This window comes from Mycobacterium sp. (genome assembly GCF_049608025.1).
Taxonomy (GTDB): Bacteria; Actinomycetota; Actinomycetes; order Mycobacteriales; family Mycobacteriaceae; genus Mycobacterium.
In genome coordinates this window covers 16,815-107,211 of record NZ_JBMYXC010000007.1, presented here as the reverse complement: position 1 = coordinate 107,211, position 90,397 = coordinate 16,815, and the positions used below count along the sequence as shown (strand labels likewise).

General features: G+C 65.6%; 85 protein-coding genes and 2 tRNA genes. 51 read left to right on the top strand and 36 right to left on the bottom strand.

All coding sequences use genetic code 11. From position 1 onward, the window contains the following. Nucleotides 1–111: 111 nt before the first annotated feature. Nucleotides 112–915, bottom strand: coding sequence for an SDR family oxidoreductase (locus tag ACPGXI_RS04470; protein WP_526650212.1), 804 nt, complete (start codon nucleotides 913–915; stop codon nucleotides 112–114). A gap of 118 nt (nucleotides 916–1,033) precedes the next feature. Here ACPGXI_RS04470 and pat point away from each other — a divergent pair, with 118 nt between their 5' ends. Continuing rightward, nucleotides 1,034–2,032 (top strand): acetyltransferase Pat, encoded by a 999-nt coding sequence (gene pat, locus ACPGXI_RS04465; protein WP_526650210.1) that lies wholly within the window; start codon nucleotides 1,034–1,036, stop codon nucleotides 2,030–2,032. A 47-nt stretch (nucleotides 2,033–2,079) separates the two neighbouring features. Here the strand turns inward: pat and lpqN are convergent, their stop codons facing one another. Continuing rightward, the gene (gene lpqN, locus ACPGXI_RS04460; protein WP_526650208.1) at nucleotides 2,080–2,763 is read right to left on the bottom strand and encodes an envelope biogenesis lipoprotein LpqN; all 684 of its coding nucleotides are present in this window, start codon (nucleotides 2,761–2,763) and stop codon (nucleotides 2,080–2,082) included. 308 nt (nucleotides 2,764–3,071) lie between these two features. Here lpqN and ACPGXI_RS04455 point away from each other — a divergent pair, with 308 nt between their 5' ends. After that, on the top strand, nucleotides 3,072–3,731 hold the full coding sequence (locus ACPGXI_RS04455; RefSeq protein WP_526650206.1) for a DUF5642 family protein: 660 nt from the start codon (nucleotides 3,072–3,074) through the stop codon (nucleotides 3,729–3,731). Nucleotides 3,732–3,759: 28 nt separating this feature from the next. After that, nucleotides 3,760–4,440, top strand: coding sequence for a DUF5642 family protein (locus tag ACPGXI_RS04450; protein WP_526650204.1), 681 nt, complete (start codon nucleotides 3,760–3,762; stop codon nucleotides 4,438–4,440). A gap of 111 nt (nucleotides 4,441–4,551) precedes the next feature. On the opposite strand, the gene ACPGXI_RS04445 is transcribed toward ACPGXI_RS04450, so the two are convergent. Further along, on the bottom strand, nucleotides 4,552–5,166 hold the full coding sequence (locus ACPGXI_RS04445; protein WP_526650202.1) for an alpha-ketoglutarate-dependent dioxygenase AlkB: 615 nt from the start codon (nucleotides 5,164–5,166) through the stop codon (nucleotides 4,552–4,554). Nucleotides 5,167–5,297: 131 nt separating this feature from the next. Between ACPGXI_RS04445 and arcA the strand changes: the two genes are divergently transcribed. Next, nucleotides 5,298–6,557 carry an arginine deiminase gene (gene arcA, locus ACPGXI_RS04440; RefSeq protein ID WP_526650200.1) on the top strand — a complete coding sequence of 420 codons (1,260 nt, stop codon included), beginning with the start codon at nucleotides 5,298–5,300 and terminating at the stop codon, nucleotides 6,555–6,557. 176 nt (nucleotides 6,558–6,733) lie between these two features. On the opposite strand, the gene ACPGXI_RS04435 is transcribed toward arcA, so the two are convergent. Beyond that, nucleotides 6,734–8,284: a dolichyl-phosphate-mannose--protein mannosyltransferase gene (locus ACPGXI_RS04435; RefSeq protein WP_526650198.1), complete on the bottom strand. Its 1,551-nt coding sequence runs from the start codon at nucleotides 8,282–8,284 to the stop codon at nucleotides 6,734–6,736. 96 nt (nucleotides 8,285–8,380) lie between these two features. Between ACPGXI_RS04435 and rsmI the strand changes: the two genes are divergently transcribed. Next, nucleotides 8,381–9,217, top strand: coding sequence for a 16S rRNA (cytidine(1402)-2'-O)-methyltransferase (gene rsmI / locus ACPGXI_RS04430; protein WP_526650196.1), 837 nt, complete (start codon nucleotides 8,381–8,383; stop codon nucleotides 9,215–9,217). 12 nt (nucleotides 9,218–9,229) lie between these two features. Here the strand turns inward: rsmI and ACPGXI_RS04425 are convergent, their stop codons facing one another. After that, entirely contained in the window at nucleotides 9,230–10,492 is a 1,263-nt protein-coding gene (locus ACPGXI_RS04425) for an aminodeoxychorismate synthase component I (protein ID WP_526650194.1), read from the bottom strand. A gap of 107 nt (nucleotides 10,493–10,599) precedes the next feature. Continuing rightward, nucleotides 10,600–12,210 carry a methionine--tRNA ligase gene (gene metG / locus ACPGXI_RS04420; protein ID WP_526650192.1) on the bottom strand — a complete coding sequence of 537 codons (1,611 nt, stop codon included), beginning with the start codon at nucleotides 12,208–12,210 and terminating at the stop codon, nucleotides 10,600–10,602. Nucleotides 12,211–12,235: 25 nt separating this feature from the next. Between metG and ACPGXI_RS04415 the strand changes: the two genes are divergently transcribed. From ACPGXI_RS04415 to ACPGXI_RS04395, 5 genes are all read left to right on the top strand, one after another. After that, nucleotides 12,236–13,078, top strand: coding sequence for a TatD family hydrolase (locus tag ACPGXI_RS04415; protein ID WP_526650191.1), 843 nt, complete (start codon nucleotides 12,236–12,238; stop codon nucleotides 13,076–13,078). A gap of 80 nt (nucleotides 13,079–13,158) precedes the next feature. Then, nucleotides 13,159–14,286 carry a transglycosylase family protein gene (locus tag ACPGXI_RS04410; protein ID WP_526650189.1) on the top strand — a complete coding sequence of 376 codons (1,128 nt, stop codon included), beginning with the start codon at nucleotides 13,159–13,161 and terminating at the stop codon, nucleotides 14,284–14,286. Further along, nucleotides 14,283–15,278, top strand: a complete 996-nt coding sequence (gene rsmA, locus ACPGXI_RS04405) for a 16S rRNA (adenine(1518)-N(6)/adenine(1519)-N(6))-dimethyltransferase RsmA (RefSeq protein ID WP_526650187.1) — start codon at nucleotides 14,283–14,285, stop codon at nucleotides 15,276–15,278. The genes ACPGXI_RS04410 and rsmA overlap by 4 nt, the downstream gene beginning before the upstream one ends. A 164-nt stretch (nucleotides 15,279–15,442) precedes the next feature. Further along, nucleotides 15,443–16,411: a 4-(cytidine 5'-diphospho)-2-C-methyl-D-erythritol kinase gene (locus tag ACPGXI_RS04400; protein WP_526650185.1), complete on the top strand. Its 969-nt coding sequence runs from the start codon at nucleotides 15,443–15,445 to the stop codon at nucleotides 16,409–16,411. A gap of 343 nt (nucleotides 16,412–16,754) precedes the next feature. Further along, nucleotides 16,755–18,389 carry a fatty acyl-AMP ligase gene (locus ACPGXI_RS04395; protein ID WP_526650230.1) on the top strand — a complete coding sequence of 545 codons (1,635 nt, stop codon included), beginning with the start codon at nucleotides 16,755–16,757 and terminating at the stop codon, nucleotides 18,387–18,389. Nucleotides 18,390–18,525: 136 nt separating this feature from the next. On the opposite strand, the gene pth is transcribed toward ACPGXI_RS04395, so the two are convergent. The 7 genes from pth to ACPGXI_RS04360 all read right to left on the bottom strand — a co-directional run bounded on the left by pth (nucleotide 18,526) and on the right by ACPGXI_RS04360 (nucleotide 24,032). Then, nucleotides 18,526–19,089, bottom strand: a complete 564-nt coding sequence (gene pth, locus ACPGXI_RS04390; protein ID WP_526650228.1) for an aminoacyl-tRNA hydrolase — start codon at nucleotides 19,087–19,089, stop codon at nucleotides 18,526–18,528. Between the two features lie 122 nt (nucleotides 19,090–19,211). Continuing rightward, nucleotides 19,212–19,868 (bottom strand): 50S ribosomal protein L25/general stress protein Ctc, encoded by a 657-nt coding sequence (locus ACPGXI_RS04385; protein ID WP_526650183.1) that lies wholly within the window; start codon nucleotides 19,866–19,868, stop codon nucleotides 19,212–19,214. 155 nt (nucleotides 19,869–20,023) lie between these two features. Then, entirely contained in the window at nucleotides 20,024–20,902 is an 879-nt protein-coding gene (locus ACPGXI_RS04380; RefSeq protein ID WP_526650181.1) for an SDR family oxidoreductase, read from the bottom strand. A gap of 46 nt (nucleotides 20,903–20,948) precedes the next feature. Next, nucleotides 20,949–21,305 carry an arsenate reductase (glutaredoxin) gene (arsC, locus tag ACPGXI_RS04375; RefSeq protein ID WP_526650179.1) on the bottom strand — a complete coding sequence of 119 codons (357 nt, stop codon included), beginning with the start codon at nucleotides 21,303–21,305 and terminating at the stop codon, nucleotides 20,949–20,951. 1 nt (nucleotide 21,306) lies between these two features. Then, nucleotides 21,307–22,287, bottom strand: coding sequence for a ribose-phosphate diphosphokinase (locus tag ACPGXI_RS04370; RefSeq protein WP_526650177.1), 981 nt, complete (start codon nucleotides 22,285–22,287; stop codon nucleotides 21,307–21,309). A 103-nt stretch (nucleotides 22,288–22,390) separates the two neighbouring features. Continuing rightward, nucleotides 22,391–23,914 carry a bifunctional UDP-N-acetylglucosamine diphosphorylase/glucosamine-1-phosphate N-acetyltransferase GlmU gene (gene glmU / locus ACPGXI_RS04365; RefSeq protein ID WP_526650175.1) on the bottom strand — a complete coding sequence of 508 codons (1,524 nt, stop codon included), beginning with the start codon at nucleotides 23,912–23,914 and terminating at the stop codon, nucleotides 22,391–22,393. Nucleotides 23,915–23,960: 46 nt separating this feature from the next. Continuing rightward, nucleotides 23,961–24,032, bottom strand: a tRNA-Gln gene (locus tag ACPGXI_RS04360). Nucleotides 24,033–24,118: 86 nt separating this feature from the next. Here ACPGXI_RS04360 and ACPGXI_RS04355 point away from each other — a divergent pair. From ACPGXI_RS04355 to ACPGXI_RS04320, 8 genes are all read left to right on the top strand, one after another. Beyond that, the gene (locus ACPGXI_RS04355) at nucleotides 24,119–24,712 is read left to right on the top strand and encodes a TetR/AcrR family transcriptional regulator (RefSeq protein ID WP_526650226.1); all 594 of its coding nucleotides are present in this window, start codon (nucleotides 24,119–24,121) and stop codon (nucleotides 24,710–24,712) included. Between the two features lie 85 nt (nucleotides 24,713–24,797). Continuing rightward, nucleotides 24,798–28,475, top strand: a complete 3,678-nt coding sequence (gene mfd / locus ACPGXI_RS04350; RefSeq protein ID WP_526650173.1) for a transcription-repair coupling factor — start codon at nucleotides 24,798–24,800, stop codon at nucleotides 28,473–28,475. Between the two features lie 19 nt (nucleotides 28,476–28,494). Further along, the gene (locus ACPGXI_RS04345; protein ID WP_526650171.1) at nucleotides 28,495–29,460 is read left to right on the top strand and encodes a nucleoside triphosphate pyrophosphohydrolase; all 966 of its coding nucleotides are present in this window, start codon (nucleotides 28,495–28,497) and stop codon (nucleotides 29,458–29,460) included. Nucleotides 29,461–29,879: 419 nt separating this feature from the next. Then, nucleotides 29,880–30,611, top strand: a complete 732-nt coding sequence (locus ACPGXI_RS04340) for a lytic transglycosylase domain-containing protein (protein WP_526650169.1) — start codon at nucleotides 29,880–29,882, stop codon at nucleotides 30,609–30,611. Between the two features lie 112 nt (nucleotides 30,612–30,723). Then, complete coding sequence (gene eno / locus ACPGXI_RS04335) at nucleotides 30,724–32,013, top strand: phosphopyruvate hydratase (RefSeq protein ID WP_526650167.1); 1,290 nt, start codon at nucleotides 30,724–30,726, stop codon at nucleotides 32,011–32,013. A gap of 3 nt (nucleotides 32,014–32,016) precedes the next feature. After that, the gene (locus tag ACPGXI_RS04330) at nucleotides 32,017–32,817 is read left to right on the top strand and encodes an FtsB family cell division protein (RefSeq protein ID WP_526650165.1); all 801 of its coding nucleotides are present in this window, start codon (nucleotides 32,017–32,019) and stop codon (nucleotides 32,815–32,817) included. Next, the gene (locus tag ACPGXI_RS04325; RefSeq protein ID WP_526650163.1) at nucleotides 32,810–33,301 is read left to right on the top strand and encodes a DUF501 domain-containing protein; all 492 of its coding nucleotides are present in this window, start codon (nucleotides 32,810–32,812) and stop codon (nucleotides 33,299–33,301) included. Before ACPGXI_RS04330 ends, ACPGXI_RS04325 begins: the two co-directional genes overlap by 8 nt. Beyond that, complete coding sequence (locus tag ACPGXI_RS04320; RefSeq protein WP_526650161.1) at nucleotides 33,298–34,251, top strand: Ppx/GppA phosphatase family protein; 954 nt, start codon at nucleotides 33,298–33,300, stop codon at nucleotides 34,249–34,251. Before ACPGXI_RS04325 ends, ACPGXI_RS04320 begins: the two co-directional genes overlap by 4 nt. A gap of 20 nt (nucleotides 34,252–34,271) precedes the next feature. Here the strand turns inward: ACPGXI_RS04320 and ACPGXI_RS04315 are convergent, their stop codons facing one another. Then, nucleotides 34,272–36,203 carry a propionyl-CoA synthetase gene (locus ACPGXI_RS04315; RefSeq protein ID WP_526650159.1) on the bottom strand — a complete coding sequence of 644 codons (1,932 nt, stop codon included), beginning with the start codon at nucleotides 36,201–36,203 and terminating at the stop codon, nucleotides 34,272–34,274. A 36-nt stretch (nucleotides 36,204–36,239) separates the two neighbouring features. On the opposite strand from ACPGXI_RS04315, the gene ACPGXI_RS04310 reads away from it, so the two are divergent. Next, nucleotides 36,240–37,106 (top strand): alpha/beta fold hydrolase, encoded by an 867-nt coding sequence (locus tag ACPGXI_RS04310; RefSeq protein WP_526650157.1) that lies wholly within the window; start codon nucleotides 36,240–36,242, stop codon nucleotides 37,104–37,106. 52 nt (nucleotides 37,107–37,158) lie between these two features. Here ACPGXI_RS04310 and ACPGXI_RS04305 read toward each other — a convergent pair whose 3' ends face one another. Continuing rightward, entirely contained in the window at nucleotides 37,159–39,540 is a 2,382-nt protein-coding gene (locus ACPGXI_RS04305; RefSeq protein ID WP_526650155.1) for a bifunctional diguanylate cyclase/phosphodiesterase, read from the bottom strand. Between the two features lie 286 nt (nucleotides 39,541–39,826). Here ACPGXI_RS04305 and ACPGXI_RS04300 point away from each other — a divergent pair. The 6 genes from ACPGXI_RS04300 (at nucleotide 39,827) to ACPGXI_RS04275 (ending at nucleotide 44,677) form a co-directional block, all read left to right on the top strand. After that, nucleotides 39,827–39,900, top strand: a tRNA-Leu gene (locus tag ACPGXI_RS04300). Between the two features lie 18 nt (nucleotides 39,901–39,918). Continuing rightward, the gene (locus ACPGXI_RS04295) at nucleotides 39,919–40,218 is read left to right on the top strand and encodes a hypothetical protein (RefSeq protein WP_526650153.1); all 300 of its coding nucleotides are present in this window, start codon (nucleotides 39,919–39,921) and stop codon (nucleotides 40,216–40,218) included. Then, nucleotides 40,215–41,987, top strand: a complete 1,773-nt coding sequence (locus ACPGXI_RS04290; protein ID WP_526650151.1) for a diguanylate cyclase domain-containing protein — start codon at nucleotides 40,215–40,217, stop codon at nucleotides 41,985–41,987. The genes ACPGXI_RS04295 and ACPGXI_RS04290 overlap by 4 nt, the downstream gene beginning before the upstream one ends. A 286-nt stretch (nucleotides 41,988–42,273) precedes the next feature. Beyond that, nucleotides 42,274–42,639: an STAS/SEC14 domain-containing protein gene (locus tag ACPGXI_RS04285; RefSeq protein ID WP_526650149.1), complete on the top strand. Its 366-nt coding sequence runs from the start codon at nucleotides 42,274–42,276 to the stop codon at nucleotides 42,637–42,639. A gap of 206 nt (nucleotides 42,640–42,845) precedes the next feature. Further along, nucleotides 42,846–44,186, top strand: a complete 1,341-nt coding sequence (locus ACPGXI_RS04280; protein WP_526650147.1) for an SLC13 family permease — start codon at nucleotides 42,846–42,848, stop codon at nucleotides 44,184–44,186. Then, entirely contained in the window at nucleotides 44,183–44,677 is a 495-nt protein-coding gene (locus tag ACPGXI_RS04275) for a universal stress protein (RefSeq protein ID WP_526650145.1), read from the top strand. The genes ACPGXI_RS04280 and ACPGXI_RS04275 overlap by 4 nt, the downstream gene beginning before the upstream one ends. A gap of 173 nt (nucleotides 44,678–44,850) precedes the next feature. Here ACPGXI_RS04275 and ACPGXI_RS04270 read toward each other — a convergent pair whose 3' ends face one another. After that, nucleotides 44,851–45,303, bottom strand: coding sequence for an META domain-containing protein (locus tag ACPGXI_RS04270; protein WP_526650143.1), 453 nt, complete (start codon nucleotides 45,301–45,303; stop codon nucleotides 44,851–44,853). 219 nt (nucleotides 45,304–45,522) lie between these two features. Here ACPGXI_RS04270 and ACPGXI_RS04265 point away from each other — a divergent pair, with 219 nt between their 5' ends. Continuing rightward, complete coding sequence (locus tag ACPGXI_RS04265) at nucleotides 45,523–46,545, top strand: methyltransferase (RefSeq protein WP_526650224.1); 1,023 nt, start codon at nucleotides 45,523–45,525, stop codon at nucleotides 46,543–46,545. A gap of 11 nt (nucleotides 46,546–46,556) precedes the next feature. Here ACPGXI_RS04265 and ACPGXI_RS04260 read toward each other — a convergent pair whose 3' ends face one another. From ACPGXI_RS04260 to ACPGXI_RS04250, 3 genes are all read right to left on the bottom strand, one after another. Continuing rightward, entirely contained in the window at nucleotides 46,557–47,588 is a 1,032-nt protein-coding gene (locus ACPGXI_RS04260; protein WP_526650141.1) for a YhjD/YihY/BrkB family envelope integrity protein, read from the bottom strand. 77 nt (nucleotides 47,589–47,665) lie between these two features. Next, nucleotides 47,666–48,955, bottom strand: a complete 1,290-nt coding sequence (locus ACPGXI_RS04255) for a H(+)/Cl(-) exchange transporter ClcA (RefSeq protein ID WP_526650139.1) — start codon at nucleotides 48,953–48,955, stop codon at nucleotides 47,666–47,668. Between the two features lie 211 nt (nucleotides 48,956–49,166). Continuing rightward, nucleotides 49,167–49,586: a DUF6632 domain-containing protein gene (locus ACPGXI_RS04250; protein WP_526650137.1), complete on the bottom strand. Its 420-nt coding sequence runs from the start codon at nucleotides 49,584–49,586 to the stop codon at nucleotides 49,167–49,169. A gap of 307 nt (nucleotides 49,587–49,893) precedes the next feature. Between ACPGXI_RS04250 and ACPGXI_RS04245 the strand changes: the two genes are divergently transcribed. Both ACPGXI_RS04245 and ACPGXI_RS04240 read left to right on the top strand, forming a co-directional pair. After that, nucleotides 49,894–50,598, top strand: coding sequence for a ZIP family metal transporter (locus ACPGXI_RS04245; RefSeq protein WP_526650135.1), 705 nt, complete (start codon nucleotides 49,894–49,896; stop codon nucleotides 50,596–50,598). Next, nucleotides 50,595–51,473: an alpha/beta fold hydrolase gene (locus tag ACPGXI_RS04240; protein WP_526650133.1), complete on the top strand. Its 879-nt coding sequence runs from the start codon at nucleotides 50,595–50,597 to the stop codon at nucleotides 51,471–51,473. The genes ACPGXI_RS04245 and ACPGXI_RS04240 overlap by 4 nt, the downstream gene beginning before the upstream one ends. 108 nt (nucleotides 51,474–51,581) lie before the next feature. Here the strand turns inward: ACPGXI_RS04240 and ACPGXI_RS04235 are convergent, their stop codons facing one another. The 3 genes from ACPGXI_RS04235 to ACPGXI_RS04225 form a co-directional block, all read right to left on the bottom strand. Next, nucleotides 51,582–51,881 (bottom strand): DUF732 domain-containing protein, encoded by a 300-nt coding sequence (locus ACPGXI_RS04235; RefSeq protein ID WP_526650131.1) that lies wholly within the window; start codon nucleotides 51,879–51,881, stop codon nucleotides 51,582–51,584. A 156-nt stretch (nucleotides 51,882–52,037) separates the two neighbouring features. Beyond that, complete coding sequence (locus ACPGXI_RS04230) at nucleotides 52,038–52,286, bottom strand: hypothetical protein (protein ID WP_526650129.1); 249 nt, start codon at nucleotides 52,284–52,286, stop codon at nucleotides 52,038–52,040. 314 nt (nucleotides 52,287–52,600) lie between these two features. Continuing rightward, the gene (locus ACPGXI_RS04225; protein WP_526650127.1) at nucleotides 52,601–52,957 is read right to left on the bottom strand and encodes a DUF732 domain-containing protein; all 357 of its coding nucleotides are present in this window, start codon (nucleotides 52,955–52,957) and stop codon (nucleotides 52,601–52,603) included. Nucleotides 52,958–53,446: 489 nt separating this feature from the next. Between ACPGXI_RS04225 and ACPGXI_RS04220 the strand changes: the two genes are divergently transcribed. After that, complete coding sequence (locus ACPGXI_RS04220; protein WP_526650125.1) at nucleotides 53,447–54,538, top strand: MmpL3/TtfA transport complex stabilizer; 1,092 nt, start codon at nucleotides 53,447–53,449, stop codon at nucleotides 54,536–54,538. Nucleotides 54,539–54,604: 66 nt separating this feature from the next. Here ACPGXI_RS04220 and ACPGXI_RS04215 read toward each other — a convergent pair whose 3' ends face one another. Continuing rightward, entirely contained in the window at nucleotides 54,605–55,231 is a 627-nt protein-coding gene (locus tag ACPGXI_RS04215; protein WP_526650123.1) for a histidine kinase, read from the bottom strand. 23 nt (nucleotides 55,232–55,254) lie between these two features. On the opposite strand from ACPGXI_RS04215, the gene ACPGXI_RS04210 reads away from it, so the two are divergent. The 4 genes from ACPGXI_RS04210 (at nucleotide 55,255) to ACPGXI_RS04195 (ending at nucleotide 58,309) form a co-directional block, all read left to right on the top strand. After that, nucleotides 55,255–55,557 carry a hypothetical protein gene (locus ACPGXI_RS04210; protein WP_526650121.1) on the top strand — a complete coding sequence of 101 codons (303 nt, stop codon included), beginning with the start codon at nucleotides 55,255–55,257 and terminating at the stop codon, nucleotides 55,555–55,557. A 117-nt stretch (nucleotides 55,558–55,674) separates the two neighbouring features. Further along, nucleotides 55,675–56,724 carry an NAD(P)H-dependent amine dehydrogenase family protein gene (locus ACPGXI_RS04205; protein WP_526650119.1) on the top strand — a complete coding sequence of 350 codons (1,050 nt, stop codon included), beginning with the start codon at nucleotides 55,675–55,677 and terminating at the stop codon, nucleotides 56,722–56,724. Between the two features lie 36 nt (nucleotides 56,725–56,760). Beyond that, complete coding sequence (locus tag ACPGXI_RS04200; protein ID WP_526650117.1) at nucleotides 56,761–57,234, top strand: SRPBCC family protein; 474 nt, start codon at nucleotides 56,761–56,763, stop codon at nucleotides 57,232–57,234. Between the two features lie 199 nt (nucleotides 57,235–57,433). After that, complete coding sequence (locus ACPGXI_RS04195) at nucleotides 57,434–58,309, top strand: patatin-like phospholipase family protein (protein WP_526650116.1); 876 nt, start codon at nucleotides 57,434–57,436, stop codon at nucleotides 58,307–58,309. On the opposite strand, the gene ACPGXI_RS04190 is transcribed toward ACPGXI_RS04195, so the two are convergent. Together ACPGXI_RS04190 and lpqV are read right to left on the bottom strand one after the other, a co-directional pair. Beyond that, nucleotides 58,298–59,260: a patatin-like phospholipase family protein gene (locus tag ACPGXI_RS04190; RefSeq protein WP_526650114.1), complete on the bottom strand. Its 963-nt coding sequence runs from the start codon at nucleotides 59,258–59,260 to the stop codon at nucleotides 58,298–58,300. The genes ACPGXI_RS04195 and ACPGXI_RS04190 overlap by 12 nt on opposite strands. Before the next feature lie 263 nt (nucleotides 59,261–59,523). After that, the gene (gene lpqV, locus ACPGXI_RS04185) at nucleotides 59,524–59,976 is read right to left on the bottom strand and encodes a lipoprotein LpqV (RefSeq protein WP_526650112.1); all 453 of its coding nucleotides are present in this window, start codon (nucleotides 59,974–59,976) and stop codon (nucleotides 59,524–59,526) included. A 215-nt stretch (nucleotides 59,977–60,191) separates the two neighbouring features. Here lpqV and ACPGXI_RS04180 point away from each other — a divergent pair, with 215 nt between their 5' ends. After that, nucleotides 60,192–61,727 (top strand): amino acid permease, encoded by a 1,536-nt coding sequence (locus ACPGXI_RS04180; protein ID WP_526650110.1) that lies wholly within the window; start codon nucleotides 60,192–60,194, stop codon nucleotides 61,725–61,727. A 51-nt stretch (nucleotides 61,728–61,778) separates the two neighbouring features. Here ACPGXI_RS04180 and ACPGXI_RS04175 read toward each other — a convergent pair whose 3' ends face one another. From ACPGXI_RS04175 to ACPGXI_RS04165, 3 genes are read right to left on the bottom strand one after another with little or no spacing between them, the layout of a single operon-like run. Then, entirely contained in the window at nucleotides 61,779–63,509 is a 1,731-nt protein-coding gene (locus ACPGXI_RS04175; RefSeq protein ID WP_526650108.1) for an alpha/beta hydrolase, read from the bottom strand. A gap of 9 nt (nucleotides 63,510–63,518) precedes the next feature. Continuing rightward, on the bottom strand, nucleotides 63,519–64,301 hold the full coding sequence (locus tag ACPGXI_RS04170) for an enoyl-CoA hydratase (protein ID WP_526650106.1): 783 nt from the start codon (nucleotides 64,299–64,301) through the stop codon (nucleotides 63,519–63,521). A 34-nt stretch (nucleotides 64,302–64,335) separates the two neighbouring features. Then, nucleotides 64,336–65,472 (bottom strand): 3-hydroxyisobutyryl-CoA hydrolase, encoded by a 1,137-nt coding sequence (locus ACPGXI_RS04165; protein WP_526650104.1) that lies wholly within the window; start codon nucleotides 65,470–65,472, stop codon nucleotides 64,336–64,338. A 165-nt stretch (nucleotides 65,473–65,637) separates the two neighbouring features. On the opposite strand from ACPGXI_RS04165, the gene ACPGXI_RS04160 reads away from it, so the two are divergent. Next, nucleotides 65,638–66,486: a Bax inhibitor-1/YccA family protein gene (locus ACPGXI_RS04160; RefSeq protein WP_526650102.1), complete on the top strand. Its 849-nt coding sequence runs from the start codon at nucleotides 65,638–65,640 to the stop codon at nucleotides 66,484–66,486. Nucleotides 66,487–66,678: 192 nt separating this feature from the next. Next, nucleotides 66,679–67,545 (top strand): putative endonuclease domain-containing protein, encoded by an 867-nt coding sequence (locus ACPGXI_RS04155; protein WP_526650100.1) that lies wholly within the window; start codon nucleotides 66,679–66,681, stop codon nucleotides 67,543–67,545. A 39-nt stretch (nucleotides 67,546–67,584) separates the two neighbouring features. Here ACPGXI_RS04155 and ACPGXI_RS04150 read toward each other — a convergent pair whose 3' ends face one another. Together ACPGXI_RS04150 and ACPGXI_RS04145 are read right to left on the bottom strand one after the other, a co-directional pair. Further along, a complete protein-coding gene (locus ACPGXI_RS04150) occupies nucleotides 67,585–68,802 on the bottom strand; it encodes an acetyl-CoA C-acetyltransferase (protein ID WP_526650098.1) in 1,218 nt (405 codons plus the stop codon). Nucleotides 68,803–68,853: 51 nt separating this feature from the next. After that, entirely contained in the window at nucleotides 68,854–69,867 is a 1,014-nt protein-coding gene (locus ACPGXI_RS04145) for an SGNH/GDSL hydrolase family protein (protein WP_526650096.1), read from the bottom strand. Nucleotides 69,868–70,058: 191 nt separating this feature from the next. Between ACPGXI_RS04145 and ACPGXI_RS04140 the strand changes: the two genes are divergently transcribed. The 4 genes from ACPGXI_RS04140 to ACPGXI_RS04125 all read left to right on the top strand — a co-directional run bounded on the left by ACPGXI_RS04140 (nucleotide 70,059) and on the right by ACPGXI_RS04125 (nucleotide 74,256). Next, nucleotides 70,059–71,129 (top strand): alpha/beta hydrolase, encoded by a 1,071-nt coding sequence (locus ACPGXI_RS04140; protein WP_526650094.1) that lies wholly within the window; start codon nucleotides 70,059–70,061, stop codon nucleotides 71,127–71,129. A gap of 29 nt (nucleotides 71,130–71,158) precedes the next feature. After that, a complete protein-coding gene (locus ACPGXI_RS04135; protein ID WP_526650092.1) occupies nucleotides 71,159–72,565 on the top strand; it encodes a cystathionine beta-synthase in 1,407 nt (468 codons plus the stop codon). A 160-nt stretch (nucleotides 72,566–72,725) separates the two neighbouring features. After that, nucleotides 72,726–73,391: an Rv1078 family RDD domain-containing protein gene (locus ACPGXI_RS04130; protein WP_526650090.1), complete on the top strand. Its 666-nt coding sequence runs from the start codon at nucleotides 72,726–72,728 to the stop codon at nucleotides 73,389–73,391. 40 nt (nucleotides 73,392–73,431) lie between these two features. Further along, on the top strand, nucleotides 73,432–74,256 hold the full coding sequence (locus tag ACPGXI_RS04125; protein ID WP_526650088.1) for an Rv1078 family RDD domain-containing protein: 825 nt from the start codon (nucleotides 73,432–73,434) through the stop codon (nucleotides 74,254–74,256). A gap of 21 nt (nucleotides 74,257–74,277) precedes the next feature. On the opposite strand, the gene ACPGXI_RS04120 is transcribed toward ACPGXI_RS04125, so the two are convergent. After that, entirely contained in the window at nucleotides 74,278–75,468 is a 1,191-nt protein-coding gene (locus ACPGXI_RS04120; protein WP_526650086.1) for an acyl-CoA dehydrogenase family protein, read from the bottom strand. 32 nt (nucleotides 75,469–75,500) lie between these two features. Here ACPGXI_RS04120 and ACPGXI_RS04115 point away from each other — a divergent pair, with 32 nt between their 5' ends. Continuing rightward, nucleotides 75,501–76,739, top strand: coding sequence for a cystathionine gamma-synthase (locus ACPGXI_RS04115; protein WP_526650084.1), 1,239 nt, complete (start codon nucleotides 75,501–75,503; stop codon nucleotides 76,737–76,739). Here ACPGXI_RS04115 and ACPGXI_RS04110 read toward each other — a convergent pair. From ACPGXI_RS04110 to ACPGXI_RS04100, 3 genes are all read right to left on the bottom strand, one after another. Beyond that, nucleotides 76,736–77,407 carry a GPP34 family phosphoprotein gene (locus tag ACPGXI_RS04110; RefSeq protein WP_526650082.1) on the bottom strand — a complete coding sequence of 224 codons (672 nt, stop codon included), beginning with the start codon at nucleotides 77,405–77,407 and terminating at the stop codon, nucleotides 76,736–76,738. The genes ACPGXI_RS04115 and ACPGXI_RS04110 overlap by 4 nt on opposite strands. A gap of 66 nt (nucleotides 77,408–77,473) precedes the next feature. Beyond that, nucleotides 77,474–77,968, bottom strand: a complete 495-nt coding sequence (gene greA, locus ACPGXI_RS04105) for a transcription elongation factor GreA (protein ID WP_526650080.1) — start codon at nucleotides 77,966–77,968, stop codon at nucleotides 77,474–77,476. Nucleotides 77,969–78,191: 223 nt separating this feature from the next. Then, on the bottom strand, nucleotides 78,192–78,614 hold the full coding sequence (locus ACPGXI_RS04100) for a DUF4307 domain-containing protein (protein ID WP_526650078.1): 423 nt from the start codon (nucleotides 78,612–78,614) through the stop codon (nucleotides 78,192–78,194). Nucleotides 78,615–78,743: 129 nt separating this feature from the next. On the opposite strand from ACPGXI_RS04100, the gene mca reads away from it, so the two are divergent. The 3 genes from mca to ACPGXI_RS04085 all read left to right on the top strand — a co-directional run bounded on the left by mca (nucleotide 78,744) and on the right by ACPGXI_RS04085 (nucleotide 80,316). Then, nucleotides 78,744–79,616 (top strand): mycothiol conjugate amidase Mca, encoded by an 873-nt coding sequence (mca, locus tag ACPGXI_RS04095; RefSeq protein ID WP_526650222.1) that lies wholly within the window; start codon nucleotides 78,744–78,746, stop codon nucleotides 79,614–79,616. A 29-nt stretch (nucleotides 79,617–79,645) separates the two neighbouring features. After that, nucleotides 79,646–79,876: a hypothetical protein gene (locus tag ACPGXI_RS04090; protein WP_526650220.1), complete on the top strand. Its 231-nt coding sequence runs from the start codon at nucleotides 79,646–79,648 to the stop codon at nucleotides 79,874–79,876. A gap of 65 nt (nucleotides 79,877–79,941) precedes the next feature. After that, nucleotides 79,942–80,316, top strand: coding sequence for a nuclear transport factor 2 family protein (locus tag ACPGXI_RS04085; protein ID WP_526650076.1), 375 nt, complete (start codon nucleotides 79,942–79,944; stop codon nucleotides 80,314–80,316). Nucleotides 80,317–80,368: 52 nt separating this feature from the next. Here the strand turns inward: ACPGXI_RS04085 and trhA are convergent, their stop codons facing one another. Then, nucleotides 80,369–81,115, bottom strand: a complete 747-nt coding sequence (gene trhA, locus ACPGXI_RS04080; RefSeq protein WP_526650074.1) for a PAQR family membrane homeostasis protein TrhA — start codon at nucleotides 81,113–81,115, stop codon at nucleotides 80,369–80,371. Nucleotides 81,116–81,170: 55 nt separating this feature from the next. On the opposite strand from trhA, the gene ACPGXI_RS04075 reads away from it, so the two are divergent. From ACPGXI_RS04075 to ACPGXI_RS04065, 3 genes are all read left to right on the top strand, one after another. Next, entirely contained in the window at nucleotides 81,171–81,968 is a 798-nt protein-coding gene (locus ACPGXI_RS04075) for a (2Z,6E)-farnesyl diphosphate synthase (RefSeq protein ID WP_526650072.1), read from the top strand. Between the two features lie 12 nt (nucleotides 81,969–81,980). Next, nucleotides 81,981–83,330 carry a hypothetical protein gene (locus ACPGXI_RS04070; protein ID WP_526650070.1) on the top strand — a complete coding sequence of 450 codons (1,350 nt, stop codon included), beginning with the start codon at nucleotides 81,981–81,983 and terminating at the stop codon, nucleotides 83,328–83,330. Between the two features lie 316 nt (nucleotides 83,331–83,646). Beyond that, nucleotides 83,647–84,060 (top strand): hypothetical protein, encoded by a 414-nt coding sequence (locus tag ACPGXI_RS04065; RefSeq protein ID WP_526650218.1) that lies wholly within the window; start codon nucleotides 83,647–83,649, stop codon nucleotides 84,058–84,060. A gap of 21 nt (nucleotides 84,061–84,081) precedes the next feature. On the opposite strand, the gene coaA is transcribed toward ACPGXI_RS04065, so the two are convergent. Then, nucleotides 84,082–85,020 (bottom strand): type I pantothenate kinase, encoded by a 939-nt coding sequence (gene coaA, locus ACPGXI_RS04060; protein ID WP_526650068.1) that lies wholly within the window; start codon nucleotides 85,018–85,020, stop codon nucleotides 84,082–84,084. A 31-nt stretch (nucleotides 85,021–85,051) separates the two neighbouring features. On the opposite strand from coaA, the gene ACPGXI_RS04055 reads away from it, so the two are divergent. The 4 genes from ACPGXI_RS04055 (at nucleotide 85,052) to phoH2 (ending at nucleotide 90,370) form a co-directional block, all read left to right on the top strand. Further along, nucleotides 85,052–86,278 (top strand): DUF885 domain-containing protein, encoded by a 1,227-nt coding sequence (locus ACPGXI_RS04055; protein ID WP_526650066.1) that lies wholly within the window; start codon nucleotides 85,052–85,054, stop codon nucleotides 86,276–86,278. Nucleotides 86,279–86,428: 150 nt separating this feature from the next. Next, nucleotides 86,429–87,913, top strand: a complete 1,485-nt coding sequence (locus tag ACPGXI_RS04050; protein WP_526650064.1) for a glycine hydroxymethyltransferase — start codon at nucleotides 86,429–86,431, stop codon at nucleotides 87,911–87,913. Between the two features lie 75 nt (nucleotides 87,914–87,988). Continuing rightward, entirely contained in the window at nucleotides 87,989–88,816 is an 828-nt protein-coding gene (locus ACPGXI_RS04045) for an acyl-ACP desaturase (RefSeq protein WP_526650062.1), read from the top strand. 252 nt (nucleotides 88,817–89,068) lie between these two features. Further along, nucleotides 89,069–90,370 (top strand): RNA 5'-3' helicase PhoH2, encoded by a 1,302-nt coding sequence (phoH2, locus tag ACPGXI_RS04040; protein WP_526650216.1) that lies wholly within the window; start codon nucleotides 89,069–89,071, stop codon nucleotides 90,368–90,370. The last annotated feature ends 27 nt before the right edge of the window (nucleotides 90,371–90,397 follow it).

Sequence of the window (90,397 nt, the reverse complement as noted above, 5' to 3'; positions counted from 1 at the left end):
CTCGTTCGCATCGAGAAGGTCAGGGGTTCGAATCCCCTTAGCTCCACCACCTTTGGGCGGTTCGGGATGAGCCTGCTGCGTGTTGGTCGATCCCGAACTCCGAAGACGGTCTCAGCCGGCGGTCGTGGAGATGCCGCCGTCAACCGGGATGACCGCCCCGGTGAGGTAGGAGCCCGCCCGACTGGCGAGAAAGACGGCAATGCCTGCCATGTCGTCCCCGCGCCCGATTCGGCCCAACGGCGCCGAGGCTGCGATCGCGTCGCCGAATTCTTCCAGGGTGGCCGCCATCATCTTCGACTGAAACGGTCCTGGCGCAACGGCATTCACGGTGATGTGCTGTGGTCCGAGTTCCCGGGCGAGCACCCGCGTCAGCTGATGCAACGCCGCCTTGCTACTGGCATAGGAATAGACGGGCAGGGGGCTGACACGAATGCCGTCGATGCTGCCGACATTGACGATCCGGGCGGGATCATCGGCGGTGCCCGCCTCTCGGAGGGCCGGTAACAACGCCTGAACCATCCAAAACGGCGACTTGATGTTGAGATCGAGCACCTTGTCCCAGGCGGAGTCCGGGAAACTCTCGATGGGCTCACCCCACGTCGCGCCGGCGTTGTTGACCAGGATGTGCAGTTGGTCACCGTCGGAGGCGACGCACTCGGCCAGCCGCAGGCATTCGTCGTGTTGAGACAGGTCGGCCGCAATGGCTTGCACGTCGCCGAACTCGGACAGGTCGGCCTGCGCCTGTTCACACGCGTCCCGCTTGCGGGAGCAGATCACCACACTGGCGCCGGCCTGCAGTAGCCCGCGTGCCATCATGAGGCCGATACCGCGGGTGCCCCCGGTGACCAGCGCACGCTTCCCGGTGAGGTCGAATAGCTCTGCGTGGGTGCTGAATCGAGGCCCGGTCACTGCCATCTTGCCCTCTCTGGCTGAGTATGCCCGCCCGTATCGTTGAGCCTTGCCCGGGCTCGTCGATGATATCGGCCGCAAGGCTTCCTTGCCCGCCCGCACCAAGCCGCCGTAACCTCGTGACGTGTCCGGCCTGACCGTTGTGCAAGCCGATGAGCTCGCCGTCTTGGAGGTCTTCGCCGAGACCCCGGTGGCGGCGCTGATCCCGTTGGCCGCGCAGTTGCGGCCGCTGAAGGCCGTTGCGGGTCAGGTTCTGATGCAACAGGGCGAGTTGGCCGTGTCCTTTCTGTTGATCGAATCCGGCCGCGCTGAAGTCTCCCATGTCGGCTCCGACGGTCACGACACTGTCATCGAGGTGACGCCGGGCTTGATCATCGGCGAGATCGCACTTCTGCGTAATGCGCCGCGTACCGCGACCGTGATGGCCACCGAACCGCTGACCGGATGGGTCGGCGGCCGGGAGGCCTTCGCGACCATGCTCGACGTGCCAGGAATCATCGACAGGCTGGTCCGGACGGCGCGCCAGCGCCTCGCCGCGTTCGTCACGCCGATCCCGACAACGATGCGGGACGGTACCGTCCTGTATCTACGCCCGGTGTTGCCCGGCGACATCGAACGCGCCGCCAACGGCCCGGTCGAGTTCTCCGGCGAGACGCTCTATCGGCGTTTTCAGTCGGTCAGGTCACCGTCGAAGACACTGATGAGCTACCTGTTTGAAGTGGACTACCTGGAACACTTCGTGTTCGTGCTGACCAACGGGCCCGACGGTCCGGTGGTCGCCGACGCACGTTTCGTGCGCGACGAAGGCAACCCGGCCGAAGCCGAGGTCGCATTCATCGTCGGTGACGCATACCAAGGCCGGGGAATCGGCACTTTCCTGCTAGGCGCTATCGCGGTGGCTGCGGGGGCCGAAGGCGTGCAGCGCTTTACCGCGCGGGTGCTCAGCGACAATCAGGCAATGCGCGCAATCCTCGATCGCTTCGGCGCGACCTGGCAACGTGACGATCTGGGCGTCGTCACCACCGAGATCGACGTGCCCCAACCCAAGGACCTGCCCATCTCGCCCGAGCTGATCCGGCAGATCCGCGACGTTGCCCGCCAGGTCATCCGGGCGGTTGAATGACTTCGGCCCCGGTGGCCGCGCTCGTGTCGAGGCTCTGAGGCTCCGGCTCAGGGCGTGATCGTGGTCTCGTCGTCGATGAGCTTGGTGGCGTCCATCAGCGGCCTCGCCTGTTCTTCAGTGCCGTCCGCGTTGAGCTGCAGCACGTAGAGGTCGTCTCCGCTCGGGATGACCACCGTCTTCTGCGCGATCATTCGGTTGACGCCGTCCCTGACGTAGAGGCCACCGATCTGCGTCGCATCGAACCCGCCGAGCGCGCTGGGCTTGCCGGTTTTCGGCCCCTCGAAGTCGGGCAAGTTCTGGATTTCGCCGGCCGCAAGGTCGAGAATCGCGGCCGAGTCGACGTCGCCCGTCAGCTTCGAGACGATCGCGATGATCGTCGGCGGGTCCTGGGCCATAGCGGGGTCACCGGTGAAGAAGATGCCGGCGTATGCCCATTCGGGCGTCTGGCCGCCCATGTCTTCCCATCCTGGAGGGAAGGGCAGATCGATGGTCGGGGCACCGGGGTCGCCCCGGTTCACCACGGTCTCGGTGATGTTGTTATCTCTGATGTAGTCGACGATGGTCATCGCGGGCCCCGCGGCCTCGGCCGATGTGGTGGGAGCCTCGCTGCTGGTGGTCGCCGACGTCGTCGCCGACTCCTCCGTCTGGGTGTCCGAGCCGCACCCTGACAGGCCGATTCCGAGGGCGACCGCTGCGATGGCGATGACGCCGGTCCGCATGTTGGTGGTCATGTCGTCTCCTGTATTCCTCGGCCCGTGGCGTCGACGCGATCTGCGCGCGACCAAAGCCGGATCGCAGGGCAGTTTACCGCCCGTGCCCGACTTCTTACAGAAAGGCACCCCCATCTTCTTGCAGATGCCGCTCTCGTGCGTCGTTCCGGCCGTTCGAGGGCGTCACGCCCGTGGTGTGCGGCCGATGCCCGCTGCACACCGAGCGCTTCAGGCGAACCTGCCCCCGAACTGGAGGCGCCTCGGCACGACCCCGGCGCGGTCTGAGCGTCGCGCACTAACCTCTGCTGACCGCGTGGTATCAACAGGTCGTGAGGCTGCTCGCCGTACTTGCGCTGGCGCTATTGGGCACCGGATGCGGGCAGTCGCAGCAGTCAGTGGCCACGTCGTCCGCGGGGGAAGCGGTCTCCCGGCAGATCGACCCCACGAGAATTGATCGAGCCCGCGACCAACTCCCCAACGGGTATGAGGTCGCTGCCTACGCCGGACCGCCCGCGCCGATCGCGTTATGGAGCTTCGGGGACGAGGCTGTCGCCGAGCCCTCACAGTGCCTGGCGCTGGCAACGCCCGCAGTCGATTCCGCGACGACGAGGGGTTGGTCGGCATCGGGGCCCGGCGGGATCGTCTATGCCGTGGTCGCCCGATCGAGCGACCCGAAGGCGCCCGACCCGGCCTTGCTCGCCCGGTGTGAGCAGTGGACGTTGACGTCCGGGCGCGCCACCGGGACCGTGACCGCGCATCCCGGGCCCGTCGTCGACGCCGCTCAGACCGTCGCCATGAGCACCGTCGTGACCATCGTGGTCGAGGGAGGAACGGAAACGCGTTCGCGCACAGAAACGTTGGTCGCCTACCTGACGGACTATGTGTGCTTCGTAGCGCTGATCACCGACCCCGGATCGTCCAGTCCCACCCTCGGCGCCGTATTCGCGACCGACCTGCTGAAGACTGCCTTGTCGGCGATGCGTGGTTGAGCCGTCGTCCACGGGTACATTTGCGGCGATGTCCAACGCGAAGAGGACGCTGGCCAGTCTGTTGGCGGCAGCCAGCGCCGGACTTTCGGCGGGGTGCGGTTCGGGCCAGGACCTGGACCTCGCCGACGCCGACATCGCCAACGTCGCTGACATCACGTCCAGCTTCGGTCCGCCGTTCACGGTAAGCAACGTCGGACCGGCCGCGATCGACCCGCGTCTGCTCGGCCCGCAGACCTTGCCCCCGGGCTTGAGCTTCCAGCCCGAGGTCTGTGGCGCGTCGGCCGGCCGACAGGCGGTGCCAGCCGGGGTGAAGGGCAACATGGCGGCGACAACCGCCGAGGGCGAGGGCGTGCGCTACATCGTGATCGCTCTCGAGACCTCTGAACCAGTGCCGGTCGAGACTCCCACCGAACAGTGCCACACAGTGACATTCAACGGCCCCGGGGTTCGCGGCACGGTCGAGGTGGTCGAGGCGCCCCGCGTCGAGGGGGCGCACATCGTCGGCACCCACCGCGTGCTGCAGACGAACGCAGGCGGTGAGGCACGAACCGGCGAGCTCTACAACTACGTCGCAGGCTTCGGCAATTTCATCGTGATCGTCACCGCCAATTCATTGGTGCAACCCGACGCCCCCATCGTCCCCGTGGACACGCTGCGGGCCCGCGAGCTGGTTACCCGGGCGGTGGCCCTGGTCCAAGGTGGCGGCTGAAGCAGCGAGGCGCAGTGCCGAGCCCGTTAGTCGTAGCGCACCTGTTCGTAGCGCACCTGGTTTGAGCTCACCCAGTCGTAGGGCAATGGTCGTCGCGCACCTGGTCGCAGCTCACCGTACGTCGTGGGGCCGGAACTGGATGCTGATGCGCGCTCCGGTAGGCCGCGCGGTCTTCGGGATGGAGTGTTCCCAGGTGCGCTGGCAGGATCCGCCCATCACCAGCAGGTCCCCGTGACTGTGTCTGAGTCGTAGCGCGGCTCCGCCCCCGCGTGGCCGAAGCGCGAAAACCCTTGTCGCGCCCAGGCTCACGATCGCCACCATAGTGTCCTCTGCGCTGCTCCGGCCGATGTTGTCGCCATGCCAAGCGACGCTGTCGTTGCCGTCGCGGTAGAGGCACAGCCCAGCTGTCACGAACGGTTCGCCGAGTTCGCCGGCGTATGCGTCGTTGAGGCGTCTCCTGAGTTGCGTGAGTCGGGGATGGGGCGGCGCTGCGGATTGATCTCTGAAATCGTAGAAGCTGACTAGGCGCGGAACATCAAGGACTCGGTCGTACATCTGGCGACGCTCGGCGCGCCACTGGACCGAATCGCGTAGTTCGCCGAACAGTGAATCGGCTTGCGAGTCGTCCTGAGGCAGCCACCCGGAACGAATCTCGAGCCATGCGCCGTCGCCGAGGTTGCGCCGATCCGCGTGATCGAACAGAGAGCTTTGCAGTGCCGGCTCCATGGGGCACAGCCTATCGCACAAGCGTTCGAATCACCTGGATCTCGACATGAGGCGACTGGGCACTTCCCTGCTCGGTCGCGGCGTATCACGTCGATCGTCGCTGCGGTCGGGGTTCACTTTTTGTTGCGACTATGTGGTTTTTCGAGTTGACCGTTGGGTTTACGGTGCTAGATGTGACAGAGGCTGTGTTGGGCTGCAATTCGGAGGTTGGCACGCTGCGTGCGGTCATCCTGCATCGGCCTGGCCTCGAACTGCAGCGGCTGACGCCACGAAACAACGACACGCTGCTGTTCGACGGTCTGCCATGGGTGGCCAAGGCGCAGGAGGAACACGACGCGTTTTCAGCGCTGCTGCGCTCTCGAGGCGTCGAGGTGCTGCTGCTCGGCGACATGTTGACCGAAGCGCTCGCCAACAGTGGTGCAGCGCGCATGCACGGCATCGCCGCAGCCGTCGACTCTCGGCGACTGGGTTCGCCACTGGCCCAGGAGCTCTCTACCTACCTGCGCACACTCGACGCAGGTGCGATGGCCCAGGTGCTCATGGCCGGAATGACATTCGATGAGTTGCCGTTTGGGAAGAACCAGAAGAACGAACGGTCGCTGGTGCGCCGCATGCACCACGGCGGGGACTTCGTCATCGATCCGCTGCCGAACCTGCTCTTCGCCAGAGATTCCTCGGTGTGGATCGGTCCGCGGGTTGCCATCACGTCGCTGGCATTGCCCGCGCGAGCCCGCGAGACGTCGCTGACCGATGTGATCTACGCGCATCACCCGCGGTTTCTCGGCGTTCGCCGCGCCTACGAGTCGCGATCGGCGCCTGTCGAAGGCGGCGACGTGTTACTGCTGGCGCCCGGCGTGGTGGCGGTCGGAGTGGGGGAGCGAACCACACCCGCAGGCGCCGAGGCGCTGGCGCGAAGCCTCTTCGAAGACGACCTCGCCGACACGGTTCTGGCGGTGCCGATCGCCCAGGAACGGGCCCAGATGCACCTGGACACCGTGTGCACGATGGTGGACACCGACGCCGTCGTGATGTACCCGAACATCGTGGACTCGCTGACCGCGTTCACAATTCGGCCCGCGTCCGATGGTGTGAAGATCGATGAGGCGGCGCCGTTCGTCGACGCCGCGGCCGACGCGATGGGCATCAGCAAGCTGCGTGTCATCGACACCGGACTGGACTCCGTCACAGCTGAGCGCGAGCAATGGGACGACGGCAACAACACGCTGGCGCTGGCACCGGGCGTTGTGGTGGCCTACGCGCGAAACACCGAAACCAATTCTCGGCTAGTCGATTCGGGTATCGAAGTGCTGACGATCGCGGCCTCCGAGTTGGGTACCGGTCGAGGTGGGCCGCGCTGCATGTCGTGCCCGGCAGCCCGCGATCCGCTCTAGCCGCCCGGGTCGCTCTAGCCGCCCGGGTCGCTCTAGCCGCCCAGGCCAAAGTGCCCCAGTGTGCCCCCTGCCCCAGTTCGCCGTGTCAACTCCGAGCGTGAAGCTACCTTCACGCTCAGATGGCGAGCGTAAAGTTGCCTTCACGCTCGGCCACGGGTTGACGCGGGCATGCGCGCCTATCGCCAGGAGGGCAGCCAGATCTGCAGGTTCCACGTGCTCTGCGAGATCGGCAGACCCGTGAGAATCGGATACATCCATGCGAAGTTGGTCATCACCAACGCGACGTAGCAGCACGCCACGAGAAGGCCGAGTGTTCGGCGCTCGGAGTTCTGCCCCGGTTTATAGAGGATATCGCCGAGAATCATCGCGATCATCATCACCAGGAACGGCGCCATCGTCGCGGCGTAGAAGAAGTACATCTGCCGGTCGATGTCGGCGAACCAGGGCAGGAACCCCGCGCTGTAGCCCACCAGCAGCGCGGCATATCGCCAGTCCCGCTTGACGAATGCCCGCCACAGCGCCCACGCCAGCACCGGCACCGCGATGAACCACATCGCCGGCGTGCCGACCAGCATCACGGCTTTGACACACGACTGCGCGCCGCAGCCCGGGATGTTCTCGGTGTCGATCGCGTACAGCACCGGCCGCAGCGACATCGGCCACGTCCACGGCTTGGACTCCCACGGGTGATGGTTTCCATCGGCGTTGGTCAGCCCGGAGTGAAAGCGATAGGCCGCGTAGGTGTAGTGCCACAGCGACCGAACCGCATCGGGCATCGGCACGACGCTGTCCGGTCCGATCGACCGGCCGACTTCGTAGCGGTTGGTTGCCGTCTCGGAGGCGAACCACGCCGTGTACGACGCCAGGTACACCCCGAACGGGATGAGTACCAGCGCGTACAGCGACGGGCCCACGTCGCGACGAAAAACGCCCAGCCATGGTCGTGGAACGCGATACTGGCGGCGCGCGGCGACGTCGAATGCCACGGTCATCACGCCGAAGAACATCACGAAGTACAGCCCCGACCATTTGGTCGCGCAGGCCAGTCCCAGAAGAACGCCCGCGCCAAACCGCCACCACCGAACCCCGAGGCGTGGACCCCACGGTGTCTCGCCGATGCGGCCCTCCAGCAGGGCGACGTGCATGCGCTCGCGGACCTGGTCGCGGTCGACGATCAGGCAGCCGAACGCTGCGACGATGAATACCGTCAGGAACCCGTCGAGCAATGCGGCGCGCGCGGTGACGAAGCTGACACCGTCGGAGATCAGTAACAGACCCGCGATGCCACCGACGAGCGTTGATCTGCTGATGCGCCGCGCGATGCGGGCCGCGAGCAGGACCAGGACGACCCCGCACACCGCCCCGGAGAAGCGCCAGCCCAGCGAGTTGTAGCCGAACAGCGCCTCGCCGATCGCGATCAGCTGCTTGCCTACCGGCGGGTGCACGACGAGCCCGTAGCCCGGGTTGTCCTCGACGCCGCTGTTGTGCAGCATCTGCCAGGCCTGCGGCGCGTAGTGCTTCTCGTCGAAGATCGGTGTTCCGGCATCGGTGGGTGACCTGAGGTTGATGAGCCGCGTCACCGCGGCCAGCGCAGTGATGACCGCGGTCATCGCCCACCCCTGCAGCCGGTCGATCGGACCGAAATCGGCGACCGGCACCAGCGGGCCTGGGCTGATCACGGGAGCCGCGCGGTGGCGAACAACGAGTTCGTCGGCCGGGGCGCTCACGCCTGCGATCGTAGGCTGTGCTGATGTTCCCCCGGTCGCTACGCTCCTGCCCGCCGAAATGAAACCCCCCGGGTCGCTACGCTCCTGCCCGCCGAAATGACCACCGGCCGGCTCCTCGTCGCGGCCACACCGCTGGGCCAGCCGTCGGATGCTTCGGCCCGGCTGGTGTCGGCTCTGGGCAGCGCCGACGTGATCGCCGCCGAAGACACCCGGCGGATTCGTACGTTGGCCCAGGCTCTGGAGGTCCGCCTCGCCGGCAGGGTCGTCAGCCTGTACGACCAGAACGAGGCCTCCCGGGTCCCCGCGCTGGTCGAGGACATTCGTGCCGGGGCGACGGTGCTGCTGGTCAGTGATGCCGGCATGCCGCTGATCAGCGACCCCGGCTACCGGCTGGTGACGGCGTGCATCGAGCACAAGCTGGCGGTGGCCTGCCTCCCCGGCCCGTCCGCGGTGACAACGGCGCTGGCGGTGGCGGGGCTGCCTTCAGGACGGTTCTGTTTCGAGGGCTTCGCGCCTCGCAAGCAGGCGGCGCGAGGGTCGTGGCTGCAGTCGCTGGCGACAGAACCGCGGACGAGCGTGTTCTTCGAGTCGCCACGCCGGCTCGGCGAGTGCCTGCGGGACGCTGTCGAGGTCCTCGGGCCCGAGCGCCGGGCGGTGGTCTGCCGGGAGCTGACCAAGACCCACGAAGAGGTCGTGCGTGGCTCGCTGGGCGAACTCGCCGAGTGGGCTGCCGACGGCGTTCGCGGGGAGATCACCGTGGTGCTGGCCGGCGCGACGCCCAGGGTTGACCCAGATGTCCTGGTCGCCGACGTCAACCGGCTGGTCGAGGCTGGCGTACGGGTCAAGGACGCCTGCGCGAGGGTGATCGCAGCGAATCCCGGCGCACCCTCGCGCCGTGCGCTGTATGACGCGGTTCTGCGGGCGCGGGACTGAGTGCCCTCCGGGTCAGCGGGCCCAGGCTACCGGCGGAGATCTTCGTCGGACGCGGTCGTCGGCCCCGCCGATGATCGGGATCGCCTTGTCCAGGCACTCCTCCCATTCGCGCTCCGGACTGGAATCCGCGGTGATGCCGCCGCCGACGCCCAGTATTGCGCTGCCGTCGGCCGCGAACTCCACGGTACGGATAGCCACGTTCAGTTCGCAGCCCGCCACCGGAGAAGCCAAACCAACTGTTCCACAGTAGATTCCGCGTCGGTGCGGCTCCCAAGTCGTGAGCAGCTCACGGGCCCGCGTCTTCGGCGTGCCGGTCACCGACGCGGGCGGAAAAGTCGCGTCGAACACCGTGGCCATCGGCAGCTCGACCGCCACCTGCGCCGACACGGTCGACACCAGATGCCACACACCCGGCGCTGGGCGCACCGCGAGCAGCTCGACTACCGACACCGTCCCGGTGCGCGCTACCCGACCAAGGTCGTTGCGCACCAGGTCCACGATCATGATGTTCTCCGCGACATCTTTGACCGATGCCCGCAGTCCGGCCGGATCGGCGTGAGCCGGCAGCGTGCCCTTGATCGGGCTCGACGTCACCGCGTCACCGCACCGGCGCAGGAACAACTCCGGCGACAGCGACGCCACCGCGCCCCAGTCCCCGGCGACGAAGGCCGCGCGGGCTGGAGCGGTCCTCGACACGGCGTCGACGAAGAAGTCGACGGGGTCGCCATCGAGCGTTCCGGCGAACTGCGTGCACACACACGCCTGGTACACCTCCCCGGCGCCGATGGCGTCAAGGCAGGCGAGCACACCGCGGTGATGTGCCGCCTGGTCGGCCTCACCCCAGGCGATGACGGCGTTTCGGTCCTCTGGTGGCGTCTGCAGTGCCTCGGCGACCCAGTTCGAAAGTGCTGCTCCCGAAAGGCTTTCGTGCCACCAGGTGCCGCTGCCGTCGCATCGCAGCACGGTGTCTGACCAGCCGCCCGCCGCCGCTGGTATTCGCGGGCCACGTCCGTCGGCCCCTGAGTCGGGGTAGGACAGGTAGCCAAACCAGCCGCCCCCGACGGGCCCGTCATCGCGGCTGCCGGGGGCCACGTCAAAGACGTCGCCGGTTGCCACCGTGGATGTCACCAGCGAAGGAGCGATGACCGCGCGTGACCCGAACCATTCACCGATCAGGGCGGCGGGCGCGGGCAGGCCGAGGCGCGTCGTCGCCGCGGCCAGGAGACTGAGCACCGATGGTGCACTACCCAGGTCGCCCAGCCGCTCAATGCGCACCCGCTCAGCTTGGCAGACGCCAGTCGAACGCGCTGTGGCGTGGGCTACCGGCCGATCCGTCTGGGCACGTCTGTCTGGGCACCGTGACTGTTGTAGGGAGATCCGCGTCAGTCGGTTTGGTAGCGGGGGAAAACCCCCACCGGTGGGGGTAGCGCCAAGCCGGGCCTCAGACGTACCGGTACCGCCGAGAAGGTCCGCTGATCATCGGGCTGGCCGAGCAGGTCGAGCAGTTGGGCCGTCGACCCGGGCATCACGGGTTGAGTCAGCAGCGCAGCGATGCGTACGACCTCGAGCGTCGTGTAGAGCACCGTGCCGAAACGCAGCCGGGCCTCTTCGGTGTCGGTCTTGCGCAGCACCCACGGCTCCTGCGCCGAGAAGTATCGGTTGGCCGCACCCAGCACCGACCAGATCGCTTCCAGGGCGAGATGCATGGCCGGGACTTCGAAGTGCGCGCGAATCCTGGGTAACAGGTCATCGGCGAGGGCAAGAAGCTCGCGGTCGGCGTCGGTGAACGCGCCGGGTTCGGGCACCACGCCGTCGAGGTTCTTGCCGACCATCGACAGCGACCGCTGAGCGAGGTTGCCGAACTCATTGGCGAGATCGGCGTTGATCCGTCCGATGATCGCTTCTTCGCTGTAGCTGCCGTCCTGCCCGAAGGGCACCTCACGCAGCAGGAAGTAGCGCACCTGATCGAGTCCGAACATCTCGATCAGAGCGGTGGGGTCGACGACGTTGCCGACCGACTTGCTCATCTTCTCGCCGCTGTTGAGCAGGAAACCGTGAACGAAGACCCGGCGCGGCAGTTCGATCCCGGCCGACATGAGGAACGCCGGCCAGTACACCGTGTGGAACCGGATGATGTCCTTGCCGATCATGTGTAGATCCGCGGGCCAGTATTTGCCGAACGTCTCCGACGCAGTGTCAGGGAAGCCGGCTGCGGTGAGGTAGTTGGTGAGCGCGTCCACCCACACGTACATGACGTGGTCGGGGTGCTCGGGGACCGGCACTCCCCAGTCGAACGTGGTGCGCGAGATCGAAAGGTCCCGCAGCCCCCCCGACACGAAGCTGACGATCTCATTGCGCCGCACATCGGGGCCGATGAACTCGGGATGGGCCTGGTAGTGCGCCAACAGACGCTCGGCGTATGCCGACAGCCTGAAGAAGTAGGTCTGCTCCTCGGTCCAGGTCACCTCGGCACCGGTTTCGATGGCGATGCGCGACCCATCGGGTCGTTCCTCGAGCTCGTCATCGGTGAAGAAGCGCTCGTCGCGCACCGAGTACCAGCCCGAATAGGAGTCGAGATAGATGTCCCCCGCGGCGGACATCGCATTCCACATTGCGATGGACGACTCAATATGGTCGACGTCGGTGGTGCGGATGAAACGGTCGAAGGAGCTTCCGAGTTGCTCCTGGAGCGCCTGGAACGCGTCGGAGTTTCGCCGCGCCAATTCGGCGGTCGGGATACCTTCGGCGGCCGCGGTTTGTGCCATCTTGAGTCCGTGCTCATCGGTACCGGTGACAAAGCGGACGTCGAAGCCGTCGAGGCGCTTGAACCGGGCGACCGCGTCGGTGGCGATGTACTCGTAGGCGTGGCCAATGTGCGGCGTCCCGTTGGGGTAGGCGATCGCTGTGGTGATGTAGTAAGGGGTGCGCGTCCCCGCGCCGGGGGGAGAGGTTCCGGGGGTGCGCGTCCCCGCGCCGGGGGGAGAGTCAGTCATCAGGAAGTCACCTTAAGGTGTTGGCGTGCGATCTAAGCGTGAGCCGCCGCCCCTTCCCGAGCCGCTCGCACCACTGATCGACGCTCACACCCATCTCGACGCGTGCGGAGCCACCGACGCCGACGACGTACACGCGATCCTGGACCGCGCGGCCGCGGTCGGAGTGCGAGCGGTAGTCACCATCGCCGACGATCTGGCCTCCGCGCGGTGGGCGGTGGAAGCCGCCGATTGGGATCGGAGGGTATACGCGGCGGTGGCGCTGCACCCCACCCGCGCGAATGCGCTGACCCAGGAGGCACGGGCGGTGATCGAGCGGTTGGCCGGGCACCCGAGGGTCGTCGCGATCGGCGAGACGGGCATGGACATGTACTGGCCCGGTCGGCTGGAGGGGTGTGCGACGCCGGCCGAACAACGCGAAGCGTTCGCCTGGCACATCGACCTGGCCAAACGGACCGGTAAGCCGCTGATGATCCACAACCGCGACGCCGATGCTGAGGTACTCGACCTATTGCGCGCCGAGGGCGCTCCCGAAACTGTGATATTTCACTGTTTTTCCTCGGACGCGGTGATGGCGCGTGAGTGCGTGGCGGCGGGGTGGTTGCTCAGCCTGTCCGGAACTGTGAGCTTCAAAAATGCCCATGCGCTGCGGGAAGCCGCAGGACTGATTCCTGCCGACCAGCTGCTTGTTGAGACGGACGCGCCGTTTCTCACCCCGCATCCGTACCGCGGGGCCCCTAATGAGCCCTATTGCCTGCCCTACACTGTGCGAGCGCTGGCCGACATCGTCGGCCGGCCCGCGGAGATGATCGCTGAGCAGAGTTCCGCGACGGCGGAACGAATCTACGGGCTGCAGAGTTGCCGCTTCTAGACCTTTTCGTTACCGTCTTGTAATCAAATACGGACCGGCCGCTGTGCTGTCCGTACTGCCTAGTCGGGATAGACGACACTATGAATGCTCTGAATAAACTTCATGTCGCGCGTTCGCCGGTGATGCGGTTGGTGGTGGCGGCGATTTTGCTGGCATTGGTATTTGCCGGCGGAACTGCGGTGGCCGCGCACAAGACCGTGACGCTGACGGTCGACGGCGCTTCGACGACGGTGTCGACGATGAAGAGCCGCGTCATCGACGTTGTCAACGAGAACGGATTCACGGTCCAGGACCGCGATGATCTGTACCCGGCCGCCGACTCACCCGTCCAGCAGTCCGAGGCCATTGTGCTGCGTCGCAGCCGGCCCCTGACGATCTCGACGGACGGGGGCGGCGCCGAACAGGTCTGGACCACCGCATCGACGGTGCAGGAGGCATTGGCTCAGCTGGAGATGACCGACAAGGCGCCCGTAGCGGCCTCGCGCGCCAGTCGCGTCCCGCTTGCCGGTATGTCGCTGCCGGTGGTCAGCCCGAGGACGGTGCACCTGGACGACGGTGGTGCGATCCGCACGGTCCGTCTCGCCGCGCCTAACGTCGGGGCCTTCTTGGCTGCAGCGGGAGTCCCACTGCAGCAAAGCGATACCGTCATTCCCGCACCGGCGTCACCCGTAGTTGACGACATGGTGATTCAGGTCACCCGGGTCCGGATCACCAAGGTCACCGAGCAGAAGCCGCTGGCCCCGAACAACCAGCGCATCGAGGACGAGACGCTCAACATGAGCCGTCAGATCGTCGAGGATCCGGGTAGCCCCGGAACTCAGGACGTCACGTTCGCGATCTCTACCGTCAACGGGCTCGAGACGGGCAGGCTGCCGGTAGCCAACGTCGTCGTCACTCCGGCGCGCGATGGTGTGCTCAGGGTCGGCGCGAAGCCGGGCACCGAAGTGCCCCCGGTTTCCAACGGAGCCACCTGGGACGCGCTCTCGCGCTGCGAAGCGGGTGGTAACTGGGCCATCAACACCGGCAACGGCTATTTTGGTGGCGTCCAATTTGACCAAAACACCTGGGAGCGCAGTGGTGGTCTGCGTTATGCTGGAAGGGCGGATCTGGCAACGAGGGAAGAGCAGATCGCGATTGCTGAAATTACTCGGTCGCGGCAAGGATGGGGGGCGTGGCCGACCTGTAGTGGGAGGATCGGTGTGTCGTGACAATTCGGCTGCTGGGGCGAAGCGAAATTCGTCACCTCGCTAAGGCGATCAATTTCCGGCCGCGCAAGTCGTTCGGCCAGAACTTCGTTCACGACTCCAACACCGTGCGCCGCATCGTTTCGGCCTCTGGGGTCAACCGCTCCGATCATGTGCTCGAGGTCGGTCCGGGTCTGGGCTCGCTGACGCTGGCGCTGCTCGATCGTGGCGCCAGGGTGACCGCAGTCGAGATCGATCCGGTGCTGGCCCGCCAGCTGCCGACGACCATCGCGGACCACTCGCACAGCGAGATCAACCGGTTGACCGTGCTCAACAGCGACATTTTGACGTTGGAGCAGTCGGATCTGACCGAGATGCCTACTGCCCTGGTGGCTAACCTCCCCTACAACATCGCCGTCCCGGCGCTGATGCACCTACTCGCAAAGTTCCCGTCGATCCGCACCGTCATGGTGATGGTGCAGGCGGAGGTCGCCGAGCGGCTCGCCGCCGAACCTGGCGGCAAGGACTACGGGGTGCCCAGCGTGAAAGTGCGGTTCTTCGGCAAAGTCCGCCGCTACGGCATGGTGTCGCCGACGGTGTTCTGGCCCATACCACGTGTCTACTCCGGCCTCGTACGTATTGATCGGTATGAGACTTCGCCGTGGCCTACCGACCCGGAGTTCCGCAAGCAGGTGTTCGAGCTTGTCGATGTGGCCTTCGCCCAGCGACGAAAGACATCGCGAAATGCGCTCGCCAAGTGGGCGGGCTCCGGCAACGAGTCGGCCAGTCGGCTGCTGGCTGCCAGCATCGACCCGGCACGCCGAGGTGAGACGCTGGCTGTCGCGGACTTCGTTCGATTGCTTCAACGCTCTGAAGACTGGCATGTCGTGCCCGACGCCGCCGCCGATGTCGAAGCTAGTCCTGAGGCCGCGGCCGCGGCCGACGCTGATGCGGGTGTCGATGTCGAGGTGGATGTCGACGCTAGTTCCGAGGCCGGCAACCTCCTGAGGACTTGAACCTCCTGAGGACTTGAACCTCCTGAGGACTTGGTAGCCGGCTCCGATCTGACGTGCCGGCCCCGATCCGACGTTCGCAGATCAGCGCGTCGCGGTTCGGTCCGGCGGGCATCCTCTCCTCGGTATGGCACCCCCGTCGATGAATGCGGCGCTAGTGTCGTGCGGTGTCCACCCGAGACGGAAATATCGCATCAGAGTGGGTTCCCACCGGGGCGGTCAGCGTCCGGGTTCCCGGCAAGGTCAACCTTTACCTGGAGGTGGGGGATCGGCGCGATGACGGCTATCACGAGTTGAGCACCGTCTTCCATGCGGTGTCGCTGCTCGACGAGGTGACGGTCACCACTGCCGATGTATTGACGTTGGAGATATCGGGCGAGGGCGCAGATTCTCTGCCGATGGATCACCGCAACCTCGCGTGGCAGGCGGCCGAAATGCTGGCTGAGCACGTCGGTCGGGCCCCGGATGTCGCGATCTCGATCGAGAAGACGATCCCGGTCGCTGGAGGCATGGCCGGGGGCAGTGCGGATGCGGCCGCGGTATTGGTGGCGATGAACTCGTTGTGGGAGCTCGGCGTGCCGAAACGCGACTTGCACGCGATGGGGGCTCAGCTCGGTAGCGACGTGCCCTTCGCCCTGCACGGTGGAACGGCCCTGGGCACCGGTCGCGGCGAGGATCTGGCCACAGTTCTTGCCCGCAACACGTTCCACTGGGTCCTGGCGTTCTCCGCAGACGGACTATCCACCCAGAAGGTGTTCGCCGAGATCGACCGTTTGCGCGCGGCGGGTGACCGTGACCTACCGCCGCGGCTGGAATCCCCAGAGCCGGTCCTGGCGGCATTGGCTTCGGGGGATCCGACGCAGCTGGCGCCACTGCTGGGCAACGACCTGCAACCCGCGGCGCTGAGCCTCGACGCGTCGCTGCGCCGTACTTTGCGCGCGGGCGTCGAAGCAGGTGCCCTGGCCGGCGTCGTGTCCGGGTCGGGACCTACGTGCGCGTTCCTGTGCGGATCGGCCGGCGCCGCCGTTGATGTAGGCACCGAACTCGCCGGGGCGGGGGTGTGTCGCACGGTGCGGGCGGCTAGTGGTCCGGTCCAGGGCGCTCGTGTCGTGCCGAGCCCGTCCCGGTCCGGTTAAACCCGACGTTGGCGCAATCCCAACGCTCGCGGGATGAGGCGACGCCCATATTTCGAACGGGTGTGAATCACGCCTCAATTATCGCGTCCGTTTGGCAGTTACTTAAGAGTTGTCTAAGGTGAACGACGGTGAGAACGCGCGGTCAAGCAATGGACGCAATCAGTTCCGCCACCGTTAGGCGCGGTGGACGATGGACTGGATTCGATCGCGCCGAAGGGACATCACCGTTTCGAGACAGAACTGCTCCTCAATCGTGCGCGCGCCTCCGTGAAAACGCCCCCCATCAGGCGGAGCATGGCAAATGCGCGTGGACACCGGGGCACATGTCGGCGAGGAGGTCGTGGTGAGCAGATTCACCGAGAAGATGTACCGCAATGCCCGCACCACCGACAAAGGCATGGTCACTGGCGAGCCGTACGAGCCGGTCAGACACACCTGGGGTGAGGTGCACGAACGTTCGAGGCGGATCGCCGGTGGACTCGCGGCGGCAGGTATCGGACTCGGTGACGCCGTCGGCGTGCTGGCCGGGTACCCGGTGGAGATCGCCCCCACTGCGCAGGGCCTGTGGATGCGCGGTGCGAGTCTGACGATGCTGCACCAGCCGACCCCCCGGACCGACCTGCCCATGTGGGCCGAAGACACCATGACCGTCATCGGGATGATCGAGGCCAAGGCCGTCGTCATCGCGGAGCCGTTCCTGGTCGCGATCCCGGTCCTCGAGGAAAAAGGCATCACGGTGCTGACCGTCGAGGATCTCTTGGCGGCGGAGCCGATCGATCCCATCGACGTCGGTGAGGACGATCTCGCGCTCATGCAGTTGACGAGCGGATCGACCGGGTCACCCAAAGCTGTCCAGATCACCCACCGCAACATTCACTCCAACGCCGAGGCGATGTTCATCGGCGCCGAGTACGACGTCAAGAAGGACGTCATGGTGAGCTGGCTGCCCTGCTTCCACGACATGGGCATGGTCGGCTTCCTGACCATCCCGATGTACTTCGGAGCCGAGCTGGTCAAAGTCACGCCGCTGGATTTCCTGCGCGACACTCTGCTGTGGGCCCGGCTGATCGACAAGTACCAGGGCACCATGACCGCCGCTCCGAACTTCGCCTATGCGCTGTTCGCCAAGCGGTTGCGCAGGCAGGCTCAGCCGGGCGAGTTCGACCTGTCCACCCTGCGGTTCGCGCTCTCGGGCGCCGAACCTGTGGACCCCACCGATGTTGACGACCTGATCGATGCCGGCAAGCCCTTCGGCCTGCAACCGGAGGCGATTCTGCCGGCATACGGTATGGCCGAGACCACGCTGGCGGTGTCGTTCTCCCCGTGTGGTTCCGGCCTGGTCGTCGACGAGGTCGACGCCGACCTGTTGGCCGCGTTGCGCCGTGCGGTGCCCGCCGCCAAGGGCAATACCAAGCGGCTGGCCACTCTCGGCCCGCTGCTCACCGACCTCGAGGCTCGCATCATCGACGACCACGGAAATCTCATGCCCGCCCGCGGTGTCGGTGTCATCGAATTGCGCGGTGAATGCCTGACGCCCGGCTATCTGACCATGGGCGGCTTCATCCCGGCCCAGGATGAACAGGGCTGGTATGACACCGGAGATCTCGGTTACCTGACCGAGGAAGGCCACGTTGTTGTGTGTGGGCGCGTCAAGGATGTCATCATCATGGCCGGCCGCAACATCTATCCGACCGACATCGAACGTGCGGCAAGTCGGGTCGAAGGGGTGCGGGCCGGCTGCGCGGTCGCGGTTCGGCTGGACGCCGGGCACTCACGTGAGACGTTCGCCGTCGCGGTCGAGTCCAACGGCTGGGAGGACCCGGTCGAGGTGCGTCGAATCGAACACCAGGTCGCCCACGAAGTGGTGGCCGAGGTCGACGTGCGGCCTCGCAACGTGGTCGTGCTAGGACCGGGCAGCATTCCCAAGACGCCGTCGGGCAAGCTGCGTCGCTCAACTTCGGTCTCGCTGGTCCTCTAGCCCCCGCTAGCCCCCTCCAGCCCCGCTCGTCCCAGCCCCTCCCAGCCCGGCGAGAGCGCGTGTTTGTGCGTCGGCGCGCCGCTTACCCCTGGCATTTTGCGCACGCTCGCGGGGCGGTCAACTGCCGATCGCGGCGTCAGGCCCAGGCGTGCACGGTGTTCTGGGCGGGTTCGAGCCCGTCGACGATCAGTAGTTCCGTCGCATCGGCAGCCTGCTCGCAGACGGTGGGTACTTCGGGCCGCTCAACGGCATTGAAGTTCTCCAGCACGAAGGCTGCGGGATCCTTGCGGCCGGGTGGTCGGCCCACGCCGATTCGCACGCGCTGAAAACCTTTGGTACCCAACGCTGTTGCCACCGAACGCAGGCCGTTGTGGCCGCCTTCTCCGCCGCCCAGCTTGAGTCGAATACGTCCGAAGTCGATATCGAGTTCGTCGTGGATCACGACGATGTCGGCAGGGCGCACCGAATAGAACTTCGCCAGCGGACCGACCTGTCTACCGGACTCGTTCATGTACACCCGGGGCTTGGCGAGCATCACCACGTGGCCAGCGAGTCGCCCGGTAGCCACCTCGGCCCCCGATTTCTTGTGCACCTTGAACCTCTCGCCGATTCGGTTCGCGAGAATGTCGGCAACCATGAAGCCGACGTTGTGCCGGTTCCTGGCGTAGTTGGGCCCGGGGTTGCCCAAGCCGACCACCAGAAGGGGTCCCCGCCGCTGGACAGCGGACGAGTCGGGCCCTGGACATTCGGACCCTGGAGATTCGGGCCTGTGAGATTCGGGCCTGTGAGATTCGGGCATGGGAGCAGTCCGCCCTGCCCGAACTACTCGGAGTCGGACGGGGTGTCCTCAGGGCCCCCGTCTTCGGAGGCGCCACCGGCGGCTTCCTCGCCCTCCTCGCCGGCGCCCTCGGTCTCGAGTTCCTCGGCGGTCGGTGCGACGACGACGTTGATGACCAGCAAATCGGTGTCGGATACCAGCGTCACACCAGTGGGCAGTCCGATGTCGCCGGCCGTGAGTTGGGTGCCCGGCTCGAGACCCTCCACCGAAACAGTCAGACTTTCCGGGATTGCCTGGACGTCGGCCTCGATCTCGATGGTGTTGGCGTCCTGTGTCACCAACGTGCCGGATACCGCTTCACCCTCTATGACGACGTTGACCTCGACGGTCACCTTCTCCCCGCGGCGCACGACCAGCAGGTCGGCATGCTGAATTGTGCGGCGGATCGGGTGGATCTCCAGGGCCTTGGTCAGGGCGAGTTGCTGCTTGCCGGCGATATCGAGGGTGAGCACGGCGTTGGTGCCGGCATGGCGAAGCACGGCGGAAAAGTCACGTGCGTCCAGTTCGAGGTGCTGTGGGTCGCTGCCGTGGCCGTAGAGAACCACGGGTAGCCTGCCGTCGCGGCGGGCCTGGCGCGAGGCGCCTTTGCCGGTCGCAGTGCGGACCTGTGCAGCCAGATTGTTCGCGGCGTTCTTCGCCATTGTCGATTCTCCTGTGCCGGTGAGCAGTGTCGGGCACGGCCAGGGTCGCACCATTGCAGATGCGGGCTCCCGTCGATAACGGCGGCCGATCAGGTCGAGCCGCCCTCGCCGTGACGCGCCGCCAAGGGTAGCGCAACCCGCGCCGAAGGCGAAAATCAGAGCGGAAACCTGACCCCGGTGAGCTGCTCGGACAATGTCCACAGCGCGGTGGCCTTTTCGCGGTTCTGCGCCAGCGGGCTGCGCCATTGCCGACCGGTGGGGCCGCGCATCGAGAACCGTGGCCCGATGAAGCTGTCCCCGGGAACCGGCTGAGACGCTGCGTAGAGCGTTTGGCGTGCGCCGAAGTCGGCGTCGGTCGCCATGAAGCGATTCGCCATGTCCAAGACCCTGGAACCCAGCTTGCTTCCGGTGTGCCCCTGCAGGTTGGTCGCCGAGTACCCGGGGTGGGCCGCGAGTGCCGTCAACGGTGAGCCGGCCGCGTCCAGTCGGCGTTGCAGTTCAGTGGTGAACATCAGATTGGCCAGCTTTGACTGCCCGTAGGCCGGCCAGGCGAGGTACGGGCGCGACTTCCAGTTGAGGTCCTTGAGGCTGACGTAGCCGGTCAGGTGCATGAATGACGCCACCGTGACGACCCGATCGGTGATCCTGGGCAGCAGTAGGTTTGTCAGCGCGAAGTGGCCGAGGTGGTTGGTTCCGATCTGACTTTCGAAGCCGTCGACGGTCAGCGCATACGGAACCGCCATGATGCCGGCGTTGTTGATCAGCACGTCCACGGTGTCTTCGGCAGAGAAGCTGTCGGCGAAGTCACGGATCGAAGCCAGGTCTCCCAGATCGAGTTTGCGCACTTCCACCTCCCCCGACATCTCCGCGGCAGCGGCCTGGCCCTTGTCGAGGTTGCGCACCGCCAGGATCGTCTTGGCGCCGACGCGGGCCAACTCCCGCGCGGTCACCAGACCCAGGCCGCTGTTGGCGCCGGTGACGATGACGGTACGTCCGGCGAAGGAGGGCAGGTCGGCAGCGGTCCAGTCGCTCATGTCCACCACAGTATGCGGTCGGCTGACGCCACCGCCATCGGCAGAATTATTTGAGAATTTCTTCGACCGATCCCAGCGGCCGCGCCAGGCGGGTGCCCTTGGCCGTGACCACGAACGGGCGCTCGATCAAGATGGGATGCTGCGCCATCGCATCGAGCAGTTCGTCGTCCGACGCCGAGGCAAGTCCGAGTTCGGCGTACCTGGACTCGCGTTTACGTACGGCCTCGTGCACATCGATGCCGGCGTCGACGATCAGCCTCGCCAACTCCGCACGCGACGGCGGCGCCTTGAGGTAGAGGATGACTTCCGGCTCAAAACCATTGTCGCGCAACAACTCCAATGCCTTGCGGGAGGTCGAGCATTTCGGGTTGTGGTAGATGCTGGCGCGGGCGTCGCCGGGCATATCAAGCCGACCCGTCGAAAAGCCCCGTCACAGATCCATTCTCGAACACGGCGCGGATCGTGCTCGCCAACAGCGGGGCGATCGACAGGATAGTGAGCTGCGGGAAGACCTTCTCCTCGTCGATCGGCAGGGTATTGGTGACGATGACCTCGCGAGCGCCGCAGTCAGCCAACCGCTGCGGGGCGGGGTCGGACAGCACGCCGTGCGTCGCGGCGATCACTACATCGGCCGCGCCGTCCTCCTTGAGCAGGCGTACGGCGCCGGCGATGGTGCCACCGGTATCGATCATGTCGTCGGTGAGAATGCACGTCTTGCCCCCCACGTCGCCCACCACGCGATTGGACTTCACTTGGTTGGGGATCAGCGGGTCGCGGGTCTTGTGGATGAAAGCGAGCGGCACCCCGCCCAGGGAGTCGGCCCACTTCTCGGCGACGCGCACCCGGCCCGAGTCGGGGGAGACCACCACCATGTCGTGATTGGGGTAGTTCTCGGCGATATAACCGCACAGCAGTGACTGACCCCGCATATGGTCTACGGGGCCGTCGAAGAAGCCCTGGATCTGGTCGGTATGAAGGTCGACCGACACTATGCGGTCAGCGCCGGCGGTCTTGAGGAGATCAGCTACCAGCCGGGCCGAGATCGGTTCACGGCCGCGATGTTTCTTGTCCTGCCTGGCATAGGGGTAGAACGGCAGAATCGCGGTGATCCGCTTGGCGCTGCCGCGTTTGAGGGCATCGATCATGATCAGCTGTTCCATCAGCCATTGATTCAGCGGCCAGGGATTGCTCTGCAGGACGAATGCGTCGCAGCCGCGTACGGACTCGTCGAAGCGGACGAAGATCTCACCGTTGGCGAAGTCGCGGGCTGATTGGGCCGTGACGGTGGTGCCGAGTTCCTTGGCGACCTGCTCGGCGAGCTCAGGGTGTGCTCGTCCCGAAAACAGCATCAGGTTCTTGCGATTGTCAGTCCAGTCGTGGCTCACGGGCTGCCCTCGGCGTTGGGGATCGATACCCCGGCCATCGTACGGAGCGCTTACTCAGGTACGCGGCCGGGTGACCCCAAAGCCAACAATCGGTGACCAGAGGCTACGGGTCGCCGGATGCCTTGTTCGGAGTGTCGGCGGGTCGGGTACCGGTGGGCTGGCTGTCGGCGGGCGGGTCGTCGGCGGGCGGGGTGGCTTGTACCTGAGCCGCCGCTGCGGCGGCCGCCGCAGCGCTGTCGGGACGCTTCCGCGCCACCCAGCCCTCGATGTTGCGTTGCGAACCCGCGGACACCGCCAACGCACCGGGGGGTACGTCTGCGCGGATCACCGCTCCCGCGCCGGTGTAGGCGCCGTCGCCGATGGTCACCGGCGCCACGAACAGGCTATCCGAACCGGTGCGCACATGAGAGCCAATTGTTGTGCGCCGCTTGGTTTCTCCGTCGTAGTTGACGAAGACACTGGATGCCCCGATGTTGCTGTGCTCGCCGATGTCGGCGTCACCGACGTAGGTCAGATGCGGCACCTTGGTGCCGTCGCCTATCGTCGCGTTCTTCGCCTCGACGAACGCCCCCAGCTTGGCGGCGGCCCCCAGCACGGTACCGGGGCGCAGATAAGTGAAGGGGCCCACGACGGCGTCCCTGCCGATCGCCGAGGACGAGCCGTGGACGCGGACTACCTCGGCCCGGTCTCCGACGGTGACGTCGGTCAACGTGGTTTCGGGTCCTATCTGGCAGTGCGCGCCGATGCCCGTGGAGCCCAGCAGCTGGGTGCCCGGGCGCACGACGGTGTCGCGGCCGATGGAGACGCCGATGTCGATCCAGGTGGATGCGGGGTCGACGATTGTCGCGCCCGCACGCTGATGCGCAGCGACGATGCGGCGGTTCAGCTCGGCGCCCAGCTCGGCCAGTTGCACGCGGTCATTGACGCCGGTGACGAGCGCGGTGTCCTGGACGTGCCTACCCCGCACGCCCTGCCCGTCGGTGCGCAGGATCGAGACGACATCGGTCAGGTAGAGCTCATGCTGCGCGTTGTCGGAGCGCAACCTGCTCAGCGCCGAGCGCAGCGCCTCGGCGTCGAATGCGTAAACACCGGCGTTGACTTCGGTGATGGCTTGTTGTGCCGGGCTGGCGTCGGCCTGCTCGACGATCCCCAGAAGGTCCCCACTCGAGCTGCGCAACACCCGCCCATAGCCGGTCGGATTGGCCAGCGTGGTGGTCAGCACCGTGGCGGCCGCCGACTCGGAAATATGGGTGGAGATCAGGTCGGCCAGGGTGTCGGCATCCAACAGCGGGACGTCGCCCGAGGTCACGACAACGACGCCGGTGAAGTCGTGCGGCAGAGCCGACAGCGCGCATCCGGCGGCGTGTCCAGTGCCCTGTTGCTGCTCCTGCACGGCGATCTCGACCGGATGGCCCAGGTCGCCGGCGATCTCCAGTGCCGCGGGTGCCACCCGCTCGCGGTCCTGTCCGACCACTACCACCAGGTGTCGCGGCGCGAGCTTCGCCGCCGCGTGTAGACAGTGCGACAGCATGCTGCGGCCCGCCAGAGTGTGCAAAACCTTGGGGGTGTCGGACTTCATCCGGGTCCCGGCACCCGCCGCCAGAATCAGGACCGCGGCCTCACGCATAGATGTCCTTCCCGCGCGAGCACGAGCAGTCGGCACGCCTCGCTCGCTCCGTCGCCAGGACTCGAACCTGAACTTTCTGAACCAAAATCAGAGGTGCTGCCGATTACACCACGACGGACTGATCACCCGAAGACTCTAGTCGAAGCATCTAGGCTGAAAAGCGTGGCAGCGCCCGATAAGGAAATGCGTGCACCGCGCGCGAGGATGACTGGCAGCGAACGCCGCCAGCAGTTGGTCGAGGTCGCCAAGTCGCTGTTCGCCGAGCGCGGCTTCGACGGCACGTCGATCGAGGAGATCGCGCTGCGCGCCAACGTGTCCAAGCCCGTGGTCTACGAACACTTCGGCGGCAAAGAGGGGCTTTACGCTGTCGTCGTCGACCGGGAAATGTCCGCCCTGCTGGACGGGATAACGGCGTCGCTGACCAAGAATCGGTCCCGGGTGCGTATCGAGCGGGTCGCGCTGGCGCTGCTGACCTATGTCGAGGAGCGCACCGACGGCTTCCGCATCCTCATCCGGGATTCGCCGGCCAGCATTACCTCGGGTACCTATTCGACGTTGCTCAACGACGCTGTCAGCCAGGTGGCTTCGATCTTGGCGGGAGACTTCTCCCGCCGCGGGCTGGATCCCGACCTGGCGCCGCTGTACGCCCAAGCGCTCGTCGGCTCGGTATCGATGGCCGCGCAGTGGTGGCTTGACGTGCGGGAGCCCAAGAAAGAAGTGGTCGCGGCCCATCTGGTCAACCTGTGCTGGAACGGGCTCACACACCTGGAATCCGACCCGATACTGCACCAGGAGTAACCGAGCGGACTTCGGCGGAGGCGGCCCAGCGCGCTCAGTGCCACCGCCGCGACCACTCGGGCGGGTGCCTACGATAGAGCCCATCATGACCGCAGCGGGGACCATCGACGTCCACACCCCGATCGCGGGCCTCGTCGACTTGGCGATGCGAGACCCCTCCCTGCAGGAGGTGGCCCGTCGTGCGGGCGATCGGCCCGTCGATCTGAACCTCGTCGGCCCGGCCAGCGCGCGGGTCTATGTGGCTTTCGCGCTCGCGCAGTCCGGCCCGCTGCTGGCGGTCACGGCGACCGGGCGTGAAGCCGACGACCTGACCGCCGAGCTGCAGGGTGTGCTCGGTGACGCGGTCGCGCTGTTCCCGTCCTGGGAAACGTTGCCGCACGAGCGACTCTCACCGGGTGTGGACACCGTCGGCGCGCGGTTGATGCTGCTGCGCCGCCTCTCCCACCCCGACGACGAGCGACTGGGACGCCCGCTGCGGATTGTGGTGACCACCGCTCGGTCCCTGCTGCAGCCGATGACCCATCGCCCGGGCGCGGACGCGGGAGAGTTCGCGCCGGTCAGCCTGACCGTTGGCGCCGACGCCGAGTTTGACGGGGTCGTGGCGCGGCTCGTCGCCCTTGCCTATACCCGTGTCGACATGGTCGGCAAGCGCGGCGAGTTCGCCGTGCGTGGGGGCATTCTCGACATCTTCCCGCCGACCTCCGAGCACCCGGTGCGGATCGAGTTCTGGGGTGACGAGGTTTCCGAAATGCGGATGTTCTCTGTCGCCGACCAACGGTCCATCCCGGAGATCGACATCGACCACGTGATCGCGGTGCCGTGCCGCGAGATGCTGCTCACCCCCGAGGTGAGAGGTCGCGCTGCTCTACTCTCTGCCGAGCATCCCGTCACGGAGAACGGCGTGCCGGGAAGCGTGCCCGAGATGCTGGCCAAGCTGGCCGAGGGCATCCCGGTCGACGGGATGGAAGCGCTGTTGCCCCTTCTCAAGCCAGACGAGTTGGCGACGTTGCCCGATCACCTGCCCGAGGGCACCCCGCTGTTGATCTGTGATCCGGAGAAAGTGCGGACCCGCGCCGCGGACCTGATCAAGACCGGGCGCGAGTTCCTTGAAGCGTCGTGGTCGACCGCTGCGGTAGGCGGCGGGGCGCCCATCGACATCGAGGCGATGGGCGCATCCGGATTCGTCGGCCTCGATGCCGCGCGCGACACCGCGTGCCACGCCGGGCATCCGTGGTGGACGTTGAGTCAGCTCGACGACGGCTCAACCCCGGCGCTGGGCATCCGGCCCGCACCCTCGGCGCGTAGGACCCAACCCAAGTCGAGTTTCCCGGCAGAGATCTTCGCGATGCTGCGCGCCCACGTCGCTACCGGAGGATACGGAGTCGTCGTCACCCCGGGCAGCGGCACAGCGATGCGCGTCGTCGAGCAACTTGGCGAAGCAGATACTCCCGCAACGATGTTGGAGCCCGGGGCGGCGCCCCGCGAGGGCGTGGTGGGTGTTCTCAAGGGTCCTCTGCACGACGGTGTGGTGATCCCCGGCGCCAACCTGGTCGTGATCACCGAGACCGACCTGACGGGCAACCGGGCCGCCGCGATCGAGGGCAGGAAGCTGGCGGCCAAGCGCCGCAACGTCGTGGACCCGCTGGCGCTGACCGCCGGCGACCTGGTGGTCCACGACCAACACGGCATCGGCCGGTTCGTCGAGATGACCGAGCGGGTCATCGGTGGCGCCCGCCGCGAATACCTGGTGCTCGAGTACGCGTCAGGCAAAAGGGGCAGTGGCGGAAACAACACCGACAAGCTGTACGTGCCGATGGACTCGCTGGACCAGTTGTCCCGCTACGTGGGCGGTGAGACACCGACCCTTTCCCGCCTGGGCGGCAGCGACTGGACCAACACGAAAACGAAAGCGCGGCGGGCCGTCAGGGAGATCGCTGCCGAACTGGTTGCGCTCTATGCCAAACGACAGGCCTCGCGCGGACACGCGTTCAGCCCAGATGCCCCGTGGCAGAGGGAGATGGAGGATGCGTTCGGCTTCACCGAGACGGTGGACCAGCTGACCGCCATCACCGAGGTGAAGTCCGACATGGAGAAGGCCGTCCCGATGGACCGGGTGGTCTGCGGAGACGTCGGTTACGGCAAGACCGAGATCGCGGTGCGGGCGGCATTCAAGGCGGTGCAGGACGGCAAGCAGGTGGCGGTGCTGGTGCCGACGACGCTGCTGGCAGACCAGCATCTTCAGACGTTCACCGCCCGCATGGCCGGGTTTCCCCTCACGGTGAAAGGACTGTCGCGCTTCACTGACCCCGCTGAGTCCCGAGCAACGCTCGGGGGGATGAAGGACGGCTCGGTCGACATCGCCATCGGGACCCACCGCCTGCTCCAGACCGGTGTGACGTGGAAGGACCTTGGCCTGGTGGTCGTCGATGAGGAGCAGCGCTTCGGCGTCGAGCACAAGGAACACATCAAGTCGATGCGGACCCATGTGGACGTTCTCACCATGAGTGCGACGCCGATTCCGCGCACGTTGGAGATGAGCCTGGCGGGAATCCGGGAGATGTCGACCATCCTGACCCCGCCCGAGGAACGCTACCCGGTGCTGACCTTCGTAGGCCCGCAGGACGACAAGCAGGTCGCCGCGGCGCTGCGTCGTGAGATGTTGCGCGACGGGCAGGCGTTCTACATTCACAACCGGGTGCGCACGATCGATCAGGCCGCGGCGAGGGTGCGGGCTTTGGTGCCCGAGGCGCGGGTCGTCGTCGCGCACGGGCAGATGCCCGAAGAGCACCTCGAACGCACCGTCGAGGGCTTCTGGAATCGCGAGTATGACGTCCTGGTGTGTACGACGATCGTCGAGACCGGCTTGGACATCTCGAATGCCAACACGTTGATCGTGGAGCGCGCCGACACGTTCGGCCTCTCCCAGTTGCACCAGTTGCGCGGCCGGGTGGGACGAAGTCGTGAACGCGGCTACGCCTACTTCCTCTACCCGCCCGAGATTCCGCTGACCGAAACGGCCTACGACCGCCTCGCGACGATCGCCCAGAACAACGAATTGGGTGCTGGCATGGCTGTGGCAATGAAGGACCTCGAGATCCGCGGTGCCGGAAACGTGCTGGGCGCTGCCCAATCCGGGCATGTGGCCGGCGTGGGCTTCGATCTCTATGTGCGCCTGGTCGGCGAGGCCGTCGATGCGTATAGAGCAGCAGCTGACGGGGAAACCGTTGCCGCCGTTGAGGAACCAAAGGATGTTCGAATCGATCTGCCGGTCGACGCGCACTTTCCGCCGGACTACATCGGCAGCGATCGCCTGCGATTGGAGGGCTACCGGCGGCTCGCCACCGCCCAGGACGACGCTGCCATTGACTCCGTGATCGACGAACTCGTCGACCGGTACGGTCCGCTGCCGGAGCCGGCCCAGCGGTTGATCGCGGTCGCGCGGCTGCGGTTGCTGGCGCGCGCGAACGGCGTCACCGAGATCGGGGCGGTGTCTGCCTCTACCGTGCGGGTCTCGCCGTTGACGCTGCCGGATTCGGCACAGGTGAGGCTCAAGCGGCTATTTCCGGGGGCGAACTATCGCGCCACCACGTCGACCGTGCAGGTGCCGATCCCGCGGTCTGGGAACGGGCTGGGCGCGCCACGGATCCGCGATCTTGACCTGGTTTCGTTCGTCGCGGGCCTGGTAGGGGCCATCGGCGGGAATCCGGGGGAGGAAGTTGATATAACCAAGCTGCGAGGTATCTCGCGCGAACGAACGACATGATCCACACGGGACGGAGAAGATGACGGTCGTCCTGGTCGACCCCCGCCGCCCGGCGCTGGTTCCTATCGACGCGATCGGGCTGTTGACCGGTGACGTCCAGTACACCGAGGAAATGCCGATCAAGGTGCCGTGGTCATTGCCGTCGGCTCGCCCGGCATACGAGGGCGACCCCGCTTCGGTGCTGCTGTCCTCTGATGCCGACCATCCCTCAGTGGCAATGCGTGTCGCGGCGGGAGAGCGGGTGATCTCCGTGGCCGCGCCGCAGCCCGGGGAGCGCCTGGTGGACGCAGTGGCACTGATGGACAAGTTGCGCACCGCCGGCCCCTGGGAGAGCCGGCAGACGCACGATTCGTTGCGGCGTTATCTGCTGGAAGAGACCTATGAATTGTTCGACGCGGTGCAAGGCGGCGACCTTTCCGAGCTGCGCGATGAACTGGGAGATGTGTTGCTGCAAGTGCTCTTTCACGCTCGCATCGCAGAGGATGCAGCTGAGAACCCGTTCAGCATCGACGACGTCGCCGACGCGCTGGTCCGCAAGCTCGGTAACCGCGTTCCCGCTGTACTGGCCGGAGAGTCGATCACGTTGGAGGACCAGCTGGCTCAGTGGGAGCAACGCAAGGCCGCTGAAAAGGGCACGAAACAGATCTCCGGTGCGCCTTCAGCCATGGACGACATCCCCACCGGACAGCCTGCCTTGGCTCTGGCGCAGAAGGTGCTCGCCCGCGTAGCGACGGCCGGAATGCCGGCGGAGTTGATCCCGAACACGATCACGTCGGTCTATGTGTCCGCCGATGTCGACGCCGAGAACGCGTTGCGCTCGGCAGTTCTGGAGTTCATGGACGATGTGCGCGCCGCCGAGCGATCGGTGGCCATGGCCCGTAGGGCCGAGGTCGTTGGGGGGCTCGACGAAGCGCCGGCGCCGATCGGTGAGGGCGAATGGTTGACGCACTGGCCGTCGGAGGCGGCTGAGGCCGAATTCGGGTAGTGGTTGCCCCGGGTAGTCGCGGTGCCCCGGGCAGTCGGGCAGTTAGGTAACGCCGCGGCGATTCGGGCGACGATTTGTCGCCGTGGCGTCACGCAAGTTGGCTGAACCCGACACCAGTGCTCCCAGGACACCAGCCGAACGAGGACCAGTGGATCGGGCAGCGGCTCGTCCTGGCTGTTGACTTCACCGAACTGTAACTTTCCACGCCGAAGTCGAGCTCCTCGAACTCGGCGGTGTTAGCCATCGAACCTGCTCGCCACTAGGATCGTGGGACCTTACTTTGGCTTACCAAAGCGAGGCCTGCCTTACCTTACTTTCGTGGGTCAGCGTGAATGAACGGCCTGCCGTGACCGTCGTTGAGTCCCGTGTCCCGAGACGCGTGGAATCATGGAGTCATCCAGAGTGCTTTAAGGAGTCCGGTGACGCGGGTGCGTTGGCTGCAGGCGATGGCCGTGATTGGCGCGACAGCGCTGCTCATGGCCTCGAGCTGTTCATGGCAGCTGGGGACTCCCATTCCTGAAGGCGTGCCGCCTCCGCCAGGTGACCCGGTGCCGCAGATCGACACCTACGCCGAGGGGCGGCCCGCCGATCAGCTCCACGAGTGGGCGTCCGAACGTGCGCCCTCGTTGAGAATCCCGGTGACTGCGCTGGAGGCGTACGCCTATGCAGCCCGGGTGGCCGAGGTGGAGAACCCCGACTGTCATCTGGCGTGGACCACGCTGGCAGGCATCGGCGAGGTGGAAAGCCATCACGGCACCTATCGTGGCTCGACTATCGCAGCCAACGGCGACACTTCGCCGCCGATCCGCGGCGTTCTGCTGGACGGCACCAACGGCAACCTGGAGATTCTGGACCACGACTCGGTCAGCCATGACGGGGAGGAGCCCTACGTTCGCGCCATGGGGCCGATGCAGTTCATTCCGGAGACGTGGGCGCTCTACGGCGTCGACGCGAACAACGACGGCGTCGTCAGCGTTGACAACATCGACGATGCGGCGCTGTCGGCGGCGGGGTATCTGTGCTGGCGCGGAAAGGACCTGTCGACACCGCGAGGCTGGATGGATGCCCTGCGCGCCTACAACCATTCCGACCAGTACGCCCGGAATGTTCGAGACTGGGCCAAGGCCTATGCCGGCGGACATGCGCTCTAAGTGCGCCCGCCGACCACGCACGCTCTAGGCTCAAGGCCGAGCCCTTTTCAGAGCCCCGTTTGTAGAGCCCGTTTGTAGAGCCGTTTCGGCCAGACGCACCAGGGAGGCAACAGTGCCCATCATCGAGCAGGTCGGAGCCCGCGAGATCCTCGATTCTCGGGGAAACCCGACAGTTGAGGTCGAGGTGGGCCTGCTCGACGGCACCGTGGCCCGTGCCGCGGTCCCGTCGGGCGCTTCGACCGGCGAGCACGAGGCTGTTGAGCTTCGCGACGGGGGATCCCGCTACCTGGGCAAAGGCGTGGCGAAGGCTGTGGAGGCGGTTCTCGACGAGATCGCCCCCGCGGTGATCGGACTCGGCGCCGACGAGCAGCGGCTGGTCGATCAGGCGCTATTGGACCTGGACGGAACCCCTGACAAGTCCCGTTTGGGCGCCAACGCGATCCTGGGTGTGTCGCTGGCAGTCTCCAAGGCTGCGGCGCAGTCGGCCGAGTTGCCGCTGTTCCGCTACATCGGTGGGCCCAACGCGCACATCCTTCCGGTGCCGATGATGAACATCATCAACGGCGGCGCGCATGCCGACACCGGCGTCGATGTCCAGGAGTTCATGATTGCCCCGATCGGCGCCCCGAGCTTCAAAGAGGCGCTGCGCTGGGGCGCCGAGGTGTACCACGCACTCAAGTCGGTGCTCAAGAAGCAGGGGTTGGCCACCGGCCTGGGTGACGAGGGTGGCTTCGCGCCAGACCTCCCCGGCACCAGGGCGGCTCTGGACCTCATCGGATCGGCGATCGAGGCAGCCGGGTTGAAGGTGGGAGGCGACGTGGCCCTGGCGCTCGACGTCGCGGCGACCGAGTTTCACACCGAGGGCACCGGCTATGCCTTCGAAAAGGACGTCCGCACCGCCGAGCAGATGGCGTCCTTCTACGAAGGCTTGATCGCCGACTATCCGCTGGTGTCCATCGAGGATCCGCTGTCGGAGGACGATTGGGACGGCTGGGTGGCAATGACCACCGCCATCGGCGACAAGGTCCAGATCGTAGGTGACGACCTGTTTGTCACCAACCCCGAGCGGCTCGAAGAAGGCATCGATAAGGGTGCCGCCAACGCCCTGTTGGTGAAGGTGAATCAGATCGGCACCCTGACCGAGACGCTCGACGCGGTGGCCCTGGCCCACAACAGTGGGTATCGAACGATGATGAGCCACCGCAGCGGTGAGACCGAGGACACGACGATCGCCGATCTCGCGGTGGCCGTCGGCAGCGGCCAGATCAAGACGGGCGCCCCGGCCCGTAGTGAGCGGGTCGCCAAGTACAACCAGTTGCTTCGCATCGAGGAGGAGCTTGGCGACGCCGCCCGCTACGCGGGTGACCTGGCCTTCCCGCGATTCAATCCGGAGGCCAAATAGCCCGTGCCCGAAGCGAAAAGGCCCGATCCGAGGCGACGGTCTGCTGCGGACGCAAAGAGCAAGAAGGCTCCAGCGTCCCGGCCCGGTAAGTCAGATGCCGGGCGGGGCAAGCCGCGGGGGAGCCCATCGATACGGCGCGAGCCCCGAAGCGCGGAGTCGCGGCCGGGTAAGGAGATTGCCAGAGCCGGCGAGATCTCGAACGGCGACGGCCTCCAAGAGGATCCCGACCTTCACGATGGTTCGGGCGGCTCCGATGTCGCGGGGGGTTCCGGTGGCGTGGCGGCCGGGGATTCGATCCGCGATTCCATCGCTGCAGCGGCGGAGCGGGCCTCCGAGCAGCGATTCGGCTCGGCCGCGCGGCGGGCCGCGATTCTCGCGGCGGTCATCTGTGTGTTGACCTTGACGATCGCCGGGCCGGTGCGGACCTACTTCGCGCAACGCACGGAGATGACGCAGCTCAAGGCATCCGAAGCCCAACTGCGCGAACAGATCACAGAGCTAGAAGAGCAGAAGGGTAAGCTCGCCGACCCGGTGTTCATCAGGGCGCAGGCGCGTGAGCGGCTGGGCTTCGTGATGCCGGGCGAGATTCCGTATCAGGTGCAGCTACCCCCCGGTTCCGGGGTGCCCGGCGCGCCTTCGGACTTGTCGGCTCCGGTGAAAAGCGGCGACCCGTGGTACACGGCGCTATGGCACACCATCGCCGATGCGCCGCACGGTGTTTCGCCAACAGTTCCGCCCAATTCGCCCGGTGCATCGGGCGTGCCCGAACCTGTCAACCCCAGCCCGACTCAGCCCGGTGGTTGAGCGATCCGATCTCGACGCGGTCGCGCGGCAGCTGGGTCGCGAGCCCCGCGGCGTGTTGGAGATCGCCTACCGCTGCCCCAACGGCGAACCCGCAGTCGTGAAGACGGCATCGAAACTTCCTGACGGAACGCCGTTTCCGACGCTGTACTACCTGACCCATCCGGCACTGACGGCAGCGGCCAGCCGACTCGAGTCGTCGGGTCTGATGCGGGACATGACCGATCGCCTGGCCCGAAGCCCCGAGTTGGCAGCGGCCTACCGTCGTGCGCACGAGTCGTATCTGGCAGAACGTGACGCGATCGAGCCGCTGGGTACGACGTTCTCGGGGGGTGGAATGCCCGACCGAGTCAAATGCCTACACGTAGTGATCGCTCATTCATTGGCGAAAGGACCGGGTGTGAACCCATTCGGTGACGAGGCGTTGGCGGTGCTGGCGGGGGAAGCAGGCATGGCCGGAATTCTGGAACGGGAGCACTGGTTATGACGGGCGAGCGAGAAGCGAGGATCGCCGCGGTGGACTGCGGAACCAACTCGATTCGACTGCTCATCGCCGATGCCGTCGATGGCCGGTTGGCCGATGTGCACCGTGAGATGCGCATCGTGCGACTTGGGCAGGGCGTTGACGCGACCGGACAATTCGCGGCAGATGCGCTGGCACGCACGCACGCGGCGTTGTCCGACTACGCCGAACTCATGCGCCGTCACGACGTCGCCGCTGTCCGCATGGTGGCGACCTCCGCCGCCCGCGATGTCTCCAACCGCGAGGCGTTCTTCGCGATGGCCTCCGAGGTGCTCGGCGCCGTCGTGCCCGGTGCGGTGGCAGAGGTCATCACCGGTGCCGAAGAAGCCAGGCTGTCATTCCACGGTGCCGTCAGTGAATTAGACGTATTTGCAGCGCCGTTCGTTGTGGTGGACCTCGGCGGCGGCTCCACCGAAGTGGTGCTGGGTTCTGAGGATGTGGTGGCCGGCCACTCGGCCGACATCGGTTGCGTGCGCCTCACCGAGCGCTGCCTGCGCTCTGATCCGCCCACCGATGAAGAGGTCGCCGCCGCTCGCACCGTCGTACGCGATGCGCTTGCCGCCGCACTGCGGCACGTGCCTGTCGAGCGGGCCCGAACCTGGGTTGGGGTCGCGGGCACCATGACGACGCTGGCCGCTCTTGCGCGGAAGATGACCGCATACGATCCCGAGGCTATCCATCTGTCCCGGATCGGGGTCGGCGATCTCTTGGACGTGTGTGCCGATCTCCTGTCGATGACGCGCGAGAAGAGGGCCGCCCTCGGGCCGATGCATGAGGGCCGGGTGGACGTCATCGGTGGGGGCGTGATCGTCGTGCAAGAATTGGCCGCCGCGCTAGCTGAACGAGCCGGCATCGACGAACTGGTGGTCAGCGAGCACGACATCCTCGACGGGATCGCCCTGTCCATCGCCTGAGGCGTCGTCATGAATCTCTGTCATGACCGCAGAATCGGCGTGAGCGGCTCCAGGACTGCGGCGTCCTCGATAGTCGACGGAACCGGCTCGTCGCGGCCAGCGGCAATCCCACGCATCGTCTTGCGCAGGATCTTGCCCGACCGCGTCTTCGGGAGTGCGGGGACAACGTCGACAAGCTTGAACGCGGCCACCGCGCCGATCTCGTCGCGCACCAGCCGCACGAGCTCGTCGGCCAGTCCGTCGGTCGGCGCGCCCGCCTTGAGGACTACAAGACCTCGCGGAACCTGCCCCTTGATCTCATCGGCCACCCCGATCACCGCGCACTCCGCGACGGACGGGTGCGTGGCGAGCACCTCCTCGATCGCGCCCGTCGACAGACGGTGTCCAGCCACGTTGATGACGTCGTCGATTCGGCCCATGACGAACAGGTAGCCGTCCTCGTCGAAGTGCCCGCCGTCGCCGGTCAGGTAGTAGCCGGGGTGGCGGGACAGATACGACGCCTCGAAGCGGTCGTTGGCATTCCACAGCGTGGGCAGCGTACCGGGCGGCAACGGCAGACTGATACAGATGGCGCCTTCCTCGCCGGGCTGACAGCCGCTCCCGTCTTCGCGCAGAATATGTACGTCATAGCCGGGCATTGGAACAGTGGGGGAACCCGCCTTTACCGGAAGGCGTTCGGTGCCTACCGGATTGGCGGCTACCGGCCACCCGGTCTCGGTCTGCCACCAGTGGTCTATCACCGGGATGCCGAGCTTGTCGGCGGCCCAGTAGTAGGTGTCGGGATCGAGTCGCTCGCCGGCCAGGAACAGATACTTCAGAGCCGACAGGTCGTGGTCGGCCAGGTGCTGGGCTTCGGGGTCCTCCTTGCGAATCGCCCGGATCGCCGTCGGCGCCGTGAACATCGCCTTGACGCCGTGCTCGGCGGCCACCCGCCAAAACGCCCCGGGATCGGGTGTGCCGACAGGCTTTCCCTCGTAGAGCACCGTCGTCGCGCCCACCAGCAAGGGCGCATAGACGATGTAGGAGTGGCCCACCACCCACCCCACATCAGAGGCAGCCCAGAACACATCGCCGGGCCCGATGTCGTAGATATGGCGCATGCTCCACAGCAACGCGACCGCGTGCCCGCCGTGATCCCGGACGATACCTTTGGGCTTGCCGGTGGTTCCCGAGGTGTAGAGCACGTACAGCGGGTCGGTGGCGGTGACCGGTACCGACTCAGCGGGCGTGGCGCCTGCCATCACATCGACCCAATTCAGGTCGCGCCCTTCGACGAGGTCGCAGCGGAGTCGATCACGTTGCACCACAACGCAATATCGGGGAGGGTGGGAAGCCATCGCTATCGCGGCGTCGAGCATCGGCTTGTATTCGGTCACCCGTGCTGCCTCGATCCCACACGATGCGGACACGATCACCGTGGGGCGGACGTCGTCGATGCGCACTGCCAGTTCGTGCGGTGCGAAACCGCCGAACACCACCGAGTGAACTGCGCCCAACCGCGCACAGGCCAGCATGGCGATGACGGCCTCGGGGATCATCGGCAGATAGATGACAACCCGGTCGCCCTTGCCGATGCCGAGGTCGCGTAGCGCGCCGGCGAACCGCGCGGTCTGGTCGAGAAGCTCGGCGTAGCTATAGGTGCGCTTGGTATCGGTCACCGCGGAGTCGTAGATGAGCGCGGGCTGGTCGGCACGCCCGCCCCAGCCGATCCCCGGATCGCCGTGCGCTCCCGCGCGAGCCGAAGGTGCCCCCGGCCCATCGGCGACGTGACGGTCCAGCGCGTTCGCGCACGTGTTGAGCTCGGCGTCGGGAAACCAGCGGTAGAAGGGTGGGTGACTGTCGTCGATAATGCGCCGCGGGGGCCGGGTCCACGTGATGTCGACGGCCGCATCGGCCCAGAAGGCCGTGGGATCGTTGATGCTGTCGGAGAAGAGATCGCGGTACCTGGGCATATCAGAACCGTAATCCTTCCGATTACGCTCAGGGGCATGACGAACCAACCCCCGCCGATCGAAGGTGTCCGCAGAAGCTTTGTGACAGCGCGGGGGGTCCGATTCCACGTGACCGAATCCGGTCCGCCGGACGGCCGGCCGGTCCTTGCTTTACACGGCTGGCCGCAGCACCACTGGGTGTACCGGGATCTGCTGGCCGACCCGCCGCCCGGGTTGCGCATCATTGCTCCCGACCTGCCCGGCTACGGCTGGTCGGGCCCGCCGCCGCACCGGTGGGCGAAGGAAGACGTGGTCAGTGATCTCATTGCGCTGATGGACGCCCTGGGTCTGGATCGGGTGCTGCTCGTCGGCCATGACTGGGGCGGCTTCATCGGCTATCTGCTGACCTTGCGGGTGCCTGAGCGGATCGAGGGCTATCTGGTGCTGAACATGGCCCACCCATGGGTTCCGCCCAAGGTGCTGGCCCGTCACGCATGGCGGCTACTGATGTACCAGCCGCTGATCGCGATCGCAGGGGTGCCGGTTCAACGGCGCACCGGGTTCCTGGATCGGGCCTACCGGGCGGCCTCGGAGATCGACCCCCAGACTGCTCGCGTGTACACCGAACGGTTTCGGGATCCCGTCGTCGCCCGCACCGGGCGGGACACCTACCGGACCTTCCTGTTGCGCGAGGTCCCGAACGGGATGCGTGCCGGTGAGCGACGGCGCTCGACGGTGCCGACTCGTGTGTTGTTCGGCAAGGACGACTCGGCGGTCGCCCCGCAGCTCGCCGCGGCCGAAACGGCCCGTGCTGACGACTACACCGTGGAAGTCGTCGACGGTGGTCATTTCATCGTCGACGAGCAGCCAGATCTGGTGCGCGCCAAATTGATCGCGCTGGCCGAGGAGACGGCCACGGCATAGCGCTCCCGTACCCGCACAGGGTGGTACCGCCCCGCCTCCACCGGGATGTTGATCACGCAACAATCGGCTTCGGCTTGCCGAACAGATACCCCTGCGCACGATCTGCGCCCGCTTCGGCAAGCTTCTGCAGCACCGCCTCCGACTCGACCCCCTCGGCGATGGTGGTCAGTCCGTAGGTCCGCGCGACAAAGACGATGGTGTTGACGACGCGCTCGTCATCGCGATCCGCGAGCATGTTCTGGACAAAGCTGAGATCGATCTTCAACCCGTAAAGAGCGAGATTCCGCAGTTCGGTGAATGTGCCGTAGCCGGTCCCGAAGTCGTCGAGAGCAACCCGGCAGCCCCGATCCCGCATGCTCACTGAAAACGCCTTGGCTATCGCGGGCGATGCAAGAGCCGTCGTCTCGGTGATCTCGAAGACGATCCTGCCGGTTACCTCGGGTCCCGCGGTGGTGAGTGCATCGAGGATCTCGCTCATTGTCGTTGCGTCGGTGATGGTTTGGCCGGTGATGTTCACGCACACGTGCCGGCCGCCACGCGCCAGGTCGATCGCGCGTCCGGCCATGTATCGGTCGATGACAGGCATTAATCCGTGCCGCTCGCACTGCGGAAGAAATTCACTCGGGGGCAGGACATCGTCGTTGTCAACGTCGCGAAGCCGTACCAGCAACTCTTCTTGGACCGTCTCCCTGGTCGCGATGGTCACGATTGGCTGCGAGTAGACCAAGAGTCGGCCATCGCCTATGGCTGCACGGATACGTTCCTGCCACTGGGCGCGTTCGGCGGCTTCCTGTTCGACTTTCTTGCGGTGGGTGATGTCCGTTCTTATGGTGACCAACTCTTTGGTTTGTCCGGCGGCATCGTGCAACGGAAATCGCTGGGTCATGACTGAGATGTTCTCTAGCCCACGCGCGATCGACTCTTCCTCGAGAGCGATGTCCCCGGCGCGAAGTTGAGTCACCGCAAGTTGTGAGCGTCGAAGAACATCGGGCGGAAGGATCTCCTCCTCGGTTCGCCCTACCACCTCCTCAACTGACTTCTGCCCGAACAACTGGCAGAAAGCATGGTTGACCAATGTGAACCGATCCTGCAGGTCGCCTACCGAGATGGCCGACGGCGTCTTTCCCACCACTGACTCGAACCGTTCCTTCTCGGCCTTGAGTTGACGCTGCGCCCCGACCTGCTCATCGACGATTCGCATCGACCCGATCACCCCATCGGTATTGCCTTCAGCGTCGATATAGGGCTTCCCGCGGCAGTCGACCCAGTGACATCCGCCATCGGCAGTCATGATCCGGCAGCGAGGTGTGGCGACCGCCTTTTCGGCGGCGATGTCCTGCAAGGCGGTGACCAGGATGCCGACCTCGTCGGGGTGGACGTAGGTGAGCAAATTCGAGCCGATCCAGCGATCACGGGGCCACCCGAACGCGGCTTCCACCGAGGGCGAGACCCACACCACGCCGGAACCTCTCACATGAAGGACGACGTCTACGGCGTTGTCGGCCAGAATGCGATACCGCGCCTCAGCCTCGGCTCGCTGGCGGCTCAGTAGTTCCGATTCGATCAACAGCTTCTGCTCGTGCTGGATCAGGTAGAACGCGGCCAGGCCAACCACGACTGTGCTGATCGATACCGAAGCGACCCAGGCCTCGTCGTTGGGTAGGCCGAGGTTCAGGAAGGCTCCGCGTGACAGCGCGATGAGAATCGGTGGGCCGGCGAGGATGGCCACCATCCGAATCAAGGTCCAGCCGTCGGGCCGAGCGAGTAACCAGGCGAGCGGATTTCGGTCCTGGCGGGTCGCGAAGACCGCAGAAACGAGCAAGAGAAAGGACACGGCCGTCGTGATCGCCATACCGGTTGACCGGGTGATCCCGACAAGTGCCAGAGCCTGGAAGAGGTAGGTCGCCAGGACGACAAACGGCAACGCGACAGCGGCCACCAGACTTGTCGCCCAGGCCACCGGCACCCTCGTGCGGTTCAGATGGGTAAGCCCAACACCGAACGCCAGCAGCAGAACCGAGAGCCCGGTATGCGGGCTCGGACGGCCTGGCCAGGATGACTGAAACGTTCGCATCGTGCCGGGGAACCAGAGCTGATCCAGGCCGAACGACGTGCCGGTCGCGTATTCGGCGAGGAATGCCCCAGCAAGGAGACCGGCGACCGCGGCCAAGCCAACCCCGGCCCACACTCTGGCGTGTGACGGACGGCCCGTCTGTATCAGGACCGCAAGCCCCAACGTCGCCAGGAGCGCAGCCGTCCAAGGTGTCATCTGCGGCCAGGCGGCAGCGCCCCGGGTCAGGGTATCGATGCCGCTCGACCAGCCCACGAAAGTCACGGCGGCGACGCCGAGCACCACGAGGGCAGCGGCGCGCGCCCACCAGAGGAGTGCAGCTTCGAGCCGGGCAGGAGAGTGATGTGGCGCCGTCGTGGGCACGTCAACTCCCTCTCGCTGGATGGCCCGCGGTGCACGGAGGCTCCGCGGCGGGATGTTCCTCTCCGATCAAAGCAGTCTCCTGGGTGCTGACGCGCCCTTTCTCCTACCATTGCTCAGATCGAAGTCACCCGCCGCTGGGTGAGTATCGGCGGGCAAGTCGGTCTCGGCTGCACGAGGTCGGCATAGACGGGGCAAGTACCGCGGGCGCTGATGCACACCACAGCCTCGTCGGCGATAGTCGAGGGGATAACGTCAAGGTCGTGCAGGGCGTGCTCTGAGCTGCAACGCCCCCATAGCCCAATTGGCAGAGGCAGCGGACTTAAAATCCGCACAGTGTGGGTTCGAGTCCCACTGGGGGCACGGGAAACGCACTAGCCCATGACTGCTTCAGTAATTTTGTTGCGCTACACCCGCACCGAAAGTCCGGCGAGAGTCCGGCGAGAGTCCGGCGAGAGTCCGGCGAAGCCCGCGGAGGCCCCGTCGGACTGGCAGACAAGGCGTGGCGGACAACGATTGGTGGACAACCGGCTGGCCATGTGGCTGGACGTCGTCACCGCAGTGGGGCTGCGCTGGGTCGACATCCAGGCCAAGATGGGTAGGCACCGGGAAAGGCGGCTTCGGTACCCCGCACCGCAGTATGTTGGCTGGATAGCCGGGAGGGGTTTGACGTGGCAATGACTGCGCCAGGGCGCTCCCCGGTGGAAGCGGCGCTGCTCTGGTGGGCACGCGCAGCCGCTGTGACGGTACTCGTCACCGCGGCGGCGAATGGGGTCGGTTGGGCCACCGGGATCGACCGCTTGACCCGCGTTTTTGCCTCCTGGCCGCAGATGACGCCATGGACGGCGCTGCTGCTGGCTGGATTGGCGGTGGCCGTGCTTGCGCAGTCGGGGCGCTCGTCGGGGAACCAGGTGGCAGCCGGACGCGGTCTGGCGGTGGCTGTTGGAGCTCTTGCCGTGATCTTCCTCGCGGAGTACGCGACCGGCAGGTCTTTCGGTCTGGATCAGCTGTTGTTCCCCGACGCGGTAGGGACCATGCAATCCTGGCCGGGCCGTCCCAGCCCGCAGACCGCGTTGTCGGTGCTGCTGCTGTCAGTGGCAGTCGGACTGACCCGCATCGATCGCCGGTGGTCCGCCCCGGCATGGGTGGTCAGCCTGCTGGCGGCAACGGCACTGCCGTTCGTCATCTTTTCCGGGCATGCATATCAGGCTCTTTCCCTCACCGGTGTCAACCAGTCAACCGGCATGGGAATCTCCACCGCCATCGCGATAGTGTTGCTGGTCACGGCCACGTTTGCAGTTCGCGCGGACCGCAATCCGCTGGCTTGGCTGTTGGCCCGACCTGATCGCTGGACCCTGTTCCGGCTGGTCGGAATCCTCACGGGTCTTCCGCTTCTCATCGGGCTGTCGCGACCGGTGTTCCTCGGCCTGGGCCTACTCGACGATGCCGCATGGGTCCTGTCGATATCGGTGAGCACCATCGTCGTCGGTGCGGCCACGTTCTACCTGAGCCAACGCGAGCAGCGACTGCTGATCGAGAAGGAGCAGATCAGCAGAGAACGCGCGCAGGCAGAGGCCGAGCGTGCTGAGGCGGAGGCGCGGTTCCGCCTGCTGGCCGATAACGCGGTCGACGTCGTCATTCACCACCGTGGCGTCCAAGTCGTGTGGGTTTCGCCCTCGGTGGAAGCTGCGTTCGGGTGGACGCCCGAGCAGTGGCTCAGCTCAGATCTCACCGAATTCGTGTATCCCGATGACCTCGGCGCGATGGCCGCTGCGATGGCCGAGGTCGCTGACGGCGAAGTAGCTTATTTGCGGTGCCGGGTTACCACCCCTGAGGGGAAATATCATTGGGTCGATGTCCGCGGTAAGCCCTACGTCGACGCGGCGGGCACCACAGACGGAATCATTGCGGCGGTGCGCATCATTGACGACCAGGTCGAGGCAGAGCGAAAACTCGACCGAATGGCCCGGTTCGACACCTTGACCGGCCTGGTGAACCGGGCAGAAGCGCTGGCCCGCCTTGAATCAATCCTCACCGGTAACCGGACTCCCGGGACAGAGTTGGGGGTGCTGTTTTGCGACGTGGATCGTTTCAAGACCATCAACGACACCCTTGGACACGGCGTGGGGGATACGGTTCTTTGGACTGTGGCAGAACGCATCTCCGAGTGCGTCCGGCACGGCGACACCGTCGGGCGTACCGGCGGGGACGAGATGCTGGTCCTGCTGCCCGGCTTGCACAGTTTGGAGGAGGCCATTCAGATCGCGGAGAAAATTCAGGCCCGCACCGCTGCACCCATCGAAATCGCCGGCAGTACTTTCCACGCGACGCTGAGTATCGGAGCCACCCTCGCAGTCCCAGGCGAAACAGTCGTCGATGTGACTGCCCGAGCCGACGCAGCCATGTATCAGTCCAAGCATGCAGGCGGAAACACCGTTCGCGGTATTTGAATGTCGGCGCCAGCCGGGATGATCCGAAAGCGCACCGGCACTTGGAGTTGTCGGGTACCTGTGTTTCTCGTGCGGGTGACGGGAGGCTGCGGTCGCCGATCTCGGCAACCGCATCATTGCGAAACGCCCGCAAGTGACTTCGGTCCCGTCCACTCATGCCGGAGGTCACTTGCGCAACCCTGCTCGAGCGAGTGGTCTGGAGGTGAGTAGCGACAGGGTGCGGTCTTGATGTCGCGGCCGACGCGGCACCAGTCCGGCTGATCTACGACTCGAAGAAAGGGACGTCATGATCGAGATGTTGAAGGGTTTTCCTGAGAACGTCGCGGCCTACGCATGCCACGGGCACGTAACGAAGGCGGATTACGACACGGTGCTCATGCCGGATGTAGAGGACCGGTTGAGCCGGCACGAGAAGCTCCGCCTCTACTACGAGGTAGCCCCTGACTTCGATGGGTTCGATCCGGGTGCGGCCTGGGAGGACACCAAGGTCGGCCTCAGCCACTTTCTGAGGTGGGAGCGATTCGCGGTCGTCACCGACATCGAATGGATCAAGCATTCGGTGAAAATGTTCGGGTTCCTGATGCCCGGGGAGCTACGCGTGTTCCCGATCGCCGACGCCTCGCAGGCGCGGGAATGGATCGCCGCGGAATAACTCTCGGATCGGTTGCCTGCCTGCCGAATTCGTAGCAGCGTGTCCGGGTAGGAGGTGGCCGAGATGGGCCTGGACCGGCAGGTCGTGATTCCCCGCCGATGCCGACTTTCCCAACAGCGGTGAGGACATCAGGCACCGTTCCCGTGTTGGCCACCCAGGCTAGAGCCGTCTGGCGAGCGTGCGAGTATCTCTGATGTGAGTCGCCGGTGGTGAGCGGTGTGGCCGCGGAGGCGCTGGCCCTGGCTTTGGTTGCCGGCGTACTACTGTTCGCGATGTTGCAGCCCCGCGGGCTGCCAGAGGCGGCGCTGGCTGTGCCGGCGGCGGCGGTCATCGTCGTGCTGGGCATCGTGTCCCCCGCGGAGGCATTGCGCCAACTCCAGACACTCGGGCCCACCGTGGGCTTTCTGGCCGCCATCCTGGTTTTGGCGTATCTCGCTGATGCGGCGGGAATGTTCACCTGGCTGGGTGGATTCCTGGGGAAGCTCTCGGCCGGGCAGCCGGTTCGCCTACTCGGATTGGTGTTCGCCGCTGCGGCCGTCATCACCGCCGTGCTCAGTCTCGATGCGACCGTCGTGCTGCTCACACCGGTGGTTTTTCGCACGGCGGTCAGCCTCGGGTTGCGGGCCAAACCGCACGTGTATGCGTGCACCCACCTGGCAAATTCCGCATCAACACTGCTGCCGGTCTCGAATCTGACGAACTTGCTGGCGTTTTCGGCCACCGGGCTCTCGTTTCTTCAATTTGCGGCCTTGATGGGGTTGCCGTGGCTGGCCGTGATCGCGGTCGAGTACGTCGCGTTCCGGTGGTTCTTTCGAGACGACCTGCGACCGGCGCCGGCTCCCGCAGGCACCGAGTCGCACCGGGACGAAGCGCACCGGGACGAAGCGGACTGGGACAAGGAGATGGCCCCCGACAAGGAGATGGCCCGGATACCAGCTCCGCCCGTCTTCGTCTTCGCGGTCCTGGGCATCACCTTGCTCGGTTTCGGAGCTTCCGGCCTTGTCGGCGTCGAACCGGTGTGGGTGGCCGTCGCCGGGGCGGCCGTGCTGGCCGTGCGCTCCCTGATCCGCGGGGAGATCAGCGTTTCTGGGCTGGTCCGCGAAGCTTCGCCGTTGTTCTGTCTCTTCGTGTTCGCATTGGGCATCGTGGTGGCAGGGGTGACCGGCCACGGCATGGGCCGCGCATTGGGCGCGATGCTACCGACCGAACCCACCTTCGCAGGGCTGCTCGGCGTAGCGCTGATAGCGGCGGTGCTGGCCAACGTCGTCAACAACCTGCCCGCCACATTGGTGATGCTCGGCGTGCTCGGCCTCGACCCGCACCCGGGACTGGTGCTCGCCATGCTCATCGGGGTCAACGTGGGCCCCAATCTCACCTACGTCGGTTCACTGGCCACCTTGCTGTGGCGGCGGGTGTTGGCCAGGCGCGAGGCGGCACCCACCCTCACCGAGTTCCTGCGCCTGGGGGCGCTGACTGTCCCGATCGGCCTGCTGGCGGGTGTTGCCGCGCTCTGGTTCGGACTGACACTGGGAGGTGGAATGCAATGACCGCGCGGGTGGTGGCCTGGCTATCCGAAGGAACCTGGCACGCCGTCGTGGACAGCGTCGCGACGGTACTGGAAGCGGCGAACTCGTCACCGGAAGTCGTCTTGCTCTACGCGCTCGACAGCCAGGTCGGCGAAGCGGTGCACGGCGCGTTCGGCGGGCTACTCGGGCGGGGAATGCGCGAGCGTGACCCGGGCACCGCAGTCACCGACGCCGGACGCGCAGCCGCTGCGGAGCTATTGGAGGCGGCCCGACGGCGGCTGGGAGCACCCGCCGAGCTCGTGGTCCGGGCCGGAAGGATCGAGCGCGAAGTCGTCGCGGCCTGCGCGGGTGCCGACCTGCTGGTGTGTGCGCGGGACGGCGACCGGTCCCGGCTGGGGCCGCACAGTCTGGGTCACCACACTCGGTTCGTCGTCGACCACGCCCCGTGCGCGGTGTTGCTGATCTGGCCGGACGCCGCGCCCGGGCTGGCTTCGATTCCGCCCCCACCGTAGCGGCGGTAGGCGGCGACGGTGGCGCTGGGTTGCGCCCACCGGAACGCCATTCAGCCTGTCCGATATCGAGTTGGCGGCAGTGGCCGTTCCGCAGTCCGCAAGCTGTTGCCCCGGCGGCCGGTAGCCGGGCCGGAGTCGGCCTGAGCGAGGTTGGCTCCAGGGTGGTCGGCGTCCTACCCGATGGGTTGCCAGGTCAAGATGCCAGAATCGGCCAGCAGCGAGAGGTGCAATCGACCGTCCTCGATCAGGTAGGTGCGCACTCCGGCCAGTGCGGTGGACACGCGTTGGTCCAGTGATCCTGGGGGGCAGGCCATCTGGGTGATGGCGATGGGGCCGAAGGTCAGCTGGCCGGATCCGCCGGACTGGCTGGGTGTCGCCAGCCACGACCCAGATCCTCGGTTGCAGTCGATCTGGAAGGACGCCCGAGTTTCCCCCTCGGCGCCACCGTCGAATGTGACGGTGTATCGCTGCGCATCGGGCACCGGCGTGGTGCCTTGCGTGTCGTCCATCGACTGGATTTCGGTCAGCTGCCAACTCGTGTTTTCGAGGGTGGACCCAGCATCGGCCAGTGTGGTCGAGCACCCCATCAGCATCGCGACGGCGGCCGCACCGGGAGCTAGTTTCATACCGACCAACTTACCGAGATCGTTTCTCACGCAGGTGCCTTCGACACACGGCTGCCGACAGGCTCCAGACCTGGGAAGGGTTGACCTCTGGTGACGCTCCGCAGATGAGCTGAATTCGACACTGCGTATTGACTGTTCGCATTATTGAAGACTGTTGGGTGCCCCTGTGGATACGCTGGTGGAGCCAGCCTCTCATGGCGCACCGATCGGGGGATGACGATGGACGAGTTGCGGCCCGACCGAATCATGGCGATCGGTGGCGGCTATTGCGAGGCGAAAGTCCTGTTGTCCGCAGTGGGGCTCGGGTTGTTCACCGTGCTGGGGAAGCAGGAGATGACCGCGGCCGAGATCTCCGAGCGGCTGGGCCTGGTGCCGAGGCCGGCAACGGATCTCCTCGACACCCTGGTGTCGGTGGAGCTGCTGGGTCGCGACGGAGAAGGACCGCAGGCCCGGTATCGCAACACCGCTGAAACGGCGCACTTTCTGGACGAGAACAGCCCTGAGTATCAAGGCGGCCTGCTCAAGATCTGGGACGACCGCAATTACCGGTACTGGGCGGACCTCACCGAGGCGCTGAAGACGGGCAAGGCACAAAGCGAGACCAAGCATTCCGGGCGGCCGTTTTTTGAGACGCTCTACGCCGATCCGAAGCGGCTCGAGGTGTTCATGGCAGCGATGCACGCCTCCTCCAGGCGCAACTTCGAGCTGCTGGCCAAAAGGTTCCCATTTGATCGCTACGCCCGGCTGTGTGACGTCGGCGGGGCAGACGCGCTCCTGACGCGCATCGTGGCCGCCGCACACCCGCACCTGCGTTGCGTGAGTTTCGACCTGCCCGTGGTGACCGAGATCGCCGGCCGCAAACTCGTCGAGGCCGGTTTGGCCGACCGGGTAGAGGCGGTGGCGGGCAGCTTCCTGACCGACCCGCTGCCAGGGGCCGACGTCATCACGATGGGCATGATCCTGCATGACTGGGACCTCGACCAGAAACGCGCGTTGATCGCGAAAGCCTATGACGCGCTGCCCGACGGTGGGGCTTTCATCGTCATCGAATCTCTGATCGATGACGCCCGCCGCAACAACACCTTCGGGCTGACGATGTCGCTGAACATGTTGATCGAGTTCGGTGATGCGTTCGACTACACCGCTGCCAACTTTCGCGAGTGGTGCTCCGCGGCCGGTTTCCGGTCGTTCGACACCATTGCGCTCGACGGGCCGTCCAGCGCTGCCGTCGCCTACAAGTAGTCGGGCACCGGTCAGTCCTGCCGGTGGTCATCGCGGCGTCCGCTGTCGCGCTTGCGCCGGTTTCGGCGCAGCCGCCAAGGATGGTCCTGGTGGGGCCACATCCGCTCGATCTCGGCGTTGAACTCGGCGCCCAGCAGCACCGCGAACGCGGTGATGTAGAGCCACAGAACAACCGCGATCGGTACCGCGAGCTGGCTGTAGACCGCGTCATCGGTGACGCTGAACGCCAGGTAGACCCGCAGTCCGGCCGAGGCCAGTACCCACAACACCATCGCCAGCAGCGCCCCCGGTACGTCACGGCGCCAGGGAGTCCGCCACGGCACGCCAACGTGGTAGAGCGTGACCAGGCCGGCGAAGACGAGAAGGACCAAGCTGGGCCAGAACAGCAGATCGAGCATCCGCAGCGTCGTATCGGCGATCGGGTCCGGGGCCAGCCACTCCACGATTCGGGGGCCGAAGACCATCGGTGGCAGGACCGCTATCGCGCCGATGAGTGCCCCGATGGTCAGTCCCAGAGCCAGCAGGCGACGCCGCCAGCTGGGCCGCTGGTCGACGTTGTAGGCGATCGTGATCGTCTCCAGGTAGCGGTTCACCGCTCTGGACCCAGTCCAAACGCTGAGCAAGATGCCGATGGTGACCACGCTGCCGCGCGTCTGCTCGAGCATCGTATTCACCGTCCTCTCGTAGGAGGCGAAGGTCTGGTCGGACAGGAAGGACTCGGGGACCCCGAGCACCAGTTCGCGTAACTCTTGGTTGCCTTGCGGGCCCAGGGCGGCCGCGACGAAACCGAGCGATCCGATGACGGCCAAAAGGAGCGCCGGTAGCGAGATCAAGGTGAACAGGGCGGCTTCGGCCGCCAGCCCCGGAACCCGATCATCGACTGTTCCGCGGCCGGTACGTTCGATCAGCCGGCCCGCCTGCTGGACCGGTCGCGGCAGGCGGGCAAACTCTTCGGAGCCGCGCCGGTGCAAGCTTTCGCGGGCAGCTGCCGCGGGCTCCGACAGCCGCGACCACTGCTCCCGCCATCTGCTTCCCGGTGCCATCGCCCCAAGCCTAGGAGACCGAGCGAGCGCCGAGTCGGGTAGTCAGCCGGCTCGATGGGTCTTCGGCCGGCTCGAATTCATGCCGAACCTGCCGGGGGTTCTTCAGCGGGCATTCGCTTGCGGAGGCTGTCGTAGATCGGTGGTGATCTGACAACGTAGGCGGCCAGCACGGCTGCGGCGGTGGCAGCCATCATCGGGACCACCACCGACGTCGTCGCCGTCATCTCGACGACGAGGACGATCCCGGTGACCGGGGCCCGGACGGTGGCTCCGAAGAAGGCCGCCATTCCCACGAGTGCGATCGGAATCGCCAGTGCTGCCTCGTCTCCCGGCCAGAAGATGGTGAACACTCCGACGAACAGCAACCCCCACAGCGCACCGACCGCAAGCAGCGGTGCGAATAACCCGCCGGGCACCCCCGCGGAATACGACAACGGGCCGGCGATGAATCGCACCAGCAGGTAGCCGATGATGACCGGCAGAACGATGCGGTGTCCCCCGAGGATCAATTGTGTGAAGGTGTCGCCGCCGCCGACCGCGAGCGGGTAGATGAACATCGCCAGCCCGATGATGGCGCCGATGATGGTCGCCTTGGCGACCTTCGGAATGCGGCGCAACCCGCCGACGTGGTCGATGAACCACAACACCAGCCAGTTGTAGACGGCCCCCAGACATCCGGTGAGCAGACCGAATATCACGAACAGTGGCAGCCAGGACAGCGCCGGGGCATGAATGGGTTCCACCAAGAAGTCGGGCCGATTCCCCAGGATGAATCGCGAGCAGGCCACCGCGGTGACGGCTGCAAAGATGGTCGCCAACACCGTCTTGACGCGGAAAGACCTCGTCACCTCCTCCAGCGTGAACAGGGTGCCCCCGACCGGCGCATTGAAGGCGACCGCCAACCCCGCCCCGCCCAGCGCTGTCTGCATCATCCGGACTTCGGAGTCGGGTAGCTTCACCCGCCGTGCAGCCTCGGCGCCGACCGCGGCTCCCATGTGCACGGTTGGTCCCTCGCGGCCCAACACCAGCCCCGACCCGATGGCCAGCACACCGCCGATGAATTTGGCCGGCAGCAGCCGAAGCGACGGCGGCTTCGCCTCGCCGCGATAGACGGCTTCGACGTGTTGGATCCCGCTGCCCGCGGCGATCGGTATCCATTTCACGATCAAAGCGGCGAGGGTGGCCCCGGTCGCCGCGGCGGCCATTGGTACCAGCCAGCCCGGCCCTGGCAGCTGGTGTGCCCAGTCGACCAGATCCATGCGCAGGTGATCAGCTTTGTCCAGGCACCACCGGAAGCCACCGCCGATGAACCCGATGACCACCCCGGCGAGGATCGCCGTAGTGCAAATCAGTAGTGATCCCCGCATCGAGTCGTCCGGCTGTGCGCTACCGGGTGCCGATGGCGTCATCCTGCTGGGGGAGTCGGTCGGTCCTGGATCCTGCCGCCACTACTGCCGCGATGCACCCGCACCCGCCTCCTTCGCCGCCACTGATTGCCGCGTTCCGCCTCACGGCAGATGCGCGATGCCTCGAAGGAGCGTAGCCGGGTCGTGGCCACGCTACGACCCGCCGCTTCGGTCAACGAGAGTCGGCGCCAGCTGTTCGCGGTGTCTCTGCTCGTTTCAGCAGGACTGCGAGAACCGCGGCGACGATCAGCAGTGCCGGCACATCACCCAACAGATGGCCGCGCTCGTTCGCATCCGAGAGAGCCTGGACGGCCATGATCACGGCGTGCACGACGCTGGACACCACGGTGAACCAGATCAGGCTGCGGTTGGCGAGCGGATCACGGGCGGCCAGCAAAAGGAAAACGCCGAGGGTGGCGTACACACCGATGATCATTGCCAGATAGTGCGACGCGCCGTGTCCCCATGACCAGCCGGATGGCCACACCTGGGTGAGCGGGTAGATGCCGACCACGAAGATCACGCCGACCGCGGCCACCGCGACCCTCAGCAGACCCACCGGTCCGTGGTCCATTGCCTTGTCGTCGGACATCGCAGGCCGTCCTCTCGTTGTCAGTGGTCGCCGAGTGCAGCGGCGCGAATCCGCCGCAGTGTCACCCGTTCGCCGCTCCTCGATTTTCGCACCTCCAGCCGCGGTCCTTCGGTGTTTCCGGTCCTGATTAGCGGCCCTATCCCGGCAGCGCCGCCCTACATCGCGCCGTTTCTCCCACAATCGATGCGACGCGACCGACAATGTGGTGGGTAGATGGCGCGTGCTGGATATATGGCGGCATAAAGGCGGCGTAGTTGGCGGCGCACGGTTTCCGACATGACACGGGGTGATCCGCATCGATGTAGTGATGACTGCAGCCTGGCTGGTCGTGTTCCCGGTTCTGGCCGGAATCGTCGGCGCTGTAGTCGCCGTACTGCGACCGCCAACGCCGGCAGTAGTCAGCGGAGTGCAGCACTTCGCGGCGGGTGTCGTGTTGGCTGCCGTCGCCGGCGAGGTGCTTCCGCAACTGAGCGAGCGCGGTCCCCTCTGGCTCATCGTGGTGGGATTCGCCGGCGGTGTCGCGGTCCTCGTCGGAATGCGGCATCTCGCAGGCGAGGAGGGCAGCCCCGGGGCCGGCGTCCTGCCGGTGGGCTTTCTCATTGTCGTCGGCGTCGATCTATTCATCGACGGCCTGTTGGTCGGTACCGGGGCGGCAGTGTCGGCCGAGACAGCGACCATCATCGCCATCGCACTGACCGTGGAGGTGTTGTTCCTCAGCTTGTCGGTAGCCCTGCGACTCCTCGAGTCCGGAGCTTCCAGATTCGTGGCCGCGGCCATCACCGCCGGATTGAGCCTCGTCGTCGCGGTGGGAGCGATCCTGGGGGCAGCAGTACTCCGCGACGCCGGGGACGCGGTGCTGAGCCTGGTGCTCGCCTTCGCGGCGGCGGCGCTGCTGTGGTTGGTCGTCGAGGAACTGCTGGTGGAGGCTCACGAGACACCGGAGCGGCCGTGGACGGCAGCCATGTTCTTCGTCGGCTTCCTCCTACTGTTCTGCTTGGAGGCGATCGGATGACCGCTGTTCAAACCCGACAGACCGTCTGCATCGACGGCACCATCATCACGCACCGCGAGGCCGGCCACGGCCCGGCCCTGGTCATGCTGCCGGGTTGGTCGCAGACCGCGCAGGCGTTCGACGGCCAGTTGACCACGCTGTCCCGGAGATGGCGGGTAATCGCCGTCGATCACCGGGGGCACGGCGATTCATCGATTCCTGACGTCGGCTATCACCTACACCGATTGGCGGCTGATCTGCGCGAGGTCCTGATCGCTCACGATCTTGGCGATGTTCATCTGCTCGGTCACTCCATGGGGTGCGCGGTCATCTGGTCCTATCTTGAGTTGTTCGGCGACGAGCGGCTCGCCTCGCTGATTCTGGTTGACCAAATGCCCTGTGCGCTAAGAAATCCCACTTGGACAGAGGAGGTTGCGCTGGAGGCGGGTGCCACGATGGACTTCCCCGGCCTCTTCGCTATCACTGATCGGTTGCGCGGCGATGGCCCCGATCCGCGCTCCGAGTTTCTGACCGACGTGGTGTCCCAGGACATCGATGCTCACCAGCTCAGCTGGCTCACTGAGCAGAACCTCACCTTTGATCGACACCATGCCGCCGACCTACTCTTCAGTGTCGCAACCCACGATTGGCGCACGTTTATCCCGAGTATTCGCCTGCCGACGCTGGTGATCGCCGGGGACTCGGTGAACGTTCCGATCGTTTCGCAACGATGGATGGACCGGGTGCTTCCCAACTCCAGTTTCGCTCTGGTCGCAGGGGGGCATGGGGGCGGTACCCATTTCCCGTTCCTGGAGCACCCCGCAAAGTTCGACGCCGCGGTATCGGCGTTCGTGGACGCTCGCGGCGGTCGACGCACGGATGCTTCGCCGACGTGACATCGTCGGCGCGTCCCGATCGGTGGAACTGCACGCGCATCACGCTGTGGTGCGGCCCGTAAACGGTCGGCTTCGTGCGTCCGCCGGGCTCACGCCCGCCGACCTGGCTTACGAGGGGCAGTACGACTCGGTGGCGGTTTCGACGAACAATCCGCTTTGTTCGACCGACCAATTCCAAGGTCCGCTGACCTCTACTGCCACCTGTTCTGCAGGTTGGCCCGCTGCCACGTACTCGCACACCGCCTTTGCCAGCGCGATGGCTTCGTCGGGTGCGGAGAACGGGATACCCTCGCCGCCGATCACCCCGATGAAATTGTCGTCGGTCTCGTCGGCGAAGGCTGGGGCGGCCGTTACGGTGGTGAGGGCAGCAGCGGCAACAAACGCGGAAAGAATGAATTTGTGGCGCATGCGATCTCTCCCCTTCCGGCCGGTGCTGGCGACACGCTACGCCTGGTGAAGCAGGCACGCTGTTACTTGTCCAAATTCTTACATTGGGCGCATTCGCATTACTTCCGCACCGAGCGAACGAATAACCCGATTCTTTCAGCGGTTCGCTGATTCCTGTCAGATGCGAACCACGCGGCGAATCGCGATCTGGACCGTCTCACATTGCCGACAAGTCAACGGCCGAACCTTTAGTCGGACATTGGCGATGGCCAGTGCCCGCTTGCACATCGGGTACGGGCAGCCACACGACAGGGTGACCCACCACTGTGCCGGGTGGGCAAGGGGATTGCAGAGCTTGCGACAGGCGCAGGGGATTTCGGGCTCGAAGTCCAGTTCGGCCAACGAGGGCTCGAGCAGTGTGGTCACGGTCACTAAGGCTAAAGTCAAGGTCGAGACTTCCGCGGGAGGCGCGCGCAAGAAAGTCCAGCGACTGTGCGAATCCGCGGCGCTGCGGCCGATGGCCCGGAGTTCCGCAGCCGCGGGCGTCGGTGAGCTACAAACGAATCCGCCGTCTGAGAATGCGCGGCGATCTCGGGAGTTCGAATCCCGCCATGGCCGAATCCTGCTGAAGCCGAATCCTGCTGAAGCCGAATCCTGCTGAAGCCGAATCCCGCTGAAGGCGAGCGATACCGCGCGCCCCGCCAACGGGGTGAGCCGGCTGAAGTGTCGGACCAGCGAGGTCAGTCGCCGGCCACGGCGTTGTACTGGGGGCAGTATGCGTTGACCGCTCCCTGCATCAGTTGCGCTGCAGTGGAGCCGGCCAAGCCGTCGCCGCGCAGCGACTCGATGATGCTGCTGCGGATTTCGGCCGGGCTGATGCTGTTCGCGCTGCCCTCGGCGACTATGTCGCAGATGTTGTTGCCGGCCGCCGTCGCTTCCTCTGGGGTGTCGAAATCAAGTCCAAGAGTTGTTAGGACAGAATGGAATTGGTCGTCGGCTTCGGTGGCGTGGGCAATGGGCGATCCAAGGAACATCGTCGCCATGGCCGCTGATGCGACTGCGGCGACGATCCTCGAACGCACGTAACGGCTGTACATGTTGGCCTCCCTGTGCGGATGGTAGTCGTCGGGTGGCGCGCGAGAAGTGATTGGCGCGCCGAGTCCGCCAGATTCCCCGAGACCTTCTGGGAGGCGGCTGTCGACGGTCACGGGTGCCGGGCGGTAGTTGCTGATCGCGGTCCACGGTCGTGTCGCGATGTGACTTGCCTTTCACTTTGGCCGGGAATACTGAGAAAGGGGTTAGCTAGAGGTCTTGGTCACACGCCGTTTATTCGGTTGCGGTCGATGGCTTCTCGCCTGTCCAGAGGCCAATTCCTGGTTGCCGAGGAAAGGTGACAACCTGATAACCAAGAATTCCCTAAGTGCTGTCTGAGAGGCCCTGTCGCCGTTGGGTGATTCGTCGGATTTGTGCCCACTGGCCACGGATTTTCGTCGATACACTCAGTTCAAAGCTCGCGCCCGAATGGGTGTTTGAGACAGTGAATCTAGTGCCGGCGCAGTTGATGGCGGGCGGAGGTATTACGACAGATGACCAACTCCTTGGTGCCCACAGGGCACGTCATGCTCGACGACAGTTCCGCTTCGAGTGCGGCCGGGGCTGCCCCGGTGGAGGCCGTGGATGGAGATGCCATTCTCGAGTGCTGTATCCCGGTGGGCCGCGGCCCGATCGGTGACATCGCGGTGGGCGGTGCGGACGTCGAAACCCTTGTGGTGGCCAACGTCGTAGACCAGAGTGCGGCGGTTATCGCCGATCCAGCCGCTCAGTTGCGGGGCGACAACGTCGCGGTGGCCGGCGAGCCCGTCGCGGTCGTAGCCGCCGGCGACCACGCGTACGTCGCCACTGGTTCTGCAGGCCAGGACGCCGTGTCGGCCATCGACCTGGAAAGCAGAACCGTCGTAGCGAACTTCCCACTGGCCTTCGGCGTCACAGCTCTGGCTGCGAGTCCCGATGGCAAGCGCGTCTACGCTGGGCGAACTGCCTACGATCGCGTCGATGTCACGGTGATCGACACCGTTGCCCGGCGAGCCGGAACTATCGAGATCGGGGCCGGCCCCGCTGCCGGCATCGACGCCTTGTGTGTTGATCCGAACGGCAAGCGTTTGTACGCGGCCGTCACCGACGAAACCGGCGGCCGGTTGGTCGTAGTCGACTGCGAAACGTCGCGCGTGCAGCGCGTTGTCATGGTTGGTTCGCCCATCCGTGACATCGCCTACGCCGGCGGAATGGTCTACGTGCTGACCTCAGACCGGGCGGTCGGTGGCGCAGTCCATGTCGTCGATCTTTCGGCCAACCGGGTAACCGACACGGTGAATATCGGCGGTGCCCCTACGCAATTGGTGATGAGCCCTGATCATGCCCGCGCATACGTCGTCGATTACGACCGTGTCGTGGTGTTGTGCACAGTGGGCCTGGAGATTGTCGACTCGCTATCGGTCGACGCGCGCCCGTCCTGCGTGGCGCTGGGTTCGGACGGATCGCGGCTGTACGTCGCTGACTATTCCGGCACCGTACATGTGTTCTCCGTCGCCGCAACGATGGAGATGCTGTATTCGCAATTCCTCGCCATCGATCCGATCGCGCTGAACCAGTCCCCGGCTTTGGAATCGGTCACCGCGTAGTCGGCTCGGGGTCCACCGGCCAGAGCAGGTTCGGGCTGCTGCTGCGGCGCTGACCGCGGCTGGCCGTCAGCCGTATTTCAGCCACCAGTCGTGCAGCTCATCGAGGTCGGGTCCCTGCGCGTCGGCCAACAGCAGTCCGGAGTTGTTGGTCCAGACCAAATCAGGCCTGTCGTTGTAGGTGCCACAGGCAATCAGACCTGCGATCTCATCGGGGGTTTCGGTGTAGTGCCAGGTGGTCGGGGAATCGATGCCGCTACCCGGGCACTCGAGTAGTTCGGAGTTCACCTCGACCGCCCCTTCGAAGCCGGCTTCGAGCGCGGCCTGGTCGGCAAACAGCGAATACCGAGTGCTCAGCGGCCCCCCGGGAGTGGTCGCTGGTCCGCAATCCACCGTTGCGACAGCATTGCCGGCCGGCGCACTGACCGGCTCGCAGTTCGAGCTGTCGTGGCCTTCGGACAACAATGCCATCAGCTCGGCGTCGAGGGACTGGGTCCGCCGCGGAGCGGGCGCGGTGGTCCTGGGGCGCCGGGTGGGCTCACGCGATCGGGTGGTCTCCGAAGGGGTGCTGGTGCGAGTGGCCACCGGTCCGGGGGCCGAGTCGTCGGGCTTGACCAGCCACCAGATGCCGAGGGCGCCCACGACGACGGCGAACACCGCCGCAGCTGAGATGAGCAGGATCAACGGGGTTTTCACGCCGCCGCCGCCGGGCGGCCCGGGTGGCGGTGCCCAGCCGGGTGGTGGTGGCGGCGGGCTGCCGGGTGGTGGTGGCGGGCTGCCACTGGGTGGCGGCGGTGGGCTACCGGGCGGCGGCGTCCAGCCGGGCGGTGGTGGTGGGCCGGGCGGTGGTGGTGGGCCGGGTGGTGGTGGGCCGGGTGGTGGTGGTGGGCCGGGTGGTGGTGGGCCACCGGTTGGCGGTGGCGGTGGCGGCGGGACCGGATCAGAGTCCCGTTCAGGATCGCTCATCGTCACTCCTCAGGTGTGCATCTACCGGCGAACACACCCTAATGCCGGTTGTGTGAGCACACCCGGCCAATGGCGCGATGGCGTCGGTTTGACGGGTTCGCGCCCGTTCCACCGCGGATCTGGTGTAAATCTGGATAGAACGTGTTCTAGTTTCCCATGTCGAAGGAGGGTTCGTGGCGCTGCGTGTCGTGCAGTGGGCGACCGGTGGGGTAGGCGTGGCCGCTGTGAAGGCTGTGCTGGAACATCCCGAACTCGAACTGGTCGGCTGTTGGGTGCACTCGCCGGCCAAGGCGGGCCGGGACGTCGGCCAAATCGTCGGCACTGATCCGCTCGGCGTCACCGCGACCGACAGCATTGAGGAGATCCTCGCGCTGAGCGCCGACGCTGTGATCTACACCCCGTTGATGGCCAAACCCGATGACGTGGCTGCTCTGTTGAGGTCAGGTAAGAACGTGGTGACCCCGGTGGGCTGGCTGTACCCCAGTGAGCGCAGCGGTGCGCCGCTACGGGCCGCCGCACTGGAGGGCAACGCGACGTTGCACGGAACCGGCATCGCGCCGGGTGGGATCAGCGAGAAGTTCCCGTTGATGCTTTCGGCGATGTCGACGGGGGTGACGTTCGTCCGCGCCGAGGAGTACTCGGACCTGCGAACCTACGAAGCGCCCGACGTTCTTCGGCACGTGATGGGTTTCGGCGAAGCCCCAGACAAGGCCCTGACCGGGCCGATGCAGAAGATGCTGAACGCGGGATTCATCCAGGCAGTCCGAATGTGTGTGGACCAGTTGGGATTTGCGACCGATCCCGAGGTGCGGACTTCGCAGGAGGTAGCGGTAGCCACCGAGGTGATCAACTCGCCAATGGGCCGGATCGAACCCGGGCAGGTGGCCGGCCGCAAGTTTCACTGGGAGGCGCTCTCCGGCGGCGAAGTCGTGGTGCGAGTGACGGTGAACTGGTTGATGGGCGAAGAGGACCTCGACCCAGCGTGGTCGTTCGGCCCCGAGGGGCAACGCTATGAGATCGAGGTGCACGGCAACCCGGACTTCACCGTGTCGGTCAAGGGTTTTCAGTCTGAGGTCGGTGAGCAAGGCCCGGAGCACGGCGTCGTCGGCACCGCAGCGCACTGCGTGAACTCGGTGCCCGCAGTGTGCGCTGCGCCGCCCGGAATCGCGACCTACCTGGACCTGCCGCTGATCAGCGGCAAGGCCGCGCCCCGGTTCCGCTGAACAATTCAGTCGGTGAACTGACTAGGATGGCTCACCATGGCCACGGCACATGTGATGGAGCAGTCGCGCGCAATACCGGTTGACGTCGACACTGCGTTCAGGCGCACGTTGGCGGTGTCGCTGCCCAGCATTTTCAGCCGACGTTACGGCCCAATCGGCCCCGTCAAGGCGGTTCGAGACCAAACTGGGGATTGGGCGACCGTAGGTCAAACCCGCACGGTGATCCAGGCCGGGGGCACAAGCATGCGTGAAGAACTGACTCTCGTCGACGCCCCGAAGGCCTTCGGATACACGCTGTCGGGGATCAAGGGTCCATTGGCGCCGGTGCTCGACCATGTCGAGGGGGCGTGGCTGTTCGCCCCCACTGGCAGCGGCACCAATGTGACCTGGCGCTGGACTATCTATCCGAAGTCTGCCGCCGCGGGTCTGGCGATGCCGGCGTTCGCGGCACTGTGGCGCGGGTTTGCCCGCCAGGGCCTCGAACAACTCTCCGGCGAACTCCTCAGCTGATCTGCGAAGTCGTAGATGGTTCCGATGCAATCGCGCGATTCGGTATGGGCAGCGGGTTCCCAGAATGCCGCGCCCGCCCCATGTCCGCCGGCCACGGCAGGACGGATCTATTGAATCTGAGAAACGGCCAACGGCTGTGGCAATCCCGGGATCGCATCAACATCCCCAACGACGCCAGAGTGCGCCTGGCCGGCCGTCGATGACGGCCGGTCGAAGGGCGCTGGTGCTCGCCGGCGGCGGACTGGCCGGGATCGCATGGGAGACCGGCCTGCTGCTAGGAATTTCCGATGAGGTCCCGGTAGCCGGCCAGGCACTGCTCGGCTCTGATGTTCTGCTTGGAACGTCCGCCGGATCGGCCGTCGCGGCTCAGATCGGCAGCGGGGCTTCCCTGGAAGAGTTGTTCGCGCGGCAGGTGGCCGCGGGCGAGACCCATGAAATCCACCCGGGGGTGTCCGCCGAAGTCATCACCGAGTTGTTTCTGAACGCGATGCTGACCCCGGGCGCGACCAAGGTGCAGAAGTTGCAGCAGATCGGCGCGGTGGCCGTGGAGGTCTCCAGACGTGCCGAGGCCGTCTCGGAATCGGTACGCCGATCGGTGATCGCCCACCGGCTACCTTCCCACGACTGGCCCCGGCAGATACTCCGCGTTACTGCAATCGACATTGCCACAGGCGAACTCGTGGTTTTCGACAAGGAGTCCCGCGTCGACCTGGTCGATGCCGTCGCAGCTAGTTGCGCGGTCCCTGCGGCCTGGCCACCGGTGCGGATCGGTGACCGTCTATTCATGGACGGCGGCGTGGGCAGCGCTGTGAACATGTCCGCGGTGTCCGACTGCGAAGTCGCGGTAACGCTCGTGCCCGCTGGGGCGGACTCGCCGTCGCCATGGGGGACACCTTCGGCCAAAGAGATCGATGAGTTTGCCGGTGCAACGCTGGCGGTGTTCGCCGACGCCGAGTCACTTGAGGCCTTCGGACCCAACTCACTGGATCCGGCGTGCCGTGAGCCATCGGCGGAGGCGGGCCGGGTCCAGGGTCGCCGCGAGGCGCATCGGGTGGCCAGGTTCCTAGGGCTCTGAACCGCCTTGGAGCGCATCCAGTGCGGCGCTGGCGCATTCCTGCCCGACCTCGATGACCTCATTGGCGCGATGGAAATCCAGGCTGCGGCACACAGTTCGCGGAACCTCGATGAGGAGGTCCGGTGGATAGGCGGCTAGTGTGTGGCGCGCCAACGCGCCCTGCGCGATGTCGATTGTGCGGTACATCACCTCGAAACCACCCAGCTTGGGGACGTCGGAACCGCTCTGTTTGTCAGGCTCCTCCTCCTCTTCGGAGGCGGTGAGTCGGCTCAGCACCGCGCGACCCGGTTGGGTGTCCAGTAGTGACCGCGCAGCCTTGGTGTCGAGAAGAGATGATGTGCTGCGCCACATTCGGTTCAGCAAGTCAGCGGTGAGACTGGCCTCGGCCCAGCTTCTTTGGGTAAGTGGATCGTCACCGGTCAGGGTGACGGCGATGGTGGCCTCCGCGTCGGCCGCGGCGATCGGCGCCATGGGGAGCGGATCGAGAATGCCTCCGTCGGCGAGCAACCGGCCGCCGAGCAGGTGGGGTGTGATGACACCGGGTATGGCGATCGAAGCCCTTATCGCGTCGTCCACCGGCCCGCGTTGCATCCACACCGACTTGCCGGCGATCAGGTCGGTGGCCACCGATGTGAACGGCACCGGCAAATCCTCGATGGTGACGTCGCCGAGAATCTCGCGAACGGCCTCGAGGATTTTCTCCGCACGCAGCACACCGGCCGAGGTGATCGACGGATCGAGTAGCCGCAGCACTGCGCGCTGTGTCAAAGAAGTTGCCCATAAGGCGTATTCGTCGAGCCGCCCAGCGGCTTCCAGGCCGCCGACCAGCGCCCCCATTGAGGACCCGGCGATACCGACGATCTCGTGACCCCGCTCGTGCAACTCGTTGATGACGCCGATGTGCGCGTAGCCACGCGCCCCGCCACTGCCCAGTGCCAGTGCGACCCGCATAGATCTCATTCTGCGCCCGTCGAGTCCCTCATGCTTGAGATGCGGCCAAGCGGCTTCACATTGGGCGGATCAAGGACGGACGTCGAGCACGTCGCTGCTGGGCTGGCCGGCGAATTGCACCGGTACCCCGCGTGCGCGTAACGCGGTGGCGATTGCGGGGCTCGATATCCGCCATGCCGTTACGCAATGAGTACTTCGACGTGCGTCAGTAGGTTGACGTGCGGCGAGGGCAGTCGCGATCGGTGTGCGACTGGTTTCGGCAGCTATCCGCACAGTCCGTCGACGGCAGCCTCCACGGCCACGATGACCGCCGATTGTTGCCCCGCGGGCAGTTTCGACCAAGGTATTCCGAACGTGCCGGGGCCCGCCGAGTCCGTGCGCTGGATCGTCTCCAAGTACGGCTCGAACTGCGCCCCCGGTTCGCCGCCCTGTTCTTCCATCCATGTTCTCGCAGCCCGGCATGCCTGGAAGTAGTCGTCCTCGGTGGACTCTGCCGGCGCGCCGACGGCCGTGGTCACCCCGTCGCCGGACACGCCGAATTCACCGGGCGCCAGCGGTGTCGGTGCGACCGGGCCGCCGCTGGAGGATGTGGAAGGTGCGGCGGGAGTCGGCATCGGCTCAGTGGTCGACGAGGGCTCCTCGGTTGACGAGCATCCGGACAGGCTCACCAGACCCGCCGCAGCGACGGTGAGCGTGGGGAGTGGGTACCAGCGCATGTGGCCAATCTATGCACCGATCCTTGCCTACGGCCCCCGGGGGCCAGTCTTCGCAGCTGAAGCGGCTTTGACGGGTGACCATCCCGGCTTGGCGGTGGTGGGCGAGCCATCGGCGGCGGGTTGCGGGCATTGCGCGGGCAAGTCGTGAGCGATCAGACAGCGAATCGCCAGTAGGCACCCTAGTCTTGGGAGACCGTCGGCCGGAGTGAGGTCTTATGCAAATCGAGGCACACGAACCACATCATCGTGCTGAGCCCGACCTGCAGGACAAGGGACTCTCGCACAACGCCGTCGGGCTACTGGGCGGTGTCGTTCTGGGCGTCTCGTCGGTGGCACCGGCCTACGCCTTAACCGCCACGATCGGGATTCTGGTTGCCGAAGCCGGGTCGAAGATGGTCGTGGTCATTATCGCCGGCTTCCTGCCAATGTTCTTCGCCGCGTACGCATACCGCGAGCTCAACAAGGTGGCGCCCGATTGCGGAACATCATTCACCTGGACGACGAAGGCTTTCGGCCCCTACATCGGCTGGATGGGCGGTTGGGCGGCCGTGGTTGCGACGGTGATCGTCTTGTCCAACCTCGCTGGGGTCGCGGTTCAGTTTTTCTATCAGTTCATCGGCGATCTGTTCGGAAACGACAGCCTTGCCGGGATGTGGGAGAACCCGGTAATCAATGTCCTGACGTGTCTGGGCTTCTTGGCGGTGGCGACCGCGATCTCCTACCGGGGAATCACCACCACCGAACGCATTCAGTTCATTCTGGTCGGCTTCCAGATGACGGTCCTGCTCGCGTTCGCGGTGGTCGCGATCGCGAAGTCGGGGTCATCGGCGACCGGCATCCCGTTCAGTTTTGAGTGGTTCAGCCCGGCCGGGCTCACGGTTTCGGCGTTCATCGCCGGCCTTTCTGGTTCGATATTCGCGTTCTGGGGCTGGGACACGGCATTGACCGTGAACGAAGAGTCGCGCGACTCCGATCGCACACCCGGGCGTGCTGCGCTTCTTTGCGTGGTGTCGATCCTGCTGACCTACTTGTTGGTGGCCGTAGCCACGCAGATGTACGCCGGGGTGGGCAGCGAGGGCCTCGGCCTGGGTAACGAGGACATCGAAGACAACGTATTCGGTGCCTTGGCCGAGCCGATCCTGGGCGGGCCGCTACACCTCTTCCTGTTCCTTGCGGTGCTCGCATCGAGCGCGGCGAGTCTCATCACCACGTTCCTTCCCACGTCGCGCACGATGCTCGCGATGGGCACCTACAAGGCGTTTCCGAAACGCTTCACCACAATCCATCCCCGATTCATGACACCGTCCTTTGCCGTCGTCGCCGCCGGCGTTGGTGCTGCGGTGTTCTATTCGGTTCTCACGTTCGTCAGTGCGAGAGTGCTCACCGACACGATCTACTCACTGGGGATCATGATCTGCTTCTACTACGGTCTCACTGCTTTCGGCTGTATCTGGTTCTTCCGCAACGAGTTGTTCGTCAGCGCCTCCAGCGTCATCTTCAAGCTGCTCTTTCCGTTGCTCGGTGGGCTCGGCCTGGCGGCCGTATTCGTTATCACCCTGCGCGACAGCGCATCGCCCGACTATGGCAGCGGTGCCAGCATCGGCGGCGTGGGACTGGTCCTCATCCTCGGCCTGGGGCTGATCCTCATCGGGCTGGTATTCATGCTGATCATGCGGGCCCGCCAGCCTGCGTTCTTCCGCGGCGAAACCCTGCGCAAGGACACCCCCGTGCTCATCGTCGAAGAACCCTGACGCGCCATCGGTGGCCCCGGGCCGCTGGGACCTTCTCCAACAGGTTCTGGCCTAGGAGTGTTCGTCGCTCCGCAGCAACGGACGTAACTTCTCAGTCTTCTCGGGCGTCCAGCCCGGTGGCGACAGGATCGACGCCCACGCGTTGGCGAAGGCTTTGACGTAGACGTGGCCGTGGCCATCGGGCACGTTGATCGCCACCGCCATGTCGGCGGATACCTGCAGGAAAGTGACGATCGGAATCCACTCTGTGCTCGGTGACACGTCGTAGCCCCGGGGTTCGCGCAGCCAGTCCGGTTCGGCGAACAGCAAGTCAGGACTCCACCAGGCGATCGGATCGGAGGCGTGCTGCAGGTAGACGACTCGCGGCTGACCCCACTGGGCATCGGGTCGCTGGAGGTTTCGGGGTTCAGCCACGAACCGGACGTTCTCACCCTTGTTGTAGATCGGTAGCCACTCGGGTGACCCGGGGTCGCGATTGCGGGTCAGTTCGGTCCAGATGACGTTGTTGAACGTAGGGCCGCTGAACAGGGCCCCGTCCGTTCGGGCGATGAGGTTGTTCAGCGCCAGGAACGGGGCCTCACCACCGAACGAACCCAAGCTCTCGCCGAACACAACCAGTTTGGGCCGCTGGGCCTCGGGCATCTCGCGGACCAGCTCGTCCACCGCCTCGAACAGCGCCTGGCCGGCTTTGAGCGCGTTCTGTTTGTCAACGAGGAACGACAGCCAACTGGGGAGGAACGAATACTGCATGCTCACGATCGCGCTGTCGCCGTTGTACATGTACTCCAGGGACGAGGCCGCAGCGGCGTTGATCCAGCCGGTACCGGTCGTCGTGCCCACTGCCACCACGGCGCGGTCCAGCCCGCCGGTGCGCTGGAGCTCGCGTGCGGCCAGCCGGGCTGACTCCTCGATGCTGTCGGCAGAATTCAGGCCTGCGTAGGCGCGAATCGGTTCGACCGCCGGGCTTCCGTTGAACTCGGTGAGTTGTTCGACCGTGGGGCCACCGTCGATGAAGAGCCGTCCCTGGTGGCCCAGCGATTCCCAACTGACCAGCGACCCGGGCCCACCGGAGCGCAGGGTCGTGTCGGGCGGGGAGAAATCGGGATCGGTTTCGTCGTTGACGGCTTCGAAGGTCTTGTTGATGGTGCTCATGGCGAATCGCACCACGATGCCGTTGAGCAGCGCAATGGTCAACGCTATCAACAGCGCTACCACTATCACAGACGAAACACGTTGTGGGGCAACGCGGTTGAGTTGTCCAGTGAGAAAGCGCACGAGCCTGCCCACCAGCTGCCCGATTTCGACCAGTGCGAACAGGGTGATCAGTGACAGTAGAGCGGCCAGTGGATAGTCCCAGAAGCCCAGTCGTGGCACATTCATCAGGTCGCGGACGTCGTCCTGCCACCGATGGAACCAGAAGATCATTCCGGTGATGCCCACCGCACCGACAGCCAGGAGCGCGAGCCAAGCCCAGCGCGGCGCGGGCGGGCTGGAGTCCTTCGAGCGCATGTAGCGCACCAGCCAGACCGCGAAAACGCCTATGCCGTAACCGATTGCGCCTGAGCCGCCGCTGACCAGGCCCTGGAACAACGGGCCTCGAGGTAGCAGGGATGGAGTCAGGGAGAAATACAGGAAGACCAGGCCGACTGCGGTACCGGTGAAGGTGTAGCGCCGAATCCACCACGCAGTTCTGTCGGGTGGTGCCTCGTCTCGGGCTTGCGGTGCCTCGTCCTGCGGTGGGGCTTCCTCAGTCACTACGTCGCCCGCTCCGGTATCAGTCACGATCGAACTCTAGCGATGGGTGAAGTTGGCGGCGCGCTTCTGGGTGAACGCGTTCATGCCTTCGGTCTGGTCGTCGGTGGCGAAGGCCGAGTGGAACAGTCGCCGCTCGTAGAGCAGACCCTCGGTGAGGGTGGATTCGAACGCGCGGTTGACTGCTTCCTTGGCCATCCGCGACGCCGACAGCGACATGCCCGCGATGGTCTCAGCGGTCGCGTTCGCTTCGTTGATCAGGGTGTCGGCAGGGACCACACGTGAGACCAGGCCGGCGCGTTCGGCCTCGTCGGCGCCCATGTTGCGCCCGGTCAGGATCATGTCCATCGCCTTGGCCTTGCCGATCGCGCGGGTCAGTCGCTGCGAACCGCCCATGCCGGGCAGCACCCCCAACTTGATCTCGGGCTGGCCGAACTTGGCTGTGTCCGCAGCGATCAGGATGTCGCACATCATCGCCAGTTCGCAGCCGCCCCCCAAGGCGTACCCCGCGACGGCGGCTATGGTCGGCGTGCGGGTTGCGGCGAAGTCTCCCCACGCAGCGAAGAAGTCGGCGGCGAACACGTCAGCGAACGACAGATCCGCCATCTCCTTGATGTCGGCCCCGGCCGCGAATGCTTTTTCGCTTCCGGTGACGATGATCGCGCCGATTCCGGCGTCACTGTCGAGTTCGGCTGCGGCAGTGGTGACCTCCGCCATCACCTGGCTGTTGAGTGCGTTGAGCGCCTTCGGCCGGTTCAGCGTGATGGTCGCGACCCGGCCTTCTCGGGTGACCAGAATCGTCTCGTAATCGTTGGATGTCATGGCTACTCCTTTGTGGTCGGGTGTCCTGGCCGAATCAGGGTTCGAATGTCAGGTCGGGATCGGCGGGAACGAAGTACGCTTCGACGTCCTCGATGGTGACGGACTGCAGCGACGTCGGCGACCACTGCGGGTTGCGGTCCTTGTCGATGAGCAATGCGCGGATGCCCTCGACCAAGTCGTGCGAACGCAGCGCCGCACACGATGTGCGGAATTCCTGTCGAAGCACGTCCTCCAGGGTTGTCAGCGACGCTGCCCGGCGTACCGCCTCCAACGCCACGGACAGGGAGACGGGCGAGCGCGAGGCAATCAGGTTGGCTGCTTCGTGGGCGGCGTTTTCCGGGGCGGCGCTGCTGTGGGCGGCGTTTTCCTCAGCAGTCTTGCCGTCAGTCCCGCCAGTCCCGCCAGTCCGGCCGGGGCCGCCGTCGTGGCCGCGTAGTGCCGCGACGATGTCGGAGACGGTCTGCCCTGCGTAGCAATGGTCGATCCACGCCCGATCGGCGAGCAGTGGACTCGGTGGGGGCTCCTCGGCGTACGCCGCGAGTGCGGTATCGATGTCATCGGTCAAGATCGCCTCGGTGAACGCGCCGAGGCGATCCTGGGGCACGAAATGGTCGGCGAATCCCATTGCGATCGCGTCGGCACCGGTGAAAGGTGCACCCGTCAGGGCTGCGTGGATGCCGAGCAGGCCGGGCGTGCGCGACAGGATGAGGGTTCCGCCGACGTCGGGGACGAACCCGATGCCGACCTCGGGCATCGCCATCTTCGTCGTCTCGGTGACCACTCGCACGCTGCAGTGCGCGCTGATACCGACACCGCCGCCCATGGTGATGCCGTTCATGATCGCCACGAAGGGCTTGGGATAGCGACCGATGTAGGCATTGAGTCGGTACTCGTCGGACCAGAACTGCCGCGCCTCGGCACCGCCGGCCTTGGCGCTGTGATAGATCGCGACAACATCCCCACCAGCGCATAGGCCGCGGTCACCGGCGCCCGAGATGACGACTGCCCGGACCGCGTCGTCAGTCTCCCAAGCGGTCAGCGCCGCAGAGATCCGGCCTACCATCGGGTGGGTCAACGAGTTGATCGCTTTGGGGCGGTTGAGGGTGAGCAGCCCCACGCCTCTGCCGGCAGGCCCGCCCACAGAAACTAGGACATCCTCGTTGTCGCGCACGGAAGGCAATCTAGTTCGTCGTTGCGTGGCGCGGGGGCCCGGGTAAGGTTCCGTTGATAGGGCCTGGATCGGGGCTGTCGGGGTATGCGGGAACTGGCTTGGGACCTCATACGTTGAGAGTGTGTTCGTAACAGGTTGACACCCCAGTACAGGAAGGAACCGACGGTGCGCGAGAGCAGCAACCCGGTATTTCGATCACTGCCCAAGGGGCAGGGCGGATACGCGCAGTTCGGTACCGGAGCCGCCGGCTACGGTGCACAGGCGGTACACGCCGATCCGTACGTCACGCAGTATCCCGATCAGCAGCAGACGGGTGTCTCCCGCCCGCTGACCATCGACGATGTCGTCACCAAGACCGCCACTTCGCTGGGCGTGCTGACTGTTGTCGCCATCGTTTCGTACTTCCTCGTGTCCTCCAACGTCGGCCTGATGATGCCGTTCGTGCTGGTGGGCGCGCTCGGCGGCCTGGCCTTGGTGATGGTCGCAATGTTTGGGCGCAAGCAGGACAACCCGGCGATCGTGTTGAGCTACGCCGCTCTCGAAGGGCTGTTCGTAGGCGCAGTGTCGTTCTTGTTCGCCAACGTGGTGTCCACGGGCGGCCCAGGGATGATCGCGCAGGCGATCTTCGGCACCATCGGCGTGTTCTTCGGCATGCTCGTCGTCTACAAGACCGGAGCCATCCGGGTCACACCGAAGTTCACCCGGATGCTCGTCGCCGCGATGTTCGGCGTACTGGCCATAGCCCTGCTCAACTTTGTGCTCGCGATCTTCGGAGTCGGCGGCGGCGAGGGCTTCGGACTGCGTAGCGGTGGCCCGCTGGCGATCGTCTTCTCGCTGGTGTGCATCGGCCTGGCAGCCTTCATGTTCCTGATCGACTTCGACTCGGCCGACCAGATGATCCGCGCTGGTGCGCCCGAGAAGGCCGCCTGGGGCATTGCCCTCGGCCTGACGGTCACGCTGGTGTGGCTGTATGTCGAGATCTTGCGCCTGCTGAGCTACTTCAACAGCGACTAGCGCTGACCTCAAAAAGGGGCGTCCACATCGTGGGCGCCCCTTTTTTGCGCATTCGCCCAGTGTGCGTCCAGATCGCCGAATCGGCTGAAATCGCGATCTCAGTGCACACCAGAACGGGACTTATCCACAAGACTTATCCACAGGCCCCGGTCTGACCGCGGTTTCTTGGCGCAATTCTGCGACATTCGAGAGGTGACTTCGTTAGAGGGCCCCTTCGTGGGCAGCGCGGCGGTGGCCGACGGACTGGTGAAGAAGCATCAACTGCGATCCCAATACCGCGCCGTATTCCCTGATGTGTACGTGCCAAAGGGCACGGAGCCGAGGCTGGGGCAGCGCACGAAAGCAGCGTGGTTGTGGTCGGGGCGAAGAGCGGTGATCGCCGGGGCCGCCGCGGCCGGGATGCATGGCGCGAAGTGGATACCTGATCAAGAAGCGGTGGAACTGGTCTGGTCCAACACCCGCCCGCCGCCGGGCATCATCACGCGCAGGGACCGTTTGGCCGGAGGGGAAGTCCAGCGGTTGCAGGGTCTTGCTGTGACTACTGCCGCCCGTACCGCCTTCGACGCCGGGCGGCTGACGCGGGGTGACCGGGGTGTCGCTCGTCTCGACGCACTCGGCAACGCCACGAGATTCGACACCGATGCCGTTCTCGATCTCGCGCGCAGACACCCAGGATCTCCGGGCATCCCGCGGCTTCGCGCAGCGCTCGAACTGCACGACCGAGGAGCCGAGTCGCCACGCGAGACCTGGCTGCGGCTGCTGCTGGTCCGTGCCGGCTATCCGAAGCCGCGCACTCAGATCCCGGTCTTCGACGACTACAGGCGTCCCCGTTACTACCTCGACATGGGCTGGGAGGAAGTGATGGTGGCGGTCGAATATAACGGCGAGCACCACCGGGGACGTGCGGTGTTCGGCAACGACATCATCCGCGCCGAGTTCATCGCTGAGCGACGCTGGCAACGGGTGAGGGTCGTCGCGGGTCATCGCCCGGCAGAGATTCTCGACCGCGTCGGCAGGGCCTGGGCTTGTGGTGTGCGCTCAGATCGCCGAATCGGCTGAAATCGCGATCTGGATGCACACCAGCGCGGCGCGCGGATGCTAGACGAGCCGCTCCACGACCATTGCCATGCCCTGACCGCCACCGACGCACATCGACTCGACGCCGAACGTCTTGTCGTGCGTCGTCAGGTTGTTGAGCAGGGTGGCTGTGATGCGCGCGCCCGTCATTCCGAACGGGTGGCCCAGGGCGATCGCGCCGCCGGACACGTTGAGCTTGTCCTCGTCGAGTCCCAGCTCGCGCGCCGAGCCGAGCACCTGCACCGCGAATGCCTCGTTGATCTCGTATAGATCAATATCCGCGATGCTCATTCCGGCGTTGCCCAGGGCTTTTTTCACGGCCTCGATCGGACCCAGGCCCATGATCTCGGGCGACAGGCCCGTGACCGCTGTCGACACGATGCGCGCCAGCGGTGTCAGCCCGAGCGCCTTGGCCCTGGCATCGCTCATGATCACCACTGCGGCGGCGCCGTCGTTCAGCGGACACGCGTTGCCCGCGGTGATCGTGCCGTTCGGCCGGAATACCGGCTTGAGCTGGCTGATCTTCTCGTAGGTAGTCCCCGCCCGTGGGCCGTCATCAGTGGAGACGATCGTCCCGTCGGGCAACGTGACCGGGGAGATCTCACGCGCGAAGAACCCGTTGTTGATGGCTTCTTCGGCACGGTTCTGCGAGCGCACGCCCCAGTGATCCTGGTCTTCGCGGCTGATGCCGGTGAACAGTGCGACGTTCTCGGCGGTCTGCCCCATCGCGATGTAGACGTCAGGGAGGCTGCCGTCGACGCGTGGGTCGTGCCATTCGTCGGCGCCTGCGGCGGCCTGCTCCGAGCGTGCCTGCGCATCGTCGAACATCGGGTTCTTGGAGTCCGGGGCTCCGTCGGCGGCGCCCTTGCCGAATCGCGACACTGTCTCCACACCCGCGGAGACGAAAGCGTCACCCTCGCCGGCCTTGATCGCGTGGAATGCCATCCGAGTGGTCTGCAGCGACGAGGAACAATAGCGGTTCACGGTGGTACCGGGCAGTAAGTCGTAGCCGAGCTGCACGGCAACCGCCCGCGCGATGTTGTAGCCGGCTTCACCGGCGGGCTGGCCGCAGCCCATCATGAGGTCGTCGATCTCGCGGGGATTCAGTTCGGGCACCTTGTCAAGTGCGGCCGTGACCATCTGCGCCGCGAGATCGTCGGGGCGCATCGAGGCCAGCGAACCCTTGCCGGCTCGGCCGATGGGTGAACGGGCAGTGGCGACGATTACGGCCTCGGGCATGACGGCTCCTTGGGAATTGAGCGGACTACGTAAGAACCTCGCCGTAAGAACCTAGCCCGCTGCCACCACGACCGGAGCGCGGCCCCTCCGCTGGGTAAGCCCGGCGACCCCACCCAGCACAGGTGCGGGGACCCCGGTCGAACGCCGCCACAGCCGACTCAGCCCGCTGATCCGCGCCAGCAGCGAAAGACCATCGGCGATCCTGGGTTCCAGTGCTTCTTCCGGCGGCCTACCGGAGACGAACTCGCCCAACTCGTGGCGCAACGCAGGCAGTAACTGCTTGGCGGCAAGCGCATAGCCAGCGGCCGAGGGATGGAACATGTCCGGTGAGAACAGCAGCTCCGGAGTTTCAAAGAAATGTGGTGGCAATAGGTCAGAGAACGGCACCGGAATGCCTCCGGCAGATCGCACCTCCGCCGCTTGTGCACGCGCCAGCCGACGTCCCCTGCCTCGGGCCACCCACCGCAGGGGCTGCGGAATCGCGGTGATGACGCCGAAATCCGGGCAGGTCCCGACCGCGACTACCGCGCCGCTGGCCCTGAGCCGTTGCACTGCCCGGCCCAGCCGGCGTGCCGAAGGACGGATTCCGTTGGGTTGGGTGATGTCGTTGGCCCCGATCATGATCACCGCGGCGTCCGGCGAGGGGCCGGCGACGAACATGGCGTCGATCTGACCGGACAGACCCTTTGAGGTGGCGCCGACGATCGCCTTCGTGCTCAGCCGAATCCGCTTACCCGACTCCTTGGCCAGCTCCTTGGCCAGCAGGACGCCGGGGACTTCGTCGGCGCTCGCACACCCGTATCCGGTGGCGGTGGAATCGCCGAAGATCATCAGATGCAGATCGAATGGCACCCCGCGGTGCCAGCGCTCGACGGGACCGCCGCACGGCGAGTAGACACCGTCGGCGCGCGGGGGGACGTCCCACGACTTCGGTATGACCCGGCGCGCCTGCTCGGCCTGCCCGGTAAGCAGGTTTCGGGCCCCGACGTAGGCGGAGCCCGTCGAGGCGAGTGTGGCCGCGGCCGCCAAAGCGATGGCCGACCGTCGCGGTGCACTGATGCCCACGCGGACCAGTGTAGATGCTGGTTTGGATCGTTTCCGGCGTGGCGGCGGGGGTCGGCGATCACAGTGCGGTATCAACTCCGGTACCAAATGTGTTTTACCAATTGTGATACTGATTACAGATGACAAGCTAAGTTACAAGATCTGAGTAACTCGACTTATTGCGGACTACAGAGTTGTAGGAAGTGGTGACGATGACGGCTCCAAGCAGAGTGACCGGTTCTGCACACTTAGGTGTCAGGCCTGGTAGGGGGAATAAGTCCCGCAGGTTCGCGGTCAGCGACGGTGCGCCCGTCGAGGTCGTAGAGGATGGCCCGAGCGTTGCCGGCCGGCTCATGGGTCTGGCTGCTTTGCTGACGGTCAAGCCGACCCTGGCCATCGGCAGCTACGCTCCCAGGCTGCCGTGGCCGCTCGGCCTGGTCGATTTCGCCGCCAAGATTCTGCGGCCACCGCCTGGTACCGTGCGCGCCACCATCTCGCTGCCGCACTGCACCGCACAGCTGGTGCGCGCCGCCGGTGTCCTGCCCGCAGACGGTAAGCGCAGCGTCGTCCTCTACTTGCACGGCGGCGCGTTTCTGACCTGCGGTGTGAACACCCACGGCCGCGTGGTGACGGCGTTGTCCAAGTACGCCGACAGCCCGGTGCTGGTCGTGAACTACCGAATGATTCCCGAGCACTCCGTCGGTACCGCACTCGAGGACTGCTTCGACGCCTACAAGTGGTTGCGTCAGACAGGCTACGAGCCCGACCAGATAGTGCTGGCAGGCGATTCCGCGGGCGGTTACCTGGCGCTGGCGCTCGCCGAGCGCCTCCTGGTCGAGGGCATCAACGGCTACGTGGGCGAATCGCCGGCCGCCATCGCCGCCATGTCTCCTCTGTTTGAGCTCGACAACGAGGCTCGCGGCGACCACCCGAATGTTCGCACCGATGTGATGTTCCCGCACAGGGCTTTCCACGCCCTGGTCGAGTTGATCAGTGAAGCTGCAGAGCGCAACGTCACCGACGGTCGACCCGAGGAGATCTACGAGCCGCTGGATCACATCGAACCCGGGCTGCCGCGGACAATGATCCACGTGTCGGGGTCCGAGGTTCTCCTCAGCGATGCACGGAAGGCGGCGCGCCTGCTGGCAGCCGCGGGTGTGCCGGTAGAGGTCCGTATCTGGCCTGGTCAAATGCATGTCTTCCAGCTTGGGGCGCCGGCGGTGCCAGAAGCCAACCGGTCCCTGAAGCAGATTGGCGAGTACATCCGAGAGGCCACCTGGTAGTCGCGCGCCGGGCCTGACACCATGGGTGCATGCGGATCGCCCGGCACGTCAGTGAGCTCATCGGCAATACCCCTCTGGTACAGCTGAACTCAGTGGTGCCAGCGGGGTCGGGCACCGTTGCGGCCAAGATCGAGTACCTCAACCCCGGTGGCAGCGCCAAAGACCGCATAGCCATCAAGATGATCGATGCAGCCGAGGCCAGCGGTGCGCTGCGGCCCGGTGGCACCATCATCGAACCGACGTCGGGCAATACCGGCGTAGGGCTTGCGCTGGTCGCCCAGCAGCGCGGATACAAGTGCATCTTCGTTTGCCCCGACAAAGTCAGCGAGGACAAGCAGAACGTCTTGCGCGCCTACGGCGCTGATGTCGTTGTGTGCCCGACCGCTGTGGCCCCCGAAGATCCCGACAGCTACTACAGCGTGTCCAACCGGCTCGTGCACGAGATCGACGGCGCGTGGAAGCCCGACCAGTATTCCAATCCCATGGGCCCGGCCAGCCACTACGAGACGACTGGCCCCGAGATATGGGCCGATACCGACGGCAAAGTCACCCACTTCGTCGCCGGCGTGGGCACCGGCGGCACCATCACCGGCACCGGCCGTTATCTCAAAGAGGTATCTCGGCAGCGTCCCGAAGGCCCGGTTCGGATCATCGGGGTGGATCCCGAGGGCTCTGTGTACTCCGGCGGCACCGGGCGTCCCTACCTGGTCGAAGGGGTTGGGGAGGACTTCTGGCCGTCGGCCTACGACGCAACGGTCCCCGATGAGATCATCGCGGTCTCAGATGCCGATTCCTTTGAGATGACCAGGCGGTTGGCCCGCGAGGAAGCGTTGCTTGTAGGTGGATCGTGCGGGATGGCCGCGGTCGCGGCCATCAATGTTGCTGAGCGCGCGGGCCCGGACGCTCTCGTCGTGGTCCTGCTGCCTGACGGCGGCCGTGGTTACCTCTCGAAGGTGTTCAACGATCATTGGATGTCCTCGTACGGCTTCCTGCGCACTCGATTGGACGGCTCGGTCGAGGAGTCGACAGTGGGCGACGTGCTGCGTGGCAAATCCGGTGCGCTGCCTGCTCTAGTCCACACGCATCCATCGGAGACGGTGCGCGACGCCATCGGGATTCTGCGCGAGTACGGCGTTTCGCAGATGCCAGTCGTCGGCGCCGAGCCGCCGGTGATGGCGGGCGAGGTGGCGGGCAGCGTGTCAGAACGCGAGCTCTTGTCAGCGGTGTTCGAGGGGCGCGCGAAGCTTGCCGACGCCGTCGCCCAGCACATGAGCGCGGCTTTACCGTTGCTCGGTGCCGGCGAGTTGGTGAGCACCGCCGCCAAGTCCCTCCGGGAAGGCGACGCGGTGATGGTGGTCGATGATGGCAAGCCCGTCGGCGTACTCACCCGTCATGATTTGCTGGGGTTCTTGTCGGACGGTACGGCCCACCGGTGAACATTCCGGACGGAATTTTCAGCAGATTCTTGACGGAACTGGCGCACGCGGACCTCGGTCGATCGAGATCGACGGCGTGCGCGAGACGGCTTTTTTCAGGTTTTTCTCAGGTAGGGTAAGCACGCTCGTGCGCAGTTGAATACAGCATTGGAAGGCGTCCATGACCGATCAACCGCCACCCCCGGGGAATTACCCGCCTCCGCCGCCCCCCGGCGGTTATCCGCCTCCGCCACCTCCGGGTGGAGGCTTCCCACCCCCGCCGCAGCAGGGTGGTTTCCCCCCACAGCAAGGCGGTTTCGCGCAACAGCAAGGTGGCTTCGCGCAACAGATGGGCATGCCGGGCCCGGGTTTGCCGAAGGAGTCGTACACGCCCTGGACCACCCGGGTACTCGCCTGGGTGCTCGACTTCATTCCCGCTCTCATCATCCAGGGGATCGCCTGGGCCATTCTCGTGGGCACGCAGGAGACCGTCTGCATCACCGACACCTCCGAGTACAGCCTCGGTGAGTTCTGTGCTTCCGGTGCCTCCACGTTCGGCCAGCTGTCGATCATCTTCGCCATCATTGTGATCCTCGCCTATGCCGTCTGGAACTTCGGTTACCGGCAGGGCACCACGGGTTCCAGCATCGGCAAGTCGATCATGAAGTTCAAAGTCGTCAGTGAGAAGACCTGGCAGCCGATTGGCTTCGGGATGTCGATCGTGCGGCAGCTGGCCCACATCATCGACGGTGCGATCTGCTACATCGGCTACCTTTTTCCGCTGTGGGACGCCAAGCGCCAGACGATCGCCGACAAAATCATGAACACCGTCTGCTTACCGTTGTGAGTAGAGACGATGCCGTAGGTAAAACGATTAGGGAGAATCGATGACAGACAATCCGCCACCCCCAGGGGGGTACCCGCCGCCGCAGGGTGGGCAGCCACCGCAGGGTGGGCAGCCACCGCAGGGTGGGCAGCCACCGCAAGGTGGGCAGCCGCCGCAAGGTGGGCAGCCACCGCAAGGTGGGCAGCCACCGCAGGGTGGGCAGCCGCCCCCTCCGCCGCAGGGTTATCCGCCACCGCCGTGGGGCTATCCGTCGCCACCGCAGGGTAATTACCCGCCGCCACCGCAGGGTAATTACCCGCCGCCCGGTGGCTTTCCCCCGCCGCAGCAGCCCCCGGGGTACGCTCCGCCGAGCCCGACGCTGCCCAAAGAGTCCTACACACCGTGGCTCACCCGCGTGGCCGCTTGGTTCATCGACGCGATTCCGATCTTCGTCGTCATGGGTATCGCGCAGGGCATCGCGATCCTCACCGGCGAGAACGATTGCGTCACCTACGGCAGCGGTGTCGCATGCACGTCGAGCTACTCGTTGGTCGGGTCGCTGGTGGCGTTGCTGGGTTCGGCGCTGACACTGGCCTATGTCGTATGGAACTACGGCTACCGGCAGGGCACCACGGGCTCGAGCATCGGCAAGTCGGTGATGAAGTTCAAGGTGGTCAGCGAGAAGACTTGGCAGCCCATTGGTTTCGGGCTGTCGATCGTACGCCAGCTCGCCCACATCGTGGACGCCATCATCTGCTACATCGGCTACCTGTTCCCGCTGTGGGATGCCAAGCGGCAGACACTGGCCGACAAGATCATGACCACGGTGTGTGTACCGCTCAACCCGCAGCCACCACCGACCGGCCCTGGATCGGCGCAGTACTGAACAACGCAGTACTGAAGAGGCTCATCGGAAGGCGCTGACGCCGGTCAGCGCTTCTCCGATGACCAATTGGTGTACCTCGGACGTGCCCTCATAGGTGAGCACTGATTCCAGGTTATTGGCGTGCCTCAGCACCGGATACTCCAGCGTGATTCCGTTGGCTCCCAGCAATGTCCGGCACTCGCGCGCGATCTTGATGGCCTCGCGAACATTGTTGAGCTTGCCGACGCTGACCTGCTCGGACCGGATGTGCCCATCGTCCTTGAGGCGTCCGAGATGAATTGCCAGCAGCTGCGCTTTGACCAGCTCGACGGCCATATCGGCGATCTTGGCCTGCGTCAGCTGGTATCCCGCCAGCGGCCGATCGAATACTTGGCGGGTCCCGACATAGTCCAGTGTGGTTTCCAGGCAATCCCGGGCAGCTCCTACCGCGCCGAAGACGATGCCGAACCGCGCTTCGGACAAACAGCTCAGCGGACCCGACAATCCCTGAGCGCCTGGCAATCTGGCGTCTTCTGGCAGTCGCACATCGTCGAGACTGAACTCGGAGGTGACCGATGCCCGCAGCGACATCTTGTGCGTCATCTCCCTGGCGCTGAAACCCGGAGTCGACGTCGGAACAGCGAAGCCGACGATGTGGTTGTGCTCCTCGCCCTGCGCACGTGCCCACACGATGGCGACGTCGGCTATTGACGCGTTGGTGATCCACATCTTCGAGCCATTGAGGATCCAGTCCGAGCCGTCGCGGCGTGCCGTCGTGCGCATGCCGCCGGGATTGGAACCGAAGTCCGGCTCGGTCAGACCGAAGCACCCGATCAACTCGCCCGCCGCCATGCCGGGCAGCCACTGCCGGCGCTGCTCTTCACTACCCCAGCGGTGCAGGGCGAACATCGCCAGCGAACCTTGTACGGAAACCAGGCTGCGCAGGCCGCTGTCCACCGCCTCGAGTTCCTGACACACCAGCCCGTAGGCAGTCGCTGTCGACCCACCACAGCCATAACCGGTCAGATGCATGCCGAGCAGCCCGAGCTTGCCGATCTCGACGGCGAGGTCGCGGACCGGAACGTGACCCGTGTCGAACCACTCGGCGATATGCGGGCGTAGGCGCTGCTCGCCGAACTTGCGGACCATCGAGCGCACGTCGAGTTCTTCGGGACTCAGTAGCGAGTCCAAGTCGAGCAGACTGTCGATCATTGCGGGGCCGGAGGTGGACATGCTCCAGTTCTACACCGTTACGCTGGTCGATCATGAGTGACCAGCGCAGCACCCCGGCGGGCGGAAGCGAAGACGTCTCGGGGGCGGGAACCGCAGACGACCACCAGGCCTATGGTCTTTCCACCCGGGCCATTCACGCCGGTTATCGACCTGACCCGGCGACGGGCGTGGTCAATGCGCCGATCTATGCCAGCTCGACGTTCGCACAGGACGGCGTCGGCGGTTTGCGCGGCGGATTCGAATACGCGCGCACCGGCAACCCGACCCGGGCTGCGCTCGAAGCCTCCCTGGCGGCTGTGGAAATGGCCCGTTACGCGCGGGCGTTCAGCTCCGGCATGGCCGCCACCGACTGCGCGTTGCGCGCGCTGCTGCGGCCGGGCGACCATGTCGTCATCCCCGACGACGCCTACGGGGGCACATTCCGGCTCATCGACAAGGTCTTCACGCTGTGGGGGATCAGCTACACGGCAGTGGCATTGACTGACCTGGATGCCGTGCGCGCGTCGATCACCGACCGCACGAAACTGATCTGGGTCGAGACACCCACCAACCCGCTGCTATCCGTCGCCGATATCGGTGCGATCCGCGCACTCGCAGCGGAGGCGCCTGGGCCGAAGACGAGGCTCTTGGTCGACAACACGTTCGCCTCACCGGCTCTGCAACAACCGCTGGCGCTGGGCGCCGACGTCGTGTTGCACTCGACGACCAAATACATCGGCGGGCATTCCGATGTCGTCGGTGGTGCCCTCCTGGCCAACGACGAGGCGCTCGACGAAGCCTTTGCTTTCCTCCAAAACGGGGCGGGTGCCGTGCCGGGCCCGTTCGATGCCTACCTGACCATGCGCGGCATCAAGACCCTGCCGTTGCGGATGCAGAAGCACAGCGAAAACGCTGCGGTGATCGCCGAATTTCTCGAGGGGCACCAGGCGATCGACACGGTGTTGTACCCCGGGCTCTCGACTCACCCCAACCACCAGGTTGCCGCCCGCCAGATGAGTGCGTTCGGCGGGATGGTGTCGGTGCGGCTCCGCGGCGGGCCTCAGGCTGCGCGGGACTTCTGTGCCCGTACCGATATTTTCATCCTCGCTGAATCATTGGGCGGCGTCGAGTCGCTCATCGAGTACCCCGGCGCCATGACGCACGCTTCTACCGCGGGTTCCCAACTCGAGGTGCCCGACGATCTGGTCCGGCTGTCGGTTGGTATCGAGGACGTCGCCGACTTGCTCGGCGACATCGAGCAGGCGCTGAGTTCGCCGCGCCGCACCAGTTAGACGAGTTCTGCCAGCGCCTGACGAACCGCAGCTGCGGTCACGGCGAGGTTCATCTCGGGCAGTGCCCACGGCGACTCGTTGACCCAATTGCCGCTGGCGATCTCACCGGCGCGGGCGTGCACCCAGCGCCAGCCCCGGTCGTTGAGGCTCAGCAGTGCGCCCAGCCCGTCCACGGCGTGCAGCACGGTGACTATGGCCGCCGTCGACGGTCCGGGCGGAGTGCGGTCGAACAGCGTGGAGAGTAGCGCGGCGCGCGCCGGCCCGACCCGCTGCCGATTCGTCAGCGGAAACGCGTAGGTCCGGGTGAAGCGCTTCGACGGCAGGGCGTTTCGATGAATCTGTCCGGTCTGCTCCAAGTGATCCACCAGGCGGGCCTGGGTCTTCTTGCCTATTTTCTTGATCGCGGCAACCGGGCTCAGCGGCGCTGCTCGGAGCAATCCCAACGCCGGGTCGGTGACGGGATCTCCCGCGCCGGCGCCATCCAGTGCCACCAGCCGGCCTGTCCGGACTGATTCGCCCTCCACCGCGGGGCGGATGCGGCAGCCATGGGCAAGGTCGAGCAGGACCGCGGCCGCGAGCACGTGGTCGCGACGCTTGCTGTCCAGCCCAGGCTGTGCCGACGCATTGTCGACCAGGAGCAAGAACAAGTCCTCGGCGATCTGCGTCACGGGCTGGACAGTAGCGCGAGCGCCGAATGCGCCGCCACGCGCGCATGACTCAGCACTGCGCACTGATCAGGAGTGGTAGGGCTCCGCGCTGAGCAGCTTGACCACGACGGTGCTGCCGTTGGGGATCGTGTATGTGCGGACGTCGCCGACCTTGGCGTCCAGCAGCGCGCCGCCCAGCGGCGAGTTCGGCGAGTAGACCTCGAGCTTGCCGTCGCTGATGCCCTCCTGCCGGGTGCCGATCAGGAAGGTCTCGGTCTCTTCGGCGCTGTCGCCGTACTGGACCTTGACCACCGAGCCCGGCAGCGCCACCCCGGACTGTTTGGGGGGCTCGCCCACCTTGGCGTTGTTCAGGAGTTCCTGCAGCTGGCGGATGCGTGCCTCTTGCTGGCCCTGCTCCTCGCGAGCGGCGTGGTAGCCGCCGTTCTCGCGCAGGTCACCTTCTTCTCGGCGGTCGTTGATCTCGGCGGCGATGACGGGCCGATGGGCGATCAGGTGCTCGAGCTCAGCCTTCAGCCGGTCGGAGGCCTCCTCGGTCAACCAGGTGACCTGGGTGTCGGTCATGTCGTCGCGCTCCTGTCGTCGTTGCTCCCGCGCATCTCGCGTAAGAAAATCTGACACGGTGCCGGCGGCTGTCGCTCGTGTATTGCCGCGGGCGCTCGGTCCGGCGCACCCAAATGCAGCAATACACGGCCCCAGCAGGAACCGTGTACCAATCGATGATAGCACCGGGCGTACACCCGATTTTCGCGATTTCGCTGTTGTCCGTTTGTTGTGCCCTGGTCGGCTATGTGCCCGACAGGTAGGACGGCACGTCGCTGCCGCAGCCGTAGATATCGCCGACGACCGCTGGTCTGCTCGTCTTCACGATGGCCACCACCTGCACTGTCTTCTGTGCCGAGGGCGGCACCAGCACCTCTCGTCGCCCGGTCTCGGCGCCATCGTAGGACCGGGCTCGGACGATGCACACCGCTGGTTGAGACGGGTCGTCGCGGGTGACGCTGGCCGTCACTTCGACGGTCCCCTCATCGAGGATTCGATAGGCGCCCAACTCTCCTCTGACATTGCCTGCGCCGAACCGGACGAATGCGACGGCAGCGATCGCCACGCCCGCCACCAACACCAGCGCGGTCAAACCGATGGCGATCCGGCGCCGCGCACGCCGGGTCAGTCGCTGCCGTCCGTAGCGGGCGGCGGGACGCTCGATCATCTCGTTTTGCATGCCCGTCGGTCGGATGGGTGTACTAGGACTGGAACTATAGGGCCAGTCGGTGTGGTTTGGCCCTCAGTGTGTAACAGCGTGAGTGTTCAAGCCGGCGAGAAGCTAAGAGGGAATAGGTTGAACGAACTGCGGTTGATGGCCGTGCACGCCCACCCGGACGATGAGTCCAGCAAGGGTGCCGCGACCATGGCGCGATACGTAGACGAGGGCGCGCGCGTCATGGTGGTGACACTCACCGGTGGGGAGCGCGGCGACATCCTCAACCCGGCGATGGACCTACCTGAGGTTCACGGTCGGATGGCCGACATTCGCCGCGACGAGATGGCCCGGGCTGCGGAGATCCTCGGCGTCGAACACCACTGGCTGGGGTTCGTCGACTCCGGACTGCCCGAAGGGGACCCGCTGCCCCCGCTGCCGGAGGGCTGCTTCGCGCTGGAGCCTTTGGAGAGGTCCACCGCAGCTCTCGTGCGGGTGATTCGAGAATTCAAACCGCACGTGATCACCACCTACGACGAGAATGGCGGCTACCCGCACCCCGATCACATCCGCTGTCACCAAGTGTCGGTGGCGGCCTACGAGGCGGCGGCCGACCACCGCCTCTATGCCGACGCCGGTGAACCGTGGGGCGCGCACAAGCTCTACTACAACCACGGGTTTTTGCGACAGCGGATGCAGGTGCTGCAGGACGAGTTCGCCAAGCACGGCAAGGAGGGGCCGTTCGCCAGGTGGCTCGAGAAGTGGGATCCGAACGAGGATTTCCTCGCCAATCGGGTGACTACTCAGATCGAGTGTTCGAAGTACTTCGTGCAGCGTGACGATGCTCTGCTCGCCCACGCCACCCAGATCGACCCGAAGAGTTTCTTCTTCACTGCGCCCATGGAGTGGCAGCAGCGACTATGGCCGACAGAAGAGTTCGAGTTAGCCCGGTCTAGGGTGCCGGTACGGCTGCCTGAGACCGACTTATTCGCCGGAATCGAGGGACGCGAGTGAACATTGCGACGCTATTCAGCCTGGAGCTGATGGCCGGGGTGCTGGCCCAGGACGAGCCAAGGCAGACCGGGCCCGACTTCGGAAAAGCCAGTCCGTTCGGGCTCATCGTTGTGCTGTTGCTGCTGATGGGTGTATTTGGCCTGGTGTGGTCGATGAACCGGCACCTGCGCCGCTTACCCGAGTCCTTTGACACCGAGGGCCCGGAGGGTCCCGACACTACCGAGCCACCTGCCGACGGAACGGCGCGCGGGCCGAGCTGAGCCGCTAGTTGCCTGGGCGAGCAGTCCTTGACCTGGGCCAGCGTGCTCGGTGTAGCCTCGCGGCCATGCCGAGTGCCGAGCACATGACCCAGACCGTCAACCGCTACCTCGAGCTGATCGGCGACGGCCGCGCTGACGACGTGGTCGCGCTCTACGCCGACGACGCCACCGTCGAGGATCCGGTCGGCAGCGAGGTGCACATCGGTCGGCGTGCGATCCGCGGGTTCTACGCCAACATCGAGGCGCTCAAGGGCCGCGGCGAGATCCTCACCCTGCGGGCGCTCGGGCACGAGGCCGCGTTCTTCTGGCGGCTGGTCCTCGACCTCGGTGAGGGCGGCAAGACGAGCATCGAGATCATCAGCATCATGTCCTTCGACCAGGAGGGCAAAATTTCGGCGATGAAGGCGTACTGGGGCCCCGAGAACGTCACCCAGCTCTAGCGGATTGGGTGCAGTTGGTCACCGTGCGCGTGACGAACTACGCCGAAATCGCTCAGAAAACGGCGAACCACATCGCAATGTAGTGGCAGATGGCCGCGACGGCCGTGCATGCGTGGAAGAACTCGTGGTGGCCGAACGTCGTCGGCCACGGATTCGGCCACTTCAGCGCGTAAAGCACCCCGCCGATGCTGTACAGCGCTCCGCCGACGAGCAGCAACACCACCGCCGCCACGCCCGCACCGTCCATGATCGGACCGATGAACCAGGCCGCCACCCAGCCCAGCAGGATGTACAGGGGCACCCCCAGCCATCTTGGCGCCGACGGCCACAACATCTTCAGGGCCACGCCGGCCAACGCTCCGCCCCACACCAGCCAAAGCAGAGTCATGCCGCTGCGCTCCGGCAGTGCCAAGACGGCGAACGGCGTGTAACTGCCCGCGATGAACAGGAAGATCATCGAGTGATCGGCCCGCTTCATCCATTTGCGCGCGGCCTCCGACTTCCAGGTCACCCGGTGGTACGTGCCGCTCACGGCGAACATCGCGACGATGGTCAGCGTGTAGATCAGCGTGGCGATCCCGGCGCGGGTCGATTCCACTGACCACGACACCGCCACCAGAGCGGCCCCGGCGACAACTGCCACGGCTGCTGAATACACATGGATCCACCCCCGCGCGCGCGGCTTGCCCAGGAACTGGGCGACGCCCTCGGCGACGGCTTCGGGAAAGTCTTCCGGCTCGTGCGGCGAGCCCGGGCGGTCAGAGCCCCCAGTATCGACGGGATCAAAGGACGTGGCCATGTCACCTCCGCTGACTTGCATGGAGTTTCCTCGCGCCACAGTAGTCTTGACCCTCGTGGACCTCATTCCGCGACGCCTCAAAGAGCCGATGTACCGGCTCTATGAGATGCGTCTGCGGCATGGATTGTCGCCCACGCGATCGGAGTTGCCCCGCCATATCGCGGTGCTGTGCGACGGCAATCGGCGTTGGGCCCGCGAGCTCGGGCATGACGACGTCAGCTACGGCTACCGTGTCGGAGCTCACAAGATCGCCGAGATGCTGCGCTGGTGCCAGGAAGCCGGCATCGAGATGGCCACGGTGTACTTGCTTTCCACCGAGAACCTGCAGCGCGATTCCGACGAGGTTGCAGCGCTCATCGAGATCATCACCGAGGTCGTCGAGGAGATATGCGCGCCGGCCAATCAGTGGAGCGTGCGCACCGTCGGCGACCTGGAACTCCTCGGCGAGAAGCCGGCGCGCCGGCTGCGCGACGCCGTTCGGTCGACCGGGGCCGCGAAGGGAGCGGCGTCCTTTCATGTCAACGTCGCGGTCGGATACGGGGGCCGTCAGGAGATCGTCGACGCGGTCCGTGGGCTGCTCAGCAAGGAGCTGGCCAACGGCGTCACCGGCGACAAATTGATCGAGGCGGTCACCGCCGAGGCGATCTCGGAGAATCTGTACACCTCCGGGCAGCCCGACCCCGATCTGGTGATTCGAACTTCGGGCGAGCAACGGCTGTCGGGCTTCCTGCTGTGGCAGTCCGCGTACTCGGAGATGTGGTTCACCGAGGCGTACTGGCCCGAGTTCCGCCGTGTCGACTTCTTGCGGGCCTTACGCGACTTCAGCGCCAGGCACCGACGCTACGGACTGTAGGGACTTCAGTTCGTGGTCGCCCTCTCAGCCCTGGTCTTCGCGCTGAGCTGGTGGCTGGGGCTGTACCTGTTAGCCCGCGACCCCCGCAAGCCCGTGCTGGTGCTGGCGTCGATCGGGCTGACCAGTTTCGCGGTCGTGGTGGCCTTGGACGCGGTTCGTTTGGTCAGCGCATCCGGGCTGTTGAGCGAGATCGAGATCTACCTCGTCGCTGTGCCGGGCATTGCCTGGTTCGCGGTGCTGCTGGAATTGTCGACACCGCGCGACACCTGGCGCAGCCGTGCCGGTGAGGTCGCTTTGGTGGCAGGTGTGGCGATGGTCGCGATCGCCGGTGCCGCGATGGCCGGCGATGTGGAAGGTCCACTGCGGCTGGGCCACCTGGTGATGTTCGCCGCAGTGTCGGTTTCGTCGCTGGGCGCGATGATCCACGCGGTGATCCGGCGCTCACAACCGGGGCCGGTGGTCGGTTTCATCGTCGTCGCGACATTGTTCTTCGCGCTCGGCAACGCCATCCTGATCATTCCCCTGGGGCTGATGCCCAGCGGGCTGGCCTTGGCGTCCACCGGGTTCGACGTCGCGCTGCTCGGTGTCGCGGTCGCCATCGGGGATGCCTTCGACGAAGGCCATGCGCTGCGTAAGGACATGTTGCGCTCGTTTGCCGGGACGATGGTCGTGGCCGCCCTGTTCGGCGGCCAGTTGCTGATCGGTCTGGCCGTCACGGGTCAGAATCCCACGATGACCGTCCTATTGTTCACCAGCCTCGCGATTGCCATCGCTGTGAACGTGCTGGCCGACCCGTTGGCCGGCCTGCTCGACCGGCTGGCCTTTTCTCGTTCGCCGGGCTTGCGGGCCGACCGCGCCGTGCTGCGCAGCACCGAGGCGGCGCTGCCGCTGCGGTCCGGCCACCCGTTGGCCGCCATGGACCAGGAGACTTTCGCGCGGGTCACCCGCCGCGCGCTCGGGCACTACGGCGATCTGTCCAAGCTCGTCGCCAGCCCCCTGACGGCATTGCCGGACATCGACGAGCGACTGGGCCGCCGTGGCGCACCCGACCAGCCGCTGGAACGGGCCAATGAGCTGCGGGCGCTGCTGGCCGAGAGGATCGACGGCCTCAAGCCTCGCGACGGCGGTCCCTTCGGTACCACCGAGCAGTGGCGCCACTACAACTCGCTGTACTTCCCGTATGTCGTCGGTGTGCGCGCCTACGCGCAGAATGCCACGGCGGCGGGACTGGATCCCGTCGCCCGGCAAGCCTGGCAGTGGTTTGTCACCGAGGTGCCGCAGCGGTCGCTGCACAACTGGCAGAACGTGGCCGCAGGCGTCATCGCCACAGACCTTCGCAGCAGCCTCGTCCAGGTTCGATAACGCCGAACTTTCGTTCCAGCGGGTCCGCACTCGGCCCCTTGCCGCCGGAATGTGATTTCGCCGAAAACGCTCTGACCTGCCGATGGCAGTGCTTGGCAGCGTCCTGTGTCGATCTGGCAGTGCGTTCTGCCGAACATTGTCGACATGGCCGCCGATCACTCGCGCGGCTGTCGGGAGGGTCGTGGACCGCCAGTCGGCGTCACTCCCGAATGACTGGTCCGGAGTCGCCGTCGTAAGAGGTTGCGGCGTCGACTCCGGCACCGGTCGCCCCAGAAGTTCCATCAATGGAAGTGCCATGAACGGGAAGGGAATCACCATGACCACCACCATCTCCTCACGACTGAGCGAGTCGACGGACTCGCTGTTGCGTTTCGCCATGCGTGCCGACGGTGTCCTCAGCGGGTTGGCCGGGATCGGCACGCTGATCTTCGCCCATCGCTTGGCCGAGCTCTCGGGCACCAGCCCGGGCGTCGAGTACACGATTGGCGCGTCATTCGTCGCCTTCAGCGTCGTTGTGCTGGTCTTGGCGGCACGACCGTCCATCCGGATGTCGGGTCTGGTGCTGGCCATCGGCAATCTGCTCTTCAGCGTCGCCACCGTCGTCGTGGTGCTCGCCGGCGTGTGGCCGCTGACCACAGCCGGTGTGGTTCTGGTCCTGGGCACCGGCGCGTACACGCTGGTGATGGCCGAGCTTCAGTACCAGGGCGTCCGCCGCATCACGAAGGCCTAGGCAGTTTCTGGAGCTTGCGGTCTAGAGCTTGCGCAGCCGCAGCCGGTTGATGGAGTGGTCGGCGTCCTTACGCAACACCAGGGTGGCCCGCGGCCTGGTCGGCAGGATGTTGTTGATCAGGTTCGGCAGGTTGATCGAATGCCAGATGTCACGGGCAGCGGACATGGCCTGATCGTCGGGCAGCGTGGAGTAGTGATGGAAATGCGAGGCCGGATCGGCGAAGGCGCCGGCCCGCATTGAGAGGAACCGGGAGACGTACCACTGCTCGATGTCCTCGATGCGCGCGTCCACGTACACCGAGAAATCGAACAGGTCCGACACCATCAGCGCCGGGCCGGTCTGCAACACGTTGAGGCCCTCGAGAATGAGAATGTCGGGGTGTTTGATGACCTGCTTGTCGCCGCGCACGATGTCGTAGATCAAGTGTGAGTACACCGGCGCGCACGCTGCGTCGGCACCAGACTTCACCGCAGTGACGAAGCGCATCAACCCCCTGCGATCGTAGCTCTCAGGAAAGCCCTTACGGTGCATCAGGTTTCGCCGATCCAACTCGGCGTTGGGATACAGGAAGCCATCGGTGGTGACGAGATCGACTCGAGGGTGGTGTCCCCAGCGCGCCAGCAGCGCCTGGAGCACGCGGGCTGTGGTTGACTTGCCGACCGCGACGCTGCCCGCGACGCCGATGACGAATGGCACCGGCCGGTCGGGGTTCTGTTGTGGCTCGCCGAGGAACTCCGCCGTCGTCGCGAACAAGCGCTGGCGGGCGGCCACCTGCAGATGGAGCAATCGGGCCAGCGGGAGATAGACCTCTTCGACTTCCAGCAAGTCGACTTTTTCACCGATACCGCGCAGCCTGACCAACTCGTCCTCGGTCAGCTTCAGCGGCGTCGACATTCGAAGTGCGCGCCATTGACTTCGGTCGAACTCCACGTAGGGGCTGGGTTCGCTCAGCCGCGCCATGGGCCCAGTCTTGCAGTTAGCGTAGGAACGCATGGACCCCGGTATGGAAACGGCAGCTTCTGCGGCCTCGGCCACCTTCGTCCGGGAGTACCTGTTGCTCGGACTGCGCTTCGACCGAGTTGAGCAGGGCTACGTCGACTCGTTCACCGGAGACCCCGCTTTGAAGCGACTTGTCCAATCGGAGCCGCGACCCGACCCCGCCGATCTGGCCCGCCAGGCCGAGCGGCTGTTGGGTGAATTGCCGGCCGGACTGGACAGCGCGCGCGCGGCCTTCACCGGGGCGCACCTGCGAGCGTTGGCCTGCGCCGGCCGCAAGTTCGCCGGCGAGGAAGTCGGGTTCGTCGACGAGGTGCATTCCTACTTTGACGTGCGGATCGCTAAAGGGGATCCCGACCGCTACCGGGAAGCCCACACCAGGCTGGACACCGCTCTCGGTGGTTCTGGCACGCTTGGCGAACGGATGCAGGCCTATCGCGCCTCGGAGGAGATTCCGCCCGCCCGCCTCGAGGAATGTATCCACGCATTCTCCAGCGCGCTGCGAGACCGCGTCCGCGCGACTTTTCCATTACCGGCCAGCGAGACCATCGACTACGAGGTCGTCACCGACAAGCCATGGTCGGGTTTCAACTACTACCTCGGTGACTACCGGTCCACAGTCGCCGTCAACGGGGACCTCAAACAGCAGATGTCGCATCTGCCGCGGTTGGTGGCTCACGAGTCCTATCCGGGCCACCACACTGAACACTGCCGCAAAGAAGCCGGCCTCGTGGCGGGCAGGGGACAGGCCGAGCAAACGATCTTCCTGGTCAACACGCCGCAATGCCTTATGGCCGAGGGGTTGGCTGATCTGGCGCTTTATGCCGCTGTAGGCCCGAACTGGGGTAGTTGGGCGGCCGAGATCTACGCCGACCTGGGCCTGCGTTTCGACGGCGAGCGGGCCCAGATGGTCTCGGAGGCGACGGCCGCCCTGGCCGACGTCCGTCAGGATGCCGCGCTGATGCTGCATGACGAACACCGCGACGTCGAGGAGGTCGTCGACTTCCTGAAGCGGTGGCTGCTGATCAACGACGACCGTGGTCGTCAGACGCTGCGCTTTCTGTCCTCGCCGCTGTGGCGCGCGTATACCAGCACCTATGTCGAGGGCTACCGCCTGCTGCGTGGCTGGCTGGACGCGCGACCGGTGGGGGTGAGTCTGACCGAGCGCTTCGGCACCTTGCTCGACGAACCGCTGATCCCGTCGTCGTTGCGGGCCGCTTGAGGTGTGCTCGCGCGCCGGCCGGGAGCGTGCGGTTTTATTCGCAACGCCCCGCCGCTTGCGCATGAGACCGCACAGTCGAGGTGGCTTCTGCTCGCCCGGATGCCCGGACTAGGTCGGCCGCCCGATCGTGGCCCGACTACTCTCGACCCCATGACTGCAGATTCCGTGACCCGATCGTCGCCGGGTGCCGAGTATGCCGACACCGCGGGGGAGGCCTACCGCGCCGCGCTGCAGGTGATCGAGACCGTCGAGCCTCGAATCGCCGCCGCCACCCGCAAAGAGCTTGCTGATCAACGGGATTCGCTCAAGTTGATCGCCAGCGAGAACTACGCTTCGCCCGCGGTGCTGCTCACTATGGGCACCTGGTTCTCTGACAAGTATGCCGAGGGCACCATTGGGCACCGGTTCTACGCGGCCTGCCAGAACGTCGACACCGTTGAGGCATTGGCCGCCGAACATGCTCGTGAACTCTTCGGCGCCCCGTACGCCTATGTGCAGCCGCATTCCGGTATCGATGCGAACTTGGTCGCCTACTGGGCGATCCTGGCCACTCGCATAGAAGGCCCGGGACTGGCGGCCCTGAATGCCAAACACGTCAACGATCTGTCCGAGACCGACTGGGAAACGCTGCGCTCCAAGCTCGGGAACCAGCGACTGCTGGGTATGTCGCTGGACAGCGGCGGCCACCTCACCCACGGTTTCCGGCCCAACATCTCCGGCAAGATGTTCCACCAGCGCCAGTACGGCACCGATCCCGAAACCGGGCTGTTGGATTACGATGCCGTCGCCGCCGCGGCACGCGAGTTCAAGCCGTTGGTGCTGGTGGCGGGCTATTCGGCCTATCCGCGGCGGGTGAACTTCGCGAAGATGCGTGAGATCGCCGACGAGGTGGGGGCCACCTTGATGGTCGACATGGCGCACTTCGCCGGCCTCGTCGCGGGCAAGGTGTTCGTCGGTGACGAGGATCCGGTGCCGCACGCGCACGTCACGACCACCACCACCCACAAGTCGCTGCGAGGGCCGCGCGGTGGGTTGATCATGGCCACCGAGGAGTTCGCTCCCGCCGTCGACAAGGGCTGCCCGATGGTGCTCGGCGGCCCGCTTTCGCATGTGATGGCCGCCAAGGCCGTCGCGCTGGCTGAGGCCCGACAACCGGCTTTCCGCGAATACGCCCAACGCATCGCCGACAATGCCAAGTCGCTCGCCGAGGGCTTTCTCAAGCGAGGAGCCCACCTGGTCACCGGCGGCACCGACAACCACGTCGTGCTGTTGGACGTGACGTCATTCGGGCTCACCGGACGGCAGGCTGAGTCGGCCCTGCTGGACTCTGGGATCGTCACCAATCGCAACTCGATCCCCTCCGACCCCAACGGGGCCTGGTACACCAGCGGCATCCGTTTCGGCACCCCGGCGCTGACGACCCGCGGCTTCGGCGGCGACGACTTCGACCGCGTCGCCGAACTCGTGGTCGACGTGCTCACCAACACCGAGGCGGCAGCCGCCAGCGGGCCGTCCGGGGCTGCTCGGGTTTCAAAGGCCAAGTACACCGTGGCTGACGGCACGGCAGAGCGGGCACATGCGGCCTCGGCTGAACTCCTGGCTGCCAATCCGCTGTATCCGGGCCTGACGCTGTAGGACTGTGGACGCGCGTCCGCGACATTCCGGGCACTTGATTTCCAAGAACGTGTGTATGCGGGTTACAGTTACTTTATGGCACAGAGACCTGTCGCTAATGCGCTGACTGTCGAACTCGAGCCGGTCGTCCTGCAGGAGCTGCGGCGGCATCTCGACTCCGAGGAGTTGTGGTACGCCCACGACTACGTTCCCTTCGAGCAGGGTGAGAATTTCGCGTTCCTTGGTGGGCGCGATTGGGACTCGTCGGAGGCGACGCTGCCCAAGCACATCACCGACGCCGTCGAGATTCTGCTGATCACCAAGGACAACCTCGCCGGCTACCATCGCGAGCTCGTTGAGCACTTCATCCTCGAGGGCAAGTGGGGCCGCTGGCTGGGCCGCTGGACGGCCGAGGAGCATCTCCATGCCATCGCTCTGCGCAACTATCTGGTTGTCACCCGTGAAGTCGATCCCACCGCCAACGAGGACGTCCGCGTCGAGCATGTGGTGCAGGGCTACCGCGCCAACACCTACAGCCAGCTGGAAACCCTGGCGTTCATGGCGTTCTTCGAGCGCGCCCACGCCGTGTTCTGCAGCAATCTGCAGGCGCAGACCGAAGAGCCGGTCCTCAAGGGACTGATCGGCCGGATCGCCAAGGACGAGGAGCGTCACGAGGAGTTCTTTGCCAACCTCATCGGTTACTGCCTGACCCACTCACGGGATGAGACGATCGAGGCGATCGCGCGCCGGGCAGGCGAGCTCGACGTCGTGGGTGCGGATATCGTCGCCTATCGCGACAAGGTGGCCAAGGTGGCCGAGTCGGGCATATTCGATCAGGATCAGCTGCGCCGCGTCATCTCCGACCGCATCACGGCCTGGGGGTTGGCCGACGAGCCCCGGCTGCAGCAGTTCATCAGCTCGTAACCCGCACGCCTCCCTGGTACGGCGCGCCTGTCGGGCGCGACGACCGCAGCCGGGGTAGCGTCGATTTCGATGGCTAGCGACATGCTCTGCTATCCGGGCGGTCCCGATCTTGTCGATCACGAAGGACCGGCCCCGGTCCTAGAGGCCGCTGTGCGTCCACCGAGACGTTTGTGTGGGGCCGCATGAACTTCGCCTCGCTTCGAGGAGCGCACCGTGAATGAATCGCAGGGCTGGCAGAGCCAGACATCGGGCCTGATTCGGACCTACGTGCTCGACACCTCCGTGCTGCTGTCAGATCCCTGGGCATGCACAAGGTTCGCCGAACACGAAGTTGTGGTTCCGTTGGTCGTCATCAGTGAATTGGAAGCCAAGCGGCATCATCATGAGCTTGGCTGGTTCGCTCGGCAGGCACTACGGATGTTCGATGATCTCCGGCTCGAACATCATCGGCTGGACCAGCCGATTCCCGTTGGCGATCATGGCGGCACCCTGCATGTCGAGCTCAATCACAGCGACCCCTCGGTGCTGCCGGCCGGCTTCCGGACCGACAGCAACGATTCGCGAATTCTGACCTGCGCGGCCAATCTCGCCGCCGAAGGTAAGCGAGTCACGTTGGTGAGTAAGGACATTCCGCTGCGGGTCAAGGCCGGCGCCGTCGGTTTGGGGGCCGACGAGTACCACGCGCAGGACGTCATCACGTCCGGGTGGACCGGAATGGCCGAGCTTGAGGTCTCCAGCGAGGATGTCGACGGCCTGTTCGCCGAGGGTGAGGTCGACCTTGAAGCTTCCCGCGACCTGCCGTGCCACACCGGAATCCGATTGCTAGGAAGCAACTCTCACGCGCTGGGAAGGGTGAACGCCGACAAGCGCGTGCAACTTGTGCGCGGTGACCGCGAGGTGTTCGGTCTGCGCGGCCGTTCCGCCGAACAGCGGGTGGCGCTGGATCTACTGCTGGACGAATCCGTCGGCATCGTGTCACTCGGCGGAAAGGCAGGCACCGGGAAGTCCGCGCTGGCGCTGTGTGCGGGACTGGAAGCCGTGCTGGAGCGGCGCACCCAGCGCAAGGTGGTCGTGTTCCGTCCGCTGTATGCGGTCGGCGGTCAGGAACTGGGCTACCTTCCGGGCAGCGAGAACGAGAAAATGGGGCCATGGGCCCAGGCCGTCTTCGATACGCTCGAGGGCCTCGCCAGCCCCGCAGTGCTCGAGGAGGTCCTGGCGCGGGGCATGCTCGAGGTGCTGCCGCTGACCCACATCCGTGGGCGGTCACTGCACGACTCGTTCGTGATCGTTGACGAGGCGCAGTCATTGGAGCGCAACGTGCTACTCACCGTGCTATCGCGGTTGGGTACGGGCTCCAGGGTCGTGCTGACCCACGACGTGGCGCAACGGGACAATCTGCGTGTCGGCCGTCATGACGGCGTCGCGGCGGTGATCGAGAAACTGAAGGGTCACCCGCTGTTCGCGCACATCACCTTGCTGCGCAGCGAGCGCTCGCCGATCGCGGCGCTGGTCACCGAGATGCTCGAGGAGATCAGCCCAAGCGCCCTGCCCTGAACTTGCGATTTGGGCGTGTTTGTCGTC

Bases quoted from the DNA above. Each gene is read 5' to 3' on its own strand.
- ACPGXI_RS04450 (WP_526650204.1), top strand. From the start codon at position 3,760: ATGTCCAACGCGAAGAGGACGCTGGCCAGTCTGTTGGCGGCAGCCAGC.
- glmU (WP_526650175.1), bottom strand. From the start codon at position 23,914: ATGCGTGAGGCCGCGGTCCTGATTCTGGCGGCGGGTGCCGGGACCCGG.
- lpqV (WP_526650112.1), bottom strand. From the start codon at position 59,976: ATGCGCTGGTACCCACTCCCCACGCTCACCGTCGCTGCGGCGGGTCTG.
- ACPGXI_RS04235 (WP_526650131.1), bottom strand. From the start codon at position 51,881: ATGCGCCACAAATTCATTCTTTCCGCGTTTGTTGCCGCTGCTGCCCTC.
- ACPGXI_RS04090 (WP_526650220.1), top strand. From the start codon at position 79,646: ATGGCCGGGGTGCTGGCCCAGGACGAGCCAAGGCAGACCGGGCCCGAC.
- ACPGXI_RS04240 (WP_526650133.1), top strand. From the start codon at position 50,595: ATGACCGCTGTTCAAACCCGACAGACCGTCTGCATCGACGGCACCATC.
- ACPGXI_RS04150 (WP_526650098.1), bottom strand. From the start codon at position 68,802: ATGCCCGAGGCCGTAATCGTCGCCACTGCCCGTTCACCCATCGGCCGA.
- ACPGXI_RS04270 (WP_526650143.1), bottom strand. From the start codon at position 45,303: ATGAAACTAGCTCCCGGTGCGGCCGCCGTCGCGATGCTGATGGGGTGC.
- ACPGXI_RS04410 (WP_526650189.1), top strand. From the start codon at position 13,159: ATGAATGCTCTGAATAAACTTCATGTCGCGCGTTCGCCGGTGATGCGG.
- ACPGXI_RS04170 (WP_526650106.1), bottom strand. From the start codon at position 64,301: ATGACATCCAACGATTACGAGACGATTCTGGTCACCCGAGAAGGCCGG.
- ACPGXI_RS04345 (WP_526650171.1), top strand. From the start codon at position 28,495: ATGACGGTCGTCCTGGTCGACCCCCGCCGCCCGGCGCTGGTTCCTATC.
- metG (WP_526650192.1), bottom strand. From the start codon at position 12,210: ATGACTGACTCTCCCCCCGGCGCGGGGACGCGCACCCCCGGAACCTCT.
- ACPGXI_RS04255 (WP_526650139.1), bottom strand. From the start codon at position 48,955: ATGCGGGGATCACTACTGATTTGCACTACGGCGATCCTCGCCGGGGTG.
- coaA (WP_526650068.1), bottom strand. From the start codon at position 85,020: ATGGCGCGGCTGAGCGAACCCAGCCCCTACGTGGAGTTCGACCGAAGT.
- ACPGXI_RS04140 (WP_526650094.1), top strand. From the start codon at position 70,059: ATGACGGCTCCAAGCAGAGTGACCGGTTCTGCACACTTAGGTGTCAGG.
- ACPGXI_RS04050 (WP_526650064.1), top strand. From the start codon at position 86,429: ATGACTGCAGATTCCGTGACCCGATCGTCGCCGGGTGCCGAGTATGCC.
- ACPGXI_RS04055 (WP_526650066.1), top strand. From the start codon at position 85,052: ATGGACCCCGGTATGGAAACGGCAGCTTCTGCGGCCTCGGCCACCTTC.
- ACPGXI_RS04295 (WP_526650153.1), top strand. From the start codon at position 39,919: ATGACTGCTTCAGTAATTTTGTTGCGCTACACCCGCACCGAAAGTCCG.
- ACPGXI_RS04260 (WP_526650141.1), bottom strand. From the start codon at position 47,588: ATGGCACCGGGAAGCAGATGGCGGGAGCAGTGGTCGCGGCTGTCGGAG.
- ACPGXI_RS04470 (WP_526650212.1), bottom strand. From the start codon at position 915: ATGGCAGTGACCGGGCCTCGATTCAGCACCCACGCAGAGCTATTCGAC.
- ACPGXI_RS04190 (WP_526650114.1), bottom strand. From the start codon at position 59,260: ATGCGGGTCGCACTGGCACTGGGCAGTGGCGGGGCGCGTGGCTACGCG.
- ACPGXI_RS04130 (WP_526650090.1), top strand. From the start codon at position 72,726: ATGACCGATCAACCGCCACCCCCGGGGAATTACCCGCCTCCGCCGCCC.
- ACPGXI_RS04285 (WP_526650149.1), top strand. From the start codon at position 42,274: ATGATCGAGATGTTGAAGGGTTTTCCTGAGAACGTCGCGGCCTACGCA.
- ACPGXI_RS04265 (WP_526650224.1), top strand. From the start codon at position 45,523: ATGGACGAGTTGCGGCCCGACCGAATCATGGCGATCGGTGGCGGCTAT.
- arcA (WP_526650200.1), top strand. From the start codon at position 5,298: ATGTGGTTTTTCGAGTTGACCGTTGGGTTTACGGTGCTAGATGTGACA.
- greA (WP_526650080.1), bottom strand. From the start codon at position 77,968: ATGACCGACACCCAGGTCACCTGGTTGACCGAGGAGGCCTCCGACCGG.
- ACPGXI_RS04085 (WP_526650076.1), top strand. From the start codon at position 79,942: ATGCCGAGTGCCGAGCACATGACCCAGACCGTCAACCGCTACCTCGAG.
- ACPGXI_RS04065 (WP_526650218.1), top strand. From the start codon at position 83,647: ATGACCACCACCATCTCCTCACGACTGAGCGAGTCGACGGACTCGCTG.
- ACPGXI_RS04275 (WP_526650145.1), top strand. From the start codon at position 44,183: ATGACCGCGCGGGTGGTGGCCTGGCTATCCGAAGGAACCTGGCACGCC.
- ACPGXI_RS04195 (WP_526650116.1), top strand. From the start codon at position 57,434: ATGACGGCCGGTCGAAGGGCGCTGGTGCTCGCCGGCGGCGGACTGGCC.
- ACPGXI_RS04380 (WP_526650181.1), bottom strand. From the start codon at position 20,902: ATGAGCGACTGGACCGCTGCCGACCTGCCCTCCTTCGCCGGACGTACC.
- ACPGXI_RS04045 (WP_526650062.1), top strand. From the start codon at position 87,989: ATGGCACAGAGACCTGTCGCTAATGCGCTGACTGTCGAACTCGAGCCG.
- ACPGXI_RS04290 (WP_526650151.1), top strand. From the start codon at position 40,215: ATGACTGCGCCAGGGCGCTCCCCGGTGGAAGCGGCGCTGCTCTGGTGG.
- ACPGXI_RS04355 (WP_526650226.1), top strand. From the start codon at position 24,119: ATGACTGGCAGCGAACGCCGCCAGCAGTTGGTCGAGGTCGCCAAGTCG.
- ACPGXI_RS04220 (WP_526650125.1), top strand. From the start codon at position 53,447: ATGACCAACTCCTTGGTGCCCACAGGGCACGTCATGCTCGACGACAGT.
- ACPGXI_RS04320 (WP_526650161.1), top strand. From the start codon at position 33,298: ATGACGGGCGAGCGAGAAGCGAGGATCGCCGCGGTGGACTGCGGAACC.
- ACPGXI_RS04385 (WP_526650183.1), bottom strand. From the start codon at position 19,868: ATGGCGAAGAACGCCGCGAACAATCTGGCTGCACAGGTCCGCACTGCG.
- ACPGXI_RS04315 (WP_526650159.1), bottom strand. From the start codon at position 36,203: ATGCCCAGGTACCGCGATCTCTTCTCCGACAGCATCAACGATCCCACG.
- ACPGXI_RS04225 (WP_526650127.1), bottom strand. From the start codon at position 52,957: ATGTACAGCCGTTACGTGCGTTCGAGGATCGTCGCCGCAGTCGCATCA.
- ACPGXI_RS04115 (WP_526650084.1), top strand. From the start codon at position 75,501: ATGAGTGACCAGCGCAGCACCCCGGCGGGCGGAAGCGAAGACGTCTCG.
- rsmI (WP_526650196.1), top strand. From the start codon at position 8,381: ATGACCACCGGCCGGCTCCTCGTCGCGGCCACACCGCTGGGCCAGCCG.
- ACPGXI_RS04310 (WP_526650157.1), top strand. From the start codon at position 36,240: ATGACGAACCAACCCCCGCCGATCGAAGGTGTCCGCAGAAGCTTTGTG.
- ACPGXI_RS04445 (WP_526650202.1), bottom strand. From the start codon at position 5,166: ATGGAGCCGGCACTGCAAAGCTCTCTGTTCGATCACGCGGATCGGCGC.
- trhA (WP_526650074.1), bottom strand. From the start codon at position 81,115: ATGGCCACGTCCTTTGATCCCGTCGATACTGGGGGCTCTGACCGCCCG.
- arsC (WP_526650179.1), bottom strand. From the start codon at position 21,305: ATGCCCGGCGACGCCCGCGCCAGCATCTACCACAACCCGAAATGCTCG.
- ACPGXI_RS04245 (WP_526650135.1), top strand. From the start codon at position 49,894: ATGACTGCAGCCTGGCTGGTCGTGTTCCCGGTTCTGGCCGGAATCGTC.
- ACPGXI_RS04100 (WP_526650078.1), bottom strand. From the start codon at position 78,614: ATGATCGAGCGTCCCGCCGCCCGCTACGGACGGCAGCGACTGACCCGG.
- ACPGXI_RS04250 (WP_526650137.1), bottom strand. From the start codon at position 49,586: ATGTCCGACGACAAGGCAATGGACCACGGACCGGTGGGTCTGCTGAGG.
- ACPGXI_RS04200 (WP_526650117.1), top strand. From the start codon at position 56,761: ATGGCCACGGCACATGTGATGGAGCAGTCGCGCGCAATACCGGTTGAC.
- ACPGXI_RS04180 (WP_526650110.1), top strand. From the start codon at position 60,192: ATGCAAATCGAGGCACACGAACCACATCATCGTGCTGAGCCCGACCTG.
- ACPGXI_RS04120 (WP_526650086.1), bottom strand. From the start codon at position 75,468: ATGTCCACCTCCGGCCCCGCAATGATCGACAGTCTGCTCGACTTGGAC.
- mfd (WP_526650173.1), top strand. From the start codon at position 24,798: ATGACCGCAGCGGGGACCATCGACGTCCACACCCCGATCGCGGGCCTC.
- ACPGXI_RS04135 (WP_526650092.1), top strand. From the start codon at position 71,159: ATGCGGATCGCCCGGCACGTCAGTGAGCTCATCGGCAATACCCCTCTG.
- ACPGXI_RS04125 (WP_526650088.1), top strand. From the start codon at position 73,432: ATGACAGACAATCCGCCACCCCCAGGGGGGTACCCGCCGCCGCAGGGT.
- lpqN (WP_526650208.1), bottom strand. From the start codon at position 2,763: ATGACCACCAACATGCGGACCGGCGTCATCGCCATCGCAGCGGTCGCC.